Below are 113,567 nucleotides of genomic sequence, written 5' to 3' on the forward strand. Positions count from 1 at the left end.
TGGCGGTCGGCAGCCTTGGCCCACACTCAGTCCAGCAAGTGGCGGTCGGCAGCCTTGGCCCACACTCAGTCCAGCAAGTGGCGGTCGGCAGCCTTGGCCCACACTCAGTCCAGCAAGTGGCGGTCGGCAGCCTTGGCCCACACTCAGTCCAGCAAGTGGCGGTCGGGAGCCTTGGCCCGCACTCAGTCCAGCAAGTGGCGGTCGGGAGCCTTGGCCCGCACTCAGTCCAGCAAGTGGCGGTTCGGGGCCTTGGCGCGCTCCTCGTGCTCCGGGAGGACGACGACCTCCACTCCGCCGCCCGCCAGGACGCCGCTGCCGTCGGCCCCCGCCACGAAGGTGTCCGGCTCGCGCCAGGCCGTGACCACGCGCCGTACGCCCGCGTCGAGGATCAGCCGGGCGCAGGGCGCGGGGCGGGAGGCCCGGCGGGCGCACGGCTCCAGGCTGCTGTAGACCGTCGCGCCGGCGAGCCTGAGGTCGGCCGGGTCGGTCTTCGCCAGGGCAGCCTCCTCGGCGTGCACGACCGGGTCGCCGCCTTCCCGGGAGTGGCCGCGGGCCAGCTCCGTGCCGTCGGCCGCGACCACCACCGCGCCGACGCTGAACGCCGTGTCCGACGGCGGGCACTGTGCCGCCAGTTCGCAGGCGAGGGCCAGCCAGTGGTGGTCGGCGGCGACGGGGAGCGGGCCGGTGCCGGGAGCGGTCGGCTCGTAGCGCATGAGGACGACGTCCTCGATCCGCCGGGTCTCCAGCAGCCGGAGCCGGCCGGACTGATAGCCGCCGGGCCCGAAGAGGCGGGGTGCCTCGGGGTCGCCGACGAAGAGCGGGGCGAGGACAAGCTGGAGTTCGTCGGCCAGGCCCTGGGTGAGGAGCTGGGTGTGGATCAGGCCGCCGCCCTCGACCATCAGCCGTCGTACGCCCCGGACGTCGTGCAGGTGGGTGAGGAGCCGCCGCCAGTCGAGGTCGGCGCCGAGCGGGACGACGTCGGTGGCACCGGTGGCATCGGCGGTCTCGGTGGCGTCGGCGGTTCCGGTGGCTTCGGTGGCGAGGCCGAGGGCACAGGCGCGTTCGGCGCCCCTGTCGGTGGTGTAGAGGACCTTCTCGCCGCCGGTGTGCCAGAACCGCGCCGCCGGGTCGAGGTCGCCGGAGCCGCTGACCGTGACCTTGAGGGGGTATTCCGGCAGGCCGGCTGCCGTGCGGGCGGCGCGCCGCCCGGGAGAGTTGACCAGCAGGCGCGGGTTGTCGGCACGGACCGTGCCGGCACCGATCAGGATCGCGTCGACGGAGGCCCGGACCTCGTCGACCCGGTCGAAGTCGGCCGGGCTGGACAGGAGCAGGCGTTCGGGGCCGGTGTCGTCCAGGTAGCCGTCGAGGGAGACGGCGGCGGACAGCAGGACGTACGGGTGGGGCATCGACGCTCCCGGCTCGTGGAAACTCGTGGCGGACGGCGGGCTGACGGGACGGGCTTGGTTCAAGTTTGAAACAAACCTACACTGGGTGCATGACGACTCGCTGGCTCACCCCCGAGGAGCAGCGCGCCTGGCGCGCGTACATCGCCGCATCGCTGCTCCTGGAGGATGCGATCGACCGGCAGCTCCAGCAGGACGCCGGCATGCCCCACCTGTACTACTCCATCCTGTCCGTCCTGTCGGAGTCCCCGGAGCGGCGGCTGCGCATGACCGATCTCGCCGAGCGGCTGAAGATCACGCGCAGCCGGCTGACGTACGCGGTGACACGGCTGGAGAAGGACGGCATGGTGCGGCGGGAGGCCTGCCGGTACGACAAGCGGGGCAGCATCGCGTCCCTGACCGACGACGGGCTGGCCGTGCTGGAACGGGCGGCGCCCGGGCATGTCGAGACCGTGCGGAGCTTCCTGTTCGACCGGCTCAGCGAGGAGCAGGTGGGGCAGCTGGAGGAGATCTCCACGGCGATCGCGCAGGGGCTCCAGGAGGACGGGACACGGCCGGCGTCGGACGACGTGCCGTGGCGGCGGAGGTCCTCCACGGCCTGTTCCTGAGGAACCCGTTCGTGAGGCACGTCACATCGCACCCCTACCTCACCGCTCTTCGTTGCTTCAAATTTAAAGCAAGGGTAGGGTTCCGGACGTGGATCTGCTTCAAATCTGAAGCAGTCTGCAAGCCGACGGCTGTGCAGCCGAACAGGAACGGAACCCGGAGGCCCCGCATGCCCGACACCCCCGCTGTCCTCGCCACCCCGCGCTCCCGCGTCCGGGTCCCGCTGCGCTTCCACGACGGTTACGAGGCCGCCGCCGAGGTCGTCACCTTCCACGGCCTGGCCGACGGCCAGGAACACGTGGCCGTCGTCCTGGGCGAGCCCGGCCCGGTTCCGCTGGTGCGGCTGCACTCCGAGTGCCTGACCGGGGACGTGTTCGGCTCCGCCCGCTGCGACTGCGGTCCGCAGCTGCGCGAGGCCGTCGAGCGCATAGCGGAGCGCGGCGGCGTGCTCCTCTACCTCCGCCAGGAGGGCCGGGGCATCGGCCTCTACAACAAGCTCGACGCGTACGCCCTCCAGGACGAGGGCCTCGACACCTACGAGGCGAACGCGGCCCTGGGGCTGCCGGAGGACGCCCGCGACTACACGGCGGCCGCCCAGATGCTCCGGGCTCTGGGCATAGGCGAGCTGGACCTGCTCTCCAACAACCCCGACAAGGCCGCCCAGCTGCGCGACCTCGGGGTGGACGTCCGCGACCGCGTCCCCACGGGCGTCTTCACCACCGCGCACAACGTCCGCTACCTGCGCGCGAAGGTCCTCCAGACCCAGCACACCCTGCCGCTCGCCGCGCTGACGGGGCTCAGCGCGGGCTGAGTCTCCGGCCCGGCCGGGTGCCGAACGAGGCGGCTTGCCCCTCGGCTCATCGGGTACAGCCTTTGAATGAGGGCGACCTCCGCAGTACCCGGAGCTTATGGAAAGTGACCGTTTCGTGACCGATCTCGGCGGCCCCGGCGACCACCGGGCGAGGAGACCGGGCGATGGCCCGGAGGTCGTCGCGGCACAGATAGCCGACGCCGTGGAGAGCCTGACGGCCCTGTGGTCGATCGCCGCCCAGGAGGCGTCCCTGCGGCTGTCCCTGCACCAGCTGCGGGCGCTGCGCGCCCTGGAAGCGGCGCCCGGCCTGAACCTGACGGCCCTGGCGGACCAGCTGGACATCGGCCTTCCCACCGCCAGCCGCCTCTGCGACCGACTGGCCGCGGCCGGCCTCCTGGAACGCGCCCCGCACCCGGACACCCGCCGCGAGGTACAGCTGTGGCTCACCACGCACGGGCGGCATGTCCTGGGCGACGTCGCAGGTCGCAGGGCACAGGCCCTGGCCAGGACGCTGGCGGCGATGGAACCGGGCGAACGGGTGGCGTTGAGCCGCGGGCTGCGGGGGTTCCTCGCCGCCCGGGATGCGGACATCCCGCGTGCGGACGGGACCGGCCTGGCTGACGGGACGGACGGGACCGACCCGACTGACGGGACCGATGGGACTGGGGACCAACCCGACTGACGGGACCGATGGGACTGGGGACCGACCCGACTGACGGCCCGCAGCGGGGCAGGTCCGGTCGGTCAGCCCCCCGAGCCGTCAGGGCTCCCCCCCGCCGGCGCCGCCACCCCCCAGCACCGCCACACACGTGTCGTCCCGCACCGGACGAGCCGCGCTGCCCGCGTCGCGGAGGACCACCGCGGCCACCACCGCCGGGTCGCAGCCCAGGAGCACGGCGTCGTCGGGTGGCGTCCAGCGGCCGGGCAGGCCGTCGCTGTGCAGGACGAGCAGGCTGTCGTCCCGCCACGGCTGCCGCTGCACGGACACGGACGCCGGAGCCTGCGCGCCCACGATGCCGGGCTGGGACAGCATGGCCTTCCAGGTGCCGTCGCTCCGCAGGCGGGCGCCGATGTTGCCGATCCCCGCGAAGTGCAACTGGCCGGCACCAATGTCCAGTTGGGCCACGGCGACGGCCGCGCCCCGGGTCCGGCGCAGGGCCCGGCCCAGATGCCCCAGTATCTCGGCGGGCGGCCGGTCGGCCACGCCGTGCAGCGCCTCCACGGCGGTGCCGGACGCCTCGGCGGCCTTGGGGCCGTGACCGAGCCCGTCGGCGAGCAGCAGGGTCAGCCGGTCCCCGGCGCACACCCGGCTCCAGGCGTCGCCGGAGTACTCGGCCCGGCCGAGGGGGACGTTGACGCCGCCGGCGCGCAGACCACGCGGGGGCGTCCGATGCCGGCCGGCGGGCGGCTCGTGGTCGATGCGGGCCACGGCCACCGTGCCCCGGCCGGAGGCGCTGTGCAGGTCGAAGTCGTTCGCTATGCGCCGGCACGTACCGAGGCCGGCGCCCAGGGAGGCCGCGGTGGTGTAGCCGTCGCGCATCGCCGCCGCGACGTCCGGGATGCCCGGGCCGTGGTCGAGCGCGACGAGCTGCACGGACAAGCGCCCGTCGGCGGCGGATGCGCGCTCGACGAGGTTGATGACGACGTACCCGCCGTCCGCGTGCCGCACCAGGTTGGTCGCCAGCTCCGTCGCCACGAGCGCCGCGGTCGCGGTGCGGTGCGGTGCGAGCCCGGCACACTCGCTGGCCGCCTCGGCCGCCACCCGGACGTCCCGCACCCGGGTCGAGTCGTCCACCGGCACGTCCCACACCCTGCTCATCACGACCCCGGCCGGGCCGGCGGCACGACCGTGGCCCAGGCGGTGACGGTGACGGTGGTGCCCTCACCGGGCCGGCTGTCCACCTCGAACTCGTGGACCAGCCGCTTGGCCCCGCTCATGCCGAGGCCGAGCCCGCCGCCGCTGGTGTAGCCGTCGGTCATCGCCTGGTCCAGGTCGCGGATGCCGGGCCCGGCGTCGACGAAGGCCAGCCGCAGACCGGGCGACGGACCGGCGCCCAGCGGGGTGATCTCCACGTGGCCGCCTCCGCCGTGGACGAGGGTGTTGCGGGCCAGCTCACTGGCGGCGGTGACGAGCTTGGTCTGCTGCACCAGACCGAACCCGAGCTCGGCGGCGGTCTGCCGGACCTGCTGCCGTACCCAGGCCAGATCGGCGTCCGAGCCGATCGGCAGGCTGGCCGGGGCGGCGTGACGGGAGGCCGGCATCACGGACTCCCCCCGTCCTGGTGCTCACCCGCGGTGAGCATCTCCATCGCACGTTCAACGTCCAGGGCCGTACGCAGTCCGGGCAGGGTGAGCCCCAGCTCGACCAGGGTGATCGCCACCGCGGGGCGCATCCCGGCCAGCACCGTGCGGGCCGCCAGCAGTCCGGCTCCCGCGGCGATCTCGGCGAGGACCCGGCCCAGGAAGGAGTCGACGATGTCCACGCCGGAGATGTCGATGACCACACCGGTCACGCGGGTGTGCGCGATCCGCTCGGTGATGTCCTGCTGGAGCTGCTCGGCCATCCCGTCGTGCAGTTCGCCCTGAAGGGTGACCAGCAGGGTGTCGCCCAGCCGGAGGACCGGGACCGTGAAGCCGTGCCCGCCCAAGGGCCCGGCGACCGGGGGGCCGGCGATCGGGGGCCCGATTCCCGCGGGCCCGTTCCCCGAGGGGCCGGTCATCGCGCGCCCGCGTCGGCCGCCCGGACCGGAGCGATCTCGACGCCCTGCCGGCTGAGCGCGTAGGCCAGCGCGTCCTCCAGGCTCGAGCGCGTGAGCACCGTGCCGAGGTCGATGCCCAGGTGGACGATGGTCTGCGCGATCGCGGGCCGGATGCCGGAGACGATGCACTCGGCGCCCATCAGCCGGGCCGCGGCCACCGTCTTCATCAGGTGCTGGGCGACCAGCGAGTCGACCGTGGGCACGCCGGTGATGTCGAGGATGGCGAACCGGGCGCGTTCGGCGACGATCGCGTCCAGCAGGCTCTCCATGACCACCTGGCTGCGCGCGCTGTCCAGCGTGCCGATCAGCGGTACGGCGACGGTGCTCTCCCAGAGTTTGATCACCGGGGTGGCCACTTCGTTCAGTTGCTCGCGCTGCCGTGCGATCACCTCCTCGCCCGCGCTGACCGTCGTCTCCAGCACGACCAGACGCAGCGTGCCCATCAGCACGGTGAGGGCCAGCACGCACTCCTGGGCCTCGGGGGCGTACGGGTCCGGGAACTCGGCGCGCAGCAGGTCGGTCACCGGTGCGCGCAGGGCGGCCACCTCGTCGGCGATCCCGTCCGCGCCGATTCCCATGCGGGCGTGGGAGGCCGCCATCCGCCCCAACTGGTCGCGCACCGCGGCGAATCCGGGAGCCCGGATGTCGTCCAGCCGTCCGGTGGCCGCCACCGCGGCCAGCGCCGCCGCCACGGACCTGCCCGCCTCCACCGCCTCGTCGCGGGACACGGTGAAGACCGTGCGGAACAGCGAGGCGTCCGCCCACCGTTGGGCGACCTGCTCCCGGCGCCGTTCGAGAAAGGCACTCACCTGCTGTGCGGCCGACTCCCGTTCCGCGTTCTCATCCGACACCGACACGTGCATCGCTCCCTTGCATGGGCCGGCCGAGGTCGCGCTACGGCACCTCAGCCGTTACTTGCCGTATGACAAACATTAGGGCCGCCCTACGACACCGCCAAACAACCGCTCATCCACACCCCCTGACCTGCGTCTGCCCCGGTCCTCACCGCCCACGCCAGTCGAGACACACCACCAGGGCGTCGTCGTCCGGGGCGGTTCTGCCGTGGTGGCCGGACAGTTCGCGCAGGACGGCCCGGGGCACCTCGGCGGCGCGGAGCAGCCGGGTCGACTGGATCGCCCGGGCCAGGGCGCCCGCCCCGTACGCCTCTCCGCCCGGAGACGCGGCGTCGTACACCCCGTCGCTGACGAAGACCAGCCGGTCACCGGGCTCGACCACGAACTCCTGCGCCACGTAGTCGGTCTCCTCGAACATGCCGAGCGGCAGCTGGGCGTCGAACGGCACCCGCTCCACCGCGCCCCGGCGCAGCCGCAGCAGCCGCGGGGAGCCGGCGTCCACCGCCCGGACCCGCCCGGTGGCCAGGTCGATGTCCAGCATGAGCACGGACAGGTAGCAGCGGCCCCGGTAGTGGGCGTACACCGCCTGGTCGGCCAGGGCCGCCTGGTCGGCGAGAGGGAGACCGGCCCGGCGCGCGTTGCGCAGGGCGTTGATCGCCAGGTTCGTCAGCAGGGAGGCCTCTATGCCCTCGCCCATGCCGTTGGTGACGTAGAGACTGAGCCGGTCGGCCGTGGCGGACCAGTCGAAGTTGTCGCCGAAGATCGCGTACGCCGGTTCCAGCTGTGCGCCCAGCTCGTACTCGGGGCGGGAGCAGGAGCGGCCCGGCAGCAACTGCCACTGCATCTCGGCGGCCAGGGTGAGCCGGTCCCTGCGGCGGGCCTGGAGGTACACGTCGGTGTCCCGCTCGGCCACGACGACCTCGTGCCCGAGCACCTCGGCGATCTCGGCCAGTTCGCCGAGGCAGCCGTCGGCGTGCTCGCCGCCCGGCAGGGTCACCGTCAGCACGCCGAGGCGGTCGCCGCGCACGGTGACCGGCAGATGCACGCGCACCGCGTCACCCGAGTCACCCGGAAGGGTCTCCACGTACGGCTCCTGCGCGCCGAAGGCCCGGCCCGCCGGGCTGTTGTACACGGACACCGGCTGGAGGGTGTGCGGCGGCACGGACACCGGCTGAAGCACCGTCAGTCCGTAGTCGGCCAGGTACAGCTCGACGGAGTCCGCCGCGTACTGATCGGTCAGTACACGACGGACCGCGTCCAGCAGTTGATGGGGCGCCGCCGTGCGCAGGGCGCGCTCGGCGGTCACGAGTCTGTTCACGATCGTCGTCACGATGGTCGAAGCCCAATCCTTGAATTCTCGGTCGGACACGTACGGGTCTCCGGGCACGTCCCTCGGCCCGGCCGGTGTCGGCCCGGGGGCCGGTGTCGGCCCGGGGGCCGGTGTCGGCCCGGGGGCCGGTGTCGGCCCGGGGGCCGTGGTCGGCCCTGGCTCGCGACCCGCCTAGTACGCTGACGGCCATCCCGGTGCCTGCGAGAGTGTGACTGTGACTTCCCTCCGACCCCGCCCTGAGCCAGCAGAGGTCGCCCGTGTGACCTCCACGGCCGCGGAGTTGCTGGAAGTCCTCTGGGGCAGGGCCTCCACGGCACCCGCCTCGGCGTCGCAGCTGCGCGTGCTGCTCATCCTGGAGCACCACGAGGGCATCAACCTGCGCACCCTCGCCGACTCCCTCGCCTCCACCCCGCCCTCGACGAGCCGGCTGTGCGACCGGCTCCAGGCGGCGGGGTTCGTCGAACGCGTGGTGAGCGCGGCGGACCGGCGCGAGGTACGGCTGCACCTCAGCGGGCGGGGCCGCGCCTTCCTGGCCGACCTGCGCATCCGCCGGGAACAGACGCTGCGCGCGGTGCTCGACCAGATGCCCGCTGCCAAGCGGGTCGCGCTGCTGCAAGGGCTGGAGGCGTTCTGCGACGCGGCCGCGGCCCAGATACACGACGACTCCGGCGACTCCGCCGCGTCCGGTACCCGCACTGCCTGAACCGCCCGTCGTGGCACCGGGACGAACATTCCGGATCCTCCCCCGCGCCCGCATGGCACGGCTAGATTGTTGTCTCACGACTATAGTTGTCAAACGACAACTGTCCGCTCCACGAGTCCCTTTGCCAACTCCTGCACACCGCACCGCCCCACCCTCCTGCTCGTACCGTGAGCCACCGTGCGGGTACCCCGTCACCGCCCCGACCTGCGCCGACTGTGGTCAACGTCTCGACGGGGAGGACACGGGGCATGAGCGGGCCGAGTGCGGGTAGCGGGCTGGAGGTGGCCTGTCGGGGGACGGGAGCGGGCCGGAACTACGAGGGAGGGCCCGTGACGGCGACGACGCGCATCGGCATGACGACGGATTCCGCCACCGAAACCGGTGAGGAGCTGCCGCAGATCATCGAGCCGCAGAAGCTCGCCCCGCAGGACGCGCGCGAGCTGACCGGTCAGTTCCTCGAACGGCTCGCCGTGCTGGAGGAGGGCACGCCCGAATACCAGTACGCGCGCAACACGCTCATCGAGATGAACATGTCGCTGGTGCGGTTCGCGGCCCGCCGGTTCCGTACGAGCGGCCAGGCGATGGAGGACGTCGTCCAGGTCGGTGTCATCGGCCTGATCAAGGCCATCGACCGGTTCGAGGTCTCCCGCGAGGTGCAGTTCACCAGTTTCGCGGTGCCGTACATCATCGGCGAGATCAAGCGGTTCTTCCGCGACACGTCCTGGGCCGTGCACGTGCCGCGCCGCCTTCAGGAGGCCCGTACGGAACTCGCCAAGGCCACCGAGGAGCTGTCCTCCCGCCTCGGCCGCGCGCCGAAGGTCGCGGAGCTGGCGGCGCTGATGAACCTCTCGGAGGAGGAGGTCGTCGAGGCCCAGGTCGCGGCGAACGGTTACCACTCCTCGTCCCTGGACGCCGCGGTCACCGGTGACTCGGAGGACAGCGACAGCACGCTCTCCGAGTTCATCGGCGAGGAGGACCCGGCCCTCGAACTCGTCGAGGACTTCCACGCGCTGGCCCCCCTGGTCGCCGAACTCGACGAACGCCAGCGCCTCATCCTCCACCTGCGCTTCGTCGAGGAACTCACCCAGGCGGAGATCGGCAAGCGCCTCGGCATCTCCCAGATGCACGTCTCCCGCCTGATCTCCCGGACGGTGGCACGGCTGCGGTCGGGGATGCTGGAGACGGGCTAGGTCCAAAACTGACGGACGTTATCGACAGGTGGGTCTCCCACCCCGGAAAAGCCGGCCCAGCGCCAGCCGCACCACGCGCGGCCAGTCGGGTGCCGCGCCGCTCGCCCGCGTTCCGGGGCGACGGCGCGGCACACGGACCCGGAGCGCTCCGGGCGCGCTGCGGCACACGACGGGTGACGGCAGAACGACGTGTTCTCCGTCTATGCCGACCGGGAGGGTGTCCGTGTCGGCTTCGACGACGACCACCCCGGCGTTCAGCCGGATGAGTTGCCCGGAGCTCGGACCGCGCACGATGCGCGCCGCCTGGGCGGTGTTGCCGACCCGGACGCACACCACCCCGAGGAGCCCCGAGTCCAGCCGTTCCCTGCGCCCTGGACGGGCCGCGTCGACGGCGCGTCCGTAGGGATTGTTGGAAACGAGCAGTGCCTGGAGTCCGTCGACGTGGGTCCGGTCGGCCCGCGTCCGCAGTCTGGGCGCGTCCTCGCCGGTGAGGAGGCCGGGGAGGGTGCGCAGGGTCGTACGGGCCTTGGCGTCCCGGTACGCGGGGTCGGTGACGACGGACGCGTACGTGCCGAACGAGGCGTTGTTGACGAAGACCCGGTCCGCGGCGTACCCGAGGTCGACGCGGAGTTCGACGCCGTCGGTCAGGGCTTCCAGGGCCGCCGCCGGATCATCGCGGTCCAGGCCGAGGTCGAGGGCGAAGTGGTTGCGGGTACCGGCGGGAATCACCACGAACGGCACGTCGTGGTGGGCCGCGACCTCGGCCACCAGCGCCTGGGTGCCGTCACCGCCCGCCACCGCCAGGAGGTCGGCTCCCTCGGCGACGGCCTGCCGGGCCAGTTCGGCGACGTCCTGGTGCCGGCCCGCGTCGAGCAGGGCCACCCGGCAGCCCGCCGTCCGGGCCTTCTCCACCAGGTGGAAGCGGCCCACCTTGCCTCCGCCGGAGCGCGGGTTCATGAGGATCCACGGGGTACGGGGTGCCGCCACGAAAGCCTGCCGGGAGGCGGCGGTGTGACGGGGGGCCAGGGCCGTACGTGCCGCCGTGACGGCCAGCAGCCACAGGCCCAGGGACAGCAGGGCCGGCCCCAGCATGCCGAACGTGGCATACAGGGCGAGGACAGCGACCGGCGCGGCCACCGACAGGACCGCCCCGAGGGCGCGCAGCACGCCGGTGTGCGCCAGGGTCCACCACACCCCGACGGCGGCGAGCGCCAGCCCGGCGATGCCGGCCAGCGCCCACAGCACGCTCCGCAGACCGGCGGCCACGAGCGGCACCACGATGCTTGCCAGCAGTGGGAGCACGGCAAGGCGAGCCCGTCCGGCACTGTCCGTGCGTACGGTCGGGCTCGCCCCTCCCGGTGCCCTCGTGTCCCCGCCGCGTCGCACTAGGACGGTGGGCGCTGCTCGTAGGTTCGGCGCTCCTCGTAGGGCCGGCGCGCCTCATAGGTTCGGCGCTCGTCGGACGGAGGGCGCTCCTCGGACAGGTCGAAGAGGTTGTCGCGCTGGACCACGCACACGGCCCAGATGATGAAGCCCGAGATCGTGATCATCACGACCGACCACACCGGGTAGTACGGCAGGGAGAGGAAGTTGGCGATGATGACGAGTCCGGCGATGGCCACGCTGCTGACGCGCGCCCACACCGAGACCTTGAGCAGCCCGATGCTGACGATCACGGCGAGCGCTCCCAGAACGAGGTGGATCCAGCCCCAGCCGGTCAGGTCCCACTCGAACACGTAATTGCGCGTCGTGAGGAAGATGTCGTCCTCGGCGATGGCCATGATGCCCCGGAAGACGTCGAGCAGGCCGACGAGGAAGAGCATCACGGCCGCGAAGGCCGTCAGGCCGGTTGCCCATTCCTGCTTCGCCGTGTGTTCCGGCCGGGTGTGTGTCGCGGTCATCTTGTGCCTCGATTCATGGTGCGCGGATGCTCAGCGACCGGGTGTGCGGGCGGTGGAGCCGGCGTGCTCCGCCGGGCCGTGGCCGGCCAGGACCAGCTCCTTGGCCCTGCGGAACTCCTCGTCCGTGATGTCGCCGCGGGCTCGGATGTCGGACAGCTTGGCCAGTTCGTCGATGCTGCTGGACCGGGCCGTGCCGCCCGCGGCTTCCCTGATACGGGCGTCAAAGGCTTCCTGCTGTGCTCGGGCCTGCGCCATTTCCCGGCGCCCCATGTTCTTGCCGCGGGCGATCACGTAGACGAACACGCCCAGGAAGGGCAGCAGGACGGTGAACGCCAGCCAGCCGGCTTTCGCCCACCCGCTCATCTCGTCGTCGCGGAAGATGTCGAAGACGATGCGGAAGAGCAGGACGAACCACATGATCCACAGGAAGAACAGGAGCATGCTCCAGAAGACGCTCAGCAAGGGATAGTCGTACGCCAGGTACGTCTGTGCGCTCATGTCTCTTCTCCGTTCCGGGCGCTCGCCCGGCCGCCCTGGTGTGCTGTCTTCAGCGTGGCCACAGCCGGGGCCGGGTGCCTCACCCGACGCGGGTGATCCTGCGGGCGGGCCGGCACTCGACGGCTGCCCTCCCGCGGCGGGATCAGGGGTCGACTCGCGTACGGCGGGGGGCGGCGGCTGTCCGGTACCAGTCGGACGAGGCGACGTACTGGCCGATGGCGAGGCCCGAGACGGCCACCAGGAACACGGCGATCAACCAGGACAGGAACGTGAAGACGGGCCCCAGCGGGCCGAACTCCCGCAGGCTGCGCTCCATCGCCGTGGGCACGAACAGACCGGCGGCCCAGCTCAGTACGACCGTGCCCAGGCCCGCGAGCAATGCTCCCGGCAGCAGGCTCCGCCAGCCGATCCGGCCGCCCAGCAGCAGATGCTGGGACCACCACCACAGCGCGGTCCCCGACAGCGCGGACAGCACCCATCCGGTCACCACGCCGCCGCCGAAGCCGCTGCGCAGCGGTGCCTGGACCAGGAGGACGCCCAGCCAGACGAGCAGCCAGAGCAGCCAGCGCCAGACCGCGGCCCGCACCGGTGTCCGGGGCAGGCGCCAGCACCGCTCGCAGACCGCCTGAAGCGCCCGGCTGAAGGCCGTGGCGGACACGAGGGTCACGACCACGCCCGCCGCACCGACGGCGTCCCGCGGTGTGCCGGTGGCGGTGAAGGCACGGCGTACCTCGTCGAGCGTGTCGCCGCGTACCCCCAGAACAGCGCGGAGGGAGTCGGCCAGCAGGTCCTGCACCTCTCGGGGGGCGAACGCCGCGACGGTCATCAGCAGCGGGAGCGCGGTGATGAAGGCTTGCGCGGCCAGCCTCACGGAGCCCTCGACGACGTTGAGCGCCGACAAGCGGGACAGCAGCCGGGCCGTGGCCCCGGACCGCGCGCGTGCCGCGAACCGCGCGACCGTGTGCCTGCCGGGCTCCGTATGCCTGTCGGGCTCCGTGTGCTTGCCGGACGCGCGCCCGAGGCCGGGTTCTCCTGCCATGACTCACAGCGCCGCCCGTTGCCCCGCTCGGTCGGCCGGTCCGGCGGCGGCCGCGAGGATCGCCAGGATGATCAGGACGGCCAGGGCGATGCCGAGGACGAGCGCCACCACTCCGACCGTGGGGTGGTTCCAGAACACGAGCACCAGCACTCCGGCCGCGATGACGCAACCGGTGATCCAGGCCCGGTGGCCGGCCAGCCAGCGTCCGGTGGATCCGGTGCGCACTCCGGCGCGGTGAAGCCCACGGCCCGCGGCCGTCGTGCCCCGGTCCGCCACCGTGCGGACGGCGCGTGCGGGGCGTCCGGGACCGTACAGGTAGGCGACCAGTGCCGTGATCACCGAGACGACCAGCAGGGTGCGCGTGCTGTCGCGCAGGAACCGGACGAACGTGTCGTAGATCGCCGCGGCCGCGTCGGTGGGCAGCGCGGTGGGCGGGACGGAGTCCAGATAGACCCGTCGGAGCACGGCCAGCGCGACGAGCAGCACCACCATCATCACGCCGACACCCGTCGCGGTGATCAGCAGCATCACCCGGTGTGCCGGATTGGTCCACACGGCGAGCGCGGCGAGGACGACGGTCAGGACGGGCAGCCAGGTGCCGAGGATGTCCAGCAGCCGCATCGTGTCCTGTGCCTTGCCCAGTTCCTCGGCCTGGAACAGCGTGATCGTCCGGTCGGTGTCCGGAATGGCGGCCGCCTTGTCGAAGCCGGCGTCGACGAGCCGCTCCCGTACCTGGTCGACGACCGCTCCCACGTCCAGTCGGACGGTGTCGCCCTCGGCGCGCAGGGCACCCTGCCTGTCACCGGTGAGCATGTTCACCACCGCGGCGTGCGACCGCCGGTTGGCGCCCTCCCACACCTGCTGGAAGACGTCGCTGGTGATCACACGGGTCACGGTGCGGTCCACGACGGTCCTGACCGCGTTGCGCAGCGGGCCCTCGAGGGACTCGGCCCCCTCCACGACGCGGGGTGGTGCCCCGGCGTCCTGGAGGACCCTGGTGAGCGAGTCCGTCACCGCTTTGACGTCCACGTTCTCCACCACACGGTCCGTGAGCCGGTTGATCACGACCTCCTGCACGGGCGGCTCGGACGCCAGCGGCGCGACGGTCTCCACGTACCTGTCGGTGTCGGAGACCGTGTCCTGGACCCAGGCCGCGACGACGGCCAGGGGCGCGAGCAGCAGGGCCAGCAGGAGGAGGACCGAGGAGCCGGCCCGGCGTACCCGCCGGTGGCGCACGGCCGCGTGCCGGCGCAGTCGCTCGTATTCCGCTCGCTCCTCGGCGGTCATGACGTGCTTCTGGTGCGGCGTCCCGCCGGAGTCCGGCGAATCCGGGGTCTCGGCCGGGTTCATGGGTGCTCCTCTCCGTGCGCCGCTTCGGCCGTGACGGCCGCCGCCCGCGATGGCGGTGGGTGGCTGAGGCGACCGCGGGGTCCGGTGCTCTGCCGCGCCCGCCGGAGCGGCGGGTGCGGTGTCAGTCCGTCTCGGCAGGGGCCCGCGGCCCCGTGGGATGCGTCTTTCGGAGTGCCGCCCGCCACGCGAGGGCGACCACCGCCTCGCCCAGGCCGAGCAGGACGAGCCACAGGCCGAGCAGCCGGGTCAGGGCGCGGGCCGACTCGGCCGGCAGCGCGAGCACCACGATCCCCGCGACGACGGCGAGCACCGCGACGCCGAGAAGTACGCCACGGTGAGGCAGGTCCTTCGCGGCGACGGCCGTATAGAGGGTGAGGATGCCGGACGCCAGCCAGACGACCCCGACGATCAGTGAGAGCGCGGCGATCGTCTGCAGCGGGTTCCGCAGGCACAGCACTCCGGCAAGGACGTACAGCACGGACAGGAACAGCCCTGGGAGCCGTTCGTGCCCCTCCCGGGCGAAGACCTCGACGAACCGGAACGCCCCGGCCACCAGCAGGTGCAGGCCGATGAGGACCGCCAGGACGTGCAGGGTCACCTCCGGCCAGACCAGTACCAGGACGCCCAGGACAAGGGTCGCGACGGCCGAGGCCAGGAGCCAGGTCCATGAACGGCCGAGCCTCGCCAGTGCCTGGGCGGGTTCGGCCGGCGGACCGGGGGCCGCCCCGTCGGGCTCGTGTTCCTGCCCGGTGCGCGATGCCGGACCACGCGACATGGTCATGGCTCCTCCTCGCGTGATCGGACGGTCGCTTCCGGCGGCCGACGGGGCGGTGTCTGAGGGGACGGTGTGCGAGGACCTGACCGCTCCAGGGTCACGCCTGTCGCCGGAAGCCGGGTCACCCGCCACGGGTGATCCGCAGACGCCGCCGGGGCGGTGAGGTGGGAACCCCCGGAGTCCTGCCATCAGCCTTCCGGCCGCCGGACGGAACGAAGAGACACGAGATGAGCGATCCGAGCACTGCCCCGACGGACCGCGCCCGGTCCGGGCCGGACGCCTACCGGCGCCGCAGGCGGCTCCGCCCCCGCCGGTGGGCGGCCGTCGCCGCCGTCGCCCGCGCCGTGCTCATCGCCGCCGGCCTCGTCACCGCCTACTACCTGCTGCCCCTGGACGAGCGCGGTACCGCCGGCGCCTCGGCGCTGCTCGTGTGCGGCCTGCTGGCGGTGCTGCTGGTGTTCGGCTGGGAGGTGCGGGCCATCATGCGCTCAGCCCACCCGCGCCTGAAGGCAGTCGAGGCACTGGCCGCCACGCTGGCCCTGTTTCTGGTCCTCTTCGCAGGTGCCTACTACCTGCTGGACCGCTCCGCCCCGGGCTCCTTCAGCGAGCCGGTGACCAGGACGGACGCCCTGTACTTCACTCTCACCACCTTCAGCACCGTCGGCTACGGGGACATCACGGCACGCTCCCAGACCGGGCGCGTGCTGACGATGGTGCAGATGGCGGGAGGGCTGCTGCTCGTGGGCGTCGCCGCACGGGTGCTGGCGAGCGCGGTCCAGGCGGGGCTGAGCCGGCAGCACCGGGAGCCGCCGGCTCAGCCGCGCCCCGGCACCGACGCCGGCACTCGGGACGGGGAGGCCGGGCCATGACCGTACCCAGCGCTTTCACCGCGTCCCTGTCACCGGCCGAGCGAGCGGCGTACGGCCGGAACGCGCGCAGACGGGCCTCGCGTTCGTGCCACGGCTGGTACGAGACGGCGCAGCGGCGACCCGACCCGATCGAGGTGATAGAGCATCAGTCGGCCGATCGGGTGCAGGAGTTGGTGCCGATCCGCTACGGCCGCATGCTGGAGTCGCCGTTCCGCTTCTACCGCGGCGCAGCCGCGATCATGGCGGCGGACCTGGCGCCCCTCCCCAACACCGGGCTCCAGGTGCAGCTCTGCGGGGACGCCCACCCGCTGAACTTCCGGCTGCTCGCCTCACCGGAGCGCCGTCTGGTCTTCGACATCAACGACTTCGACGAGACCCTGCCCGGACCGTTCGAATGGGATGTGAAGCGGCTGGCCGCCGGTTTCGTGACGGCAGGCCGGGCCAACGGCTTCTCGCGCAAGGAGCAGAACAGCACCGTGCGGGCCTGCGTGCGGGCCTACCGGGAGCGGATGCGCGAGTTCGCCGGCATGCGCACCCTGGACATCTGGTACGCCCAGGACGACGCCGACCGGCTGCGGGAACTGCTGGCGTCGTCGAACGACAAGTCCCTGGACAGGGAGACCAGACGCCGTACCGCCGAGGCCGCGGCGCGCGCCCGTACGCGCACGCATCTGAGGGCCTTCGAGAAGCTCACCCGCGTCACGGCCGAGGGCCGGCGCATCGCACCGGACCCACCGCTGATCACCCCGCTATCCCAGCTGTCGGCCGATTCGTCCATGGCCGGGCGGGAGAAGGAACTCCAGACCCTCCTGGACGGGTACGCACGGACCCTGCCGTCCGAGCGCCGGCACCTGTTGCGCCACTACCGCCTGGTGGACATGGCCCGGAAGGTGGTGGGCGTCGGCAGCGTCGGTACGCGCTGCTGGGTGCTGCTCCTTCTCGGCAGGGACGACGACGATCCCCTGCTGCTTCAGGCCAAGGAGGCCCAGGAGTCGGTGCTGGCCGCCCACACCGGCGGCGAACGCTACGACAACCAGGGCCGCCGGGTAGTGGCCGGGCAGCGCCTGATGCAGACGGCCGGTGACATCTTCCTCGGCTGGACTCATGTCGTGGGCCTCGACGGGCGGGGCCGGGATTTCTACGTGCGCCAGCTGTGGGACTGGAAGGGCATCGCACGGCCGGAGACCATGGGACCCGGCCTGCTCTCCCTCTTCGGCCGGCTGTGCGGGGCGTCCCTCGCACGGGCCCACGCCCGCTCGGGCGATCCCCTGGCCCTCGCCGCCTACCTGGGCGGCAGCGACCGCTTCGACCGCGCGCTCTCCGAGTTCGCCCAGTCCTACGCCGACCAGAACGAGCGGGACTTCGCGGCGCTGGAGGCCGCCCGCCGATCCGGCCGGATCAGGGCGGAGCCGCTGTGACGACACCTGGTCACACCGCCCGGCCCCCTCACTCCGGCACCTGCCGCATCTCCAGGACCCGCAGCCCCAGTGACTGGCAGCGAGCCAGGAGTCCGTACAGGTGCGCTTCGTCCACGACAGGCCCGAACAGGACGGTCTGGCCGGACATCACCACGTGGCCCAGCTCCGGAAAGGCTTTGGCCAGCGTTTCCGACAGGTGTCCCTCGACTCGGATCTCGTAGCGCACGAGCTGTCCTTCCCTGCGTTCCTACGATCGTCCGTCTCCGCACTCCTTCGGGCCTCACCCGGTGCAGGTGACCCGTTGACCGGCGACAGGCCCCCGCCGGTCGACGCCTCTCAATGCTTCAAGACGATCTTGACGGAGATGATCAGCAGGCCGAGCAGCAGGTTGACCGATGCGGTGACGGCCATGAGCCGCCGCGAAGCACCGGCGCGGCGGGCCGCGGCCACGGACCAGCCCACCTGCCCGGCCACGGCCACGGAGAGGGCCAGCCAGAGGGCGCCGCGCACGTCCAGGCCCAGGAGCGGACTGACGACCACAGCGGCGGCCGGCGGGACGGCGGCCTTGACGATCGGCCACTCGTCACGGCACACGTTCCATACGACCCGGCGGTCCGGGGTCTGTTGCGCCAGGCGCGCCCCGAAGAGCTGGGCGTGCACGTGCCCGATCCAGAACACCACGCCGGTGAGCAACAACAACAGCACCAACTCGACGCGGGGGAACGAGCCCAGGGAGCCGGCGCCGACCACCACGGAGGCCGCGAGCATGGATCCGTAGACGCCGCCCGTGTAGTCCGCGCGGGCCCGGCGCTCGGCACGGCGCTCCGCGCGGGCCGTGGCCGGGCCGGTTCTCGTTCCGGTTCTGGTTCTGGTTCTTGGCACAGGTGACTCCCTCCGGACTCACGTCGAGCCGGTCGCTGAGGCCGGAGCGTCGGCGTCCGGCCGCCGCGGACGGCTGTCGCCGGCCGTCGGCAGGCGCGGTGTGACCAGGAGACTGGCGAGAGCGATGCCGCCGGTGGCCAGGATCGCCGCCTTCAGGCCGTCGAGCTGCGCGGAGGCGTAGGAGTCCGCGACGGCGTCGACCTCGGGCGGTGGCAACCCGGCACGCTCGGCCGCCGAGCGCACCTGATCGGTGGAGACGAAGCTGACCCCCGCCTGGAGAGCGACACCGACTTCCTGACGGGTCTGTTCGGACAGCTGCGGGTTGTCCGCCACCTGCGAGGTGAAGGCGTGGGCGAGCGCACCGATGAGGATCGACCCGATGAGGGCGGTGCCCAGTGCGGAGCCGAGATTCTGCGCCGTGAACTGGAGCCCTCCGGCCTCACTGCGTTCCTCTTCGCCGACGCCGGACTGGACGACGTTGCCCAGTTGCGAGGCGAGAAGGCCGACGCCCACGCCCAGCAGGGCCATGGCTCCGGCGAACTGCGCGTCGTCGATGACCGGGTCGATGGTGGCCAGCAGCCACACGATGGCCGCCGCCAGGGTCACCAGGGCCAGCCGGACCACCCGGCGCGGCCCCCACACCCGCCCCAGCGAGGACGCGGAAAGGGAGGTCACCAGCATCGTGGCGGACACCGGGAGCAGACGCAGACCCGTCTCGAAGGCGTCGAATCCCTGAACCACCTGCAAGTACAGCGGGATGGTGAAGAACAGCCCCAGCAGGATGAGGTTCTGGCTCAGCAGCGTCATCAGGCCGGACCGCAGCACGGGCCTGCCCAGCAGGGACAGGTGCACGAGGGGGTCGGCGCCCTGGTGCTCCCGCCGCCGCTCCCAGTGCCGGAAGAGGGCCAGGACGGCCGCCCCGGCACCGACGACGAACAGGGTCGGAGCGAAGCCGAAGACGGTGAAGGGCGGGTTGCGGGGCTGCACCCATCCCCAGGTGCTGCTCTGCAGCACCCCGAGCACGCCCAGCCCCAGCCCGGCCGCGGAGAGCACCGCGCCGATCCCGTCCAGCCGGGGGCGCGGGCCGCTCGGGGCGGGCTTCGCGATCACCCGGCGGCACAGCAGGACGGCCACGACGACCACGACCTCGCCGGCGAAGACCAACCGCCAGGTGAGGTACGTGGTCACCCAGCCGCCCAGCAGCGGGCCGACCGCGATCCCGGCGCCGGCGAGCCCGCCGATGACCGCGTAGGCGATGGCCCGGTCCTTCCCGCGATACGACTCGGCGACGAGGGCGGCCATGGCCGGCAGCACCATGGCGGCGCCGAGCCCTTCGATGACGGACCAGCCCAGCGTGAGGACCCACAGCGTGGGCGCCACGGCGGTCAGGGCCGATCCCACGCCGTAGACGACCAGCCCCAGAAGGAACATGCGGCGCCGCCCCAGGATGTCCCCGAACCTGCCGCCGATGACCATGAAAGCCGCCATGACCAGCGCGTACAGGGTGATGACGGCCTGGATGGCGGTGACCTCGGTGTCGAAGTCCTCGACCAGCTGACTGATGGACACGTTCATGACGGAGGTGTCCAGGACCATCAGGAACTGGGCCGTACCGAGGACGATCAGAGCCCGCCAGTGCTTCACGCTGCCCACCTCTCGCACGCATCGCCGCTCTCCCATCGCATCGGAAGCACACGCCCCGTGCCTCACCCGCCACGGGGGAAGGGGACGGGTCAGGGCCGGCCCCGGGGTCGGTCGCATGAAGACGAGCAAGAAAAGGGAGAGAATCGACTATCAATCCCCATCAGGATGATTCGTGACAAATGCAATCCATGCCGCCTCGGGAGAATCTGAAGACCGCCAGTGCCCGCAAGGAGCCCTCCCCTGAGCGCTCGCTGCTGGCGTCGGTCGTCAGCGATCCCGGGCATCTCCCCGAACTCCTCGCCGACTTCGCTGTCCGCAGCATCGGTCCGGCCGTGCCCGAAGCAATCGCCTCACTTCGGCGGAATCACCCCACCGCCACCGAGACGGAACTCCGGGCCCGGGTGATCGCCCGCGGCCGTAGGGCCGTCGTGTCGGAGGGCTCCCTCGTGGGCGGCCCGTTCCTCGTCCTCATCCCCGTCGCGTTCTGCGCGGCGCTGCTCCGCCAGGCACGTACGGTCCTGGAGCTGGCCGCCCTGGACGGCCGCGACCCCAAAGCGAGCGCCCGCGCCGGGGAACTCCTCGTCCTGCAAGGTGTGTACGAGGACACCCGGCAGGCGCAGCACGCGCTCACCCGCACCGGACCCGCCCCCGGCGCACCCAGCCGCTGGAAGCGGTGGGCGGCCCTGTGGGACGTCACCCTGCGCATGGCCCACCTCCTGGGCATCCTCACGCCGGACGACAGGAGTCGTGAAGCGGACCGACGCGTACGCCGGGTCACCGCCCAGGCTTGGCGGTGGCTGCTCCTCGGTGTGGTCTTCCTGGTCGGACTGGTCGCCCCCCTCGTCTGGCTCCCGTACATGGCGATGATCTACCAGCGCGCCGACGCCCGCCTGGCAGACCGTGTCCTCGCCTACTACTTCGCCGACACCGCACCCGCCCCGCGCCACCGGGCCTCCCGCCTCGAACCGGAAGTGATCGCGGCCGCGCTCCGCGCGCTCCTCTCCCTCCTCGTTCCGCTCGCCCTGACCGTCGCGAGCTTCCTGACCGGGCTGCGCATCGCCGACAGCCGCTGGCCTGTCCTCGGCATCACCCTGGCCACGGCGTCCGCAGCGGTCGGCGCGCTCTGGTACTGGCGCCGCCACCGGCGCCCTTGATCATCACAACAGCCCGAGGTCGCGCGCGCGGTGCACCGCGTCGGTGCGCCGGTTCACCGCCATCTTCCGGTACACGCTCTTGAGGTGGGTCTTCACCGTGTTCACCGACACGTAGAGGTCGGCGGCGATCTCCTCCGTCGACATCATCCCGGCCAGCCGCTCCAAGACGTCACGCTCGCGTCCGCTCAGCTCCACCGCGACAAGTGGCGAGGGCGGCGCCCCCGGGGCGGGCTGCTCCCCGCGTCGTGGCGGGCCGGGCGCGAGCCAGCCCCCGGCCAGCTCGTCCAGCGGAGCCGTGACAAGAAGGGGCCGGATCCACGCTCCGGCATCCAGGAACGGACGCCGCAGCCGCTCGCGCCGGGCGTCGAGGAGTGCCTGTGCCACGAGTCTGCGGGCGGTGGCGGTGTCTCCCGCCCTCTCCGCGGCCTGAGCCCTCACCAGCGCTGCCCGCACGGTCACCGCCGGCCCCGTGCCGCCCTGCGTATGGATGCTGTCGAGCAGGTCGACGGCCGTCTCGGGACGCCCGGCGGCGAGCTGGATCGCCGCGGCCTCCACCACACACGCCGGCTGGTCGCCGGACACGCCCTGGAGTACCTCGGCTGCTTCGTCCGGCCGCCCCTCGGCCAGATGGGCGGCGGACGCGATGAGCGCCTCATGGCTCGCCGCCCAAGGTGAGGCCACCGCGGCGGAGACGGCCGGGTCCGCCGCCTCGACGGCGGCTCGTGCCCGGCCCCTGGCCAGCAGCAGACGGGCCGTGGCGAGGGCTCGTCCTGCCGAGGGCACCGGATCACGGGCTCCCGACGGGAGGGCCGCCTCGTCGAGGAGGGCCTGGGCCCGGTCCAGCTCATCACGGTCGATGGCCACAGCGGCCAGGACCAGCCTCTCGATTCCCGAACCCGACGGCTGGGACATGCCGACGCGCTCCGCCTCGGACACCGCCGCCAGGGCCTTGCGCTCCGCCCGGCCGGGCCAGCCGTTCAGGTAGTCGAGCAGGGCCAGGTGCCCCAGCGACTCCTCCCGGGGCAGCACGGTGGCAGCTGCGTCGGGCGCGCCCACCACGGTGGTCAGAGCGGCGCGCGCGTCCTCGAAACGCCCGGCCCACAGGCGCGCCGACCCCAGATGCGTCAGCAGCAGGGCGGGGATCTCGGGATGCTCGTCCAGGAGCTGCGCCGGGACTTCCCGCCGCAGCTCGTCGGCCGCTTCGGCCGCCGATTCGGCCCGTGGCGGACATCCGGTCAGCCGGGCGGCCAGTGCTTCCAGCAGCGCACAGCTCAGCTGGGCGGCCGCCAGGTGGGGCGCGTCATCGGCCAGCTGCTCCCGGGCGCGGCGCAGGCGGGGCAGACCACGGTCCAGGTCGCACCGGGACAGGTCGTGGGCCGCGCGCACGAGATCCGTCGCCGGACTCCGGGCCTCCGGCCCCATCCGGGAGAACAACTGGTTCAGGGCCCCCGAGCGCAGGCCGTTGAAGAGCTGTCCGATCGCCAGGTCGTCGACGAGGGCACCGGCGGTGAACTCCCAGTCGCCCGCGGCGGCTCCGTGGGCGAGTGTCTCCGGCAGGAATCCGGAACGGCGCATCCACCGCGCGGCCCGCCGGTGGAGTTCGGGCTCCACGCCGGGCAGGCGCTCGCGCAGATGGGCCCGGAGGATCTCCCCGAACAGCGGGTGGAGCTGGTACCAGGAGTGCCCGAGGTGCTCGACGAACGCGTTGGCGCGGTGCAGCCCGGCGAGAAGGGGTCCGGCATCGGTCCGGAGGGTCAGCGCGTCGGCCAGCTCGGGGCAGAAGCGATCCAGGACGCTGACGCGCAGCAGCAGGTCCTGCGTCTGCTCCGGCTGTCCCTTGAGCACCTCGGCCAGCAGGTAGTCCGCGACCGTACTGCGGTCCGCCTCGAACTCCTTCAGATAGAGCTCCGGGTCGGCGCTCTCCCGAGCGGCCAGGGCGGACAGGCGCAGGCCGGCGGCCCAGCCCCGGGTGCGGTCCACAAGGGCGCCCGCCGCGTGGGCCGGAAGGCTCAGACCATGCAGTTCGAGGAGTGCGACCGCCTCATCGGGCGTGAAGGCCAGCTCGGCGGTGCGAATCTCCGTCAGCTCGCCGGCCGCCCGGTACCGGTGCAGCGGAAGCAGCGGTTCGGTGCGGGTGACGAGGACGAGGTGCAGCCCCTGCCCGGCGTGGCGCAGGACGAACTCCAACTGCTCCGCGACCTCCGGAGCGGTCACGCGGTCGTACTCGTCGAGCACGAGGACCACGGGCCGGTCGCGATCGCTCAGTTCGGCGGCGAGCGCGGCCAGCAGCTTCTGGTCCACTTCGTTCGCGTCCGCGGGAGTCCCGATCCGGTCGGACGCCGAAGCACCACAAGCGCGCAGTGCCTGAAGGACGTACGCCCAGAACACCCCCGGACGCCGGTCCCCCACCTCCACGGTGAGCCAGGCGACCGGCGGCCGCAGTCCACGCGCCCAGTCGGCCGCCAGCAGGGTCTTGCCGGCCCCGGCCGCCCCGTTGAGCAGGGTCAGCGGCGTCCGGAGAGCCTGGTCGAGGTGGTCGACGAGCCGCTGCCGACGCAGGAACGTGTCCGGCCTCGCCGGGAAGGCGAACCGGGTGCGCAGAAACGGGTCTCCGAGAGGGTCGGCGTACGGAACCGCCGGAACGACCGGAACCACTGGTCCTCGGGAGTTCCCGTCAGGCTCGGCCACGGCGCTCACCACCCCTGTCCGCCAGGGTCACGTCACAGGCAGCGCTTCCTCCCTCAGCATCCCAGTCTTCCTGTCCCGCCGCACGGCGCAGCCGGGCCGCCGGCCCGGAGGGCGCCTTTACCGGGCTGGATGATGCCCAAGTCGCGTCCGTCGGCTGCTGATTCGTCCGGTCTGGAGGCAATGGGCACATCGACTCGACGCATCGTTCGCGCACGAGCCCCGAAAACGAAGCAGCGCCCGACCCGGCCGAAGCCGAATCAGGCGCTGCGTAGCAGGTCAGAGGCCATATCCCCCGCCCGCCTCCGGTAGGCCCTGTGGGACTCGAACCCACAACCAATGGATTAAAAGTCCACTGCTCTGCCAATTGAGCTAAGGGCCCAGGCGATGTTGCCCCCACGAGCATAGCCGGACCGGGCCGACTCTCCGATCGGGTATCGGTGACCCGGCCGTGCCGGAGGTGTGAAAACCCTCTCCGGAACGGCGGAGCGCCGTGGCCCCGTCGGAACGGGGGCCACGGCGCTCGTCACGCCTGGGTGTCAGCTGTTGCGCTTCCAGCGCGGCTTGTCCTCGCGGCGCTGGAAGGAGGAACCGCCGCCACGGTGGTCGTCACGACGGCCCTGCGGACGGTCGTGCCCGGGACGGTCGTGCCCGCCGGCGCGGAAGCCCGGACGGTCGTCCCGGCGGTCCCGGTTGAAGGGGCGGTCGCTGCCACGGTGCCCACCGCGCTCGTCCCGGCGGAAGCCGCCACGGTCGTCACGGCGCTCGAACGGACGGCCACCACGGTCGTCACGACGCTCGAACGGACGCCCGCCGCGGTCGTCACGACGCTCGAAGGAACGACCACCACGGTCGTCACGACGGAAGCCGCCGCGCTCACCGCGGTCGCCCCGGTCCGCCCTGTCGTCCCGGCGGAAACCGCCACGGTCGTCACGACGCTCGAAGGAACGGCCGCCACGGTCACCGTCACGGTCCCGGTTGAACCCGCCGCGGTCATCGCGACGCTCGAACGAACGACCACCGCGGTCGTCACGACGCTCGAACGAACGGCCACCACGGTCATCGCGACGCTCGAACGAACGGCCACCACGGTCGTCACGACGCTCGAACGAACGGCCACCGCGGTCATCGCGACGCTCGAAGGACCGGTCACGCCCGGCCCCGCCGCGCTCCTCGCGCCGCTCCCGCCGCTCGTACGGCGCGGGAGCCTCGGCGCGCTGCTCGCGCTCGGCGTCCTGCGCGGTCCGCTGCTCCGGCACCGAGATCTCGACGCCGGCCGGAACCTCCGCGGGTTCCCCGGCGACCACGGCCGCGGGCTCCTCGCCACGCTCCCGGGCGACCCGCGCGAGCAGCCGGTCGGACTCCTCACGCAGCTCGTTCGCACGCCGCTGCGCCCGCTCCAGCTCCTTGGTGAGCTGGGCGACCTCACGCTCGGCCTGCTGCGCGGCGTTGCCCACGGACTCGGCCTGGACCTCGGTCATCGACCGGGCGCCGGTGATCTCGGCGACCTCCGGGTCGAAGGCGCCGACGCCCTGGATGATGTGGCGCGTGGCGTCGACGCCCGCGTCCTCCATCAGCCGGAAGATCTGACGCCGCTGGTGCGGCAGGGACAGGGACACGACCGTGCCCGTGCGGCCGGCACGCGCCGTACGGCCCGCGCGGTGCAGGTAGTCCTTGTGGTCACCGGCCGGGTCCACGTTCAGCACCAGGTCGATGCCGTCGACGTGAATGCCGCGCGCCGCGACGTCGGTCGCGACGAGCACGTTGACGTACCCGTCCTTGAAGTCGGCCAGGGTCCGCGTCCGCGCGCCCTGGGTCATGCCGCCGTGCAGCGCGTCGGCCTTCACACCGGAGTCGCGCAGCTGCTCGGCGACGCGGTCGGCGCCCAGCTGGGTGCGGACGAAGATGATGGTGCGGCCCTTGCGGGAGGCGATGGCCGCGGTGACCGGCGCCTTGTCCTTGGGCTTCACGATCAGGATGTGGTGCGACATGGTCGTCACCGCGCCCTGGGCGGCGTCCACCTCGTGGTGGACCGGGTCCTTCAGGTACCGGTCGACCAGGGTCTTGATCTCGTTCTCCATGGTCGCGGAGAACAGCATCCGCTGACCGCCGGCCGGGATCTGGTCGAGCAGCTCCGTCACCTCGGGCAGGAAGCCCAGGTCGGACATCTGGTCGGCCTCGTCGAGAACGGCGATCTGCACGTTCTCCAGCGAGCAGGCGCCGCGGTTGATGATGTCGCGCAGCCGGCCCGGGGTGGCGACCAGGACGTCGACGCCCCTCTCCAGGGCGTAGATCTGGTTGCCCATGGACGTACCGCCGCAGACGACCTTCATCTTGAGGCCGAGGACGTCGCCGTAGGGCTGGAGCGCGTCGGCGACCTGCATGGCGAGCTCGCGGGTCGGCGTGAGGATGACGGCACGCGGCTTGTGCTTCTCGGTGCGGCCGCCGGCCAGCGTGGCCAGGGTCGGCAGACCGAAGGAGAGGGTCTTGCCGGAGCCGGTGCGGCCACGGCCGAGGATGTCCTTGCCGACCAGGGCGTCCGGGATGGTCGCGGCCTGGATCGGGAAGGGGGTGGTCACACCGTTCTGCGCGAGCTTGCGCACGACGCCCTCGGGGAGACCGAGGCCGGCGAAAGTGAGTTCGGGGGTGTCGTCGGCTGCCTCGTTCTCGGGCACGACGATGTGATCAGTACTGGCGATGGACATGCGAATGCGAAACCTTCCGGAGTCTCGTCGGCACGCGCCCGTCAACTCCGTGATTCGCGATTCGCAATACGACCGCCTCAATGCGGTCCACCACGGCAAGGGAGAGAGTACGCGCCACACGGCGCGCTCTGCAGTGGCGCCGGGCAAGATGGGATCAAACGATCTGCCACCATACGCACTCCGGGCCCCGTAAGGCAAACCGGACTGTGCAGGAGGCAGCGGGCTGCTTTCCGACGGCCGGACAGCTTCCCGACCCCTCCAACCAGCCTCCGCCCGGAAATGTTCCCGCCGCGGCGGCGAACTCCCGGCCTGCGGCGGCGACCGCCGCGACGGTGCGTTCCCGGCTCTACGCCGGTGACCCCGCCTCCGGTGCCGGCTCCCGCTGCGCCAACTGCGGCCCCGGCGGCTCGTGCGCCGACGACGAGGGCTCCGGCTTGTCCGTCGGTTCCGGCGATGTCGTCACCTCGGTCGGCGTCGGCGCGGGCTCGGGATCCGCCGACTTGGTGGGCGTCGGCGGGGCCGGCGGCCTCGGCGTCGGCCTGGCCGGCTTCCCCGGCTTGTCGCGCCCCGGCGCGGAGGGGCGCACCACGGCGGACGGCGACGCCCCGGGGGTCGCCGACTCGCCCGCCTCACCGCCCTTGTCCTTCCCGCCCTTCTTCCCCTTGCCCCGCCCGCGCTCGCCGTCGGCCGCCGCCGCGCCGAGCCCGGTACCGCCGCCCGACACCGCCGAGCCGCCGTCGGGCGCCTCGCCGCCCCGCTGCCCGGCGGAGTGCGACGGTTTGACGCTCCCGCCCACGTCGTCGTCGCCGACGCTCATGCAGCCGGCGGCAGCGGCGACGGCCACGACCGTGGCGGCCAGACGGACGGGTACGTACAAGGGGCGCACGGGGCCACCTCCGGGAAGGATGATGGAGTCAACACCTCCAACTCCCGCCGCCCACAAGAGGACACGCGCCCCGTATTCACAACCCGCTCAGCCGTAACCCAGGGCGTGAAGGCGCGCGTCGTCGATGCCGAAGTGGTGCGCGATCTCGTGCACCACTGTGATCTCCGTCTCGGCGACGACGTCCTCCCGTGACTCGCACATCCGCAACGTGGGATTCCGGTAGATGGTGATGCGGTCCGGCAGCACACCGGCGTACCACTCGCCCCGGTCGGTCAGCGGAGTCCCCTCGTAGAGTCCGAGCAGCTCGGGATCGTCCGACGGCGGATCGTCCTCGACGAACACCGCGACGTTGTCCATCAATCGCGTCAACTCCGGCGGGATCCGGTCGAGCGCCTCGGCCACCAGTTCCTCGAACTCCTCGCGCGTCATCTCCAGCACAGGCCCATTGTCGGCCACGACACAGCCGTACGAGAGCCTTCCGGCGCCGGCATATCCGGCCCGTCACTTGGGCATACGGGACCAATGGCCCGCGTCCCCGCCGCAGTCCTGAGTGTCCTGAACCCGATCCGCAAGGCCCCGCACACCCTCGCCCGCCGCTACCGCTCCCGCCAGGCCCCGGCCACGGTCGAACTCGTGCCGCAGCCGCACCCCTGGTCCCGCGCGGTGGGACTCGTGGCCGTCGTCCTCCTCGGCGCCTGGCTGGGCCTGCTGGTCGTGGGCAATGTCCGGGTCCCGGTCGGCCCCATGAACACCACCATGACCCTGCGCCCCTCCTTCACGGGCGGCACCAAGATCAACATCTCGCCGCTGGGCGCCCTCCAGCTGGACAGCCACATCGCCCCCGTCCGCCTGGACGTGAACGTCGACCAGCTCGACCCGGAGCGCTCGCAGGCGCTGGTCGACCACCCCGAACGGCTCTCCGGCCTCCAGGACGAGGTCACCCAGGACGTCGGACGCGGCACCCTCGACCTGGCCGTCCGCTCGGGCGTCGCCGTCGTCGGCGGCGCCACCGCACTCGGCCTCGCGGTCTACCGCCGGCCCCGCCGCGCCCTGGCCGCCGGCGGCCTCGCCCTCACCCTCCTCGCCGCCTCGGGCGGTACGGCGTACGCCACCTGGCGCCCCGACTCCGTCCTGGAGCCCAAGTTCTCCGGACTGCTCACCTCGGCCCCCTCCCTGGTCGGCAACGCGCGCAGCATCGTCACCGAATTCGACGTCTACCAGAAGGAATTGGCCCGCCTGGTCACCAACGTCACCAAGCTCTACGACGCCACCTCGACCCTCCCGGCCTACGCGCCCGACCCCTCCACCATCCGGGTCCTGCACGTCTCCGACATCCATCTGAACCCGGCGAGCTGGAAGATCATCGCGTCGCTGGTGGAGCAGTACAAGGTGGACGTGATCGTCGACTCGGGCGACACGATGGACCACGGCACGGCCGCCGAGAACGGCTTCCTGGACCCCATCGAGGACCTCGGGGCCCCCTACGTCTGGGTCCGCGGCAACCACGACTCGATGATCACCCAGCGCTACCTCGAGGGCCTGAAGAACGTCCACGTCCTGGACGGCGGCCGGGCCAAGACGGTCAAGGGCCTGCGCTTCGCGGGCATCGGCGACCCGCAGTTCACCCCTGACCGCTCGAAGCAGCCCGGCAACGAGCAGTCCCAGGAGCTGGCCGGAGCCCGCCTGGCCACGGCTCTGCGCGACCAGCGCACGGCCGGCACCCCGGTGGACATCGCCATCGCCCACGAGCCGTCGGCGGCCCGCGGGGTCGACGGCGAGGTGCCGCTGGTGCTGGCCGGTCACGTCCACCACGACGAGATGGAAGTCCTGCAGTACGGCACCCGGCTCCGCATCGAGGGCTCCACGGGCGGCAGCGGCCTGCGCGCCATCGAGGGCAAGCACCCGGATCCCATCGAGGCGTCGATCCTGTACTTCGACCGGGACAACCGCCGCCTCCAGGCCTGGGACGAGATCGAACTGGGCGGCCTCGGCCTCACGACAGCCGAGGTCAGCCGCCACATCCCGGAGGAGAACCAACCGGGCGCGACCCAGTCCCCGACCGCCCCCACGACTCAGCCCCCGTCGCAGTCCCCGACGCCCTCCCCCTAAACCGTTTTGGCGATAGCTCCCGCCATCCCATATGCTTCTCACGTCCCCGACGCGCTGAGAAGCGCCCAGGCGGGCCGATAGCCCTCATCGTCTAGCGGCCTAGGACGCCGCCCTTTCAAGGCGGTAGCACGGGTTCGAATCCCGTTGGGGGCACGCACCACCCTGTGCGACACTGTCGTACGACACGCTTGGTCCTGTGGAGCAGTTTGGAGTGCTCGCCACCCTGTCAAGGTGGAGGCCGCGGGTTCAAATCCCGTCAGGACCGCTGAGGTTTCACGTGAAACCTCGTGGCTGGGTAGCTCAGTTGGTACGAGCGTCCGCCTGAAAAGCGGAAGGTCGCCGGTTCGACCCCGGCCCCAGCCACCGCAGCCCTCACCAGGGCTTGAGCCCCTCTCCATCGCTACTGGAGAGGGGCTCTTCCGTGTTTCATCTGTACTGCCGGGTGCTGACGCCCGCCGCCCTGCGCGGCCCCGCCCCACCGCCGGAGGCAAAAGCGTTAGCCACGAATTTCCCGAGGATGAGATCCTGGGTCCCGTATGTCTACGCAATCCGCCCCCGCCCTCGGCGCTCTCGCCCCCCGCCTGACCGAGCTGTCCCTGCGCGACGCGCACCGGCTCGGGCGCAGGCTCGAAGGTGCGCGCAAGATCCGTAAGCCGGAGGCCCGGTCCGCCGTCCTCGCCGAGATCGAGGCGGAGATCGCCAAAGGCGAGGAGCGCATCGCCACCCGGCGCGCCCGCGTACCCGCCATCACGTACCCCGAGCAGCTGCCGGTCAGCCAGAAGAAGGACGACATCGCGGCCGCGATCCGCGACCACCAGGTCGTGATCGTCGCCGGCGAGACCGGCTCCGGCAAGACGACCCAGATCCCCAAGATCTGCATGGAGCTCGGCCGGGGCGTACGCGGCATGATCGGCCACACACAGCCGAGAAGGATCGCCGCCCGCACCGTCGCCGAGCGCGTCGCGGAGGAGCTCAACACGCCCCTCGGCGAGGCCGTCGGCTGGAAGGTCCGCTTCACCGACCAGGTCGACCCGGACGCCACCTTCGTCAAGCTGATGACGGACGGCATCCTGCTCGCCGAGATCCAGACCGACCGCGAGCTGCGCGGCTACGACACGATCATCATCGACGAGGCCCACGAGCGGTCCCTCAACATCGACTTCCTGCTGGGCTACCTCGCCCAGCTGCTGCCGAAGCGCCCCGACCTCAAGGTCGTCATCACCTCGGCCACCATCGACCCGGAGCGCTTTTCACGGCACTTCGGCGACGCCCCGATCGTCGAGGTCAGCGGCCGTACGTACCCCGTGGAGGTCCGCTACCGGCCGCTGCTGGAGGAGGACGGCGACGACGCGGACCGCGACCAGATCACCGCGATCACCGACGCGGTGGAGGAGCTCCAGAAGGAGGGCCAGGGCGACATCCTGGTCTTCCTCTCCGGCGAGCGGGAGATCCGCGACACGGCAGACGCCCTGACCAAGAAGAACTACCGCTTCACGGAGATCCTGCCCCTCTACGCCCGGCTGTCCCACGCCGAACAGCACCGCGTCTTCCAGCAGCACACCGGCCGCAGGATCGTTCTGGCCACGAACGTCGCCGAGACCTCCCTCACCGTCCCGGGCATCAAGTACGTCATCGACCCCGGCTTCGCCCGCATCTCGCGCTACAGCCACCGCACCAAGGTCCAGCGCCTGCCGATCGAGCCGGTCTCGCAGGCCAGCGCCAACCAGCGCAAGGGCCGCTGCGGCCGTACGTCCGACGGCATCTGCATCCGCCTCTACAGCGAGGACGACTTCAACGCCCGCCCGGAGTTCACGGACGCGGAGATCCTCCGGACGAACCTCGCCTCCGTCATCCTCCAGATGACCGCGGCCGGCCTCGGCGACATCGAGAAGTTCCCCTTCATCGACCCGCCGGACCACCGCAACATCCGCGACGGCGTGCAGCTCCTCCAGGAGCTGGGCGCCCTCGACCCGGCACAGAAGGACCCCCGCAAGCGGCTCACGGACACCGGCCGCAAGCTCGCCCAGCTGCCCGTCGACCCGCGGCTGGCCCGCATGGTCCTGGAGGCGGACAAGAACGGCTGCGTGCGCGAGGTCATGGTCATAGCCGCCGCGCTGTCCATCCAGGACCCGCGCGAGCGCCCCGCCGACAAGCAGACCCAGGCCGACCAGCAGCACGCCCGCTTCAAGGACGAGACCAGCGACTTCCTGGCCTACCTCAACCTCTGGCGCTACATCCGCGAGCAGCAGAAGGAGCGCGGCTCGTCCTCCTTCCGCCGGATGTGCAAGCAGGAGTATCTCAACTTCCTTCGCATCCGCGAATGGCAGGACATCTACAGCCAGTTGCGCACGGTCGCGAAGCAGATGGGCATCCACCTCAACGAGGACGATGCCCCGGCCGACCGCATCCACGTCTCCCTCCTCGCGGGCCTGCTCTCCCACATCGGCATGAAGGACGTGAAGGACGCCGGAGGGGAGGGCGGGAGGAACACCGGGAAGAACGAGTACCTGGGCGCCCGCAACGCCAAGTTCGCGATCTTCCCCGGCTCGGCCCTCTTCAAGAAGCCCCCGCGCTTCGTGATGTCCGCCGAGCTCGTCGAGACGTCCCGCCTCTGGGCCCGCGTCAACGCCAGGATCGAGCCCGAGTGGGTCGAACCCCTCGCCGGCCATCTCCTCAAACGCACGTACAGCGAACCGCACTGGGAGAAGGACCAGGCCGCGGTGGTGGCGTACGAGAAGGTCACGCTCTACGGCGTGCCGATCGTGGCGCAGCGGAAGGTCAACTACGGCCGCATCGACCCGGAGGTCAGCCGCGAGCTGTTCATCCGGAACGCGCTCGTCGAGGGCGACTGGCGCACGCACCACAAGTTCTTCTCGGACAACCGCAGGCTCCTCACCGAGGTCGAGGAACTGGAGCACCGGGCCCGGCGCCGGGACATCCTGGTCGACGACGAGACGCTGTTCGACTTCTACGACCAGCGGATCCCGGAACACGTCGTCTCCGGCGCGCACTTCGACTCCTGGTGGAAGCACAAGCGGCACGAACAGCCCGACTTCCTCGACTTCGAGCGCGAGATGCTCCTCACCGAGAAGGCGGGCGAGGTCACCAAGGCCGACTATCCGGACTCCTGGCGCCAGGGCAATCTGAAGTTCCGGGTGACGTACCAGTTCGAGCCGGGCGCGGACGCCGACGGTGTGACCGTCCACATCCCGCTCCAGGTCCTCAACCAGGTCACGGACGAGGGCTTCGACTGGCAGATCCCGGGCCTGCGGGAGGAGCTCGTCACGGAGCTCATCCGCTCCCTGCCCAAGCCGATCCGCCGCAACTACGTCCCCGCGCCGAACTACGCGAAGGCGTTCCTGGACAAGGCGGTCCCCTTGCAGGAGCCCCTCACCACGACCATGGCCCGCGAGCTGCGGCTCATGGTCGGAGTCCCCTTCGAGGCCGAGGACTTCGACCGGGACAAGGTCCCCGATCACCTGAAGATCACCTTCCGGATCGTCGACGAGCGGCGCCGCAAGCTCGCCGAGGACAAGGACCTGGAGGCGCTGAAGCTCAGGCTCCGGCCGAAGGCCCGCAAGGCCCTGTCCCAGGCGGCGGCCGCCACGGCGGAACGCCAGGGCGGCGAGTCCCTGGAGCGCAAGGGCCTCACCGACTGGACGATCGGCACCCTGACCCGCGTTTTCGAGACCAGGCGGGCCGGCCAGCCGGTCAAGGCGTACCCGGCGCTGGTCGACGACGGCGACACGGTCTCCGTACGCCTCTTCGACACGGAGGCCGAGCAGCAGCAGGCCATGTGGAAGGGCACCCGCCGCCTGATCCTGCGCAACATCCCGGTGAACCCGGCGAAGTTCGCCTCCGAGAAGCTGACGAACGCCCAGAAGCTGGCGCTGTCCTCGAATCCGCACGGCTCCATCCAGGCGCTGTTCGACGACTGCGCGATGGCGGCCGCCGACAAGCTGATCGCGGACTTCGGCGGGCCGGCGTGGGACGAGGAGTCGTACCGCAAGCTGTACGACAAGGTGCGCGCCGAGATCGTCGACACGACCGTCCGTACGGTGGGCCAGGTGCAGCAGGTTCTGGCCGCCTGGCAGGCCTGTGAACGCCGTTTGAAGGCCGTACGCAGCCCCGCGCTGCTGGCGAACCTCCAGGACGTGCGCAGGCAGCTGGACGCCCTCGTGAAGCCCGGCTTCGTGACGGAGGCGGGTCTGCGTCGCATGCCGGACCTGATGCGCTACCTGGTGGCCGCGGACCGGCGCCTGACGCAGATGCCGACCAACGTCCAGCGGGACGCCACGCGGATGCAGAAGGTCCACGAGATGCAGGACGAGTACGCCTGGCTCCTGGAGCAGATGCCGCAGGGCCGGCCGGTGCCGTCGTCGGTCCTGGACATCCGCTGGATGATCGAGGAGCTCCGGGTCAGCTACTTCGCCCACGCGCTGGGCACGGCGTACCCCGTCTCCGACAAGCGGATCGTGAAGGCGATCGACGCGGCGGCGCCGTAACGGCGTGCGCACGCAGGGTGAGTTCGACCAGGGCTCCACCCTCCTGTACAGTCTCTTCTCGCAGCGCAACGCACGAATGGCGCCGCGAAACCTGGTCCTGTGGAGCAGTTTGGAGTGCTCGCCACCCTGTCAAGGTGGAGGCCGCGGGTTCAAATCCCGTCAGGACCGCAGCGAAAGAGCCCAGATCTTCGGATCTGGGCTCTTTCTTGTGCGCCCCTGACCTGCGAGACACCACCTCGCGGCCCCTCACGCCGTCTTGACGGCCCGTCGTTCCCTCGGTACCCAGAAACCAGGGCCGTTCCCCGTTCGGCCTTCTGGAGGTGGCGTATGGCGGCATCGGCTAGGCACGAGACGCGGGCCCTGCTCCGTGCGCACCTGGCGGCCGCGTCGTCGTACCGGCATCTCACTCGCCACTGCCCGATCTGCCATCGCCTGCTGCGGCTGGCCATGGAGTCCGCCCAACCCGCCCCTCGCACCGCCCAGCCCTCCCGGAGCCCCCAGGGGGCCGTCGAGCACGAGAGTTCGGCGCGGGCGTGACCGGGGGCCGGTACCAACACCCGTCCATGCAGGGGGTTCTGAAGCCGGGAGTTCCACTACCGCACCCGTGGTGGAGCTAACAAGCCGCTCGGTATGTGACGGGTGTCACCGCATGAGTTTTGGAAAGTGCGGTACTTACACCCCGCCTACAACAGGTCAATTTAATATGTGCAATTGCACCCCTTCGACGGTGCTGCACACAGGGGATCCGACACCCCTCCCCAGACTCCGACAAGGGCGCTCACAACAGGGCCCATGCGGACCGGAAGTCGGCGCACAAAAAAGATCGCGCTGGACCCGGCGGAGTCCAGCGCGATCGACGACGCACCCTGTATATGCCTGGAGAGCTCTGACTGGCGTGGGCGTGGGGCCTGTTGGGGCAGGACCCGCGTCGCTTGGAGCTGTGGTTCCGGACGTCTCGGCTGATGGGGGACCAGCCGGTTTGCCCGGTTATTCAGTTGTTCAGGCCTCGCTGCGCTGCTGCGGAATGCCCGCGAGCAGAGCGCGGACCTCAGCCTCGCGGTAACGGCGATGCCCGCCGAGCGTGCGGATCGACGTGAGCTTGCCGGCCTTCGCCCACCGCGTGACCGTCTTGGGGTCAACACGGAACATGGTGGCGACCTCAGCCGGGGTCAGCAGCGGCTCGGCATCAGGGGTGCGAGCGGTCATGAGCGGCCTCCTCGGGAGAACCGAACCTTCTCGGTTCTTTCCTCTAAATTCTGCACCTTGACCCGCGTTGCCCGAAATGGCGGACGCGAGTCGAGTCGGTTATAGGACGAACGGCTTGTCCTCGGCACTACAACTACACCATCTGTCCAGCCGCGTCGGCCAAACCGATGGAATTGCCCTCCCAGGTGTTCATCAGCGACGGAAGCCGATGGACCATGCCATAGCGGACAGTCACGCCACTGTGACGATCAGTCACAGGGCGATCAGGAGTCACGAGACCCCCCAAAGCGTGCAATGCTGAGATTCCGCCCACGATGCAGCACAACGGGACGGAAGGAGCCCCCCGGACTCCTTGTCCTATTTTGGCATGAGGAGGGGCAAGGGGCGCAAGGGTCATGTACGTGCAGTCCGTCACGTTTGGCCTACTTGAGCGGTACGCCCGGATCGGAACCTACGTCCGTTGTTGACAAGGCGTCAGTAGACGCAGAGCGCACTTCAGGAACGTCGGTGCGAGGACGAAACCCCAAAACGGGCGGTACGTCAAACGCCTGTTCGTGACCGGCCGCGAGCGGTCCGTAGGATCCGAAGGTCAGAGGTCAGTTCGCCGACCGCAGATCCCGGACGGAACGCCACCGGTCCACCAGCCGGGCGTACGCCTCCCCCGCGGCCGCCCCGTCACCCCGGCGCAGCGCGGCGATGCCCTCGGCCACGTCCGCGGCCGAGTGGTCGTGCTCCAGCGCCCCGGCCGGCAGGGCGTGCACCAGGCCGCCGTAGTCCAGCTCCACGAGCGAGCGCGGGTGGAACTCCTCCAGCCAGCGCCCGACGTCCACCAGGCCGTCGATCAGCGGCCCCTCGTCCATGGCCTCCTTCAGGGCCCGCAGGCCCCGGGCCACGCGCCGCCGGGCCTGGACCATGGGAGTGCGGTAGCGCAGCACCGGCGGGCTGTCCTCGCTGTCGCCCTTGTCGTACTCGCGCTCCTCGTCGGCGACCAGCACGAACCAGTTGATCGGCACCTGCCAGGTCGCCGTACGGATCCACGGCCGGGCGTCCGGGTTCTCCGCCAGCCAGCGCTCGTAGTCCTGGGCCGCCTGGTGGCGCAGGAAGGGGGGCAGGACCGCGTCCAGGACGGGCGGCGGGAGTTCCTCGGAGAGCTCTTCCAGGGCCTGCCAGCCCCGCAGCCGGGTGCGCCACGGGCAGACGCACACGACGCCGTCGACGTCCAGCACGAAGGCGTCCTGGCTCTCGTGCACCGGCACCAGGACCGGCGGAGTGGGCGCCAAGTCGGCCAGGGCACGGCGGAGTTCGTCCTGGTACGAGGGACGGTCGGGACGGCGCGCGTAGCGGGCCCAGTGGCTGCGCTCCGGCTCCGGGAAGGCGGCCAGCGGTTCGTACACGCGCAGATAGGTCGCGTAGGGGACGATCACCGAGGACACCTTGGGCACGCCTGCTCCCTCCCCCGCCCATCGTCGCGAAAACCTGCGGGACCACTCACAAAAGCGCGGGAAATCTATGCAAATCGTCGCACGGCTGTACTCCGGTCGGAGGTGATCCTGAGCACGGTGCGGCCGGCGGGCGCACCAGGCTCTAACCTCGTGCTCACAGCCCCCGCCACCCGCACGGGAGCTGGTCTCCACCCGCCGCAACTTACTCAGGAGTCACCACAGTGACCGACGTAACCGGCGCACCTGCTGATGTACTGCACACCCTGTTCCACTCGGACCAGGGCGGTCATGAGCAAGTCGTGCTCTGCCAGGACCGCGCGAGCGGCCTCAAGGCCGTCATCGCCCTCCACTCCACCGCCCTGGGCCCCGCGCTCGGCGGTACGCGCTTCTACCCGTACGCGAACGAGGCCGAGGCCGTCGCCGACGCGCTGAACCTCGCCCGCGGGATGTCGTACAAGAACGCCATGGCCGGTCTCGACCACGGCGGCGGCAAGGCCGTGATCATCGGTGACCCGGAGCGGATCAAGACCGAGGAGCTGCTCCTCGCCTACGGCCGGTTCGTCGCCTCCCTCGGCGGCCGCTACGTCACCGCCTGCGACGTCGGCACGTACGTCGCCGACATGGACGTCGTGGCCCGCGAGTGCCGCTGGACCACCGGCCGCTCCCCGGAGAACGGCGGCGCCGGTGACTCCTCCGTCCTCACCGCCTACGGCGTCTACCAGGGCATGCGGGCCTCCGCGCAGCACCTGTGGGGCGACCCCTCGCTGCGCGCCAAGCGGGTCGGCATCGCCGGCGTCGGCAAGGTCGGCCACCACCTGGTGGAGCACCTGGTGAAGGAGGGCGCCGAGGTCTTCGTCACGGACGTGCGCGAGGACGCCGTACGGCGGATCACCGAGCGGCACCGGGACGTCATGGCCGTGAAGGACACCGACGAGCTGATCCGCGTCGACGGCCTGGGCATCTACGCCCCCTGTGCGCTGGGCGGGGCGCTGAACGACGACACCGTGCCGGTGCTGACCGCCGAGGTGGTCTGCGGCGCCGCCAACAACCAGCTCGCCCACCCGGGCGTGGAGAAGGACCTCGCCGACCGCGGGATCCTCTACGCACCGGACTACGTGGTGAACGCCGGCGGCGTCATCCAGGTGGCCGACGAGCTGCACGGCTTCGACTTCGAGCGGTGCAAGGCGAAGGCGGCGAAGATCTTCGACACCACGCTGGCCATATTCGCACGTGCGAAGGAGGACGGCATTCCGCCGGCTGCCGCGGCCGACCGGATCGCCGAACAGCGCATGCACGACGCGGCCGCGGCCCGCCGGGCGCGCTGATCCGGGAGCGCCCTCGTACGTTTGGCCGGTACCCGCCGGTGGGCAGTTAGAGAGAACTCTCACTTCTACCGGCGGGTCGACCGCCGATAAGTGGTTAAAATCGCGGTTGACCAGCGAGGACGGGGCGCCTCGAAGGTCCTGGGCGCGGGCACGTCATGCGGGCGACGTACCGTATGGGCGCGGGCTCAGGTACCGTGGAAGCCCTACGGACCGGTCTCTCCGCGGAGAGTCCGTGCCGGACCATGAACGCGTGTCAAGACTCTGGGGCCGTCGAGCCCCGTCGTTGAGGGGGTCGAGCCATGGGGCGCGGCCGGGCCAAGGCCAAGCAGACGAAGGTCGCCCGCCAGCTGAAGTACAACAGCGGTGGGACTGACCTCTCACGCCTGGCCGAGGAGCTGGGTGCATCGCCTTCGAATCCGCAGCCGCCTAACGGCGGGCCGTTCGAGGACGATGATCAGGACGACGACCTGTACGCACGGTACGCCGACCTCTACGAGGACGACGATGGAGACGAGGACGACCAGTCCTCGCAACACCGTCGCGGCGCTTGACCCTGCACTGAGCACTCACCCGGTCGGTGACTTCGGTCACCGACCGGGTTCTGTGCTGCCCGCAGGGTCACGGCCCTCCGTGCCTCAGTTCGCGTAGTCACCGATCAGGGCGGCGCCGGTGGTGTGCTCGCCCCGGTCCGTGATCTCGCCTGCCACCCAGGCGTCCACGCCACGGTCGGCCAGGGTCGCCAGGGCCACGTCCGTGGACTCCTGCGGCACGATCGCGATCATGCCGACGCCCATGTTCAGCGTCTTCTCCAGCTCCAGGCGCTCGACGTTCCCCGTCCGGCCGACGAGGTCGAAGACGGGGCCCGGGGTCCAGGTGGAGCGGTCGACGATCGCGTGCAGCTCGTCGGGGACGACCCGGGCGAGGTTGGCCGCGAGTCCGCCGCCGGTGACATGGCTGAAGGCGTGCACCTCGGTGGTGCGCATCAGCGCCAGGCAGTCCAGCGAGTAGATCTTCGTCGGCTCCAGCAGCTCCTCGCCGAGGGTGCGGCCGAACGCGTCGATATGGGTGTCCAGGGCCAGGCCCGCCTGGTTCAGCAGGACGTGCCGGACGAGGGAGTACCCGTTCGAGTGAAGACCGGAGGACGCCATGGCGATCACCGCGTCACCCGTACGGATACGATCCGCGCCGAGCAGCCGGTCGGCCTCCACGACGCCCGTACCGGCGCCGGCGACGTCGAAGTCGTCCTCGCCCAGCAGGCCCGGGTGCTCGGCCGTCTCACCGCCGACCAGGGCGCAGCCGGCCAGCACACAGCCCTCGGCGATGCCCTTGACGATGGCGGCGACGCGCTCGGGGTGGACCTTGCCGACGCAGATGTAGTCGGTCATGAACAGCGGCTCGGCGCCGCACACCACGATGTCGTCCATGACCATGGCGACCAGGTCGTGGCCGATCGTGTCGTAGACGCCGAGCTGGCGAGCGATGTCGACCTTGGTGCCGACGCCGTCCGTGGCGGAGGCGAGCAGGGGCCGCTCGTAGTTCTTCAGTGCGGAGGCGTCGAAGAGGCCGGCGAAGCCGCCGAGGCCGCCGAGGACCTCGGGGCGCTGGGCCTTCTTCACCCACTCCTTCATCAGCTCGACGGCGCGGTCGCCCGCTTCGATGTCGACGCCCGCGGCTGCGTAGCTGGCACCAGTTGTCTCAGACATGGCTAATGAGAACCTTCGTGTCGTACAGCAGGTATTGCGGGCTGCCTACGGGCGGCGGATCGCGTCGGCGGCGGCCGTGGCGGCCGGGCCGGCGGCCAGCTCCGTCTCCAGGAGCTGCTTGCCGAGCAGCTCGGGGTCGGGGAGCTCCATCGGGTACTCGCCGTCGAAGCAGGCGCGGCACAGGTTCGGCTTGGCGATGGTGGTCGCCTCGATCATGCCGTCGATGGAGATGTAGGCCAGGGAGTCGGCGCCCAGGGAGGTGCCGATCTCGTCGATGGTCATGCCGTTGGCGATGAGCTCGGCGCGGGTGGCGAAGTCGATGCCGAAGAAGCAGGGCCACTTCACGGGCGGCGAGGAGATCCGGATGTGGACCTCGGCGGCGCCCGCCTCGCGGAGCATGCGGACCAGGGCCCGCTGGGTGTTGCCGCGCACGATCGAGTCGTCGACGACGACCAGGCGCTTGCCCTTGATGACTTCCTTCAGCGGGTTCAGCTTCAGGCGGATGCCCAGCTGGCGGATGGTCTGCGAGGGCTGGATGAACGTACGGCCGACGTAGGCGTTCTTCACCAGGCCGGCGCCGAAGGGGATGCCCGAGGCCTCGGCGTAACCGATGGCCGCCGGGGTGCCGGACTCCGGGGTCGCTATCACCAGGTCGGCCTCGACCGGGGCTTCCTTCGCGAGCTTGCGGCCCATCTCCACGCGGGAGAGGTAGACGTTCCGGCCGGCGATGTCGGTGTCCGGGCGGGCCAGGTACACGTACTCGAAGACACAGCCCTTGGGCTTCGCTTCCGCGAATCGGGACGTGCGCAGGCCGTTCTCGTCGATGGCGACGAACTCGCCCGGCTCGATCTCGCGGACATAGGAGGCGCCGCAGATGTCGAGGGCGGCGGACTCGGAGGCCACGACCCAGCCGCGCTCGAGACGGCCGAGGACCAGGGGGCGGATGCCCTGCGGGTCACGGGCCGCGTAGAGGGTGTTCTCGTCCATGAAGACGAGGCTGAAGGCGCCGCGCACCTGCGGAAGGACCTGGCCGGCCGCTTCCTCGATGGTCAGCGGCTTGCCGTCCTCGTCGACCTGGGCCGCGAGGAGCGCGGTGAGCAGGTCGGTGTCGTTGGTGGCCGCCACGCGCGGCGTGCGGCCGCCCTCCTGCTTGGGCAGGTCGGCGACCATCTCGGCGAGCTGGGCGGTGTTGACGAGGTTGCCGTTGTGGCCGAGCGCGATGGAACCGTGCGCGGTCGCGCGGAACGTCGGCTGGGCGTTCTCCCACACGGAGGCGCCGGTGGTCGAGTAGCGGGCGTGACCGACCGCGATGTGACCCTGGAGCGAACCGAGTGAGGTCTCGTCGAAGACCTGGGAAACCAGGCCCATGTCCTTGAAGACGAGGATCTGTGAGCCGTTGCTGACCGCGATTCCCGCGGATTCCTGGCCTCGATGCTGGAGGGCGTAGAGCCCGAAGTACGTGAGCTTGGCGACCTCTTCGCCCGGAGCCCAGACACCGAAGACGCCGCAAGCGTCCTGGGGGCCCTTCTCACCGGGGAGCAGGTCGTGGTTGAGTCGTCCGTCACCACGTGGCACGCAACCGAGTGTAGGCGAGGTCGTCCAGTGGTCCGAATTGGGGATACCGGACTTTTCAGCGGATCACTACTCGGCGACGGCTCGCACACTCGTGCCGTTTTCGCTGGTCAGCGTCAGAGTCTGGTGATCCACTCCGTACTTGAGCTTCCCGTCGAAAAGTCGCAGCAGGGTCTTCTCGTCGGACATGAGTGAGTCTTCGCACATCATTCGGGTCGTGGAGGGGCGGCCGAGGGTGATATCGCCGTCGCGGACGGTGGCCTCGGCGTTCACCTTGTTGCAGCCGAGGCTGCCGGAGACGGTGCCCTTCTTCTCGTCGAAGGTGAGGTGGGCGCGGCCGTCGGTCCGAGGGGTCGTGACGGTCCACTTGGTGCCGCTGAGCGGGGCGTCCTCGGCCTTGGTCAGGCGGACGGTGTCCCCCTGGCCGGTGGTGAGGGTGAGGCGGTCGCCGTCCACCCGGGCCTTGAACTCCCGGTCGGAGAGTGTGCGGGCGAGCGTCTCCTCGAACTCCATGGGCTTGTTCTCGCAGGCCATCTCCGTGGACATGGTCTGGCTGAGCCGGATGCGGTCGCCGTCGACGGCGGCCTCGGCACCGAACTTGTTGCAGCCGAAGCTGCCCTCGGCCCGGCCCTTGTCGATGGTCACGTGGGCGCCGCTCGGGGCCTTGTGGGTCCTGCCGTCCGCGGTGACGCTGTCCACGCTCCACCGCACGCCCGTCACCGGCTTCTCGGCACGGACCGAACCGCTGCCGCTGTCCGCCTTCTCGTTGCCGCAGGCCGCCATGAGCGGGACGAGCATGGCGGCGGCCGTCAGGGTCATGCGCTGCTTCTGCCTGTCCATGCCACTTCGACGGGGGACCCGGGGGGATCGGTTCCCCTTACGCCGCCGGTTCCTTCCTTTGCCTCCGCTTACCCCATCAACGGCAGGTGGGCGGAGAGATCCGCCCGCTCTCCACTGGCGCTCACACGGGCGTCCTGGAGCCCCTGCGCCCAGGCCAGCCGCCCGGTCGCCAGCCGGATCCAGGTCAGCGGGTCCGTTTCGACGACGTTGGGCGGGGTGCCCCGGGTGTGCCTCGGGCCCTCAACGCACTGCACGACCGCGAACGGCGGAACCCGTACCTCCGTCGAGCCGCCGGGTGCCTTGGCGGCCAGCGCGTCGGCGAGCAGCCGGGTGCAGGCGGCGAGGGCCTGGCGGTCGCAGGGGATGTCCAGGCCGGGGACGGCGGCGTTGAGGTCGTCGGTGTGGACGACGAGTTCGACGGTGCGGGTGACCAGGTAGTCGGCGAGGGTGATGGCGCCGGTGCGGGCGGCGAGGACGCGGTCGCCGGGCGTGTCCGCCAGGTTCCGCCTGAGGCGCTCCTCGGTGCGGGTGTAGAGGGCGTCGAGGTCTGGGGTGGCGGCGGCCAGGTCGCGGGTGCCGTCGGCGATGTCGCCGGCGCGGGCGGCGGTGGCGAAGGGCCAGTCGAGGAGGGCGAGCTCCGGTTTCGCCGGCTCCTCGCGCTCCAGGTTGCGGCTGACGGTCTCCACGGCCATGGTCACGTGCGCGGCGAGCTCCCGTACCGTCCAGTCCCCCAGCCGGGTGGGCAGCGCGAGCTGGTCGGGGGTGAGGGTGCGTACCGCCTCGCGGACGTTCCCGAACTGAGTGAGCACCGCGGTGCGGATCTTGGCGGGGTCGTAGCTGCGGGCGCGCTTCTTGGCCGGGGGCATGAGGTCAGCCTAGGGCGGCGGTCGCGGAGGGGGCCTCGAAGGTCTCGCCGTTGCGGGGGACGCCGATGCCCTGCCAGGTGAAGGGGACGCCCCGGGCCGCGTCCGGGTCGGGGCCGTCCATCAGCTGGAAGTGGAGGTGGGGCTCGGAGGAGTTGCCGGAGTTGCCGCAGCGGGCGATCGGCTGCCCGGCGTGCACACGGTCGCCCTCGCGGACGGTGAGGGAGCCGCGCTGGAGGTGGGCGTAGGCAGCGTGGGTGCCGTTGCCGAGGTCGAGGACGACGTGGTTGCCGAGGATGCGGTGCGTGCCGGACAGTTCGCGCACCGAGCCCTCGATGAGCATCAGGTACAGCAGCCCCGGCAGCGAGTTGCGGCTGAGGTGGTCGCGCTGCCCGTCGACGGCCCGCAGGACTGTGGCGTCGGCGACCGCGAGGATCGGTGCGCCGTAGGCCGGGAAGTCCTGGGGGCGTCGTACGAGGGGCCACAGCCAGCGGAAGGCGGGACGGGAACCCGGCTCGGGCTCGGCGAGGATGTCGATGGCGTACGTCTGCCCGTGGGCGTGGATGCCGTGGCTCGGGGTGCGGTCGGCCGGGCTGTTCAGCGCGGACCAGCGGCCGGTCACCGGCGGGGCGACCGCGACGGGCTCCCGGGCGGCACGGGGGCTGTCCGGGGCGCCGCCCACGCGGTTGGTGACGGTCACGACGACGTACGCGAGGACCAAGGGCAGGAAGTCCCACCACGCCGAGTAGTCCCAGCGGAAGCAGATGTGGGCGACCACAAGGCCTATGAAGGCCAGCTGGAGTCCCCGGAAGGTCACCATTCCAAGCTTGCGCGCAGACATCCTGTCCCCCGGTTTCGGTCGCTTCTACGGACGTGAGGTCGCCAGCGCCACGAGCAGCGGGACGATCCGCCCCGGCGGCACCTCGTGGTGGCCCCGGCCGGTCGTGTGCAGCCAGCCCGTGCCGGTGAGCTGGCGCAGGTGGTGGTAGACCTGGCCGGTCGTGCCGACCTCGTCCAGCTCGGCGAGTTGGGCTGCGGTGCGCCGGCCGCCGAGGATCTCCCGCAGCAATCGGAGCCGGACCGGGTGGCCGAGCGCCGCGAACGACTCGGCGGCCGCCGTCCAGTCGCCCTCCAGCAGGTCCTCCGTCAGGGCGCCCATCTGCCAGGCGTACTCCTCGCCCGTCGGCAACCGTACGGAGCCGGTGTAGAGGACGCCTCCGTCAGCGGCCCCCAGCTCGGACAGTTGCTCCTTCAGCCCGTTCAGGGCCCAGAAGTCTCCCCCGTCGAGTCGGGGTCCGGAGCGCTGGGCGCCTTCCAGTGCCGCGAGACGGCGCTCCAGGTCGGCGATGCGTCGTTCGAGTTCCACTCCTCCGATATTACGGAACTACGTAATCACGTGCAAGGGGCGGTCCACACCCACGGGTCCGAACGCGCCGAAGCCCCCGACCGGCGGACCGGAACGGGGGCTTCGGAACGCTTGCTTACGCCAGCAGTGCGGGGATCGTTCCCTCGTGGGTCTCGCGCAGCTCGGTCAGGGAGAGGGTGAACTCGCCCTGGACGTCCACCGAGTCGCCGTCCACGACACCGATGCGGGTGGCCGGCAGGCCCCGCGCGCCGCACATGTCGTTGAAGCGGACCTCCTCCGAGCGCGGCACGGCCACGACCGCGCGGCCCGCCGACTCCGAGAAGAGGAAGGTGAAGGCGTCCAGACCGTCCGGGACGATCAGGCGGGCACCCTTGCCGCCGAGCAGTGCCGATTCGACGACCGCCTGGATCAGACCGCCGTCGGACAGGTCGTGCGCGGAGTCGATCATGCCGTCGCGGGAGGCGGCGATCAGGATCTCGGCGAGCAGGCGCTCGCGCTCCAGGTCGACCTTCGGGGGGAGGCCGCCGAGGTGGTCGTGGACGACCTGCGACCAGGCCGAGCCGCCGAACTCCTCACGCGTGTCGCCGAGGAGGTACAGCAGCTGGCCCTCCTCCTGGAAGGCGACCGGCGTGCGGCGGGCGACGTCGTCGATGACGCCCAGGACCGCGACGACCGGGGTCGGGTGGATGGCCGCCTCGCCCGTCTGGTTGTAGAGGGACACGTTGCCGCCGGTGACCGGCGTACCGAGCTGCTGGCAGGCGTCGGCCAGACCGCGCACGGCCTCCGCGAACTGCCACATCACCGCCGGGTCCTCGGGCGAGCCGAAGTTCAGGCAGTCGGAGACGGCCAGCGGCTTGGCGCCGGTGGTGGCGACGTTGCGGTAGGCCTCGGCGAGGGCCAGCTGCGCGCCCGTGTACGGGTCGAGCTTGGCGTACCGGCCGTTGCCGTCCGTGGCCAGGGCCACGCCGAGGCCGGTCTCCTCGTCGATCCGGATCATGCCGGAGTCCTCGGGCTGGGCGAGGACCGTGTTGCCCTGCACGAAGTGGTCGTACTGCGAGGTGATCCAGGACTTGGAGGCCTGGTTCGGGGAACCGACCAGCTTCAGGACCTGGTCCTTCAGCTCCTCGCTCGTCGCCGGCCGCGGCAGCTTGTTCGCGTCGTCCGCCTGGAGGGCGTCCTGCCAGGACGGGCGGGCGTACGGGCGCTCGTAGACGGGGCCCTCGTGCGCGACCGTGCGCGGGTCGACGTCGACGATCTTGCCGCCGTGCCAGTAGATCTCCAGGCGGTCGCCGTCGGTCACCTCACCGATGACGGTGGCGATGACGTCCCACTTCTCGCAGATCTCCAGGAAGCGGTCGACCTTCTCCGGCTCGACGACCGCGCACATGCGCTCCTGCGACTCGCTCATGAGGATCTCCTCGGGCGAGAGCGTGGAGTCGCGCAGGGGGACGTCGTCCAGCGTCACGCGCATGCCGCCGGAGCCGTTCGAGGCGAGCTCGGAGGTGGCGCAGGACAGGCCGGCCGCGCCCAGGTCCTGGATGCCGACGACGAGCTTCTCCCGGAAGGCCTCCAGGGTGCACTCGATGAGGAGCTTCTCCTGGAAGGGGTCGCCGACCTGGACGGCCGGGCGCTTCGAGGGCTTGGCGTCGTCGAAGGTCTCGGAGGCCAGGATCGACGCGCCGCCGATGCCGTCGCCGCCGGTCCGGGCCCCGTACAGGATGACCTTGTTGCCCGCGCCGGACGCCTTCGCGAGGTGGATGTCCTCGTGCCGCATCACGCCGATACACCCGGCGTTGACCAGCGGGTTGCCCTGGTAGCAGGAGTCGAAGACGACCTCGCCGCCGATGTTGGGCAGGCCCAGGCAGTTGCCGTAGCCGCCGATGCCCGCGACGACACCCGGCAGCACGCGCTTGGTGTCGGGGTGGTCGGCGGCGCCGAAACGCAGCGGGTCGACGACCGCGACCGGCCGGGCGCCCATGGCGATGATGTCGCGGACGATGCCGCCGACACCGGTGGCCGCGCCCTGGTAGGGCTCGACGTACGACGGGTGGTTGTGCGACTCGACCTTGAACGTGACCGCGTAACCCTGGCCGACGTCCACCACACCGGCGTTCTCGCCGATGCCGACGAGCATGGCGTCGTTCTCGGGTGCCTTCTCGCCGAACTGGCGCAGGTGCACCTTGCTGCTCTTGTACGAGCAGTGCTCCGACCACATCACCGAGTACATGGCGAGCTCGGCACCGGTGGGCCGGCGGCCGAGGATCTCGACCACGCGCTCGTACTCGTCCTTCTTCAGGCCCAGTTCGGCCCAGGGCAGCTCGACGTCGGGGGTCGCGGCCGCGTGCTCGACCGTGTCCAGAGGCGTCCGGCTCATGCGTTGACCAGCTTCTTGAGGATCGAGGTGAAGAACGGAAGACCGTCGGTACGACCGGTACCGATCAGCGGCTCGACGGCGTGCTCGGGGTGCGGCATCAGGCCCACGACGTTGCCGGCCTCGTTGGCGACACCCGCGATGTCGTTGTTCGAGCCGTTGGGGTTGACGTCCAGGTACCGGAAGGCGACCCGGCCCTCGGACTCCAGCGCGTCCAGCGTGTGCTGGTCGGCGACGTACTGCCCGTCGATGTTCTTCAGCGGGATGTGGATCTCCTGGCCGGCGGTGTAGTCGCTGGTCCAGGCCGTCTCGGCGTTCTCCACGCGCAGCTTCTGGTCACGGCAGATGAAGTGCAGGTGGTTGTTGCGCAGCATCGTGCCGGGCAGCAGATGGGCCTCGGTGAGGATCTGGAAGCCGTTGCAGATGCCGAGGACCGGGAGGCCGGCCTTCGCCTGCTCGATCAGCGGCTCCATGACCGGCGAGAAACGGGCGATGGCCCCGGCGCGCAGATAGTCACCATAGGAGAAACCACCGCACAGCACCACGGCGTCGACCTGCTTGAGGTCCTTGTCCTTGTGCCACAGGGCGACCGGCTCGGCGCCCGCCAGACGGATCGCGCGCTGGGTGTCCCGGTCGTCCAGACTGCCGGGGAAAGTGACGACGCCAATACGAGCGGTCACTTCACGGCCTCCGCGACTTCCTCGACCCGGACCGTGAAGTCCTCGATCACGGTGTTCGCGAGGAACGACTCCGCAAGATCGTGAATGCGGGCGAGGGCGGCCTCGTCGACCGGCCCGTCAACTTCCAGTTCGAAACGCTTTCCCTGGCGGACGTCCGAGATCCCGTCGAAACCAAGCCGCGGCAGTGCGCGCTGCACCGCCTGGCCCTGGGGGTCGAGGATCTCCGGCTTGAGCATGACGTCGACTACGACGCGTGCCACTGGCACTCCCGGTGTGTGGTGCTGAGCAGGTTCCTTCAGACTACCCGCACAAAATTTCTACGCGCGTCGACTTGTAGGAATCTACGTGACGGTCATCACGATCCTGCATCGACCCACCCGCACACGAAAATTTCCGGGAAAGATTCCGGGTCGACACCCGAAACCTATTGCGTTCGGACACGCGGACAGATTTAGTCGGGTTTCACATTGCATTGTCAGGCACTGTAGAAATGAATTGGCAAGTGCCGCAGGAAGGGACCGATATTCGTGGCGCAGAAGGTCGTGGTCACTCTCTTTGACGACATCGACGGCTCGGAAGCGGCGGAAACGATCGCCTTCGGACTGGACGGCAAGTCGTACGAGATCGACTTGAACGAAGTCAATGCCGGTGAACTGCGGAAGGCGCTCGCGCCCTACGTGGAGGCCGGCCGCAAGCGGTCCCGCTCGGGCCGGGCGTACCGGCAGACGGAGGTCGCCCCCGACCCGTCGGCCGTGCGGGCCTGGGCCCAGGCCCACAAGATGGAGGTCCCCGCGCGCGGGCGCATCCCCAAGAGGGTCTACGAGGCGTTCACCGCCGCGCAGTGACGGCCCGGTGAGGCCGGGCGGACGACCGGTCACCCGCCCCTCGCGGCAACCGACTTGCGCAGCACCCCGGCTGATCAGCTAGAGTCTGGAGCACGCCGAGGGGCGAGGCCGAAAGGCCCAGCTCACGGAAACATGCGGGTGTAGTTCAGTAGTAGAACATCCCCCTTCCAGGGGGAAGGCGCAGTGTGCGATTCCTGTCACCCGCTCTGCATCGCCAGTACCGACCACTCTTGTGGATCAGGTAGGCTGGTGCCCGCACCGATCGGTGAGAGCCGGTCGGGGGCGAATGCGGACGTAGCTCAGTTGGTAGAGCGCAACCTTGCCAAGGTTGAGGTCGCGAGTTCGAGCCTCGTCGTCCGCTCGGGAATGAGACCCCGGTCCTGATGGACCGGGGTCTTCTTCGTGTTTCCGTTCCTCGTCGCTGATCCTTGCTTCTGACATTTGTCATGCCAAGTGATGACAGCGCGCACTGCTCTTGGAGCCGCACGGCCGGGACGCTGAAGGCATGGAGAACAACGGACACGAACACGTGATTGAGGTCACTGACCTGCGGCGTGTGTACGGGGGCGGGTTCGAGGCGGTAAGCGGAATCAGCTTTTCCGTACGGCGCGGGGAGATCTTCGCCCTGCTGGGCACCAACGGCGCGGGCAAGACGTCGACCGTGGAAGTGCTGGAGGGACTCGCGGCACCGGCGGACGGCCGGGTGCGGGTCCTCGGGCACGACCCGTACACCGACCGCGCCCTCGTGCGGCCCCGCACCGGCGTGATGCTCCAGGAAGGCGGCTTCCCGTCCGAGTTGACCGTCGCGGAGACCGCGCGGATGTGGGCGGGGTGTGTGAGCGGGGCCCGGCCGCCGGCGGAGGTCCTGGCGCTGGTCGGGCTGGAGTCGAAGGCCGGCATCCGGGTCAAGCAGTTGTCCGGTGGCCAGCGGCGCCGGCTGGACCTGGCGCTCGCGCTGCTCGGCGACCCCGAGGTGCTCTTCCTGGACGAGCCGACCACCGGCCTTGACGCCGAAGGCCGCCGCGACACCTGGGAGTTGGTGAGCGCGCTGCGCGACGGCGGCACGACGGTGCTGCTGACCACGCACTACCTGGAGGAGGCCGAGAACCTCGCCGACCGGCTGGCGATCATGCACGAGGGCCGCATCGCCACCACCGGGACCCCGGCCGAGGTGACCGCCGCCGAACCGTCGCGGATCTCCTTCGAGCTGCCCGAGGGCTACTTCGCCGGCGATCTCCCGCCGCTCGGCGAGCTGGGCGTGACCGGGCACGAGACCGACGGCCGGATCATCCGGCTCCGCACCCATGAACTGCAACGGACGGCCACCGGGCTGCTGACGTGGGCCGCACAGGCCCGGGTGGAGCTGCGCCGCCTGGACGTGCGGTCGGCCTCCCTGGAAGAGGCGTTCCTCGGCATCGCCAAGAACGTCTCCGCGGAGCAGGCCATGGGGATGACGACGAAGGAGTACGCGGCATGAGCACCACCCACGCGGCGACCCGCCCGGCGCGGGCGACGACCACTCCACTGAGCCGGATGACGGCTCTCGCCCGTGCCGAGGTGATCCTGCTCGGGCGCACCAAGGGCGCGCTCGTCGCCGCGCTGTTCGTGCCGCTGGTGCTACCGGTCAGCACGGCCCAGGTGACCAAGGAGATGGACCTCGCCAAGGCCGGTCTGGACACCGGCACCCTGATCCTGCCCGCATCGTTCGGCTTCTCCCTGCTGTTCGCGGTCTACTCGGTGCTCGTCGGCGCCCTCGTCGTCCGGCGTGAGGAACTCGTCCTCAAGCGGCTGCGCACCGGTGAACTGCGCGACGTCGAGATCCTGGCCGGTTCCGCGCTGCCGGCCGTCCTCACCGGGCTCGTGCAGTGCCTGCTGCTGGCGGCGGGCTGCTCGGTCCTGCTGGATGTGTCCGCGCCGTCCGCGCCCCATCTGGCCGTCGTCGGCCTGCTGTTGGGGCTCGTGATGTGCGCCGCGCTGGCCGCCGCCACCGCGAGCTTCACCAGGACCGGCGAGAGCGCCCAGGTCACGCCCATGCCCCTGATGTTTGTCTCGATGATGGGCTCCGGCATGGTCTACCCGCTGGAACTGCTGCCGGACCGGCTGGCCTCCTTCTGCGAACTGCTGCCGCTGACGCCGGTCGTCACCCTGGTGCGCGGCGGCTGGACCGGCGACCTGTCGGCGTACGAGGCGCTGGGCGCCGTCGCGACGGCGGTGGCCTGGATCGTCATCGCCGTGTTTGCTGTACGACGGTGGTTCCGCTGGGAACCGCGGCGTTGACCGGAGGGGGAGTGACGGGCTGATGCGCGGGCCGGGCAGGTGGTGGCGGCGGCAGAGCAAGCCGGAGAAGGTCGAGACGTACACCCGGTGGTCGTTCTACTCCTTCGCGGTGGTCGAGTTCGTAACGATCGGGATCATGGCGGTCCCGGTGGGGGCGTGGCCCGGGGCCGTGCTGCTGCTGACGGTGGCTGTGCACGTCGGGGTCTGCTTCGTCACCGTGTCGCGGGCACTGGACTGGACGCGCGGCAGGCGGCCCCAGCCCGTCCGGCTGTTGTGGACGCTGGCCGCCGTCACCTCCGCGGTCGGCCTCTCCACGATCGGGATCGCGGACGGCGGACCGGACCGCGAGAGCGTGGACGCCGCTGCGGGCGGGACGTTCGGGGCCGTCATCGTCATCGGGACCGGCATCATCGCGCTCGGCGTACGCGGGCGGCGACGCGTGTTCGCGATCCCCGGAGCCTTCGCCGCGGGCTCTTTCGTCGTGGCGGTCACTCGGGGTGCCCCGGTGGGCGAATCGCTCTTCGCGTCGACGATGGTGCTCTGCGGCGGCGGGCTCCTCGCCTTCACGGCCGTCGTCTCGGTGTGGCTGCTCAACATCGTCTACGAGCTCGACGAGGCCCGTGAGACCCGGGCCCGGCTCGCCGTCGCCGAGGAGCGGCTGAGGTTCGGGCGGGACCTGCACGACGTCATGGGGCGCAACCTCGCCGTCATCGCGCTCAAGAGCGAACTGGCCGTGCAGCTCGCCCAGCGGGACCGGCCGGAAGCCGTGGCGCAGATGGTCGAGGTGCAGCGGCTCGCGCAGGAGTCGCAGCGGGAGGTCCGCGAGGTCGTCCGGGGCTACCGGGAGGCCGACCTCGCCTCGGAACTCGCCGGTGCGCAGGGCGTGCTGACCGCGGCCGGTATCGACTGCACGGTGAGCGGGGCGACGGCGGCGGGGCTGCCGGTCGCGGTGCAGTCCGCCCTGGGGTGGGTGGTCCGGGAGGCCGCGACGAACGTCCTGCGGCACGGGGACGCACGGCGGTGTGTGGTGAGGCTGCGGATGTCTGAGGGGCGCGTGGTGTTGTCCGTGGAGAACGACGGGGTCACCGAGGCCGGAGGCGGGTCCTCCGGCTCGTCCGGCTCGTCCGGCTCGTCCGGCTCCGGGCTCGCCGGGCTGCGGGAGCGGCTGGCGGAGATCGACGGGACCCTGGAGGCCGGACCCGCGGGCAAGGGGCTGTTCCGGCTGACGGCGGAGATCCCGCTGCCGTCGGGGCCCGCCCGTTCCGAGTCCGTCGCCGTTGTGCGAACCATGAGTGAGGTCACGCCATGACGGGCGCAGGGCCCGTGCGGCTGCTGCTCGCCGACGACGAGCACCTGATCCGCGGGGCACTCACCGCGCTGCTGTCGCTGGAGGAAGACCTCATGGTCGTCGCCGAGGCGGCCACCGGCCCGGAGGCGCTGGCGATGGCCCGGGCCCACAAGCCCGACGTCGCCGTACTCGATCTCCAGATGCCCGGCGCCGACGGTGTGAAGGTCGCCACATCCCTGCGCACCGAGCTGCCCCGCTGCAAGGTGCTCATCGTCACCAGCCACGGGCGGCCCGGGCATCTGAAGCGGGCGCTGGAGGCCGGAGTGCGGGGGTTCGTGCCGAAGACCGTGAGTGCGCAGCGGCTCGCTGAGCTCATTCGCACGCTGCACGCCGGGAACCGTTATGTCGACCCGGAGTTGGCCGCCGACGCGATCGCCGCCGGGGACTCGCCGCTGACCGCCCGGGAGACCGAGGTGCTGGAACTCGCCGCCGACGGAGCGCCCGTCGCGGAGATCGCGGAGCGGGCCGCGCTCTCGCAGGGGACCGTGCGGAACTACCTGTCGTCGGCCGTGTCGAAGCTCGGGGCGGAGAACCGGCATGCCGCGGTGCGACTCGCACGGGAGCGAGGTTGGGTATAGTGGTTCCCGCGCCACGGCGCATGCGAACGTAGCTCAGTTGGTAGAGCGCAACCTTGCCAAGGTTGAGGTCGCGAGTTCGAACCTCGTCGTTCGCTCCAGCGAGAAGCCCCCCGGTTCCGGCCGGGGGGCTTCTCTGTGTCCTGCCTGCGGGTCTACGTCCAGCTGATGCCGGTCAGGCGCTCGTACGCCTCCACGTACTTGGCGCGGGTGGCCTCGACGACCTCCTGCGGCAGCGCGGGCGGCGGCTGCTCGCTCTTGCGGTCCCAGCCGGACTCCGCCGAGGTCAGCCAGTCGCGGACGTACTGCTTGTCGTACGACGGCTGCGCGCGGCCCGGCTGCCACTGGTCGGCCGGCCAGAAACGCGAGGAGTCCGCGGTGAGGACCTCGTCCGCGAGGACCAGGGAGTCGCCGTCGAAGCCGAACTCGAACTTCGTGTCCGCGAGGATGATGCCCCGCTCGCGGGCGATGTCCCGGCCCCGGGAGTAGACGGCGAGGGTCGCCTGGCGCAGCCGGGCGGCGGTGTCGGCGCCGACCTGGCGGGCGACCTCCTCGTAGGAGACGTTCTCGTCGTGCTCGCCTACGGCGGCCTTGGTGGCCGGGGTGAAGATCGGGGCGGGCAGTTCACTGCCGTCGACCAGGCCCTCCGGGAGGGCGAGGCCGCAGACCGTGCGGGACTCGTTGTACTCGACCAGGCCCGAGCCGGTCAGATAGCCGCGGGCCACGCACTCCACGGGCACCATCTGGAGCGACTTGCACACGAGCGTGCGCCCCGCCCAGTCGGCGGGGGCGCCCGCGGGCAGTTCCGTGCTCAGGACGTGGTTGGGCACCAGGTCGGCGAGCTGGTCGAACCACCACAGGGAGAGCTGCGTGAGGACCCGGCCCTTGTCGGGGATCTCGGTCGGCAGCACCCAGTCGAATGCGGAGATGCGGTCGCTGGCGACCATCACGAGGTCGCCCGCCTCGTTCTGGTACAGCTCGCGCACCTTCCCGGTGTGCAGGTGCACCAGGCCCGGAACCTGGATCGGCTCGGGCTTTTCGACGAATCCGGACACGGTTCCTCCCCGTGGTTCTGTCTGATGGGGTTGATTCTCCCGTATGCGGCACTGATCACGGACAGAGGGTCAGTCGCGTTTGCAGATGCGGTCCAGGAGGTTTGCGGTGGCCCGCTGGACGCGGGCGTCGACGTGGCCGGGGCGGTCCAGGGCCGGGGTCCAGGCGAACGTTCCGGAAGCGAAGACCCAGGCGCCGGAGGGGGCGCGGTACAGGGACGTCTCCTGGTGGCGGGCGGTGCCCTCCTTGTCCGTGTACGGCGAATGGGCGAGCAGCACGCGCTCCTCGTGCTCGGGCAGCGGGGTGCGCGGGTAGTAGCGGTCGGCCTCGCCCGCCACCAGGCCCTCGATCTCGTCCCCCTCGTGGGCCCCGGTCGCCTCCCACAGCCAGTGGCCGGCGTTGCGCACGATCAGCGGATGCGGCTCGGGTACGGGGCCGGAGTACTGGATGCCGATGAGCTGCTGCTCCGCCCGGTCGATCTCCCGCCACAGCACCGGCTTGCCCGGCCCCCTTCGCTTGCGGCAGGTCAGCAGGCGGTCGGGGACGCCGGACGGGGAGGGCCCGAGTTCCACCTGCCAGTACATGGAGTTGGCGGAGAGGAAGACGAGCGAGGTGCCGGCGTCGCGGGCGAGCTCCACGGCAGCGCGCATCGGGGCCGACCAGTACTCGTCGTGGCCCGGGAAGACCAGGCCGCGGTAGCGGACGGGGTCGACGCGGCCCGCGTGCAGGTCGCCGGCGGTGGCGTAGGCGACGTCGTAGCCATAGCGCTCGGCCCAGCGGATGAAGTCGTAGGCGTGGCCGATGTGCATGGGGAGGCCGGCGCCCGCGTACGGGCGGTCGAAGGAGACCGTGGTGGCCGCCTCGGCCTCGCCCAGTAAACGGCCCTTCTCGTCCCACGCGTGGTAGAGGCTGGCGCCGGTGCGGCCGTCCTCCGGGTAGAGGTTGTACGCCTGCCAGGTGATGTCGGGCAGGACGAGGAGCAGGTCGGCGGGCTGGTCGTGGCGGACCGTGAAGGGGACGTGGGAGCGGTAGCCGCCGGCGGTGGTGAGGACGGCGACGTACGCCCCGATGTTCCAGTACGACGGGACCTGGAGCCGCCAGGACAGCCACCAGTGATGGCAGGAGACCGTACGGTCCGCCGTGAGCGGCGGGGGCTGCACGATGCCGGACAGGCGCGGGCTCGTGGTGATCTTCGCGGCGCCGTCACCGCCGTAGTGGCCGATGCGGTAGATGTCGACGCCGAACTCCTGCGGCGGGTCGACGGTGATGTGGAAGTCGATGGCATCGCCGGGCGCGACCGCGCCGGTGGAGGCGAAGCCCTTGATCTGGCGGTGGACGTCGTCGGCCGCGCGGGGGCCGCCGGAGCGGCTGCCCTTCTTCGCGGCGGGGGCCGGGTCCTGGTCCACGTACCAGGGGACGACCTGGCCGGTGTCGTCGAAGTACGTCACGTTTCCGCGCAGCCACGGAACGGGGCCCAGCCCGAAGGGATCCGTCACGGCGTGCGCCAGCGCTCCCGACTCCCAGCGGTGGATCTGCTCCGAACCCATGGCTGCTTCCCCTCCCCTTCGCCCCCGTGGTGGTGCGTTGATGTGGTGTGTGCGGTGTCGTCCGCGTCTGTGCGGTGTTCTGCGGCCTGTGCCGTGCTCTGGGGGCTGTGCGGTTGCGTCACGCTTATGTGTTTGTCGTATGTCGCAAGCCCTTGCCATGCACGCGAACGGTCCAAGCACATCACATAACGCGCGCACTTCGTTACTGTTCGTTTCGAATTGGCCAGAAGCGGAAGCAGACGTTCCGGCGGACGCTCTGACGGGTGCCCCGGCAGTCAGCCGAGCCGGACCGGCTTCTCGGGGCGTATCCCCAGCTCGGCCAGCCAGGCCCGCAGGGGCGTGGAGTCGCCGTCCTCGATCAGGGTGAGGACCTTGGGGGCGAGGTCGGCGGTGCGTTCGCCGTTGTGGAGGAGGGTCGGGCCGTCCAGCCAGTCCAGGCCCGGTGTCGCACCCGCGGTGTCCATCGCGGCGCAGCAGATCATCGCCGTGAGGTGATCGGCGAGCAGTTCACGGGCGGTGCGCGGGGGCTGGAGGGGGAAGAGGGGGAGGGTCCGGTCGTCCCAGAGGGCGCCGGGGTCCGGGGTGGCCGGGGAGCCGGTGGACGAGGAGGCCGCGGTGAAGGGGGCGGTGGCCGATGCCGACGGGCTCGGCGGCGCGGTGGCCTCCTCGCGGGAGAGTTCGGCGCTGAGCCGGGCGGCGAGGGTGGCGCTGTGGGGGGTGGTGCCGGAGAGGTCTTCCTCGTCGTCGGGGGGTGGTTCGGGGCTTCGAGCGGTGAAGTGGGTTTCTCCGGCTCTGTCCGTCAGGTGGCCCGCTCTGTCCGTCAGGTCATCCGCTTCGTCCGTCAGATGGTCGAGGACGCGGGACAGGGTCGGGCCGCCGGTGTTCGGGGCCGCGCTTCCCGGGGCCGGGCGGACACCCATGGCGTCCAGGACGCGGTGGAGACGGGCCGCGTCTATGCGCCACTTGCGGTCCACGACCTCCTCCGGATACTCGCTCCAGCCCACCGGCGACCAGTCGGGCCCGGGCCCCGCCGGGCCGCCGTGGAACAGGCGGGCGGCGAGGAGGGAGGCGGCCTCGTCGACCGCGCCCGGCTCCTCCAGCAGATCGCAGGCGGGCCGCTCGCCGAGACGGGACGCGAAGCCTTCGGCCAGGCGGTCCCGCCGGGACAGCTCCGTGAGCGCCGCCACCACACCGGCGTCCAGCCGGGACGGCCAGCGGCCCATCCGCCAGGCGGGCAGCGCGACCCGGGTCAGCAACCGGTCCCAGCCCGCGTACGCCAGGCCCACCTGCTCCTGGGCGACGATCCGCAGTCCGTAATCCACAGCCTGTGCACGCTCGGCGGCCGCGGCCGCTACACCCCGCTCCATCTCGGCGGCGTGCACTCGGCAACTGCGCAGCAGAAGCCGGGCCACCCAGCCGACACCCGCCAGCACGGCTCGTGACACCGGCCCGCGGTGCGGCGCCGAGGCCACGGCCACCGCGGCGTCCAGACCCCGGACGAAACGCCGGGCGGCGGCTATGTCCGGGTGCGCCGAGGGGCCCGTACCGGCGACGACCGGGGCGAGGACCGCGCGCAGCTCGCCGACCCGCATCCACCACAGGAAGGGGGAGCCGATGACGAGGACCGGCGCGACCGTGTGACGGCGGTGCGGATGTCTGCCGCCGCCCGCTATGTCGTCGTGCTCCTCGGCGGGGGGCGGGCCGTGGGCGCGGTGCGTACGGTCCTCCAGCCAGCTGTCGCAGTCCGGCGTGAGCGCTATCGCGGAGGGCGCGGGGACGTCGAGCCGGTCGGCGAGGTCGCGCACCATCCGGTACAGGTCGGGGGCCGCATCCTCCGTGATCGGGATGGTCGGGCTCATGGCCGGGCGGGCCCGGGCGACGACCAGGGCGATACCCGCGGCGGCGAGCAGCACGAGACCCGCGACCGGCGTCAGGATCCAGCGGGCGGCATCCCAGCCCGGGCCGACGAGACGGCCGGTGGCGGCGCCCGCGAGCAGGATCACGACGACGGCGGCGGGCAGCAGAGCGACGGCCAGCGCGCGGCTGCGCATGCGCAGCACGAGGAGCGCCCGTGACCGCGCGGCCTGCGCGCCCGCCTCCACACCCATTCCGGTCACGACCGACCTCACCCCCTCCCCGTTGACCTGACGCTGTCCTTGCTCACTCCCCCACTGTGGCACCCGCCGCTGACATCGCAATGCCGGTGGGCCAAGTGCCGGAACGCTTGCGCCGCACCCTAGTTGGGGCTCCGCCCCCCGTCAGCCGGATAGGCCATCGGTCACTCGATGGAATGGCCTTGGGGAGAGGTGAATGACGGACAGTGAGGATCGGGCCCGGCAAACCGAAAACTTCAGGCCCCGGATCCTGAGACGGATCCGGGGCCTGTGAGGTTCACCGAGCGGGCCGGTTTCCCGCGTTGGTGTGACGCCGCGTGGCGAGGTTGACGAGTGGCGGTGACGCCGGGTTCCGGTCTTATCGGGTGGCGGCGGGTTGCCGGTTACGCCCCGGCCGCCTTCGCGGCGATGTCCGTGCGGTGCTGGGAACCGTCGAGCCGGATGCGGCCGACGGCCGTGTAGGCGCGGTCGCGGGCCTCGGCGAGGTCCTTGCCGGTGGCCGTGACGGACAGGACGCGGCCGCCCGCGCTGACGATCGCGTCACCGTCGCGCTTGGTGCCGGCGTGCAGCACGTACGCGTGCGGGGCGTCCTGGGCGGCGACCTCGTCGAGACCGGTGATCGGGTCGCCGGTGCGCGGGGTGCCGGGGTAGTTGTGCGAGGCGATGACCACGGTGACGGCCGCGTCGTCACTCCAGCGCAGGGGCTCCAGGTGGGCGAGGTTGCCCGTGGCCGCGGCCATGAGCAGACCGGCCAGCGGCGTCTTCAGCCGGGCCAGGACGACCTGGGTCTCGGGGTCGCCGAAGCGGGCGTTGAACTCGATCACGCGCACGCCGCGGGAGGTGATCGCGAGTCCGGCGTAGAGCAGCCCGGAGAACGGCGTGCCGCGGCGCTTCATCTCGTCCACGGTCGGCTGGAGGACGGTCTGCATCACCTCGTCGACCAGCTTCGGGTCGGCCCACGGCAGCGGGGAGTACGCCCCCATGCCGCCGGTGTTCGGCCCCTCGTCACCGTCCAGCGCGCGCTTGAAGTCCTGGGCGGGCTGGAGCGGCACGACCGTCTCACCGTCGGTGACGGCGAACAGGGAGACCTCGGGGCCGTCGAGGTACTCCTCGATGACCACGCGCTCGCAGGCGGCGGCGTGGGCCTTGGCCGCCTCCAGGTCGTCGGTGACGACGACGCCCTTACCGGCGGCGAGCCCGTCGTCCTTGACGACGTACGGGGCACCGAAGGCGTCGAGGGCCGTGTCGACCTCCTCGGGGGTCGTACACACGTACGACCGCGCCGTGGGCACCTCGGCCGCCGCCATGACGTCCTTCGCGAAGGCCTTGGAGCCCTCGAGCCGGGCGGCCTGCCCGGACGGGCCGAAGACCGGGATGCCGGCCTCGCGGACGGCGTCGGCGACACCGGCGACCAGCGGCGCCTCCGGGCCGACGACCACCAGGTCCGCGCCGAGCCGCGTGGCCAGCTCGGTGACGGCAGCGCCGTCCAGGGCGTCGACCTGGTGCAGCTCGGCGACCTCGGCGATGCCGGCGTTGCCGGGGGCGCAGTGCAGCGCGGTGACGTCGGGGTCGTGGGACAGGGAGTGGCACAGGGCGTGTTCGCGGGCGCCGCTGCCGATGACGAGGACCTTCACGGGGGTCAGCCTAACGGGAGGCGGCGGGTTCCCTTTGTGCGGGATGCCGAGAGGGACGGGGATCTTGGATTGGAGGTTCCTCTGAATGAGGTGGTCGCGACCCGCTCGGTCAGAGCTTGTCCCGCCCCCTGCGGCCTGCCGCTCAGGGCTCGTTCGAGAACTCCTCCACCACCGTCGCCCCCAGTTCCCGGACGATCAGCTCCTGGCCGGAGAGGGCCGACTCGTCGAGGTCGGGGTCGTCGTCCTCGGGGATGTCGTCCTCGACGGAGACGGACCGGGGCCGCGGGGCGGAGGGCTGGGGCACGGGGGCGGTGGGTGCGGCGGCCGGGGTGGAGGTACGGGCGGGCGCGCTCGACTGCTGGGGCGGGGCGGACGAGGCCGTCGCCTGGGATGCGGCAGGGCGCTGTGCGGTGGCCGTACCGCCGCCGGTGCCGTTGTTGTAGCCGCCGCCTCCGCCACCGGCGTTGTAGCCGCCACCGCCGCCGTAGCCACCGGTGCCGCCGCCGGGTCCGCCCTGGCCGCCTCCGAACCCGGACGGGCCGCCCGGGGCCTGCGGCGCGGAGCCGCCGGAGGGGTCGACGATCGCCTCGATCTTCCACTGGACGTTGAACTGCTCGCCCAGCGCCTGCCGCAGCACGTCCTCGCTGCCGCTGCTCAGGAAGTTGTCACGCGCGCCGGCGTTGACGAAGCCGAGCTGGAGGGTGGTGCCGTCGAAACCGGTCACCTGGGCGTTCTGGCTGAGCAGGATCCAGGTGAAGCGACGGCGGTTCTTGACCGCTTCCAGGATGTTCGGCCAGAGCATGCGGGGGTCGAGACCGCCGGGAGCGGGAGCGGGGGCAGGGGCCGCCGGTGCCGGGCCCGAGGGCGCCGGTGGGGTACTGGGTGCCGGGGCGCTCGGAGCGGGCGTGCTCGCTGCCGGGGGAGTCGACGCGGGTGCGGGTGCGCCCGAGGCGGCCGTGGGCCAGCCGCCGGGGCGACGGCCGCTGCCTGCGGAGGCCGCAGTGGGCCAGGCGCCGGGGGCCGGGGCGGAGGCCGCTGCAGGGGTGTCGGAGTGAGCCGGAGCCTGAGCGGGTGCTGTCCGGGGCGGCTGGGCGTGGGGCGACTGGGCGTGACCGCCATCGGCGGGGTCGGAGGTGGGTGCGGGCCCGGCGGGAGCGGGCGTACCCGGCACCGACGGCTGCTGTGCCCCAAGGTCCGCCGCAGCGGGGGCCTGCGCAGGCCCGCCCGAAGCCGCCGCATGACCGCCACCGCCGCCACCGGGGCTCACGGAGCCGGGGCTCACGGGGCCCCCGCCACCCGGCGCTCCGGAGCCACGGACCGCCGCCCGGGCCGCGGCCGGACCGGCACCGGGCGGAACGGGAGCGGCCACCGGACCGGCCGCCGCTGCCCCATGCCCCTCGGGCCCCGGCGCATACCCCATGGCGGGCATGCCGGCGGGGCCCTGGGCGGAGAAGTTCACGCCGCGCTCGATCCGGTCCAGGCGGGCCATGACGGACCGCTCGTCGCCGTAGGCGGCGGGGAGCAGGACGCGTGCGCAGATCAGCTCCAGCTGGAGACGGGGCGAGTTGGCGCCGCGCATCTCGGTCAAGCCCTCGTTGACGAGGTCGGCGGCCCGGCTCAGTTCGGCGGCGCCGAAGGTGCCGGCCTGGGCCTGCATGCGCTCGATGACGTCGGCGGGGGCGTCGATGAGCCCCTTCTCCGCCGCGTCCGGGACGGCGGCGAGGATCACCAGGTCGCGCAGCCGCTCCAGCAGGTCGGTGACGAACCGGCGGGGGTCGTTGCCGCTCTCGATCACATGGTCGACGACCTCGAAGGCCGCGGCCCCGTCACCGGTGGCGAAGGCCTCGACGACCGAGTCGAGGAGGGAGCCGTCGGTGTACCCGAGCAGGGCGGTCGCCATGGCATACGTCACACCGTCCTCGGCGGCGCCGGCCAGCAGCTGGTCCATGACGGACATGGAGTCACGCACGGATCCGCCACCGGCCCGCACGACGAGCGGGAGGACGCCGTCCTCGACCGGGATGGCCTCCTTCTGGCACACCTCGGCGAGGTACTCCCGCAGGGTCCCGGGCGGGACGAGCCGGAACGGGTAGTGGTGGGTCCGCGACCGGATGGTCCCGATGACCTTCTCGGGCTCGGTGGTCGCGAAGATGAACTTGAGATGCTCCGGCGGCTCCTCGACGACCTTCAGCAGCGCGTTGAAACCGGCCGACGTGACCATATGGGCCTCGTCGATGATGTAAATCTTGTACCGGCTGCGCGCAGGTCCGAAGAAGGCCTTTTCGCGCAGGTCACGGGCGTCGTCCACGCCACCGTGGGACGCGGCGTCGATCTCGATGACGTCGATGGAACCGGGTCCGTTGCGCGCGAGGTCCTGACACGACTGGCACTCACCGCACGGCGTGGGCGTAGGACCCTGCTCGCAGTTCAGACACCGCGCCAGGATGCGCGCACTGGTCGTCTTGCCACAGCCGCGCGGCCCGCTGAACAGGTACGCGTGGTTGACCCGGTTGTTCCGCAGCGCCTGCTGCAACGGGTCGGTGACATGCTGCTGCCCGATGACCTCGGCGAAGGTCTCCGGGCGATAGCGGCGGTACAGAGCGAGAGACGACACGCATACGAGGTTATAGGCGCCCACTGACAACGGACCCCGCCACAGGAGGCCCGGAACGCAAACGCCCCCCACGCACCCGCCAGAGCCAACCTACCCTTGCTGCCTTCCGGCCCTGGGGGAGTTCAGTCAGATAGCGCCGCGTGAGGGGCTGCGCCAAGGTTACCTGATGTCGGGGGCAGGGAACGAGTTCGCGAGCACTCCCCTCGGTCATGTAATGTTCCTGGCGGAGGATTCGCCTAGAGGCCTAGGGCGCACGCTTGGAAAGCGTGTTGGGGGCAACCCCTCACGAGTTCGAATCTCGTATCCTCCGCAGGCGCCTGACCAGGCGAAACGAAGAGCTGGACCGCTCATTGCGGTCCGGCTCTTCGGCATGCCTCGGTTGCAGTTTCGGTTGCATTTATAGGCGGCATTTAGGACATTTCCTCAAGCGGGAAGGGCGCACGTTCACGTCCTATGGGACGACCGGCGCGGACTGCGGGGAGCCACACCATCTGACGGGATACGTCACAACGGATACCGGCCGCCAGGACCCACACGATGAGTTGGCCGTCGTCACGGCGTAGACGAAGAGGCAGTCGCCGCCCTGAGCCGCCGGCAGGCGTTGCGCCCTGAGGAGCTTTGACACCGAACGCAGCCATGCCCCCGCATCCGTCGATACCTTATTCACCCATCACGGGTTGGCATGGTGCGACTCTGGTCTCGGCGGATCCACGCGGATCTGTCCATGGCCCCGGGACGATGTCGCGGTCATAGCCCGATCATCCGGACCTTGCTGCCGCACAGCCGGGTCATGTCATCGACATCCGACGTGAGGATGGCGACCGGGCCAGGCTGCCGCAAGGCCGCTTCCGCGACGGTGGCGTCGATCGCGTACTTGTGTCCGTGCAGACCGGCGCCCTTGAGCAGTTGGGCCGCCGCCTTGGCCGCTGCCTCCGTGATCGGCTCCACCTTGACCCGGGAGAGCGCCCATTGCAGTCGGGGCAGGTTCACCCTGGCGTGGCTCACCTCCACGATGGTGTTGGCGCTGACGACAAGGTCCGCTCCCATGTCGTGGAACACCTGGAACATCGTCAGAATTTTCCGGTCCTGCGCCACCCAGGCCGACAGCCCCTCGCTGTCCAGGACGACGGTCTCAATGTGCCCGCTCACGCGGCACTCGCGCCGCCGGCGGCCGACGTCGTACCGAAGATCCGCGCCCGCGCCTCGGCCAGCTCTTCCTCACTGAAGGCCCCGTGCTCGTCTGTGTGGCTGCGCAGGTCGGCCCCCAGGAGCTGGTGCCGGATCTGCCTGGCGACCGCTTCGGCCACGTAGCCGGAGATGTTGTCCGTGATCTTCTTCAGCTCCGCCACCTGCTCGGTGGGGAGTGTCACCGTGATGCGTGTGGTGTCAGCCATAGCCGCAAGCATACTGCGGTATGCGCGCCACGTGCTGTCCGTTCCCCGCAGTCGGTCCGGTCAGCGGCAGTCGGCGCGACTGTCCGTTCGAGCAGGGGCTCGGCTGGGCAGGTGTACGACGCGCCAGTTCAGCGGGCCCAGTAGCGGTATGCCTCGATCCATTGCCAGCCCTTGGGGGCGGGTTCCGGCAGCGGCAGGTCCAGAATTCCGATGTCCTGTCGGATCGACCCCCGGGCGCAGCGTGCGACCACGCGTCCGTCCTCGGCCAGATCGACACCGATCACGCTCACCTCGACGCCGAGAACAGTCGTGGTGAACGGCATGGCCAGGCTTTCCTCGATCATCGTGAAGAAGCCGGTGAGCTGCTCATCCTCGCCGTAGGCGTCGACGGTGGCCTCTTCGATCAACGTCTCCAGCGCGGCTGGGGCCCAGGTGCTCATGGCCTCACCGTAGCGCTGCACCGTACGGTTGAGGACCGGTGTGTTCAGCAGCGGCGTATCCGTCGTAGCGCCGTCGCCAGCAGTCAAGCCAAGGCTCACGGTTGCCAGCGTGTGACGTTGCCTGGTGGGGTTAGGTGGTGAGCGGCCCAGGGGAGGGCCCGGCAAGCGACAGGGCGGAGGAGAGTGGCACGAGTCGTCGTACGAGAGCCGAGTACGGGCGCGAGGGGTGCCCCGCCGCTGGCCCGGCAGGAAACATCCGCCTTCGTGAGGGAGCTGCTCGGCGCCGGCTGGGCGGCGGTGTTCCTGCCCGGTGAGCCCGCCCGCCTTGGGCGGCTGCTGCTGTGGAAGCCGACCGGGGCAGCAGCCGGAGACAGTATGGCGCCCACCGGCCTTGAGACCGAGGTGGTGGAGCTGGTCCTGCCGCACGGCCGCTCGGTCAGGCGGCGCAGGGTCGAGGGTTACGCGCCGCCTGTCGCCGTCGCTGTCTCCGCCCTGGCCAATGCGGAGCCGACGCATCCCTCCGGCGCCGCCTGGCAGGCCGCCACTCGCTTCGCGCTGCGGCTGCTCGCCGACGGCCGCCTCCACCCGGCCCTCACTCCCGCCGGTCACGACACCTGGCAGGTGGGTCCTTGCACCGCCGCCCAGCGCCAGACGCTGGACGCCCTGGCCGCCGCCTTCCCGCCACACGCCCACTGCCTGCCCGAGCCTGGCCCTGCTCCGGTACGGATCGCCGAACCGGCTGCGCTGGTACGCCAGTTCTGCGACGCGGTCGCCGATGATCTGGTCCGTACGCCGGCCGCGCCGCTCGCCATGGGAGCGCTGCCGTACGCCTGGCGCGAGGCCCGCGCCGTGCCCACCTTGCGGGAATGGGCCGAGGAAACCCAGGCGGCGCTCACCGCCGAGGTCAGTGTCTCCCTGCGCGTCGACGTACCCGAAGGACGCCGACGGCAGTTCCGGGCCGTCCTGCAACTGCACACCGCGGCGGACCCTGCGCTCGTCATCGAGGCCGCACGCCTGTGGAGCGAGCCGACCGAAGTGGAGCGGCTGCTCGGCCCACGCGCCGAGACCGAGACACTTCTCGCCCTGCGCCGCGGCGCCCGCGCCTGGCCCCCGCTGCGGAGGCTGCTCAACGATGCCGCTCCCGATCAGCTCCGGTTGACCGACGACGAAGCCTTCGATCTCCTTGGGGACGCCACGAACGCGCTGCGCGCGGCCGGTGTCGACGTGCACTGGCCGCGCGACCTGGTCAAGGCGCTCACCGCGACCGCGGAGATCGGGCAGCGCACAGCCCCCGGTTCCGCCGCGGGCGGCCTGCTGGACACCGAGGCCCTCCTCGACTTCCGCTGGCAGGTCTCCCTTGGCGGCGAGCCGCTCACCGAGGCCGAGATGGATGCTCTCGCAGAGTCACGCCGTCCCCTCGTCCGGCTTCGCGATCAATGGGTGGTCGCCGACCCGAAGCTGGTGGCCCGCGCCAAGCGCCGCCGGATGGAACCGCTCACCCCCATGGAGGCGTTGAGCGCCGCGCTGACCGGCGAGGCCGAGCGGGACGGTGACCGGGTCCCCTGTGCGGCGGTCGGTGCGCTCGGCGACTTGGTCGCTCGTATCCGCGACCCCGAGTCCCGCGCCCCCGTGCCCCAGCCCGCCGCCCTCAAGGCCACGTTGCGCGAGTACCAGAAGCGGGGCCTGGCCTGGCTGGCCGAGATGTGCGCACTCGGCCTCGGCGGCTGTCTCGCCGACGACATGGGCCTGGGCAAGACCATCACCTTGCTCGCTCTGCACCTGCACCGCCAGAGCGACCCCACCACCGCGGGCCCCACCCTCGTCGTCTGCCCGGCCTCCCTGCTCGGCAACTGGCAGCGCGAGGCCGCCCGATTCGCACCGCTCACCCCCGTACGCCGTTACCACGGCGGCGACCGCCACCTCGAGGACCTGGCCGACGACGAGATCGTCCTGGTCACTTACGGGGTGCTGCGCCGCGACCGCGAAGTGCTCGCCGAGACAGCCTGGTCGCTGGTGGCCGCCGACGAGGCCCAGCACGTCAAGAACCCCTACGCCGTCACCGCCCGCGAACTGCGTGCCCTGCCCGCCCGCGCCCGCGTCGCTCTCACCGGCACCCCCGTGGAGAACAACCTCTCCGAGCTGTGGGCACTGCTCGACTGGACCACCCCCGGGCTCCTCGGCTCACTCACCGCCTTCCGTGACCGGCATGCCCGCGCCATCGAGGCGGGCGAGGATCCCGAGGCGGCCGAGCGCCTGTCCCGTCTCGTACGTCCCTTCCTGTTGCGCCGCAAGAAGTCCGACCCCGGCATCGCGCCCGAACTGCCGCCCAAGACCGAGACCGACCACGTCGTCCCGCTGACGGCCGAGCAGAGCAGCCTGTACGAGGCACAGGTCCGCGAGACCATGGCGAAGATCGCGGAGTCGGAGGGCATCGCCCGACGCGGTCTGGTACTCAAACTGCTCACCGCGCTGAAGCAGATCTGCAACCACCCCGCCCAGTATTTGAAAGAGCACAGCCTGCGCCGGTCCGCCCCCCTGCGGGGCCGCTCCGGCAAGCTCGACCTGCTCGACGAACTTCTCGACACCATCACCGCCGAAGGCGAATCCGTGCTGGTCTTCACGCAGTACAAACAGATGGCGGCTCTGCTGGAGAAGCATCTCGCCGAGCGCGGCGTCCCCACTCTCTTCCTGCACGGTGCCACCCCCGTCGCGCGGCGCGAGGAGATGGTGGACCGCTTCGAGCGCGGTGAAGTGCCGGTGTTCCTGCTGTCGTTGAAGGCGGCGGGCACCGGACTCAATCTCACCCGCGCCACTCACGTCGTGCACTACGACCGCTGGTGGAACCCGGCCGTCGAGGACCAGGCCACCGACCGCGCCTACCGCATCGGCCAGGACAAACCCGTCCAGGTACATAGGCTCCTCGCGGAGGGAACCGTGGAGGACAAGGTGGCGAAGCTGCTCGAAGCCAAGCGCGCCCTCGCCGACGCCGTCGTCGGCTCCGGCGAGGCAGCCCTGACCGAACTGTCCGACGCCGACCTCGCCGAACTCGTCGCCCTGGGAAAGCAGTCATGAGCCCCACTGTCCCCGGCCCGCGCCGTGCGCCCGCCCGCGGCAAGCGAGCCTTCGCCGCGACCTGGTGGGGCCAGGCATGGGTGGCCGCCCTGGAGGACTCCACTCTGGACGCCGGACGGCTCTCGCGCGGACGCACCTACGCCCGCAAAGGCATGGTCGGCCCGGTCACCGTCACTCCGGGCAAGGTCAATGCCGCTGTCCAGGGCAGCCGCCCGCGCCCGTACCGCTCCTCAGTCCACCTGCCCGTCCTCACCGACCCTGAGTGGGACACCCTGCTCGACACGATCGCGGCCCGCGCCGGACATCTCGCAGCACTTCTCGACGACGAGATGCCCGCCGAACTCGTGGACGACGCCCGGCACGCAGGCGTCCCACTGCTCCCGCTGCCCACCGAGCTCGATCCGGAGTGCTCCTGCCCCGACTGGGGATACCCCTGCAAGCACGCCGCCGCGCTCTGCTACGCCATCGCCGCCACCATCGACACCGACCCATTCGTCCTCTTCACGCTGCGCGGCCGTCGTCGTGAGGAGGTCTTCGCCCAGCTGCGCGCACTCCGTACGGCAGCACAGGAGACCGCCGCCCCACCGGCCGGTATCCCGGCCGCCGCCGCGTACGCCCACTGGGCCGAAGAGCCCCCCGCACTGCCCGAACTCCCGGAACCCGCCGCCCACACCACAGCACTGCCCGTCGCCCCGCCACCCGGCACCGGCCTGGTCGCCGCGGACCTGGAACGCCTCATGGCCGACGCCACCGAGCGCGCCGCCCGGCTCCTCGCGGGCGACACCGCCGACCTGCACCTGACCCAGCACCAGGACGCCGTCCGCATCGCCGCAAACAACCCCGGACCCGAGTGGTTCCACCACCTGATCCAGAACACCAACGCCAAACCCACTGCCTTCGCACGCCTCACCCGCGCCTGGCGCCACGGCGGCCCCACGGGCATCACCGTCGCCGAACAGCCCTACGCCCCCGACCCGACGGTGATGAAGGCCGCCCGCACCGCCCTGGACGCGGCCCTCGCCGAGATGACCGACTCCCCCACACACCTCAGAACCTGGCGCAACCGCCTCACCCTCACCCACCACGGCATCCAGCTGCGTCTGGGCCCCGACGCCCGCTGGTACCCCTATCTCCAGGACGACGACGGCGAATGGTGGCCCGCTGCACCAGGCGACACCGACCCGGTCATCGCGCTCACCTCGGCCTGGTCGCAGAACGGGGAGTAAGGAGGCGGCTCCCCGCTGACCAGGAACCACGAGCAGAAGCTGGACACACTCACGCTGCTCCCACTTCCGTGGTTGCAGTTCTGGTTGCATTCACCGGCGTACAGCACCGTTCAGAACCCCCGCCCGGACCAGCTGCACCGCAGGTCAGGACGTTGCCGTACGCCCCAGAACCCCCAGACGAACATTTGGAAAGCGTGTTGGGGGCAACCCCTCACGAGTTCGAATCTCGTATCCTCCGCCAGTGCCTCACCGGGCACGATGTCGAAGGGCCCCACCGCTTGCGGTGGGGCCCTTCGGCGTTGTCCGTCCCGGTTTCCGTCTCAGTTGACTTCCGGGGTCGGCGGTACGTCTCGCCGGCCTGGCGGCGGAAGTTCAGCGCCAGTCGGCAGCTGACGGCGGTGGCGCAGGAGAGCTGACGCGCCGGGCTGAACCGCGCGCTCGCGCAGGGCGCGGTCAGCTCGCGGCCGACGTGCTGGTCAGCAGCTTGCCCATCGCGGCCAGCACGGACGGCTCGACGCGGTAGTAGACCCAGGTGCCGCGCCGCTCCGAGGTCAGCAGCCCGGCCTCCTTCAGCTTCTTCAGGTGGTGGGAGACGGTCGGCTGCGAGACGCCGACGTCGGAGATGTCGCATACGCACGCCTCGCCGCCCTCGTGCGAGGCCACCGCCGAGAACAGCCGCAGCCGCACCGGGTCCCCCAGGGCCTTGAACATCCGCGCGGCCGTTTCGGCCTCGTCGGCGGTGAAGGGACGCTCGGTCAGGGGCGGGCAGCATGGCGCCACGGCCTCGGGGACATCGGCTTCCAGCAGCGGCAGTGCCTGGGTGTTCGACATGCATCTATGTTGACATGCGTCGAACCAACAGGACCAGAGCGCCGCTAATTTGATAGATGTCTATGTTGACGGTCGTCGAAACAAGTGCCATGCTGGCCGTACAAGCCATCGACAGATGTCGAATCAAAGGGGAAGCTCGTGGCCGTGTCGCTCAGCAGCGTGTTCACCACCGACCAACTGCCCGTCGTGGTCATCGGAGCGGGCCCGGTCGGCCTGGCCGCCGCGGCCCGTCTCGTCGAGCGCGGCATCGAACCACTGGTCCTGGAGTCCGGGCCGTCGGCCGGCACGGCCGTACGCGGCTGGGCGCACGTGCGGCTGTTCTCGACCTGGTCGGAGGTCACCGACCCGGCCGCGGAGAAGCTCCTCGCGCCGACCGGCTGGACCCGCCCGGACGGTTCCGCGTACCCCACCGGCGGCGACTGGGCCGAGAAGTACCTCCAGCCGCTCGCCGACGTCCTCGGCGGCAAGGTCCGCTACGGCGCCACCGTGACCGGCGTCGCCCGCGCCGGACGCGACCGCGTCGTGGACTCCGGCCGCGACGAGCAGCCCTTCGCCGTGCACGTCCTGTCGGCCGACGGCCGCGAGGAACAGATCGGCGCCCGCGCGGTCATCGACGCCTCGGGCACGTGGTCCACCCCCGGCCCGCTGGGTGCCGACGGGCTGCCCGCCCTCGGCGAGAAGGCCGCCGCCGGACACCTCTCCTACCGCGTCCCCGACCTGGGCGACCCGGTCGTACGCGCCCGGTACGCGGGCAGTCGCACCGCCGTGGTCGGTTCCGGCGCCTCCGCCTTCACCGCCCTCGCCGCCCTCGCGGACCTGGCGGCGGAGGAGCCGGGCACGCACGCGGTGTGGATCCTGCGCCGCGGCATCACCGGCTCGACGTTCGGCGGCGGCGAGGCCGACGAACTGCCCGCCCGCGGTGCCCTCGGCCTGCGCGCCAAGGCCGCGGTGGAGGAAGGCCACGCCGACGCGGTCACCGGGTTCCGTACGCAGGCCGTCGAGCGGGACGGTGACCAACTGGTCCTCGTCGCCGAGGACGGACGCCGCCTCGACCCGGTCGACGAGGTCATCGTCCTGACCGGTCTGCGCCCGGACCTGTCCTTCCTCTCCGAGCTCCGCCTGGGCCTGGACGACCGCCTCCAGGCGCCCACCGCCCTGGCCCCGCTCATCGACCCCAACGTCCACTCCTGCGGCAGCGTCTACCCGCACGGCGTGAACGAGCTCTCCCACCCGGAGCAGGGCGTCTACCTGGTCGGCATGAAGTCCTACGGCCGCGCGCCCACGTTCCTCGCGATGACCGGCTACGAGCAGGTCCGCTCCGTCACCGCCGCGATCGCCGGAGACCGTGAGGCCGCCGAGCGCGTCGAGCTGACCCTGCCGGAGACGGGTGTGTGCGGCGGGGCCGGTCTGTTCGACGAGCCCGACGCCGCCCAGGACAACGAGAGCGGCGGCTGCTGTGCCGCCCCGGCCACCTTGCAGATCGGCACCGGCACCCCGGCCACCGCCTCCGGCGGCTGCTGAACTCCCCGTCCACTCCAGGAGGTTCGCCATGACGTCCCGCGTACAGCTCGCCCTCCGCGTGCCCGACCTCGCCGAGTCCGTGGCCTTCTACACCAAGCTCTTCGGCAACGGACCCGCCAAACTCCGCGAGGGCTACGCCAACTTCGCCGTCGCCGAGCCTCCGCTGAAGCTCGTTCTCATCGAAGGCACCGCGGGCGAGGCGACCCGTATGGACCACCTCGGCGTCGAGGTCGAGACGACCGAGGCCGTGCACGCCGCCACCGCCCGCCTGGGCGAGGCGGGCCTGTCCACCGACGTGGAGCACGACACCACGTGTTGCTACGCCCTCCAGGACAAGGTCTGGGTCCACGGCCCCGGCCGGGAACGCTGGGAGGTGTACGTCGTCAAGGCCGACGCCGACTCCCTCGCCAAGCAGTAGGGCTAACGCGAGAGAGTCGCTTCCGCCGAGGGTCAGTCACAGCAGTCGCAACCCGGGCGGCAGCCGCACGCCCCGTCCGCCTCGGCTCCGATGACCGGGGCCGCGGCGGACGGGGGCGCGCAGCAGCCCTTGCCCTGCCAGGCGTCCCGGCCTTCCTTGACGGCGATGGCCGCGATGACGAGGGCGGCGAGGGGGTCGGCCCACGACCAGCCCAGGGTGGCGTTGAGGACCAGGCCGACCAGGAGCACGGCCGAGAGGTATGTGCACAGCAGGGTCTGCTTGGAGTCGGCGACCGCGCTGGCGGAGCCCAGTTCACGGCCCGCGCGGCGTTGGGCTGCCGACAGGAACGGCATGACCGCGAGGGAGAGGGCGGCGAGCACGATGCCGGGGACGGAGCGCTCCGCCTCCCCGGTGCCGGTCAGCGCGCGGACGGCGTCGACGGCGACGTAGGCGGCGAGCGCGAAGAAGGACAGCGCGATGATCCGCAGGGTCGTCCTCTCCCGCGCCTCGCGCACGGCGTGCTCGCGGGCGGAGAACTGCCAGGCCACCGCGGCGGCGGAGGAGACCTCGACGACCGAGTCCAGGCCGAAGCCGATCAGGGCGGTCGAGGAGGCGAGCGTGCCGGCGGTGATGGCGACGATCGCCTCGATGACGTTGTAGGTGATCGTGGCCGCGACCAGCAGACGTATCCGGCGGGCGAGCACGTCTCGGCGGGCCGGGGAGGGCCCGAGGGATATCGCCGTCATCAGCAGCATCCCTTGTCGCCGGCCTCCGCACAGGTGCGGTCGGTCTCGACGGCCACCACGGCCGCACGCAGGTCGTCCAGCGCGTGGCCGAGGCGCTCGTCGGCCAGTTCGTAGCGGGTGCGACGGCCGTCGGGCACGGTGACGACCAGACCGCAGTCGCGCAGGCACGCGAGGTGGTTGGAGAGCCGGGTGCGCGAGATGCCGAGGGTGTCGGCGAGATCGGCGGGGTAGGCCGGGGCCTCACGCAGCGCGAGCAGGATGCGGCACCGGATGGGGTCGGCGAGCGCGCGGCCGAAGCGGGCCAGCACTTCGATGTCGGGGGCAACAGTCAGCACGGCTCGACAGTACATCAATCCCTGAATTCAGGAAACCATGGATCATCTACTGGCGGCTGCCGACACCGGTCATCCCGCAGGGGCACCTGTCAGCGCCTTTCAAGGGGCCTGAGGGACTCGATGCTCCGAGCCGGGTTGCTTCGGCACAGGACCACCGCGGCGCACAGCCCTGCTTCGAGTACACCGGCACCTTCCGGCGACTTGGGCGGCGGCACGGCCGTGACGTCAGGACGTTCCCGCACGGCCGGGCCGGATTCGGAATTCTGGTTGCCCGGCCGTCGTGGCCCTTGGAGTGGTCGCCGCCCTCGTGGCCCCTGGGCTTCTCGTCGTGGCCGTAGCTCTCATGGGGCTGCTCGGTGCCGAGGGCGGCGGAACTCCCGACCCGTCAGAAGACGTTGCACGCCGAAGCACCGTTCGTGAGGAGGCACCGCCGGATTCAGCGTGGCCGGCGTTGCGCGGTCCTCATGAGGTGCTGCTGGGAATCACGCAGTTCTTCGGTTGCGGCTTGCCGGTCGGCCAGCCCAGGCCGACGAACTTCAGGGTGCCAGGGCCCTTTCGGCCCGGGTCCAGTTCGACTATCGCGGCCGGTTTGTCGTAGGCGTTGCCGCCTGTGGTCAGGCAGATCAGGCCACTGGTGCCCTGGACTCGGTGGCGGGACTGGAGGAGGGACCACTGGCGGCCTACGTCCTCGCGGGTGGGGACCGACTCCGGGTCGTTCTTCTGGGCCTGGTGCAGGGCCTTGCCGATGGTGATGAGGCCGTCGTGGACGAGCATCGTCCGGGAGTCGTCCAGGTTGGGGGCGGAGCCCAGTTCTATGCCCTCGCGCCGGGTCGCGGCGATCTGCTGCCTGAGGGTGTCCAGGGCCGCTTTCGGTTCGGTCAGGTACTGGGGGAGGTCCCGGTCGGTCGGCTCGCGGTCGTGGGTCGCCGTGTACTTCTTCGTCCAGGCCGTCAGTTCCGTCGTCCAGGCGTCGGGGTGGGCGGGGGCCGCGTACTGCACCGTCACCTTCGCCCTGCCGTCGTCGCCGCGGAGCCTGGCCCAGTCCCTCTCCGTCATGTCCTGCCGCAGCGAGGCCGCGTCGGAACCGCTGATGATGGTGTAGTGGCGGTCCTCGCAGCCCACCTCGGCTAGCTTCAGGGCGAAGATCCGCAGGTGGAGGGTGCGGCCGGCGAAGTAGATCGTGTCGGCCCGGGAGTCGCAGATGTTGTTGGCCGTCTGGGTGAACTGGTTGCCGGTCGAGCCCGCCTCGTCGATCGACGGGGACTCGAAGGACATCGCGGCGGGGCCTGCCGGGCCCTTCTCCTCGATCCTGCTGAAGGCCTTCGCCAGCGACTCGTTGTAACCGTCCGGGCGTTTGTCGAAGACCAGGACCGTCCTGAGGTTCTGGCGGCCGCGTTCGCCGTTGAAGTCGGCCAGGGCCTGGGCCGCGTCGTGGTTGGTGGGGAGGATGCGGGCCAGGCCCGGGAAGCGGACCTTCGCCATTCCGTCCGGCCGGTCCTCGTTGGCGATCCGGTCTCCGCTGATCCGGGCCGCGAGCACCGGGATCTTGTTCTCCGTCAGGCGGGCGACGGCCGCTTCCGTGGTGTCGAGGCTCAGGTTGAAGCCGGTGACCGCGCGCAGCCGGTCCTCGGGCGAGGCGGCCATCCGCAGCAGGGTGTCGACGACCTTCGACTGACGGCCGTAGTCCTGCCCGGGGTTGGCCAGTACCAGGCGGATCTTCGGGGGTTCCCCCTCGCCCGCGTTGGCCTGGCGCTGTCCCAGGTACGCGCCCTGGAGGTCGCTGCGCATCTGCCGGCGCAGGGCCTCCCTGTCCGACTGGAGCGGCAGCATCATCGCGACCGTGACGTACGGCTGTTTCTCGATTCTCCGGTTCTCGCGTGCGATGGCCCGGGCCACGTCGGTGATCTCCGGGGTGCCGAAGTCGTAGCCCTCGCCGTTGACGCCGACGCACTCGCCGTCGATCCGCTCCACGCCGTCCGCGCAGGTGTCCGGCTTGGTGAGGAGCGAGTAGACGAACACGGAACCTGCCACGAGCGCCATCGCGCCCAGCAGTGAGAAGAGGATCTTCCGCCATCTGGGCATGCCGTCATCTCCTTCGCCGGAGCTGCTCGGTGCAGGTGCAGCGCAGTAGGGGCTGTTCGTTCTCCGCCAGGCCGCTCCAGTCCGTGGCCGTCCGGCTGAGCAGGCCCGCGCCCTCGAAGTCCATGATCGACAGGAGGTCCAGCAGTTTGGCGAGTGTGCGGGCGGTCTCCTTGCCGGTCGGTCTGGTCCGCTCCTCGCACAGCCACACCGCGTGCAGCAGCTGGTCGACGGTGCGGCGCAGCGGGGGGCCGTCCACCGGCACCAGGCCCTGGGCGCGGTCCCGCCGGGCGTCCGCCCCGCCCGGGTAGGGCGCCTGGGCGATCTCCAGGAGCTCCGCGCACCACTCGCGGGGGCGGCCGGGGAGTGTGGCGGCGAGGTGGCTGACGACGTCGTCCACACCGCCGGAGACCAGGTGGTGGTTCATGCGGTGGGCGGTGAGGGAGCGGAAGGCTGCGTCACCCGGGGCCGCGTCGCCCGGGGGCCGGTGGTGCGGCGCCCGACCGGGCGAGGCTCCGGAGCCCGAGGCCCCACCGGCCGGCACTCCGTCGCCGGTCACCCGGCCGCCCGACGCCCCACGGCGCGGGGCCCCGCCGCCCGGCACTCCGTAGCCCGGCACACCGCCGCCCCAGGCTCCGCCGCCCGGCGTCCCTGCGCCTGAGGCCCCGTCGCCCGGCATCCCACCGCGCGAGCCTTCGCCACCCTGCACCCCACCGTCCGGGCCCCCGCCTCCCTGGCCCCCCGCCTCCCCCGCCGCCCGACGCGCGTAGTGGTCGCGCAGGAGGTGGTGGTCGGCGTGCCAGGCGGCGCCGTCGGGGCGCAGGCCGTACAGCCGGTGCACCAGCAGCTGGCGGAGGCCGAAGTCGCCTATGAAGTGGCGTTCGCAGCTCGGCCATCCGGTGTCGGTGAGGAGCCGGGAGACGTGATGGGCGGTCAGGTGGTGGACGTGGCCCTGCTGGTGGTGGCGGAGCAGGACGTCCGCGCACTCCGTGTCGTGTGCCACCGACAGGTGGGTGAGGAGGTCGAGCCAGTGGGCGTGGTGCTCGGTCGGGAGCCGTACCGGTAACTGGTCGAGGATCAGCTCTCGCAGGAGCACGTCCGCGACGGGGCGTTCGAGGGTGCCGTCGCCGGGGAGCCGTAACGGGGCGTCCAGGATGTCCCGGTCGTTGGCGTCCGGCGGCATGCGGAAGGCGGCCGCGGCTTCGGCCAGGCGGATCACGGTGTGCGGGCGGCCGCCGCTCAGCCGTGCCACGGCGGCGTCGATACGGCGGCGGTTCGTGCCGCCCTCCGGCTCGGCGCGCTGCTGTCTTCGTACGGTCTCCCGGCGGAGCTGGTCGCCGGTGAGCAGCGGCATCCGCAGCAGGAGCACGCCGTCGGCCAGAGGGGCCCGGTCCGCGGCTTCGTCCGTACGGCGGGACCAGGCGGGCGGGGCGCCGTCGGCGGGACGGTACTCCGCCGGGGGCGTCACCTCCTCGGGCGGCAGGCCTCCGTGCAGGAAGGCGCCGCCGTCCGGCCGGCGTGCCGTGCCGACGACGACCACGCGGTCGCGCTGCCCGCTCCGGCGGTCGGTGAGTACGGCGCGCAGCAGATGCTCGCCCAGGGGCGACTCGGCGTGGTCCAGCAGCAGGCCCGGGCGGCCGACCCGGCGCAGCCAGCCGATGGGTGCGGCGTACGCCGCCTCCAGGTCCTCGCGCAGCGCCCGGAAGAGGAAGCCTTCCGCGACCTCACGTGCCTCGCCGCCGGCCCGGAAGTCGGCGGCGAGGATGCGCAGCCCGATCCTGGGCTGGCCGGCGGCGCCGGGATAGGCGCCGTAGATCCGGCCCAGTTCCGCTCTGCCCCGGGGCGCCAGGCTCTCGAAGAGGGCGTCCAGGAGGGCGTTGCTCACGGCCGCCGAGTACGGGTCGAGCGCCTGCCCGAGGGTGGTCAGGAGGTTGCGGATGGTGCCGCGCAGGACGCCGCGCCAGAAGTCGCCGGTGCCCAGGCCGCGCAGGCGTTGCCTCTGGGGCAGGTCCTCGTACCGTTCGGCCTCCGTCGCGACCGCCTCGGGCGTGCCCTCCGCGACGCCGGTCGCGATCATGGCCAGGCCCGCGAAGAGACGCGGGAAGGCGAACGAGCCGCCTGTCCCCTGCCAGGTGCACAGCCGCCGGGCGACCTCGACCAGGGCCTCGGTCGCGGCGGAGCGCGCACCGGGCTCCGGGTCCGCGCGGTCCGCGTACACCGGGGAGGCACAGTCCAGGTGGATCACCGGCACCTTGGCGGCGAAACGGTCCCGCACGGCGCGCAGCAGCCGGCCCTTGCCCATGCCGGGGCCGCCGGTGAGCAGTACGACGGGCAGGTCGGGGCCGTAGAGCAGATCCCGGCCGGCCCCCGACGGCGCCCGCCCCAGCAGCCGCGCGAAGAAACCCTCGTCGCCGAGGAGTTTCTCGAATCCCAGTTCTTCACACACGGACCCCCCATGGAGTGCCTGCCCGCACAGGAGCGGGTGACCGGTGACCGATGTGCCAGAAAAGATCCAGTGGAACACGGAACGGCCTGATCGGACAACGGGGGCTGCATGGAAGGAAGTTGCCCGCATCGCCTACGCGGGCCGGTCCGACGCCGGCCACACGTACGGCAGGTCGTCCGGGACGCCCGGGAAGAGGTCCGCGTACGTTGCGGGGTCCTTGCGGACGAGGGCCGAGCGGTGGCTGTGGTGGAAGGGCGTGTCGCCCAGCCAGGGGGGCAGTTCGTCCTCGGCCGCCAGGACGTGCTGGTCGCGGACCGGGGCGTGCGGGCGGGTCGCCGCGAGGTCGGCGACCAGGGTGGCGGCGCAACTGTCCTGGTGGCCCTGTTCCCGCCAGACGCGGCAGATCTCCAGGCCGTAGCGGACGAGTGCCTCCTCGTAGCCGGACCACATCCGGACCGCCGGGTGGTGGCGCCAGCCGTACCCGGGTACGACCAGGCCGCGCAGCACCTGCAACGCCTCGACCCGCTGTTTGCCGAGCCGGCGGCGGTCCAGGACGAGGGCCGACTCCCGGAAGCCGGCGTAGGGGAGGAAGGTCTGCACGCCGTCCCGTCCCGGGTGCCTACCGCTCCGCGCCGGTGCGGTTCGGACGGCGGCGGCCGAGGGCCAGGGCCAGACCGATCATCACGATGCCCAGGACGAAGTGGAGCCAGTCGTCGGCGGCGTTGAGCGGGACGAAGTTGGCGTCGCTGTCGTGGCCGACGAGCAGGCCGTAGACCCACAGCACCAGGTAGACGGCTCCGCCGACCAGCAGGTACGAGTACGCTCCGGCGGCCGTGCGGGCGAGGGCCAGGCCGGCGAGGCCGTAGGCCAGGTGCACGAGGTTGTGCAGGATCGAGACCTGGAACAGGCCCAGCAGCTCGGCGCCCGACTCGTGGGAGGCGAACTCCATGGAGTCGTAGTCTGTGGTGATGCCGGGGATGAACCCCAGCACGCCGACCAGGAGGAAGACGACGCCCATGAGCTGGGCGGCCCGCCGCACGGGTGCCGCGGCGGCCCGGTGGGAAGTGTGTGTGGTCATGGCCGGTGGATCCTCACGTAAGAGAGATGGTCTGTTCCGCCCAGATGGTCTTGCCCCAGGCGCCCTGGCGCGTGCCCCAGCGCCCGGTCAGCTGGGCCACGAGGAGCAGGCCGCGCCCGCCCTCGTCGTAGATGCGGGCGCGCCGCAGGTGGGGAGCGGTGTTGCCGCCGTCGGAGACCTCGCAGATCAGGGTGTTGTCGTGGATCAGGCGGAGCTGGATCGGCGGCTGAGCGTGCCGGATGGCGTTGGTGACGAGTTCGCTGGCGACCAGCTCGGTGACGAAGGCCGCGTCGGACAGCCCCCACCTCTCCAGCTGCGCCACCACGTCCTTGCGGGTCTGGGCGACCGCGGACGGGTCGTCCGGCACCGCCCAGGTGGCGACCTGGCTCGCGTCGAGCGCGCGGGTGCGGGCGACGAGCAGGGCCACGTCGTCGGCCGGGCGCTGCGGCAGCAGGTCGGCCAGCACGGCGTCGCACAGGGCGTCCAGCGAGGGCGCCGGGCGGGCGAGGGACTCCCGCAGCCGGTGGACGCCGGCGTCGAGGTCCCGGTCCCTGTCCCGGTCCTCGATCAGGCCGTTGGTGTAGAGGACGAGCAGGCTGCCCTCGGGCAGGACGACCTCGGTGGCCTCGTAGGGCAGGCTGCCCACGCCGAGCGGGGGCGCGGCCGGGATTCCCATCAGCTCGACGTCTCCGTCGGGGTTCACGACGGCCGGCGCCGGATGCCCGGCCCCGGAGAAGCAGCAGCGCCGCGACACGGGGTCGTACACGGCGTACAGGCAGGTCGCGCCCACGTCCCCGAAGGCTTCGACGCCCTCCTCGCCCTCCTCCACGCTCAGCCGGGCGACCAGGTCGTCCAGGTGCGTCAGCAGCTCGTCGCACGGCAGGTCGATGTCGGCGAGGGTGCGGACGGCGGTGCGCAGTCGGCCCATGGTCGCGGAGGCGTGCAGGCCGTGGCCGACGACGTCGCCGACGACGAGGGCCACCCGCGCCCCGGAGAGGGGGATGACGTCGAACCAGTCGCCTCCGACGCCGGCGTGCCCGCCCGCCGGGAGATAGCGCGAGGCGACCTCGACCGCCGCCTGCCGGGGCAGCCGCTGCGGCAGCAGGCTGCGCTGGAGCGTGACGGCCGTGGCGCGCTCCCGGGTGTAGCGGCGGGCGTTGTCGATGCTGACCGCGGCCCGGGCGGCCAGTTCCCCGGCCAGGACCAGATCGTCGTGCCGGAAGGTGTCGGGGTTGCGGTGCCGGACGAAGAACACGACTCCCAGCGTGGTGCCGCGGGCGACGAGCGGCACGGTCATCACCGAGTGGATGCCGAACGCCCGGATCCTCTCGGCACGGGCGGGGTCGTGTGCGAGCCACGCCGTGAACGCCGTGTCGGTCACCTCGTGCAGGGTGGCCCGTCCCGCGCGCAGGCTCTCGTAGGGCGCCGATCCCTCCGGGTAGGAGTCCACCTCGCCCGGCGCCACGACGGCCTCCGGGGCCCCCGGGGTCACGGACCGCAGCGCCACCCGCCGCAGCAGCAGCGGCCCGTCCGCCGGGAGGGCCCGGGCGCGCGGTTCGGGCGTGTCGTCCAGCGCGGCGAGCAGGTCGACGCTGACGAAGTCGGCCAGGTCCGGGACGGTCACGTCCGTCAGTTCCTGGGCCGTGCGCGTCACGTCGAGCGTGCTGCCGATGCGCCGGCCGGCCTCGGCGATGAGCTGGAGCCGCTTGCGGGCCCAGGACTGCTCCGTCATGTCGTGCGCGGCAAGGCAGACGCCCCGGATCGTGCCCTCGGCGTCGCGCAGCGCGGACTCGAAGACCGACCAGGCGTGCTCGCGGGTCTCGCCCGGGGCGCGCAGGTAGTTCTCCTCGTACTGCGGCTCGCCGGTCCGCAGCACCCGGGCCATGCTGCGCTCCGCCCGCTCACCGGCCTCGTCGTCGACGATCTCGGACACGCGCAGGCCCAGCATCTCGTCCTCGGTGAGCGCCATGGCCCGCTCCATGCCCTCGTTGGCCCGCCTGAGCCGGAGCCGGGTGTCGTAGATCGCCAGGGCGCAGCACGGGGACTGGGCGAAGCTCCAGCTCACGAGGGATTCGTCGAGGGCGGGCCGGGGCTGTTCGCGGGTCAGGGCGGAGAGGAGGAGCCAGGCGGGGGCGCCGGTTCCGGGCGCCCTGTGGTGGGCGAGGACCCTGACGGTCAGCTTCCGGCCGTCGTGGTGCCGGAGCGCGATGTCGCCGTTCCACCGGGGCAGTCCGGCGAGCGCGGGCAGGCCGCCCCGTACCGGGATCGGCTCGGCCAGCAGATCCGCGGCGCGGCGGCCGGTCATCTGCCGTGCCGCGTACCCGAGGAGCCGCTCGGCGCCCGTGTTCCAGCCGGTCACCCTGCCCTGCTCGTCTAGGGTGACGCGGGCGGTCAGGGACTCACGGACGAGGTCCCCTAGGGCTTCGGGGGCCTCGGATTCCGCTCCGATCGACCGGGTGGTCCGGCCGACGGTGACGGGCTGCTCCATGATCGGTCATCTCGCTCTCGCGGGGGAACCCCGGGGAATGGCAGCGAAATCGCGGGGGAATCAGCCGTAATTCCACATATGTGCACTACCCCCTGATTACCCCGATTGTGGTGGGTATTACCGTGTCGTCCGGGACCGGACGGGGAGCCTGCCGCTGCCCGGCCCGGGTAACCGGTCCCCCATGGGCGAGATTCTGGTGGGCACGTGTTCCTGGACCGACCGGGCCCTGGTCGGCAGCGGCTGGTATCCGGTGGGGCGGCGGGACGCCGAGGGGCGGTTACGGCACTACGCCGAGCGGTTCCCGGTCGTCGAGGTCGACGCCTCGTACTACGCGCTGCCGAGCGAACGGAACAGCCGGCTGTGGGCCGAGCGGACACCGGACGGTTTCGTGTTCGACGTGAAGGCGTTCTCGCTGCTGACGGGGCATCCCACCCGGGAGGCGGTGATGCCGGACGGGCTGCCGGCCGAGCACCGGGACCCGGCGGTGCTCGACGAGGTGTGGGCCCGGTTCGCGGCCGGGATCGAGCCGCTGCGGGAGGCCGGGCGGCTGGGGAGCGTGCTGTTCCAGTTCCCGCCCTGGTTCCGGCCGGGAGAATGGGCGGAGGCGTTCCTGCGGGAGTGCGCCGAGCGGACCCGCGGGTGGCCCGTCGCCGTGGAGTTCCGGCATCCCTCGTGGTGGGAGCCGGGCCGGGAGGAGGCGACGGGCGCGCTGCTCGCCCGGCAGGGCATGGCCGCGGTCGCCGTCGACATGACGCAGACCCTGCCCTCCTCCGTCCCGCCGGTCACCCCCGTCACCTCGCCTCGGCTGTCCGTCGTGCGGTTCCACGGACGCAGCACCGCCTGGGGCACCGGCAGCAAGGAGGACCGGTTCCGGTACGGGTACGGCGAGGAGGAACTCGCCGAGTGGCTGCCCCGCGTGCGCCGGCTGGCCGAGCGGACCGAACAGGTCCACGTCCTGTTCAACAACTGCTGCGGGGACGCCGCCGTCCGTGCCGCCGAGTGCATGACGCGGCTCCTCGGCGGCGACCGGCCGGCGGCGGCAGCGAGGGTGCCTAGGGCACGATCCGCACCTGCTTCGACACCGTCACCTGGTCCACGTCCGACACCCGCACGGTCGTCTTCATCGTCCACGTCCCGGCGAGGGGCAGGTTGACGGAGTTGGTGCTCCAGTAGCCGCCGACGTCGGTGAGCTTGGCGTCGATCGGACCGACCTCGCGGGAGGGCAGGCTGAAGGTGATGCGGACCTCGGGGATAACGACCAGACCCTTGTCGGCGCCGTAGACCACGGCCTGGACGCCGTTCTCGCCGACGCGGGCCGGGTCCAGGGTGACCTGTACCGTGCCGCGGCCGGACAGGGTGCCGCCGCCCGTGTCGAAGGGCACCGTGACGAGGGTCGTCGGCGGCAGCGCACCCACCGGGGACCGCTGCGCGGCCTCGGCCTGCGCGCGGCCCGGCAGCGTGGTGGTGAGCAGTGTGGTGATCAGCAACACCACGGCGGCGACGGCGACTTCGACGAGGACGGAGCGGCGCAGCCCGCGCCGCCGGTTGTCCTCTTCCCCGGGCCCGGGAGCCGGCTCCGGCGTCCCCGGCGGCCTCTGCCCTTCCTCCGGCGCTTTCGGCTCCTGCGGTTCACCGGGCTCCCCGGCTTCACCAGCCGCGCCGGATGCCCCGGACGCCCCGGACTCCCCCGGCTCTTCCACCTGTGCCGACGCTCCCACGCCGACCGGCTGCGGGACCCGTTCCGCTGCGGCCGTCCGGGCCGTGGCCGCCGGGGCCGCGAGGCGGGCCGTCCACCGGCGCGAGTACCCGGCCGCCAGCAACAGCGCGGTCACCGCGGCCAGTTTGGCCAGCAGCAGCCGGCCGTACGACGTGCCGGTCAGCGCGTCGAGGGAGCCGAGGCCGCGCCAGGACTGGTAGAGGCCGGTGACGGCCAGGACGGTCACCGAGGCGAAGGCGATGCGGGAGAAGCGGGGCACGACCTCCGTCAGGGACTCGACGGTGGCCCGGCGCAGGGTCAGGAGCAGCGCCACGAGGCCGCCGAGCCAGACCCCCGTCGCCACCAGGTGCAGCACGGACGAGGTCATCGCCACCGGCACCTGGATCCCGGCGGAGGCGTGCTCGGCCGCCGCCCAGGTCAGGGCCAGGGCGACGGCCAGGGTCGCACCCACCGCCCGCATCACAGGCTCTTGGTGGTCGCGGCGCCTGGACAGCCGTAGCAGGAAGGCCGCGGTCAGCAGCAGGACGGCCAGCCTGGCGAGCAGGGCCAGGCCCGGGCGGCTGGTCAGGGTGCGTTCGAGGGCGGAGAGGTCGAAGGCCGCGGCGGGACCCGCGCCCGCCTCGTACGGGGCGCGCAGGAGCAGCAGGACGGCCGTCGAGCCGAGCAGCGTCCACCAGGCCGCCACCAGCGGTCTGCGCAGCGGGGACGTGTCCGCGGGGCGGCACAGCAGCGCGAACGCCACCGTGCCGACGAGCAGCGCGGCGGCGAGGTAGGCGAGGTAGCGGGCGGCGTCGTGGAGGCCGCCGGTCAGCGGGTCCTCGTCCGGGCCGGTGTCGACCTGCGCGCTCGTCGCGGACCGTTTGCCGACGGAGAAGGTGAAGGCGCCGGAGATCGGGTGGCTGTCGGCGGACACCACCCGCCAGGCCACCGTGTAAGTGCCCCGGGCGAGTTTCCCGGGCAGTCCGACCCGGGCCGTGTCGGAGCGGCCGTCCGCGTGCTCGGCCTCGCCGGTGTGCACGCGGCGCTGGTCCGGGCCGAAGACGCGGAAGGAGTCGTCGAGCAGGCCGACGGACTCCGTGAAGGTCAGGGTGAGGTGGCGGGGGGCACGCTGGACGACGGAGCCGTCGTCGGGGTCGGTGCCGCGGAGGGCGGCGTGGGCGGAAGCGGGGGCTGCGCTGAAGAGGAGCAGGACCAGCACGGTGCCGAGCAGCACCAGGGCTTGACGTCGCCGGGGGTGTCCGCGTCCGACATTGGGCTCCTCGTTCCGCCGTTGGTGCACGTGGGTCTCCGGGGTCGGGCTGTACGGCTCCCGGTCAAGTACGGATGGGAGGCGCGTCGCGCTCAGTGGGGGGTGGGTGTGTGGTTTGGCGGCCGCGGGTGCGTTGTGGCTGGTCGCGCCCGCGCGGCGGAGCCGCAAATCGACACAGCCCCGCGCCCCCTAAGATCGGGACAGCCCTGCAATCCTGTCCGCCACCCCCGGATAGCGTGCCGTCAGCTCCGCCGCGTCCCCGTGCTCATAGCCCTCGAACGTGAAGCCGGGTGCCATCGTGCAGCCGAACAGGGTCCACCGCCCGCCCTCGCGCACCCTGCCGCCCATCCACGTGCCCGCCGGGACCGTGAACTGCACGTGCTGGCCGCCGAGGACGTCCGGCCCCAGCACCGCTGTCCGTGTGCTCCCGTCCGGGGCGAGCAGGAGGAGCTCCAGGGGATCGCCGAGGTAGAAGTGCCAGATCTCGTCGGTCGGCAGGCGGTGCAGGGCGGAGAAGTCGTCGGGGCCCGCTGTCAGCAGGGCGACGATCGCGGTGCCCTCGGGCCTGCCGTCCGGGCGGTCGGGGCCGGCCCAGGTCTGCCGGAACAGGCCGCCCTCGCGCGGGATCGGCTCGAGGCCGTAGTGGGCGATGAGGTCGTCGGGCGTCACGCGGGGAAGAGTATCTCCCGGTCGAGGAAGGCGAGCTGGGCCTTCTTCTCGGGCAGGTACACGTCCGGGAGGTCGATCTCCGGCAGGACCACTACCGGGCCCGGGGTGAAGCCCATGGCGAGGAAACGGGCGATCGCCTTCTCGTTGCGGACGTCCGGGTCGACCACGATCCGCCGGCGGTCCAGGCCGAGCAGGACGTACCGGGCGACGGCGGTCACCAGCCGTGCGGTCCAGCCGGAGCGTGCGCCGCCCGGGCCGGCGGGGGCGACCAGCAGGTGGACGCCGATGTCGCCGGGGCGGACGTCGTAGCACTCGCTGACGCGGTCCGCCTCGGGCTCGTAGGTCTGGAGGAGCGCGACCGGCTCGCCTTCGCGGACGACGAGGTAGGCGTGGTGGGTGGTGAGGGTGTCCATGTGGGCGTAGATCCCGGCCACCTGGCGCTCGGTCAGACCGGTCATGCCCCAGAAGGCGGCACGGTCCTCGCTCACCCAGCGGTGGACCGTCCCGGCGTCGGCCTCCGGGTCCAGGGGCAGGACGCGGACGGTGCCGAAGCCGTCGGTCACCTGCTCGTGGACGGCCGTGCGGGAGGCGTACGGGTCAGACATCGGTCTCCTTCTTCAGCAGGGTCCAGTCGGTGACGACCGGGACGAGGTCACCGGCGAGCCACAGGGGGAGCTGGTCGCGGTGGTGGGGCGAGCCTGGGACGCCCGAGGCGCCGAACGGGACGACCCAGCGGCTGTCCTCGCGCCGGGCCAGGTCCCAGACGTACCGGGCCGCCGGGCCGCGCGCGGCACGGTCGGTGAGGCCCGGCACGCCCGAGGTGCACAGCACGCAGTCGTGGTCGCCGGACAGCCCCGGTTCGTCGTACGGCGTCTCCGGCTCCAGGGCCCGCCAGGGGGCGAGCCGGTGGGTGTCGCCCCAGACGCCGGCGGGTGGCCGGGCGGCCACCTCCTCGACCGCCGCGCGGACGGCCGACGGGCGGTCGATTCCGTACAGCCCCTCGGCCCGCAGCAGGTGTTCGAGGGCGAAGCCGACACGCGGGAGGAGGGCGAGCCAGGGCCGGAACACCTCCGGGTACGCCGGCGGCGCTGCGAGTGCGGCGAAGGCGGGGTGTGCCGCCAGCTGCCGTACGACCGCGCCCCGCACGGCCGAGTAGAGGGCCGCGTCGGCGCTGCCGGCGTCCATGCGGCGGTTCCAGGCGAGGAGGCGGTCCCGGAGTGCGCAGGCCTCGGGGGTGAGGGCGTCGAGGGCTCGGAGGTGGTCCAGGAGGGCGGACGCGGAGGCGAGGTGGGTGTCCGTGTGGAGGGCGGGCATGTCGGCGGCGGACCAGCGGTCCCTGCCGACGAGCAGCTCGGCGATGCGGTCGTGGCGGTGGGGCGGGGCGAACTCGACACCGAGGGGTTCGGCCGGGCCGCGCTGGTTGGCCATGACGGCGACGCCGTCGGTGAGCCCGGCGCGGGGCGTCTCGTGCCAGCCCTGCCACTCGTGCCCGGGCTCCCAGGCGGGCACCAGACGCAGGCGGTTGGCCTCGGCGCGCAGCGGCACCCGCCCGGCGACGCGGTGCAGCACACCGCCCTCGGTGTCGGCGGCCTGGACGACGTTGACCGGCTCGGCCCACCGGTCGAGCGCCCGGTCCACGTCGGCGACCCGGCGGGCCCGCAGCAGCGGCAGCAGGGCGCCGAAGCCGAGGTCAGCGGTGACACGGGGCGGATGGCGCAGGCTGATCGCCACGGGCGCGTCGGACGGATCCGCCGGGTCGAACGGATCGCCGTCGAGTCCCTCGGGGCCGCCGATGACCACCGGGCCCCGCTCGGTCTCGATCACCTCGACCTCGACCGGCTCCTCGCCCGCCACCTCGACGACCTCCGTGTGCCGGGCCGCCCGGCGCCAGACCCCGTCCGGGCCGAGGGCCTCCACGCCGGCACCGGTGCGCCGCAGCCGCTCCCGGTACAGGTCCTGGTAGTCGGCCATGGCGTTGGTGATGGCCCAGGCGACCGTGCCGGTGTGCCCGAAGTGGGCGATGCCGGGGACGCCGGGGACGGCCAGCCCGACCACGTCGAACTCCGGGCAGGACAGGTGGATCTGCTGGTAGACGCCGGGGTCCTCGATCCAGCGGTGGGGGTCGCCGGCGATGACCGCCTGCCCGGTGCCGGTCCGTTCGCCGCTCACCAGCCAGCCGTTGCTGCCGGAGGTGCCGGGGCCGTCGGTGGCGAACAGACCGATGGCGTCCGCGCCCAGGTGGGCCGCGACCTGCTCACGCCAGAGCTTGGCCGGGAACCCGGCGAAGAGGATGTGGGTGGCGAGCCAGACGCCGAGGGGGGTCCAGGGGTGCCAGGTGCCGGGGGTGAGGTGGGCGCGGGCGAACTCGGGGGCCGCGTCGGCGCCCGCCGCCAGCCCGCCGTTGACCCCGTCGACGTACGCCCGCAGCCAGTCCGCCGTCTCGGGGTCCCGTCTCTCCAGCTCCGCGAAGCAGCGTCTGGCGGTGTCGTCGAGTCTGGCGCGTCTGGCGAACCGGTCCCAGGCCAGGGCGCTCTCGCCGAGGAAGGACGCCGAGGTGCCCTGGGCCCGGTGCCGCTCGACCTCCAGCTGCCAGGCCCGGTCGCGGGCGGTGACGAGGCCCTGGGCGTGGGCGAGTCCGGCCGCGCTGCCCGCGCGCAGATGCGGAATGCCCCAGGCGTCGCGGTAGATCTCGGTGGCCACGCTGCGCCCCCACTTTCCTTTAGGTTAGCCTTGCCTAAGTCATTGCTGTGGCGGAAATCGTACGCGGAGGGTGAATACGGGATGGGGCAGGGGCGGGGTTGGGAGGGCGCGGTCCTCAAGCTGCTGCGCGCGAAGGATTTCGTGTTCACCGTGACCGACGCGGAGGACGTCACCCCGGACTACCGGCGGCTGCGCTTCACCGACGGCGGTCTGCTCGCGGCGGCCGGCGTGCACCCGACCATGTGGGTACGGCTGTGGTTCGACAACGCGGGCAGGCCGCACCAGCGGGCCTACACCCTGGTCGACCCGGACCCGGCGGCCGGGACGTTCAGCCTGGAGTTCGCCCTGCACGAGGGCTGCGCGAGCGACTGGGCCAGGGCGGCGAAACCCGGCGACACCATCGAGGCGACCGTCCAGGGCACCGGCTTCGAGCACCCCGACCCCGCCCCCTCCCACGTCTTCGCCGTCGGCGACCCGGCCTCGCTGCCGGCCATCAAGTCCCTGCTGGACGCACTGGGTTCCGCGCCGGCCACCGTCTGGTTCGAGGGCGGCGACGACGATCTGCCGTTCCGCACCGACCCGGCCCGGCACGAGCTGCGCAAGGTGCCGCGCCGGGACTCCGGAGCCCACCTGGTCGACCGGGTGAAGGCGGACCTTCCCGGCCTGCTCCAGGGCACCTCCGACCCGTACGTCTGGATCGCCTGCGACACGGCGACGACCCGGTCGCTCACGGCGTACGTCCGCAAGGAACTGGGCCTGCCCAAGCAGCGGGTGCACGCGCTGGGCTACTGGCGGCCGACGTCGTAGGCCCGGGCGGGCGGGCCTCCGGACGCGGCCCGGCTCGCCCCGAGGGATGATCGGGGCATGGACGTCACTCTTCACCTCGCCCAGGACCCCGAGGCCGACGCGCTGCTCGGGCGCAGTCCGCTCGCCGCGCTGGTCGGGATGCTGCTGGACCAGCAGATCCCGATGGAGTGGGCGTTCAAGGGTCCGGCGACCATCGCCCAGCGGCTCGGCACCGACGACCTGGACGCGCACGAGATCGCCGCGCACGACCCCGAGGCCTTCGCCGCGCTGCTCTCCCAGAAGCCGGCGGTGCACCGCTACCCGGGCTCCATGGCCAAGCGGATCCAGCAGCTGTGCCAGTACCTCGTCGAGCACTACGACGGTGACGCCGAGGCCGTCTGGAAGGACGCCGCCACCGGCAAGGAACTGCTGAAACGACTGGCCGAACTGCCCGGCTTCGGCAAGCAGAAGGCCCAGATCTTCCTCGCCCTCCTCGGCAAGCAGCTCGGCGTCCAGCCGACGGGCTGGCGCGAGGCCGCGGGCTCCTACGGCGAACCGAAGTCCTTCCGCTCGGTCGCCGACATCACCGGCCCCGAGTCGCTGGCCAAGGTACGAGCACACAAACAGGAGATGAAGGCAGCGGCCAAGGCCGCGAAGGCGACCGGGAAGTAGCCTCCTGCGGGACGCGGGTGCCGACTGACTCGGCCCGCCGCGGACGGCGCCTGTCCGTGACCTGCCCGGGGCGTCGGCGGCGCGGTCCGGCCCAGACGGCGCGGACGTCGGCGGCCGTGGTGGGACCGGGGTGGCGAGCGCCGGCCGGGCAGCCGGACGAGGCACAGACAACAGACATCAACCGCACGGCCCGCCCCAGGTGGCGAGCCCCTCGCAGCCGGTCCAAGCATGGACCATGACCGAGCCACCGAGTGGCTCCCCCTGGGAGCCGGAGCGCGGCCCCGCCCACGGGCATGTCCCCCGCCCGCCCCAGGGCTTGGAACCCCACGCCCCCCAGGGCCCGGGCCCGGACGGCCCGCACACCCACGAACGGCCTGGTCACACCCCGCCCCCGCCCAAGCCACCCGACCCCCACGCCCCGGCCTCACCCGGCGCACAGGGTCACCGGCCGCACGCCCCGCACACACCCCGGAGCGCCACGCACACCGCGAGCCCGCCCTCCGGCACCGGCAGTCACGAGCCGGAGTCCCCCTTCCCAGGCCCCTTGCGCCAGCTGTCCCGCGCCGCATGGCAAGCCGTGCTGGTCACCGGGGTCACCTCCCTCGTGCTGGGGCTTCTCGTCCTGGTCTGGCCAGGCGCGTCGCTGTTCGCAGCCGGGGTGCTGTTCGGTCTCTACCTGCTCGTCAGCGGCATCCTCCAGCTCGCCTCCGCCTTCGGCACGCACCGGACGACAGCCCTGCGCGTCCTGGCGTTCATCAGCGGCACGCTCTCGATCCTGCTCGGCCTGTTCTGCTTCCGCCGCCCCATGCAGTCGATCCTGCTGCTCGCCCTCTGGATCGGCATCGGCTGGCTGTTCCGCGGCATCACCCAGACCCTGGCCGCCGCCCACGACCCGGCGATGCCCGCCCGGGGCTGGCAGGTCTTCCTCGGGATCCTCACCGTCGCCGCCGGCATCGTCCTCATCGACGCGCCCTTCGAGTCCGTCGCCGTCCTCACCCTCGTCGGCGGCTGCTGGCTGCTCGCGGTCGGCGCCGCCGAGATCGCCACGGCCCTGCGCATCCGGGGCCGCCGTACGCCGAGCGAGCGGATCTCGCAGCCGGTGGGATGAACGGCATAGGCACAACGGGGAACGACCTCCCGTGAACCCCGCACCCGCACCGCGGCCGGCTCCCCGCGGCACCCGCCGGAACACCTGGGTGCGGGTGCTCGTCCTGCTGCTCGCCCTGCTCGTGCCCGGCGCGCACGCCGAGGCGCGCACAGGCCCGGCGGCCACCGTCTCCGGCGAGAGCACGGCCGTCGAGTGCGACGTCCTCGACACCGCCCTGCGCCCACCCGCCCGGGGTGCCCGGCGCGCCGTCGTCCCTCTGCGCCCCACCCCGCTCCCGGGCCCTGAGCCCGCATACGCCGCGCCGCTTCCCGCGCCCGTGCCGCCGGCCCGTCGGTACGACGACCCTCGCCCCCTGCGTTCCGAGGTCCTGCGCTGCTGACCGGGCCGGACACCGGTCCATCAGCCCGTACGCAGCAATCCGCAGCCATACGGAACGAGGAACACAGCCATGCTCGAAGACCCCTACGCCGTCCTGCGCGCCCTCCTGCGCGCCGAAGCCGTCCGCAACGCCCCCAAGCCGCCCCGGCCCCATCCCGAGCCCGAGCCGGAGACGCGGGATCGACAGCGGCACCCGCTGGACAGGGAACGCGGCTGACCGACCCGCGACGGCGGAGGCGACCGGACCTGCGCCTCCGCCGCCCCGAACGGCTGCCACACCGAGAAGACGCCAACCCCTTTCGAGCGAATCGGACGCACGGTCCGCGTGACCGACAGCAGGGACGCGGAGGAAGAAGACCGGCCCGGCCTGAAGAAGACCAGCCCCGCCCGGCGACGCCGTCGGCCTCAGCAGCCCGTGGAAGAGGCGCGCATATTCACGCCCCTGTTCCCGTTACGTACCGCCTTGTGGGGTTTTTTTCAGCGTCACACTCCGTCGCCACGGCTGCGCCCGGAAGGTCCCGCCCGGTAGGCTTTCCGTGTGATCTTCCAGCGCATCGGAAACGGCCGGCCGTACCCCGACCACGGCCGGGACAGCACCCGGCAGTGGGCGGACGTCGCGCCGCGCCCGGTCCGCCTCGATCAGCTCGTGACGACCAAACAGCAGCTCGATCTCGAGACGCTGCTCGCCGAGGACTCGACGTTCTACGGCGACCTCTTCGCGCACGTCGTGAAGTGGCAGGGCGATCTGTACCTGGAGGACGGCCTGCACCGCGCGGTGCGGGCGGCGCTCCAGCAGCGCCAGGTGCTGCACGCGCGCGTGCTCGAGCTCGACTGACTCCCGCCGGTCGCGGGTTGACCCTTTCGGGTTCCGCTGGGCGACGTCGAATGATCATCTAGTAGGCATCGTCGCCCAGGCGCACTACGCTGCGCTCATGAGCATGCTGACTCCCCCCGGCATGGGCGGCAAATACCGCATCAAGGGAAACAAGTACCCGCGGATGCGCCGGCCCCGGCGGCGCGGCAGGCTCGTCGTCCTGGTCGTCGCCTCCGCCGCCGTACTCGCCGTGGGCGGCTGGGGCACGTGGCAGCTCGTCGACGTCTTCACCGGCGGCGGCACGAAGGCCTCGGCCGCCGGCGGCGGGACGGACTGTGCCGCCCGGACCAAGGCGAGCCCCTCGCCCAGCGCCGAGCCCCTGCCCGAACCGCGCACGATCACGGTCAACGTGCTCAACGCCACCACCCGCAGCGGCCTGGCCAAGAAGACCGCCGACGAGCTGAAGAAGCGCGGCTTCAAGATCGGCGACGTGGGCAACGCGCCCAAGCAGTACGACAAGAAGGTGAAGGGCCCCGGCGTGCTGCTCGGCCCCGCATCCGCCCTCGACACCGCGCTGCCGGTGCTCGGCACCCAGCTCCCCGGCGCCGAACGGCGCACCGAGGCGGCCCGCAAGGGCCCTGCCGTCGACCTCGTCATCGGAGACGGCTTCAAGGAGCTGGCGAAGAAGCCGGACGCCGACCGGGCCCTGACCAAGCTGGCCACGCCCGAGCCGGCGCCGTCGTCGAAGAAGGGCTGCTGAGCAGCTCGGAGAGAAGGGCTGCCGAACCGCTCAGGGCCGGCTCCCCGGGGGTCTCTTCGTGGGGCGGATGCCTACTCGGCCGCCCCGTACATCCGGTCCCCGGCGTCGCCGAGGCCCGGCACGATGTAGCCGTGCTCGTTCAGGCGCTCGTCGACCGACGCGGTCACGACCGTCACCGGGGTGCCCGCCAGCTCGCGCTCCATGACCTCGACGCCCTCCGGCGCGGCCAGCAGCACCACGGCGGTCACGTCGTCGGCGCCGCGCCGCATCAGCTCCTGGATCGCCGCGACCAGCGTGCCGCCGGTGGCGAGCATGGGGTCCAGTACGTACACCTGTCGTCCGGACAGGTCCTCCGGCATGCGCGTGGCGTACGTGGAGGCCTGGAGCGTCTCCTCGTTGCGGATCATGCCGAGGAATCCCACCTCGGCGGTCGGCAGCAGCCGGACCATGCCGTCCAGCATGCCGAGGCCGGCCCGCAGGATCGGCACCACCAGCGGACGCGGGTGGGACAGCTTGACGCCCGTGGTCGTGGCCACCGGCGTCTGGATGTCGACCTGTTCGGTGCGCACGTCGCGCGTGGCCTCGTAGGCGAGCAGGGTGACCAGCTCGTCGGCGAGACGGCGGAAGGTCGCGGAGTCGGTGCGCCGGTCGCGCAGCGCGGTGAGCTTGTGGGCGACCAGGGGGTGGTCGACGACGTGGAGACGCATGTCCACAACAGTAACCGGGCCCGCTGACCCCGGCCGCACGGCGGCCCGCCGCCCGCCCGTCACCCGTTCGCTGGCGTCAAACCGCCCGTCCGGGGAAAGTGGGAAGGACGGACTGGGGGTGGTGAACCTGATGCCCGACCGGGAATCCCGAGACGCTCCGTCGCGGCGCGCACGGCCCGCGACGGACCCGGAGAACTACGAGACCGGCAAGCCCGGCAGGACCGCGCGGCCCGGCAAGGCTGCCCGGACCGGACAGGCCGAACGGGCCGAGCCGGCCGACGTGCCCAGCGCGGCCGACACGGCCGACGCGCCCCGCATGCTGGGCGGGACGACGAGCGAGACCGACGCCGAGCGCCGTCGGCGGCGCGCCCGGTTCCTGCGCGATCTGGCCGAGGCCCGGGAACTGCGCGACCGTGTCCAGCCGCGCCGCGTCAAGACGGCCCGGCTGCGGCACGCGATGCGCATGCGCACGTTCCGCTGGTAGGAAACGGGCGAGGAAACCCCCGGGGAAGATCACGAACCGCGCGGACGTTGCCGAGGTGACCGTGCGTGGAACGGGGGGAAAGCCGCGTACGATCCGCTGGTGGCGGCAACGAGCGTGCGATCAAAACTGCCGGACACAGGGAGCCGAAGACGTCCCCTGAACGCCTTGTTTCTGCCACGATTCCGAGTGGGTGGGGCTCGGACGAGCACTCCCCGCCCACAACCTCCGCCGGGGGGACCCCCAACCGGCACGCCTATGACCAGTGGGAGAGTCACGGTGTACTTCGCCGCACTGCTCGCGCGCACCGAAGACGGGTGGGAAGCGAGCGACACGGAGCTCGACGATGTGGAAACCCTGTCGGATCTGGCCGACCTGGCCCGTGAAGCCTCCCCCGACGAGGACACGGTGCTCGTGCTCATCGAGCAGGAGGACGCCTGGTTCGGAGTCGTCCGCGTGGACGGCGAGGAGGACCCTCGCATCTACGTCTCGGACGCCGCCGCCGCTGCCCGCAGCAGCTACGGCGAGATCCTCCTCACCGACGAGCTGCTCGGACGCGATCCGGACGACGGGGACGACCTGGACGCCCTCGACCTCGACGGCACCGAGGACGGTGACTCCGACGACGACGAGGCCGACGACGACGACCCGGTCGTCGGAACCGGCGAGGCCGTGCCGCACGGCCCGGTCGGCGACGCCCAGATCCTGGACGACCTCGGCGTGAGCGAGAAGGAGCTGCGCTCGCTGGCGACGGACGCCGTCACAGAGATCGCCGAGGCCCTAGGCGCCTCGGAGACCCTGGAGACCGTCCGCTGACCGCTCGCACCGCCCCGGACCCGCCGGACCCGGTACGGGACCCCTGGCGGCCCGCGATGCGACTCGCCCTGGACGAGGCCGCCGAGGCCGTCCGGGGCGGGGACGTCCCCGTCGGCGCCGTCGTACTGGCCCCGGACGGCACGACCGTGCTCGCGGCCGGGCACAACGAACGCGAGGCCGGCGGCGACCCGACGGCCCACGCGGAGGTCCTCGCCCTGCGGCGGGCCGCGGACGTGCTCGGCCGGTGGCGGCTCGCCGGCTGCACCCTCGTCGTGACGCTGGAGCCCTGCACGATGTGCGCGGGCGCGATCCAGCAGTCCCGCGTCGACCGGCTCGTCTACGGCGCCCGCGACGACAAGGCCGGCGCGGCCGGCTCCCTCTGGGACCTCGTCCGCGACCGGCGGCTCAACCACCGGCCCGAGGTGATCGAGGGCGTGCTCGCCGAGGAGTGCGCCGGGCTGCTCACCGAGTTCTTCCGCGGTCGCTGACCGTCGCCGCATATCGATTTCGAAGCACGCGGCACCTTGCTGTAAGGTCTCCCTCGGTAGCGTGTCCGAGCGGCCGAAGGAGCTCGCCTCGAAAGCGAGTGTGGCGCAAGTCACCGAGGGTTCAAATCCCTCCGCTACCGCTGACAACACCCCCTCTGAACTGCGGAAACGTGGTTCGGAGGGGGTTTTTTGCGTTCCGACGAGTGCGGCTGTCCCCACGGATGCTGTGCGTGCTCGCCGCCCCCGCCAACCTCCTCGGCCGCAGTGATGACCCCGTTCCGCCCCTTCGTGCGATCGGCCCTTCGTGCGATCATGTGCGCTGCATGAGACACCAGTGACAGGGGAGGCCGCGATGGCGGTGAACGCTAAGAAGGTCGCCGTCTACGTCTTCGTGGTCTTCGCGCTGTACGTGATCATCACGGACCCGAAGAAGGCCGCCGACTACATGCAGATAGGGTTCCAGGGCATATCGGACGCCGCCCAGGCCCTCGGCGACTTCGCCACGTGGGTCGCCGACGGAGGAAAGTGATGATCCGCCACCTGGTCCTCTTCAAGCTCAACGAGGGTGTCGAGCGCGACGACCCGCGGGTCGTGAAGGGCGTCGAGGCCTTCCGCTCGCTCGAGGGCACGGTCCCCGGCATCCGCTTCTGGGAGCTGGGCTGGAACGTCAGCGACCGTCCCATCGCCCATGACTTCGCCATCAACTCGGCCTTCGACGACGCGGACGCGCTGCGCCGGTACGTGGAGCATCCCGACCACCAGGCGGGTGTCGCGCTGTGGCGCGAGTTCGCCACGTGGGTGATCGCCGACTACGAGTTCTGAGCCCCCCGCTTCGAGCCCCCCGTCGTTCCGACGGGGGGCTTTCGCGCATTTATGCGGTATTTCATCCCTCAACACGGAGTTATCGGGTGCTTGCACACAGTGCACATGTCTTGTGATGCTATGACCGCTTTTGACGGAAGAGCCGACGGACAGGTTGACGGATGACGAGGTGGAGTTGACCGTGCTGGCCAGTACCGCACCTCAGGCACCATCCTCGGAACCGGCTCCCCAGCGGAGCCGAGGCGCTGACACCCGCGCCCTCACGCAGGTCCTCTTCGCGGAGCTCAAGGAACTCCAGCCGGGGACGCCCGAGCACGACCGGGTGCGCGGAGCACTCATCGAGGCCAATCTCCCGCTGGTGCGCTACGCGGCCGCCCGCTTCCGCTCCCGCAACGAGCCGATGGAGGACGTCGTCCAGGTCGGCACAATCGGGCTCATCAACGCCATCGACCGCTTCGACCCGGACCGGGGCGTGCAGTTCCCGACGTTCGCGATGCCGACGGTGATCGGCGAGATCAAGCGGTACTTCCGCGACAACGTCCGCACGGTCCACGTGCCGCGCCGGCTCCACGAGCTGTGGGTGCAGGTCAACAGCGCGACCGAGGACCTCACGACCGCCTTCGGGCGCACCCCGACCACGGCCGAGATCGCCCAGCGGCTGCGCATCACCGAGGACGAGGTGCTGTCCTGCATCGAGGCCGGGCGGTCGTACCACGCGACCTCCCTGGAGGCCGCGCAGGAGGGCGACGGACTGCCCGGACTGCTGGACCGGCTCGGCTACGAGGATCCCGCGCTGGACGGGGTGGAGCACCGGGATCTCGTACGGCACCTGCTCGTGCAGCTGCCCGAGAGGGAGCAGCGGATTCTGCTGCTGCGGTACTACAGCAATCTCACGCAGTCTCAGATCAGTGCGGAGCTCGGGGTCTCACAGATGCACGTGTCGCGGCTACTCGCGCGTAGCTTCCAGCGATTGCGGTCCGCGAACCGGATCGACGCGTAACCGCAAACAGTTGCGAGTAGTAATCCTGGCGAGCGAATCGCTCCTCAGGGCCGTTCCCGACAGTTGCGGGCCGAAAAGGCGTCAGACCCCTTGTTTGCAGGGCGGATTGGCGTCTCAGATGTCGACATGTCACTACAGCGTGTTGCCGACATGTGACATTCTGCGGGAAGCGCGTTTGCCGGGGCTTCGGCTCCGGTATTCAGGTGAAGGCTGCGTTCCTCAGACGGGGGCGTTCGCCGCGACCGTCCCGCGACCCAAAGGGGGTGGCATGTCCGCAGAACAGGGCAGCTCGAAGGTGCTCACGCTCGCGGAGAGCGACACAGCTCCCCATGCTCTCGACTCACTCGGCCCCATCGACGACGTTCCGGCCGAGCTCGCGACCGAGCCCGCGCCGGCGCTTGTGGCCACGGGGGCCATCGACACCCGCACCCTGTCCCGCTCCCTGTTCCTGCGGCTGGCCGCGCTCGACGAGGACAGCCCCGAACGTGCGTACGTCCGCGACACCCTGATCGAGCTCAACCTGCCGCTGGTGCGGTACGCGGCGGCGCGGTTCCGCTCCCGCAACGAGCCGATGGAGGACATCGTCCAGGTCGGCACGATCGGGCTGATCAAGGCGATCGACCGGTTCGACTGCGAACGGGGAGTCGAGTTCCCGACGTTCGCGATGCCAACCGTCGTGGGCGAGATCAAGCGGTTCTTCCGCGACACGTCGTGGTCGGTGCGGGTGCCGCGCCGGCTTCAGGAGCTGCGGCTGGCGCTGACGAAGGCCAGTGACGAGCTCTCGCAGAAGCTGGACCGCTCGCCGACCGTCACCGAACTCGCGTCCGTGCTCGGGGTGTCCGAGGAGGACGTCGTCGACGGGCTGGCGGTGGGGAACGCGTACACGGCGTCCTCGCTGGACTCCCCGGCGCCGGAGGACGACGGCGGCGAGGGCTCGCTGGCCGATCGGCTGGGGTACGAGGACAGCGCCCTGGAGGGCGTCGAGTACCGGGAGTCGCTGAAGCCGCTGCTGGCCAAACTGCCGCCCCGTGAGCGACGGATCATCATGCTGCGGTTCTTCGCGAACATGACCCAGTCGCAGATCGGCGAGGAGGTCGGCATCTCACAGATGCACGTCTCCCGCCTGCTGACGAGGACACTGGCACAGCTCCGGGAAGGCCTCATCTCGGACTGACCGAGCCGCCGACCCGCGGGGGGCTCGCCCACCCGCGGGTGGGCGACGGCTTGCTGCCCCGCGGGTGCATGACGGTCACTGAATCGTGGGTGAAGGCTCGCTGCCGTCGGTGTGGCGGGCCGCGTGGGTGAAGGCTCGCTGCCGTCGGTGTGGCGGGCCGCGTGGGTGAAGGCTCGCTGCCGTCGGTGTGGCGGGCCGCTGACTGCCGAGGTGGTGGGCCGCCTAACCTCAGGTGATCGGCGCCCTACCCAACGGCGGTGCGCCGCCGACCCGCAGGTGGTGGACCGCCTACCCGCAGGTGGTGGACCGCCTACCCGCAGGTGGTGGACCGCCTACCCGCCGGTTGCGGGTCAGGGCCGCGCCGGGGGTGTCCGTCCTCGGAACGGCGCGATGGGGTCGGACGCCGGCTGACTGTCCGTTGACGCGCAACCGCTGCGGGCGGACACCCCCCGACACGTCCCCTTCCGTACGTGCGCGGGTGCGGCTGCGCCTCGGCCGAGCCGCACGTCTCCCCCGACACGTCCCGTCCCGCCGTACGCGAGGACGCGTGGCTCCGCTGAGCTGCCATGGGCCGGGTGCAGGCCGCCGCTGCGGGCAGTCGTGCCGCTTGGGGCGGCACGGGTGGGCGCAGCGGCACCCCGTAGCGCCGGGTTGCGCAGTGCCCCGACCTCGGCACGACCGACTCCAGGCGACAACGCCCGGCCGACACCAACGTCGAGAACCGCCGTACGCGTTACGCCAGCGCCAGCCAAGCCACCGCCGCGACCACCGCGATGGCGACGACGACGCCGAGGATGAGACCGATCCGCGGTCCGCCACTCGTCGTCGCGGCCTGCCGCCCCTGCGGCGCCTCGTCGACGAACGCGCGGAACATCTGGGTGCTGCCGGCGGGGTCGTGGTTGCCCTGGGGGGCCTGGTTGTTAGCCATGGCCCGAGACCCTAGCGAAAACGCCGGGGCTCCCCAAGTGGGGGTTGGCCTTCCGTTTGCTCCCGCACGACCCCTGCCACCATCGTCACGACCTGCACATTTACTACCGCAATACTTGCCTTTGCCAACTTTTTATGCCGCATTCACCTTCTTTATTTGCCTTCAGCAACCAACGGCTTCTATGGTTGCCCTAAGCAACGAAAGCGGAGGTGTCATGGCCGAGAGGGCGCAGTACGAAGAGCTGGTCCGCCAGTTCAGTGCCTTCGGCGCCGTGAAGCGGGAGCTCGGCCGGATCATGCCGGCCGACTGCACCGGCGGCTCGGCGGCCGTACTGACACTGCTGGGCCGCCACGGCGACATGCGCATGAGCAAGCTCGCCGAGCTGCTCGCGGTGGACATGTCGGTCACCAGCCGCCATGTCGCGCACGTCGTGGCCCGGGGCTGGATCGAACGCTCCCCCGACCCCGCGGACAAGCGCTCACGCATCCTGCGTCTCACGCCCGCGGGCCACGCACAGCTCGACGAGCTGTCCCGGCGGACCACCGAGGTCCTCGCCGACCGCCTGAGCGACTGGACCGACGAGGACGTCGGCCGGCTCACGGACCTGATGGCGCGGCTGAGGGAGAGCTTCGACTGCCGCCCCGCGCCCCGGACGGCGCCACCCGCTGTCGCACAGACCACCCGTACACCCGCAAGCACGTAAGAAAAGGAAGCCCATGGCTACGACCACACCAGCCGGTGTGCGGGCTCATGCCAAGCACGGGGGAGGCTCCCACGGCTCCTCCGGCGGCGGCGCTCCGATGACGCACCGGCAGATCATGGAGGCCCTCACCGGACTCCTGCTCGGCATGTTCGTCGCGATCCTGTCGTCGACGATCGTCTCCAACGCCCTGCCCCGGATCATCGGCGACCTCGGCGGCGGCCAGAGCGCCTACACCTGGGTCGTGACCGCGTCCCTGCTGACGATGACCGCGTCCACGCCGCTGTGGGGCAAGCTCGCCGACCTGTTCTCCAAGAAGCTGCTGATCCAGCTCGCCCTGGTGATCTTCGTGCTGGGCTCTGCGGCGGCCGGCATGTCGCAGAACCCCGGCACGCTCATCACGTTCCGCGCGGTCCAGGGCATCGGCATGGGCGGTCTGTCCGCGCTGGCCCAGATCATCATGGCGGCGATGATCTCGCCGCGTGAGCGCGGGCGGTACAACGGCTACCTGGGCGCCGTCTTCGCCACGGCCATGGTCGGCGGTCCGCTGGTCGGCGGTGTCATCACCGACACCGACTGGCTCGGCTGGCGCTGGTGCTTCTACGTCGGCGTGCCCTTCGCCGTGATCGCCCTGATCGTGCTCCAGAAGACCCTGCACCTGCCCGTGGTGAAGCGGAAGGTCAAGGTCGACTGGGCCGGCGCCTTCTTCATCACCGCGGCCGTCTGCCTGCTGCTGGTCTGGGTGACCTTCGCCGGCGACAAGTACGACTGGGTGTCGTGGCAGACGTACGCGATGGTCGGCGGCTCCGTCGTGCTGCTGGCGCTGTTCGTCCTGGTCGAGGCCAAGGCGAGCGAGCCGATCATCCCGCTGCGGCTGTTCCGCAACCGCACCATCACGCTGGCCTCGCTTGCCTCGCTGTTCGTCGGTGTCGCGATGTTCTCGGGGACCGTGTTCTTCAGCCAGTACTTCCAGCTGGCCCGGGACAAGTCGCCGACGATGTCCGGCGTCATGACCATCCCGATGATCGCGGGCCTGTTCGTCTCCTCCACGGTTTCCGGTCAGGTCATCACCCGGACCGGCCGCTGGAAGGGGTGGCTGCTCGGCGGCGGTGTGCTGGTGACGGCCGGGCTCGGGCTGCTGGGCACGATCCGGTACGACACCGAGTACTGGCACATAGCGATCTTCATGGCGCTGATGGGCCTCGGCATCGGCATGATGATGCAGAACCTGGTGCTCTGCACGCAGAACCAGGTGGAGCCGGGCGACCTGGGTGCCGCCAGCTCCACGGTGACCTTCTTCCGGTCCCTGGGCGGTGCCGTGGGGGTCTCGGCGCTGGGCGCGGTCCTGGGCAACAAGATCACCGACTACGTCAAGGACGGCCTCGCCGGCCTCGGCGCCAAGGGCGAGGCCCTCGGCCACGCCGGCACGGGCGGTGGCGGCATCCCCGACCTCAACGCGATGCCCGCGCCGATCCGCACCGTCGTGGAGAGCGCCTACGGCCACGGTGTCGCGGACGTGTTCCTGTACTCGGCCCCGCTGGCCCTGCTCGCGCTGCTGGTGTCGCTGTTCATCAAGGAGGTCCCGTTGAAGACGAAGGGCGGACTGGCGCAGGCGGCGGACGACGACGCCCGTGCGGAGACTCCCGCCGAGGCCCCCGCCGCGGAGAAGTCCGTGCCGAGCTGGGCCATGGCGGACACCGAGTCCGCCGACGGCACCGGGCCCGAAGGCACGCAACGGCTCGCCGCCGTCGCCACGGCGGCCCGGGCCGAGGAGCCCGCGTCCGGCGGGGGCGGTGTGCCGGTCCGCGGCTTCGTCCGCGGCAACGAGAGCGCGCCCGTGCCGCGGGCCGCGGTCACGCTGATCTCGCTGGCCGGGCGGCAGCTGGGCCGGTCCGTGGCGCAGGCCGACGGCTCCTATGTCCTCGACGCGCCGGGCGCCGGGTCGTACGTGCTGATCGCCTCCGCCGACGGCTTCCAGCCGCAGGCGTCCACGGTCGTGGTGAACGGCGAGCCGGTCGCCTACGACATCCTGCTCAGCGGCACCAGCGGGCTGACCGGCCTGGTGCGGGCCGCCGAGGGCGGGCAGCCGGTGAAGGACGCGATGGTGATCGTGACCGACGTGCGCGGGGACCTGCTGGCCACCGGGACCACCGGTGAGCAGGGCGAGTTCTCCTTCACCGAGCTGGTGCCGGGTGCGGTGACCGTCGCGGTGAACGCCACCGGCCACCGGCCGCGCGCCCTGCCCGTCGAGGTGGGCGGCGCCGGGGTCACCCGGGTCGAGATCGACCTGGACTCGGGCGCCCGCGTCCAGGGTGTCGTCCGCGCCCCGCACGGCCCGCTGGCCGACGCCCGGGTGACGCTGGTCGACCAGGCGGGCAACGTCGTCGGCTCGGCCACGACCGGCACGGACGGGGCGTACGCCTTCACCGACCTGGACGGCGGCGAATACACCGTCATCGCCACGGGCTACCCGCCGGTGGCCACCGCCCTGACGGTCACGGGCCGCGGCGCCGACGCCCACGACATCGAACTCGCCCACCCCGGCGAGTAGGACAAGCCCCGGCCCGTGGCGGTGGGCGCGCTCCGAGCGGAGGCGCCCCTGCCACGGGCCGGTTTCATTTCGAGTTTCTGTTTTAGGGGAGTTAGCTGAGATGGGACTGACCGCGAGGATCCGTACCCGGGACGGTTGGGCCGTGTCGCACGCGGTCGTCACCGTGGCCGACATGACCGGCGCGCAGGCGCTGCGGGCCGAGGCCGACGCGGAGGGCGCCGTCCGGGACGCGACGCCGCTGGAGCCGGGGGCGTACACCGTCATCGTCACCGCCGTGGGATACGCGCCCGCAGCCTCCAGCGTGATCGTCACGGCGAGCGGCCGGGCCGAGGTCGGCACGGTGACGCTGGCACGGCAGGGCGGTACCGAGCTGCCGCCGCCGGGACCGTGGACCGTCGACCCGGTGCACTCCAGCGTGGCCGCCGTGGCACAGCACCTGGGCATCTCCAGCGTGCACGGCCGGTTCACGGAGTTCTCCGGCTCGATCGAGATCGCCCCGGACGACGTCACCAAGTCCCGTGTGGAAGCGGTGATCCGGGCCGGGTCCGTCGACACCGGCAACGGCATGCGCGACGGGCACCTGAAGTCGCCGGACTTCCTGGACGTCGAGCGGTTCCCCGAGATCACCTACCGGTCCACGGGACTCACGGCGACCGGGTCCGACCGGTGGACGGTCCACGGTGAGCTGGGCATGCACGGTGTCGTACGGCCGGTCGACCTGGACCTGGCCTACCTCGGCACCGGCCCGGACCCGTGGGGCGGCACCCGGGCGGCGTTCCGTGCCACGACCGAACTGCACCGCGAGGACTTCGCGATGAACTACAACCAGGTCCTCCAGGCGGGCATCGCCGCCATCGGCACGACGCTCAGGGTGGAGCTGGACATCCAGGCCGTGCAGGGCGAGTCACTTCCGGCCGCTTGAGGCGGGACCGGAGACCTTCGCCACCAACTGGCCGCACAGGTCCCGGAGTTTGACGTTCCGGTGCTGCGAGGCGCGGCGCAGCCGCTCCAGCGCGTCACGGGCGTTGATCCGCTCCTGGGCCATGAGGATGCCGATCGCCTGGTCGATGACGCTGCGGGAGAGCAGCGCGGTGCGCACGTCGGCCACCGACTGGCGGCGGCGCTCGATGCGCAGCGCCACGTTGATCGCGTCCCCCGCCCGTGTCGCGAAGGCGCGGGCCGCGTCCCGGCCCTGGTCCAGCGTCCCGGCCCGCACGCCATAGAGGTTGATCGCGGCGCCCGTCTCGCCCTCCACGGCGATCGGCACGGCGAGCACGCAGTGGACGCCCGCGGAGAGCGCGTACGGCGTGTACGCCGGCCAGCGGGACTCCGTGGCCAGGTCGGGGGCGTACTGCTCGGCGCCGGTCTCGGCGGCGTCGACGCAGGGGCCCGAGCCGTTCTCGTACTGACGCTGGTCCAGGCCGCTGGGGAGGCCGTCGCTGCCGGCCAGGGTGAGCAGCCGGCCGCCGCGGCTCACCGTGATGCTGCACGCCGCGGCGCCGGGCACCTCCTGCACCGCACGGTCGGTCAGGTCGCGCAGCAGGGTGTCGAGACCGCTGCTGCGCACCATCGCCTGGTCCAGCGTGTCGGACGTCTCGGAACTCATGAACGTACGTGTATCCCGTCGGCGCCCCTTAACGCCTGCGCCCCTGACTCACAGCGGCTCACGTGGAGTTGTGAGCACCGACGATCCGGCGGGCGAGGTCGCGCAGTTTCACGTTCTCCCGCTGGGAGGCCCGCACCAGGCTCTCGAAGGCCGCGGCGGCGTCGATGCCCTGGCGTTCCATGAGGATGCCGGTGGCCTGGCCGATCAGGTCCCGCGTGTGCATGGCCTCGGTGAGCTGCTCGCGCACGGTGGCGGACTCCAGGGCGATGCTGACGTGCGTGGTGAACAGCCGGCCGATGCGGGTGGCGTCCTCGTCGAAGGCGCCCGGTTTGCGCGCGTAGGCCGTGAGCACGGTCAGCCGGCGGCGGTCGGCGCGCAGCCGCAGCGACAGCGCCGAGCGCAGCCCCAGGGCCGACAGCACGTCCCAGCCGTCGTCGTCCTCGCTGTCCGTCATCCGCACCACCGGGCTGTGCCACAACTGGTCCCAGTGCCCGTGCGGTTCCCGGCCGCCGTGCCGGGCCTCCGCGGAGCGCACGACGTCGTCGGTCCAGGCGAGCGTGCGGAGCTTGTTGCCGCGCTCGATCTCGGAGATGCCGGCGTGCTCGGCCCCGGGCATGAGGTGCACGGCCAGCCGGACCGCCGTGCGCAGCGTGTTGTGCGGTGAGGGGCTCTCGTGCAGCTGCTGAGACGCCACCGTCAGAGCCTCGGCCAGCTCGAAGCCGACCGGAAAACGGGGCAAATCAGGAAACTCGGACGCAGCCACCACGAACCTCTTCGGCATGCACGACCATGGCCGTGCGCAGGAGAGCTCCGCAGCACATTCCCGACTGCGAGCACAGGACGGACAGCACTCTAGCTGCTCGGTTGCGTCAAGGTGACGTCCGACCGACGGCCGCCACAGGCGCTTCCACAGCCGCGCTCCGGCATGGTGGAATGGCCCCACGGGTCAGGAAGCGGCCTTACCGGAATCCGGACGAACGTCTGCCAGGTGAGTTCTGTGACCTTCCTCCCGAATCCCACCGAATCGCGCGACCTGCCCGGCCGCGTCCACCTCACCATGCCCGCGGAGATCGACTTCTGCAACGCGGAGCAGCTGCTTCCGCTCATCGTGTCCGAGGCCAAGGCCCGCGATGACCGGCTGGAGGTGCTGGTCCTCGACCTCACCACGACCTGCTTCATGGACTCCCAGGGCATCCGCCTCATCAACGACATCCGCCACCGGCTGCCCCCCGGGGCCCGGCTGCGCCTGGTGGCCCGGCCGGAGGGTGTGGCCAGCCGCGTCCTCGAACTGACCGGCCTGCGCCGGGACGTGCCCGTGTACGACAACGTCGCCGAGGCCATGAAGTCGTAGGCTGCCGGACATGGCACCGAACATCGCTACGAACACCCGCGTCTCCCTCGACGAGTTGCTCGACTTCGTACGACCCCGGCACCACGCCATCCTGCTGACCCGGCGCGCCGACGGCGGCCCCCAGGGCTCGCCGCTGACCTGCGGGGTCGACGACTCGGGCCGGATCGTGGTCTCGACGTACCCGGAGCGGGCCAAGACCCGCAATGCCAGGCGGGACCCCCGGGTGAGCCTGATCGTCCTCAGCGACGACTGGAACGGTCCCTGGGTCCAGATCGACGGCACGGCGGAGGTCATCGACCCGCCCGACTCCGTCGAGCCGCTCGTGGAGTACTACCGGAACATCGCCGGGGAGCACCCCGACTGGGACGAGTACCGCGCGGCGATGCTCAAGCAGGGCAAGTCGATCATCCGCGTCACCCCCGAGCGGTGGGGGCCGGTGGCGACCGGCGGGTTCCCCGCACGGCTGGCCGAGGGGGAGTAGCCGGCCCTCCCGCTCAGGCCCCTGACTCCCGGGCGACCATCGCCTCGATGCCCGCGATCAGCAGTTCCAGTGCGAACTCGAAGTCGCGCTCCATCATCTCGGCGACCGTGTCGCCGCCGCGCGCCGCCATGATCTCCTGGGACTCACGCATGACGTCGGCTGCCTGCGGGGCCGCGGTCACGGTGCTCAGGGCCTGCTGGAAGTACTCGTCCACGGTCATGCCGCCGGCCTTGGCCCGGGCGGAGAGGTGGCCCTCCAGCGTGCCGTAGCCGTAGACGAACTGGAAGACGGCCGAGATCGTGCTCGTCAGGCGTTTCGCGGGCAGCCCGGTCCTGCGGACGACGCGCTGCACGGCCCGGGAGAAGGCCAGGTTGTGGGGGCCGATGTTGAGGAAGACGCCGACCAGCGCGGACACCCAGGGGTGACGCACCAGCAGCGTCCGGTACTCCCACGCGAGGGCCCGCACCTGGTCCCGCCAGTCCTCGTCGGCGTCCGGATCCGGCAGCCGCATCTCGCCCATGACCTCGTCCAGGGCGAGTTCGAGGAGGTCGTCCTTGGTGTCGACGTACCAGTAGACGGACATCGCGGTGACGCTCAGCTCACCTGCCAGCCGCCGCATCGAGAACTTGGCCAGCCCCTCGGCGTCCAGCAGCCGGACGGTGACCTCGATGATGCGCGCGCGGTCCAGCCCCGAGGGCTGCCCACCGCCGCGCCGCCGGTGCGCTTTGCCTTCCAGCCAGACGCTGGTCCGCGGCTGACTCTCCCGAGCCGCTTTCGCCATGGCGCACCTTCCTCATTTTCCTGATGCCGGTCATGCTAAGCGCCCTTCAGGGGCGCGGGGCTGTGTCGACCTGCGGCTCGGCCGCGTGGGCGCGACCAGCCCAAACGCTCCCGCAGCCGCCCCACTACCCAGCCACCCGAGCTCTTAGGCGGACTCTGCCCGCTCAGCCCGCCGCAACAACGCCGCCGCGACCAGGCCACCGGCGAGCACGGCCACAGCCCCGACCAGCTGACTGGTCTCCAGCCCGGAGGCGAACGCGTCGGAGATACGCGCCTTCTCCTCAGCCGAGTCCGCTGCCGCGAGTGCCGCCGGCAACGACGCCGCCGACACGGCGACCAGCGACGCGAACCGCGAATTGAGCACCGCACCGAGGACCGCCACACCGAGGCCGTTGCCGAACTCCGCGAGCGTCCCGTTGATCCCCGCTCCCACACCCGCCTTCTCCGGCGGTATCGCGCTCATGATCGCGTTGGCCATGGCCGGCATGGACAGCGCCACACCCGCGCCCATCACGACCAGGCCGAGCAGCATCCCGCCGTAGCCGTGCCCGCCGAGCAGCGCGATCGCCGCCAGCCCCGCCGACACCAGGGTCATGCCGAGCGCGATGGCCGCCGGCGTGCCTGACTTGAGCACCAGCTTCGCTCCGAGCCCGGTGAAGTTGAGCGCGACCACGGTCAGCGCGAGCGGCGCCGTGCGCAGACCGGCGTCCAGCGGCTCGTAACCGAGCACGAACTGAAGGTGCTGGGTGAGCAGGAACAGCGAGCCCGTCATGCCGAACGCCACGAGGATCGCGCCCGCGACCGCGCCCACGAACTTCTGGTTGCGGAAGAAGTGCATGTCGAGCATGGGGTGCTCGATCCGCAGCTCCCATGTCACGAACAGGCTGAGAACGATGACGCCGATCAGCGCGGAGAGCAGCACCTGCCCGGACGTCCAGCCGTGCTCGGGCCCTGTGATGATCGCGTACACGACGGCCGTCATGCCGATGGTCGACAGCACCGCGCCGACCAGGTCGGGACGGTCGCCCGCCTTGTGCTTGGACTCCGGTACGAGCGCCGCGACCGCGATCAGGCCGAGCACCGCGATGGGAATGTTGATCAGGAAGATCGCGCCCCACCAGAAGTGGTTCAGCATCACTCCGCCGATCAACGGCCCGGCCGCGAAACCGAGCGAACTGACCGTGGACCACAGCGCGATGGCCTTGACCCGCTCCTTGTCGTCGAAGATCTGCACGACGACGGCGAGGATCGTGGTCATCAGCAGCGCGCCGCCGACGCCCATGCCGGCGCGGGCCGCGATCAGCTGGGCCGGGCTCTGGGACAGGCCGGCCACCAGCGAGCCCAGACCGAAAATCGCCAGGCCCGACATCAGCAGCAGCTTGCGGCCGTAGCGGTCGGCGGCGTTGCCCGCCGTGAGCAGCAGGCCGGACTGCACCAGTGAGTAGGCGTTCATCATCCACTGGATGTCGGCGGTCGTCGCGTCCATCTCGCGGGTGAGCGAGGGGATCGCCACGTTCAGGATCGTGTTGTCGAGCAGGACGGTGAGCTGCGCGAGGCAGATGACACCGAGGATCAGCCAGCGCTGGGGGTGGCCGCCGTGTGCCGTCTGCGGCGGGGCCTCTTCCTGTGGGGACGTCGTCATGCTGTACACCGTAGAAGAATCCCATACGGCGTACAACCGAATAATCGCGCCACGGGAAAGGGGCGGTGGCCGGCGGCCACCGCCCCTCTCCCGGTCAGCGGACTGTCAGCCGCTCGCCTTCTGTGTGAGGTCGTAGAAGGTGGCCGAACCGACCGTGACCTTCTTGAAGTTGGCCTCGACCCAGGAGGTGATCCGGGACGACGAGCCGTCGCTGCCGCCGCCCATGCGGCCGCCCGCGCCGGAGGCGATGAAGTAGTGGATCTTCCCCTCCGCCACGTACGTCTTGAACCGCGCGAGCGTGGGGGACGGGTCCGTGCCGTTGAAGCCGCCGATGGCCATCACCGGCTCGCCGGTGGACAGCTGGTAACTCGCGGCGTTCTGGGCGCCGATGGCCGCCGCAGCCCAGGTGTACCGGCCGGCGTCGGTCTCCAGCAGCTTCTTGGCCTCGGAGCCGACGCCGGCGCCGTTGAGCAGACCGCCCATGCCGCCACCGCCGCCCATACGGCCGCCGTCGCCGGTCCGGCCGCCGGGGGTGGTGTTCTGGCCCTGCTGATTCGGGCCGCCGCCCGGGAAGCCGCCGTCCGGGAAACCGCCGCCGGGGAAGCCGTTGCCCTGCCCGCCCTGGGCGTTGCCGTTGCCGTTCTGCTGGTTGGGGCCGCCGCCCGGGAAACCGCCACCGCCCCCCGGCCCACCGCGACCGCCCGCGACCGCCGGTCCCGCGGTGACGATCGAGCCCGAGTGCCCCTCGTTCACCGTGGTCAGCGTGTACGCCGCCGGACCCGCCAGTGCGGCGATCAGGCCCAGTCCCGCCGCGCCCAGGGCCAGTCGGCGTCCCAGCCGGCCGGCGAAGATCAGGCCGAGGGCCGCCGTCAGACCGCCGACCAGGACGAACCACTTCAGCCAGGGCAGGTAGTCGGAGGAGCGGTTGAGCAGGACGTAGCCCCAGGCCGCGGTGGCCGTCGTCGCGGCCGCCAGGGTCAGCGACGCCCACGCCTTGTCACGCTTGTCCCAGAGCAGCGCCGAGCCCATGCCGATCAGCGGCGCGACGTAGGGGGCGAGCGCGACCGTGTAGTACTCGTGGAAGATGCCCTGCATGTAGCTGAAGACCAGCATGGTCGTGATCAGCGCGCCGCCCCAGACGAGGAACGAACCGCGCGTCACCGACGTACGGCGTGCCTTGCGCGTGACCACCAGGCCCGCCGCGAGAAGGATCAGCGCGGCCGGGATCAGCCAGGAGATCTGGCCTCCGATACTGGAGCCGAACAGGCGGTCCCAGCCGGTCTCGCCCCAGTTGCCACCGCCGTTGCCGCCACCGCCTCCGACGCTGCCGGTCTCGTCGCCGTTGAGGCGGCCCAGGCCGTTGTAGCCGAAGGTCAGTTCCAGGAAGCTGTTGTTCTGCGAGCCGCCGATGTACGGGCGGGAGGACGCGGGCCACAGCTCGACGATCGCGACCCACCAGCCGCCGGACGCGACCAGCGCGACCGTGGCCAGGGCCAGTTGCCCGAAGCGCTTCTTCACCGGCACCGGTGCGCACACCGCGTGGACGAGGGCGAGCGGCGGCAGGATCAGGAAGGCCTGGAGTGTCTTGGCGAGGAACGCGAAGCCGATGGCCACCCCGGCCCACACCAGCCACTTGGTACGGCCGTCCTCCACGGCCCGGATGACGAAGTAGCAGGCCACGGCCATCAGCAGGGCCAGCATCGCGTCCGGGTTGTTGAAGCGGAACATCAGCGCGGCGACGGGGGTGAGCGCGAGCACCGCGCCCGCGATCAGACCGGCCGCGGGGCTGAACCGGCGGCGCACGGCCGCGTACACGACGGCCACCGTGCCGACGCCCATGAGGACCTCGGGGACGAGGATCGCCCAGGAGCTGAGGCCGAACAGCCGCACGGACAGGGCCATCGGCCACAGCGCGGCCGGGGGCTTGTCGACGGTGATGGCGTTGGCGGCGTCCAGCGAGCCGAAGAACAGGGCCTTCCAGGACTGGCTGCCCGCCTGGACCGCTGCCGAGTAGAAGGAGTTGGCGTAGCCGGAGGCGCTCAGGTTGCAGAGGTAGAGCACCGCGGTCGCCAGCAGCAGGCCGAGGAACGCCGGGCGGGCCCAGCGGGGGTCCTCGGGCCGGCCGCGCCACAGCCGGTGCGGCAAGGGCCGCTTGGGTTCACCGGCGTCGGGGGCCGGTGCGGGGGCAGGCGGACGAGGGGTCCGGGGCTCGGGACTCGGGTCTCTGCCGGCGAGCTGCTGGTCGTAGTGGACGGTCATCGGAAGTCCCTCGCATCGGTGTCGTGGGGGCGCACCGGCAGCAGTTGCGCGGTGGCGTCCCTCCAGGTGCCGTCCGCGGCTTCGCCGACGCGGAACTGAGCGTTGTCGTATGAGGCGTATGAGCCTTTTGAGTCGTATGAGGCGACCACCGTCGTCTCGGCGTCGCGCCGGTCCGGGAACACCCACGCCCGGAAGAGCAGGAAGCGCAGCACGGTCGCCGCGAGGTTGGCGGCGATGAGCACCGCCAGTTCGGTGGAGTGCGCGGGCTCGGACGTGGCCGCGCCCAGCGCGGCGAGCGAGCCGCTGGTCAGGGAGAGCCCGATGCCGAAGACGACCAGGCCCTGCGCCTGGTGCCGTACGGCCCCGTCGCGCCCGCGCACCCCGAAGGTGAGCCGCCGGTTCGCGGCGGTGTTGGCGATCGCCGAGACCAGCAGGGCGAGGGCGTTGGCGGTCTGGGAGCCGGTGAAGACGCGGAAGCCGCTGTAGAGGAGCAGGTAGAAGAGGGTGGACAGGCCGCCGACGACGCAGAAGCCGACCAACTGGCGGGCCAGGCCCCGCGGTACGTCCTTGATCTCACGGTCGCGCGGGTCGTCGCCGAACGGCCGGGTGAGCCGGTCCAGCGGCAGCGAACCGGTGGCCAGGGCCCTGCCGATCCGCCACACGCCCCTGAGGTCGTCGGTCGCGGTCCTGACGATGTGCACGGTCGAGTCGGGATCGTCGACCCAGTCGACCGGCACCTCGTGGATCCGCAGCCCCCCGCGCTCGGCCAGCACCAGCATCTCGGTGTCGAAGAACCAGCCGGTGTCCTCGATCAGGGGCAGCAGCACCTGCGCCACGTCACGGCGGATCGCCTTGAACCCGCACTGGGCGTCCGAGAAGCGGGCCTGGAGCGACCCGCGCAGGATGAGGTTGTAGACCCGGCTGATGAACTCCCGCTTGGGGCCGCGCACCACGCGCGAGCTGCGGGCCAGCCGGGAGCCGATCGCGAGGTCGGAGTGGCCGGAGATCAGCGGCGCCACCAGCGGGAGCAGGGCGTTGAGGTCGGTGGACAGGTCCACGTCCATGTAGGCGAGGACCGGGGCGTCCGAGGCCGACCAGACGGCCCGCAGGGCCCGGCCGCGGCCCTTCTGCTCCAGGCGGAAGGTGGTGACCTCGGGGATCTCCGCCGCCAGCCGTGCCGCCACCCGCGGGGTGGTGTCCGTGGAGGCGTTGTCCGCGATCGTGATGCGGAACGCGTACGGGAACGTGCCGGCGAGGTGCTCGTGCAGTCTGCGGACGCACGGCTGGAGGTCCTTCTCCTCGTTGTAGACGGGGATCACTACGTCCAGGACAGGCGTACCGGCTGGTGCGGCCGGGAGGTGCTCCCGCGCCGGCAGGGTGCCGGGAGAAGAGTCGGTTCGCATGGAGCCGACTTTTGTCAGGCGCCCTGTCGTGCCCATGTGGTGACGCTGTGGCGTGCCTGTGAGGGCTGTCGCCGGCTCATGTCCGGCTGCGGCTGCGCCGGCAGCGCGGGCAGGTGCACCGTGAACACGGTCCGCCCGGGCACGCTGTCGACGGTCACGGCACCGCCGTGCGCGGTCGCCACGGCCTGCACGATGGCGAGGCCGAGACCGGTCGAGCCGGTGGCGCGGGTCCGCGCGGAGTCGCCGCGGGCGAACCGTTCGAAGACGTGCGGGAGCAACTCGGCCGGAATGCCCTGTCCGTCGTCCTCGACGTCGACGCACAGCCAGGTGCCGCGCCGCTGGACGCGGGCGGTGACGGTCGTGCCGGGCGGGGTGTGGGTGCGGGCGTTGCCGAGCAGGTTGACGAGGACCTGCTGGAGCCGGGCCGCGTCCGCCGACACGAGCGCGGGCTCGTCGGGCAGGTCGAGACGCCAGTTGTGGCCCTGGCCGGCCGCACGGGCGTCGCTGACGGTGTCCACGACGAGCGGTGCGAGGTCGGTCTGCTCGAACTGCAACGGCCGCCCGGCGTCCAGCCGGGCGAGCAGCAGCAGGTCCTCGACGAGCAGGGTCATGCGCCCGGCCTCGGACTCGATCCGCCCGAGGGCGTGCCGGGTGTCCGGCCCGACGTCCTCTGTGCCGCGCCGGGTCAGCTCGGCGTACCCGCGGATGGAGGCGAGCGGGGTGCGCAGCTCGTGACTGGCGTCGGCGACGAACTGCCTGACCCGCGTCTCGCTCTGCTGCCGTGCGTGCAGCGCGCCGTGGACGTGGTCGAGCATCCGGTTCAGCGCGGCACCGACCCGGCCCACCTCGGTGTGCGGGTCGGTCTCGGAGTCGGGGACCCGCTCGCTGAGGTTCACCTCGCCGGTGTGCAGCGGGAGTTCGGAGACCCGGGTGGCGGTGGCGGCTACGCGGCGGAGGGGGCGGGTGGCTACGCCGACCAGTACGGAAGCGGCCAGCCCTGCGGCGGCCAGCCCTGCCGCGGTGACACTGATCTCGACCAGGATGAGGGTGTTGATGGTGTTGGTGACGTCCGTGGTGGGGATGGCGACGTAGTAGCTGCCCTTGTCGCCTGACTTGTACTCGACCCGGTACTCGCCGAGGCCCGGGAGATCGACGGTTCTCACCGTCCCGTCCTGCGGCACGGAGGCGAGTGCGGCGGTCTGGGCGGAGTTCAGCGATCTCGCGCTCATCGGGTAGTTGTCCACGGACACGCCGTACTTGGACTCCGTGATCCGGCCGCCCTCGATCTTGGCGGCGACCGTGCCGCCCGGCTGCGGTCCCCGGGTGACGAAGTCGGTGAGGCTCTCCTCCTTCTTCTGCGCGGGCGCGTCGGAACCGCCGTTCAGATCCTCGCCGAAGTCCCTGGGAGGGCTCTGGGCGGCCCTGGCCGCGGCCCCGCGGAGTTGCTCGTCCAACTGCTCGTACAGATGTGACCGCAGGGCGAGGGTCGTCACGGTCCCGATCACCGCACACACCACGGCGATCAGCACCACGGACGCGACGACGAGCCGTGTCCGCAGCGTGCGCGGCTTGCCCGCTCGCGACGGCTTGCCCGCCCTCCGCTGCGTGCTCGGCCGTCGCCACCCGCTCATGCGGCCGCGGGCTTGATCAGGTAACCGGCACCACGCCGGGTGTGGATCATCGGCTCGCGCCCGGCGTCGATCTTCCGCCGCAGATACGAGATGTACAGCTCGACGACGTTGGCCTGCCCGCCGAAGTCGTACGACCACACGCGGTCGAGGATCTGCGCCTTGCTGAGCACGCGCCGCGGATTGCGCATCAGGAACCGCAGCAGCTCGAACTCGGTCGCGGTCAGGTGGATGTTCTGACCGGCCCGGGTGACCTCGTGGCTGTCCTCGTCGAGGGTCAGGTCGCCGACGACCAGCGTGGAGTCGGAGCGCCGGTCGGCGGCACCGGACCGCCGTATCAGCCCGCGCAGCCGTGCGACGACCTCTTCGAGGCTGAACGGCTTGGTGACATAGTCGTCCCCGCCGGCCGTCAGCCCGGCGATCCGATCCTCGAGGGCGTCCTTTGCGGTGAGGAAAAGGACCGGCACGTCGGGCAGTTCACGGCGCAGCCGCCCGAGCACGGCCAGCCCGTCCATGTCGGGCAGCATCATGTCGAGCACGACCGCGTCGGGCCGGAAGTCGCGCGCGGTCTGGATGGCGCCCGTGCCGTCACCGGCACTCCGGATCTGCCATCCCTCGTAGCGCAGGGCCATGGACAGCAGCTCGGTGATCGACATCTCGTCGTCCACCACAAGCACTCGGACGGGGCTCCCGTCCGGCCTCAGCAGTTCGGTGCGCCCCTGGGGCGAGGTCGTGGTCATGGTGCACACGATGTCGGCGTGCTCTGAGAGCGCCCTTTCGAGAGCCTGTGATTTCCCTGAGAAACACACAGGCGCTTCTCAGGGAACGCCTGTGAACGCCAGGGGGCGGCGGCCGGGGTCATCAGCGGGCCGGGTTCATCAGCAGGCCGGGGTCATCAGCAGGCCGCCTTCATCAGCGGGATTCATCAGCAGGTGGGTCAGAACAACCCGTCCTGCACACCCGCCTCCTCCTTGAACTCCCTCACAGGCGCGGTCAGTTCCGCACCACCGGCGGCCACCAGCCCCCACCCGCTCATCAGCCGCGTGTCCAGGACGACGACACCACGCCCGGTCGCCAGATGCAGATCGGGCCCGGCAGCGGCCACGAGCTCCCCGCTCACGACCCCACCGGCGACGAGCTCGCCCACCTCCCCGACGGCGACGGACAGCCCGGCGAGCCCGAACACCTCCACATGATCGACAACTCGCAGAGGCTCCCGCACGAGCGACTCCGGCCACGCGGGAAGCGCCAGGGCTCGCGCATGCAACTCGGCGACCTCGACCGCCCGGTCAGCCGCCGCCTCCGGCAACACGGCCCGCACGGCCCGCTTCTCGGCGTATGGAATCCGGTCGGGCACCCCCAGCGCGGCCCGCAACAGCTCCTCCGTACACCGCGCGGCCATGAGCGGCCCGACCCCGAGCCAGCTGAAGCACACGGCCCCCTGCTCCAACAGCCGCGCGGAGCCCCGCTCCTCCGCCGTGATCCCGACCTTGACCATGCCGGGCCCGAACCACGCCAGATACACCTGGTACGGCCGCGGATCGTCCGCGATCGTGTCGGCGGCCACGGAGTGCGCCCGGTCCAGCCGCGCACACTCCTCGCACCGCGCGCCCGTACTCCGCCCCGACACGGCCGCCCCCGTCGGACACGCATGCCCCCGAGCCCCCACACATGTCCGCACGCCCCCTTCCGCGACCCCGAAGGCCACCCGTTTCCCCCAGGTCAGCGCACTGCGCCGCCCACCGTCCCACGCCAGCACGGGACCGTCCGCCGACCACCGCAGCCCCGAGCACTTCCACGCCTGTGCCATCTCTGCCGAGACTAGAGGGCACCACTGACAACGGCGTCCGCGCGAGTCAACGCCCCGAGTCGGCAACCACGACAGCGGCCTCGGGCTCCCCGCCCACACTCACGTCACCGCGCACGACGACTCCCCCGGCCACCTCGTCCACACGGCCCGAGCCCGCGGTCCGCCGCCGCCCGGCCAGCCGGCACCCGAGGCACTCGTCATGCCCGGCCCACGCCCCCGAGTCCCGCACCCGCCACCCCCACTCCTCCCGGGGCCGGATCCCCGGCCCCTTCCCCCAGCCGGCCAGATGCAGCGCCCAGGTGACGAGCAGCGCGACCACACCGATCCCGACCCCACCGACGATCAGCACACCCGAAACGAAGCACACCCCCGCCCCCGCCACGGCGGCCCCGACACTCGCGATCCCGGTTCCGACCCACCCGGCGACCGTGTGCCCGTGGTCATACTGATGTGCGCTCACGCGCTGCCCCCTTTTCCACACGAATGACACGCGAAGCCCCCGGGGACCCGCCCGGAACCCCTTACCAACTAAGCGTTTAGAGCCCAAACATCTCACGAACTA

General features: G+C 71.6%; 104 protein-coding genes, 10 tRNA genes and 1 other RNA gene. 51 read left to right on the top strand and 64 right to left on the bottom strand.

What is annotated here, in order from left to right; translation table 11 throughout:
* Nucleotides 1–221: 221 nt before the first annotated feature.
* Nucleotides 222–1,406 carry a dihydrofolate reductase family protein gene (locus tag QC385_RS18100; RefSeq protein ID WP_279542365.1) on the bottom strand — a complete coding sequence of 395 codons (1,185 nt, stop codon included), beginning with the start codon at nt 1,404–1,406 and terminating at the stop codon, nt 222–224.
* An 89-nt stretch (nt 1,407–1,495) separates the two neighbouring features.
* On the opposite strand from QC385_RS18100, the gene QC385_RS18105 reads away from it, so the two are divergent.
* From QC385_RS18105 to QC385_RS18115, 3 genes are all read left to right on the top strand, one after another.
* Entirely contained in the window at nt 1,496–2,011 is a 516-nt protein-coding gene (locus QC385_RS18105; RefSeq protein ID WP_279542366.1) for a MarR family winged helix-turn-helix transcriptional regulator, read from the top strand.
* Nucleotides 2,012–2,178: 167 nt separating this feature from the next.
* A complete protein-coding gene (locus QC385_RS18110) occupies nt 2,179–2,820 on the top strand; it encodes a GTP cyclohydrolase II (RefSeq protein WP_279542367.1) in 642 nt (213 codons plus the stop codon).
* Nucleotides 2,821–2,935: 115 nt separating this feature from the next.
* The gene (locus tag QC385_RS18115; RefSeq protein ID WP_279542368.1) at nt 2,936–3,502 is read left to right on the top strand and encodes a MarR family winged helix-turn-helix transcriptional regulator; all 567 of its coding nucleotides are present in this window, start codon (nt 2,936–2,938) and stop codon (nt 3,500–3,502) included.
* A gap of 78 nt (nt 3,503–3,580) precedes the next feature.
* On the opposite strand, the gene QC385_RS18120 is transcribed toward QC385_RS18115, so the two are convergent.
* From QC385_RS18120 to QC385_RS18140, 5 genes are all read right to left on the bottom strand, one after another.
* On the bottom strand, nt 3,581–4,639 hold the full coding sequence (locus QC385_RS18120) for an ATP-binding protein/SpoIIE family protein phosphatase (RefSeq protein WP_279542369.1): 1,059 nt from the start codon (nt 4,637–4,639) through the stop codon (nt 3,581–3,583).
* On the bottom strand, nt 4,639–5,082 hold the full coding sequence (locus QC385_RS18125; RefSeq protein ID WP_279542370.1) for an anti-sigma regulatory factor: 444 nt from the start codon (nt 5,080–5,082) through the stop codon (nt 4,639–4,641). The genes QC385_RS18120 and QC385_RS18125 overlap by 1 nt, the downstream gene beginning before the upstream one ends.
* Complete coding sequence (locus QC385_RS18130) at nt 5,082–5,540, bottom strand: STAS domain-containing protein (protein ID WP_279542371.1); 459 nt, start codon at nt 5,538–5,540, stop codon at nt 5,082–5,084. The genes QC385_RS18125 and QC385_RS18130 overlap by 1 nt, the downstream gene beginning before the upstream one ends.
* A complete protein-coding gene (locus QC385_RS18135) occupies nt 5,537–6,436 on the bottom strand; it encodes an STAS domain-containing protein (RefSeq protein ID WP_279542372.1) in 900 nt (299 codons plus the stop codon). The genes QC385_RS18130 and QC385_RS18135 overlap by 4 nt, the downstream gene beginning before the upstream one ends.
* A gap of 145 nt (nt 6,437–6,581) precedes the next feature.
* The gene (locus QC385_RS18140) at nt 6,582–7,751 is read right to left on the bottom strand and encodes a PP2C family protein-serine/threonine phosphatase (protein WP_279542373.1); all 1,170 of its coding nucleotides are present in this window, start codon (nt 7,749–7,751) and stop codon (nt 6,582–6,584) included.
* A gap of 220 nt (nt 7,752–7,971) precedes the next feature.
* On the opposite strand from QC385_RS18140, the gene QC385_RS18145 reads away from it, so the two are divergent.
* Both QC385_RS18145 and QC385_RS18150 read left to right on the top strand, forming a co-directional pair.
* A complete protein-coding gene (locus QC385_RS18145; protein ID WP_279542374.1) occupies nt 7,972–8,466 on the top strand; it encodes a MarR family transcriptional regulator in 495 nt (164 codons plus the stop codon).
* 353 nt (nt 8,467–8,819) lie between these two features.
* A complete protein-coding gene (locus QC385_RS18150) occupies nt 8,820–9,656 on the top strand; it encodes an RNA polymerase sigma factor SigF (RefSeq protein ID WP_279542613.1) in 837 nt (278 codons plus the stop codon).
* Between the two features lie 18 nt (nt 9,657–9,674).
* Here the strand turns inward: QC385_RS18150 and QC385_RS18155 are convergent, their stop codons facing one another.
* The 6 genes from QC385_RS18155 to QC385_RS18180 all read right to left on the bottom strand — a co-directional run bounded on the left by QC385_RS18155 (nt 9,675) and on the right by QC385_RS18180 (nt 15,225).
* A complete protein-coding gene (locus QC385_RS18155; RefSeq protein WP_443032931.1) occupies nt 9,675–11,042 on the bottom strand; it encodes a diacylglycerol/lipid kinase family protein in 1,368 nt (455 codons plus the stop codon).
* Nucleotides 11,042–11,557, bottom strand: a complete 516-nt coding sequence (locus QC385_RS18160; RefSeq protein WP_279542376.1) for a DUF7144 family membrane protein — start codon at nt 11,555–11,557, stop codon at nt 11,042–11,044. The genes QC385_RS18155 and QC385_RS18160 overlap by 1 nt, the downstream gene beginning before the upstream one ends.
* A gap of 30 nt (nt 11,558–11,587) precedes the next feature.
* On the bottom strand, nt 11,588–12,055 hold the full coding sequence (locus QC385_RS18165) for an SHOCT domain-containing protein (RefSeq protein ID WP_279542377.1): 468 nt from the start codon (nt 12,053–12,055) through the stop codon (nt 11,588–11,590).
* Nucleotides 12,056–12,197: 142 nt separating this feature from the next.
* Nucleotides 12,198–13,094 (bottom strand): YhjD/YihY/BrkB family envelope integrity protein, encoded by an 897-nt coding sequence (locus QC385_RS18170; protein ID WP_279542378.1) that lies wholly within the window; start codon nt 13,092–13,094, stop codon nt 12,198–12,200.
* A 3-nt stretch (nt 13,095–13,097) separates the two neighbouring features.
* On the bottom strand, nt 13,098–14,444 hold the full coding sequence (locus tag QC385_RS18175) for a hypothetical protein (RefSeq protein WP_279542379.1): 1,347 nt from the start codon (nt 14,442–14,444) through the stop codon (nt 13,098–13,100).
* A 121-nt stretch (nt 14,445–14,565) separates the two neighbouring features.
* Complete coding sequence (locus QC385_RS18180; RefSeq protein WP_279542380.1) at nt 14,566–15,225, bottom strand: HdeD family acid-resistance protein; 660 nt, start codon at nt 15,223–15,225, stop codon at nt 14,566–14,568.
* A gap of 221 nt (nt 15,226–15,446) precedes the next feature.
* On the opposite strand from QC385_RS18180, the gene QC385_RS18185 reads away from it, so the two are divergent.
* Nucleotides 15,447–16,088 (top strand): potassium channel family protein, encoded by a 642-nt coding sequence (locus QC385_RS18185; RefSeq protein WP_279542381.1) that lies wholly within the window; start codon nt 15,447–15,449, stop codon nt 16,086–16,088.
* On the top strand, nt 16,085–17,506 hold the full coding sequence (locus QC385_RS18190; RefSeq protein ID WP_279542382.1) for a DUF2252 domain-containing protein: 1,422 nt from the start codon (nt 16,085–16,087) through the stop codon (nt 17,504–17,506). The genes QC385_RS18185 and QC385_RS18190 overlap by 4 nt, the downstream gene beginning before the upstream one ends.
* Nucleotides 17,507–17,534: 28 nt before the next feature.
* On the opposite strand, the gene QC385_RS18195 is transcribed toward QC385_RS18190, so the two are convergent.
* The 3 genes from QC385_RS18195 to QC385_RS18205 form a co-directional block, all read right to left on the bottom strand.
* On the bottom strand, nt 17,535–17,732 hold the full coding sequence (locus QC385_RS18195) for a hypothetical protein (protein ID WP_031116763.1): 198 nt from the start codon (nt 17,730–17,732) through the stop codon (nt 17,535–17,537).
* Nucleotides 17,733–17,842: 110 nt separating this feature from the next.
* Complete coding sequence (locus QC385_RS18200; RefSeq protein ID WP_279542383.1) at nt 17,843–18,388, bottom strand: hypothetical protein; 546 nt, start codon at nt 18,386–18,388, stop codon at nt 17,843–17,845.
* An 18-nt stretch (nt 18,389–18,406) separates the two neighbouring features.
* A complete protein-coding gene (locus tag QC385_RS18205; RefSeq protein WP_279542384.1) occupies nt 18,407–20,032 on the bottom strand; it encodes an MFS transporter in 1,626 nt (541 codons plus the stop codon).
* A 188-nt stretch (nt 20,033–20,220) separates the two neighbouring features.
* Here QC385_RS18205 and QC385_RS18210 point away from each other — a divergent pair, with 188 nt between their 5' ends.
* Nucleotides 20,221–21,186, top strand: coding sequence for a hypothetical protein (locus QC385_RS18210; RefSeq protein WP_279542385.1), 966 nt, complete (start codon nt 20,221–20,223; stop codon nt 21,184–21,186).
* 3 nt (nt 21,187–21,189) lie between these two features.
* Here the strand turns inward: QC385_RS18210 and QC385_RS18215 are convergent, their stop codons facing one another.
* The 5 genes from QC385_RS18215 to QC385_RS18235 all read right to left on the bottom strand — a co-directional run bounded on the left by QC385_RS18215 (nt 21,190) and on the right by QC385_RS18235 (nt 27,900).
* The gene (locus QC385_RS18215; protein WP_279542386.1) at nt 21,190–23,841 is read right to left on the bottom strand and encodes a helix-turn-helix transcriptional regulator; all 2,652 of its coding nucleotides are present in this window, start codon (nt 23,839–23,841) and stop codon (nt 21,190–21,192) included.
* Nucleotides 23,842–24,180: 339 nt separating this feature from the next.
* Nucleotides 24,181–24,253, bottom strand: a tRNA-Lys gene (locus QC385_RS18220).
* A gap of 157 nt (nt 24,254–24,410) precedes the next feature.
* Entirely contained in the window at nt 24,411–26,576 is a 2,166-nt protein-coding gene (locus QC385_RS18225; protein WP_279542387.1) for a DEAD/DEAH box helicase, read from the bottom strand.
* A gap of 346 nt (nt 26,577–26,922) precedes the next feature.
* Nucleotides 26,923–27,462 (bottom strand): hypothetical protein, encoded by a 540-nt coding sequence (locus tag QC385_RS18230; protein WP_279542388.1) that lies wholly within the window; start codon nt 27,460–27,462, stop codon nt 26,923–26,925.
* A gap of 87 nt (nt 27,463–27,549) precedes the next feature.
* A complete protein-coding gene (locus QC385_RS18235) occupies nt 27,550–27,900 on the bottom strand; it encodes a metallopeptidase family protein (protein WP_059420586.1) in 351 nt (116 codons plus the stop codon).
* Nucleotides 27,901–27,984: 84 nt separating this feature from the next.
* Between QC385_RS18235 and QC385_RS18240 the strand changes: the two genes are divergently transcribed.
* The 7 genes from QC385_RS18240 (at nt 27,985) to QC385_RS18270 (ending at nt 34,613) form a co-directional block, all read left to right on the top strand.
* Entirely contained in the window at nt 27,985–29,571 is a 1,587-nt protein-coding gene (locus tag QC385_RS18240) for a metallophosphoesterase family protein (protein WP_279542389.1), read from the top strand.
* Between the two features lie 80 nt (nt 29,572–29,651).
* Nucleotides 29,652–29,724: transfer RNA gene (locus QC385_RS18245), tRNA-Glu, on the top strand.
* 37 nt (nt 29,725–29,761) lie between these two features.
* Nucleotides 29,762–29,836 (top strand) — tRNA-Asp (locus QC385_RS18250).
* A gap of 24 nt (nt 29,837–29,860) precedes the next feature.
* Nucleotides 29,861–29,934: transfer RNA gene (locus QC385_RS18255), tRNA-Phe, on the top strand.
* A 173-nt stretch (nt 29,935–30,107) separates the two neighbouring features.
* The gene (gene hrpA, locus QC385_RS18260) at nt 30,108–34,076 is read left to right on the top strand and encodes an ATP-dependent RNA helicase HrpA (RefSeq protein ID WP_279542390.1); all 3,969 of its coding nucleotides are present in this window, start codon (nt 30,108–30,110) and stop codon (nt 34,074–34,076) included.
* Between the two features lie 93 nt (nt 34,077–34,169).
* A tRNA-Asp gene (locus tag QC385_RS18265) sits at nt 34,170–34,244 on the top strand.
* A gap of 159 nt (nt 34,245–34,403) precedes the next feature.
* Complete coding sequence (locus QC385_RS18270; protein WP_279542391.1) at nt 34,404–34,613, top strand: DUF6274 family protein; 210 nt, start codon at nt 34,404–34,406, stop codon at nt 34,611–34,613.
* Between the two features lie 462 nt (nt 34,614–35,075).
* Here QC385_RS18270 and bldC read toward each other — a convergent pair whose 3' ends face one another.
* Nucleotides 35,076–35,282: a developmental transcriptional regulator BldC gene (gene bldC, locus QC385_RS18275; protein WP_003949541.1), complete on the bottom strand. Its 207-nt coding sequence runs from the start codon at nt 35,280–35,282 to the stop codon at nt 35,076–35,078.
* Between the two features lie 596 nt (nt 35,283–35,878).
* On the bottom strand, nt 35,879–36,724 hold the full coding sequence (locus tag QC385_RS18280) for a hypothetical protein (RefSeq protein ID WP_086601708.1): 846 nt from the start codon (nt 36,722–36,724) through the stop codon (nt 35,879–35,881).
* 221 nt (nt 36,725–36,945) lie between these two features.
* On the opposite strand from QC385_RS18280, the gene QC385_RS18285 reads away from it, so the two are divergent.
* Together QC385_RS18285 and QC385_RS18290 are read left to right on the top strand one after the other, a co-directional pair.
* Complete coding sequence (locus QC385_RS18285) at nt 36,946–38,049, top strand: Leu/Phe/Val dehydrogenase (protein ID WP_279542392.1); 1,104 nt, start codon at nt 36,946–36,948, stop codon at nt 38,047–38,049.
* Nucleotides 38,050–38,348: 299 nt separating this feature from the next.
* Nucleotides 38,349–38,600 carry a DUF3073 domain-containing protein gene (locus QC385_RS18290; protein WP_279542393.1) on the top strand — a complete coding sequence of 84 codons (252 nt, stop codon included), beginning with the start codon at nt 38,349–38,351 and terminating at the stop codon, nt 38,598–38,600.
* Nucleotides 38,601–38,684: 84 nt separating this feature from the next.
* Here QC385_RS18290 and purM read toward each other — a convergent pair whose 3' ends face one another.
* The 9 genes from purM to purS form a co-directional block, all read right to left on the bottom strand.
* Nucleotides 38,685–39,752, bottom strand: coding sequence for a phosphoribosylformylglycinamidine cyclo-ligase (gene purM, locus QC385_RS18295; RefSeq protein WP_279542394.1), 1,068 nt, complete (start codon nt 39,750–39,752; stop codon nt 38,685–38,687).
* 45 nt (nt 39,753–39,797) lie between these two features.
* Nucleotides 39,798–41,327: an amidophosphoribosyltransferase gene (gene purF, locus QC385_RS18300; RefSeq protein ID WP_150481785.1), complete on the bottom strand. Its 1,530-nt coding sequence runs from the start codon at nt 41,325–41,327 to the stop codon at nt 39,798–39,800.
* Between the two features lie 66 nt (nt 41,328–41,393).
* Nucleotides 41,394–42,164, bottom strand: coding sequence for an META domain-containing protein (locus QC385_RS18305; protein WP_279542395.1), 771 nt, complete (start codon nt 42,162–42,164; stop codon nt 41,394–41,396).
* 68 nt (nt 42,165–42,232) lie between these two features.
* Nucleotides 42,233–43,030 carry a maleylpyruvate isomerase family mycothiol-dependent enzyme gene (locus QC385_RS18310; protein ID WP_279542396.1) on the bottom strand — a complete coding sequence of 266 codons (798 nt, stop codon included), beginning with the start codon at nt 43,028–43,030 and terminating at the stop codon, nt 42,233–42,235.
* A gap of 4 nt (nt 43,031–43,034) precedes the next feature.
* Nucleotides 43,035–43,868: a M23 family metallopeptidase gene (locus tag QC385_RS18315; protein ID WP_279542397.1), complete on the bottom strand. Its 834-nt coding sequence runs from the start codon at nt 43,866–43,868 to the stop codon at nt 43,035–43,037.
* A 24-nt stretch (nt 43,869–43,892) separates the two neighbouring features.
* Nucleotides 43,893–44,393 carry an ArsR/SmtB family transcription factor gene (locus QC385_RS18320; protein WP_279542398.1) on the bottom strand — a complete coding sequence of 167 codons (501 nt, stop codon included), beginning with the start codon at nt 44,391–44,393 and terminating at the stop codon, nt 43,893–43,895.
* Nucleotides 44,394–44,508: 115 nt separating this feature from the next.
* Entirely contained in the window at nt 44,509–46,767 is a 2,259-nt protein-coding gene (purL, locus tag QC385_RS18325; protein ID WP_279542399.1) for a phosphoribosylformylglycinamidine synthase subunit PurL, read from the bottom strand.
* On the bottom strand, nt 46,764–47,444 hold the full coding sequence (gene purQ, locus QC385_RS18330) for a phosphoribosylformylglycinamidine synthase subunit PurQ (protein ID WP_279542400.1): 681 nt from the start codon (nt 47,442–47,444) through the stop codon (nt 46,764–46,766). Before purQ ends, purL begins: the two co-directional genes overlap by 4 nt.
* Nucleotides 47,441–47,704, bottom strand: a complete 264-nt coding sequence (gene purS / locus QC385_RS18335) for a phosphoribosylformylglycinamidine synthase subunit PurS (RefSeq protein ID WP_030251612.1) — start codon at nt 47,702–47,704, stop codon at nt 47,441–47,443. The genes purQ and purS overlap by 4 nt, the downstream gene beginning before the upstream one ends.
* A gap of 267 nt (nt 47,705–47,971) precedes the next feature.
* Between purS and QC385_RS18340 the strand changes: the two genes are divergently transcribed.
* From QC385_RS18340 to QC385_RS18375, 8 genes are all read left to right on the top strand, one after another.
* Nucleotides 47,972–48,289, top strand: a complete 318-nt coding sequence (locus tag QC385_RS18340; RefSeq protein ID WP_086601717.1) for a histone-like nucleoid-structuring protein Lsr2 — start codon at nt 47,972–47,974, stop codon at nt 48,287–48,289.
* Between the two features lie 134 nt (nt 48,290–48,423).
* Nucleotides 48,424–48,495: transfer RNA gene (locus tag QC385_RS18345), tRNA-Gly, on the top strand.
* An 82-nt stretch (nt 48,496–48,577) separates the two neighbouring features.
* A tRNA-Gly gene (locus tag QC385_RS18350) sits at nt 48,578–48,650 on the top strand.
* Between the two features lie 144 nt (nt 48,651–48,794).
* Nucleotides 48,795–49,766 (top strand): ABC transporter ATP-binding protein, encoded by a 972-nt coding sequence (locus tag QC385_RS18355; RefSeq protein ID WP_279542401.1) that lies wholly within the window; start codon nt 48,795–48,797, stop codon nt 49,764–49,766.
* Nucleotides 49,763–50,566, top strand: coding sequence for an ABC transporter permease (locus QC385_RS18360; protein WP_279542402.1), 804 nt, complete (start codon nt 49,763–49,765; stop codon nt 50,564–50,566). The genes QC385_RS18355 and QC385_RS18360 overlap by 4 nt, the downstream gene beginning before the upstream one ends.
* 22 nt (nt 50,567–50,588) lie before the next feature.
* Nucleotides 50,589–51,875, top strand: coding sequence for a sensor histidine kinase (locus QC385_RS18365; RefSeq protein ID WP_279542403.1), 1,287 nt, complete (start codon nt 50,589–50,591; stop codon nt 51,873–51,875).
* Nucleotides 51,872–52,492, top strand: coding sequence for a response regulator transcription factor (locus tag QC385_RS18370; protein WP_279542404.1), 621 nt, complete (start codon nt 51,872–51,874; stop codon nt 52,490–52,492). Before QC385_RS18365 ends, QC385_RS18370 begins: the two co-directional genes overlap by 4 nt.
* A gap of 22 nt (nt 52,493–52,514) precedes the next feature.
* Nucleotides 52,515–52,590: transfer RNA gene (locus QC385_RS18375), tRNA-Gly, on the top strand.
* A 54-nt stretch (nt 52,591–52,644) separates the two neighbouring features.
* On the opposite strand, the gene QC385_RS18380 is transcribed toward QC385_RS18375, so the two are convergent.
* From QC385_RS18380 to ffs, 6 genes are all read right to left on the bottom strand, one after another.
* Nucleotides 52,645–53,544, bottom strand: a complete 900-nt coding sequence (locus QC385_RS18380; protein WP_279542405.1) for a phosphoribosylaminoimidazolesuccinocarboxamide synthase — start codon at nt 53,542–53,544, stop codon at nt 52,645–52,647.
* 69 nt (nt 53,545–53,613) lie between these two features.
* Nucleotides 53,614–55,089, bottom strand: a complete 1,476-nt coding sequence (locus QC385_RS18385; protein WP_279542406.1) for a N,N-dimethylformamidase beta subunit family domain-containing protein — start codon at nt 55,087–55,089, stop codon at nt 53,614–53,616.
* A 275-nt stretch (nt 55,090–55,364) separates the two neighbouring features.
* Nucleotides 55,365–57,197: a hypothetical protein gene (locus QC385_RS18390; RefSeq protein ID WP_279542614.1), complete on the bottom strand. Its 1,833-nt coding sequence runs from the start codon at nt 57,195–57,197 to the stop codon at nt 55,365–55,367.
* Nucleotides 57,198–57,586: 389 nt separating this feature from the next.
* Nucleotides 57,587–58,837 carry a phosphoribosylamine--glycine ligase gene (purD, locus tag QC385_RS18395; protein ID WP_279542407.1) on the bottom strand — a complete coding sequence of 417 codons (1,251 nt, stop codon included), beginning with the start codon at nt 58,835–58,837 and terminating at the stop codon, nt 57,587–57,589.
* A gap of 142 nt (nt 58,838–58,979) precedes the next feature.
* Complete coding sequence (locus tag QC385_RS18400; protein WP_279542408.1) at nt 58,980–61,451, bottom strand: DNA polymerase III subunit gamma and tau; 2,472 nt, start codon at nt 61,449–61,451, stop codon at nt 58,980–58,982.
* Nucleotides 61,452–61,505: 54 nt separating this feature from the next.
* An RNA gene (ffs, locus tag QC385_RS18405) (signal recognition particle sRNA small type) lies at nt 61,506–61,604 on the bottom strand.
* 72 nt (nt 61,605–61,676) lie between these two features.
* On the opposite strand from ffs, the gene QC385_RS18410 reads away from it, so the two are divergent.
* Nucleotides 61,677–61,761, top strand: a tRNA-Ser gene (locus QC385_RS18410).
* 437 nt (nt 61,762–62,198) lie between these two features.
* Here QC385_RS18410 and QC385_RS18415 read toward each other — a convergent pair.
* From QC385_RS18415 to QC385_RS18425, 3 genes are all read right to left on the bottom strand, one after another.
* Nucleotides 62,199–62,600: a DNA-binding protein gene (locus QC385_RS18415; protein WP_279542409.1), complete on the bottom strand. Its 402-nt coding sequence runs from the start codon at nt 62,598–62,600 to the stop codon at nt 62,199–62,201.
* Nucleotides 62,597–62,845, bottom strand: a complete 249-nt coding sequence (locus QC385_RS18420; RefSeq protein ID WP_058850160.1) for a hypothetical protein — start codon at nt 62,843–62,845, stop codon at nt 62,597–62,599. Before QC385_RS18420 ends, QC385_RS18415 begins: the two co-directional genes overlap by 4 nt.
* A gap of 128 nt (nt 62,846–62,973) precedes the next feature.
* On the bottom strand, nt 62,974–63,384 hold the full coding sequence (locus QC385_RS18425; protein ID WP_279542410.1) for a hypothetical protein: 411 nt from the start codon (nt 63,382–63,384) through the stop codon (nt 62,974–62,976).
* A 165-nt stretch (nt 63,385–63,549) separates the two neighbouring features.
* Between QC385_RS18425 and QC385_RS18430 the strand changes: the two genes are divergently transcribed.
* A complete protein-coding gene (locus QC385_RS18430; RefSeq protein ID WP_279542411.1) occupies nt 63,550–66,357 on the top strand; it encodes a DEAD/DEAH box helicase in 2,808 nt (935 codons plus the stop codon).
* Nucleotides 66,354–67,583: an SWIM zinc finger family protein gene (locus tag QC385_RS18435; RefSeq protein ID WP_279542412.1), complete on the top strand. Its 1,230-nt coding sequence runs from the start codon at nt 66,354–66,356 to the stop codon at nt 67,581–67,583. Before QC385_RS18430 ends, QC385_RS18435 begins: the two co-directional genes overlap by 4 nt.
* Nucleotides 67,584–68,036: 453 nt before the next feature.
* On the opposite strand, the gene QC385_RS18440 is transcribed toward QC385_RS18435, so the two are convergent.
* Nucleotides 68,037–68,414 carry an ArsR/SmtB family transcription factor gene (locus QC385_RS18440; RefSeq protein WP_086847476.1) on the bottom strand — a complete coding sequence of 126 codons (378 nt, stop codon included), beginning with the start codon at nt 68,412–68,414 and terminating at the stop codon, nt 68,037–68,039.
* A 144-nt stretch (nt 68,415–68,558) separates the two neighbouring features.
* On the opposite strand from QC385_RS18440, the gene QC385_RS18445 reads away from it, so the two are divergent.
* The gene (locus QC385_RS18445) at nt 68,559–69,935 is read left to right on the top strand and encodes an NAD(P)-binding domain-containing protein (protein ID WP_279542413.1); all 1,377 of its coding nucleotides are present in this window, start codon (nt 68,559–68,561) and stop codon (nt 69,933–69,935) included.
* 28 nt (nt 69,936–69,963) lie between these two features.
* Entirely contained in the window at nt 69,964–70,353 is a 390-nt protein-coding gene (locus QC385_RS18450) for an ArsI/CadI family heavy metal resistance metalloenzyme (RefSeq protein WP_336621304.1), read from the top strand.
* A 32-nt stretch (nt 70,354–70,385) separates the two neighbouring features.
* On the opposite strand, the gene QC385_RS18455 is transcribed toward QC385_RS18450, so the two are convergent.
* The 7 genes from QC385_RS18455 to QC385_RS18485 all read right to left on the bottom strand — a co-directional run bounded on the left by QC385_RS18455 (nt 70,386) and on the right by QC385_RS18485 (nt 79,525).
* The gene (locus QC385_RS18455; RefSeq protein ID WP_279542414.1) at nt 70,386–71,108 is read right to left on the bottom strand and encodes a cation transporter; all 723 of its coding nucleotides are present in this window, start codon (nt 71,106–71,108) and stop codon (nt 70,386–70,388) included.
* Nucleotides 71,099–71,434 (bottom strand): ArsR/SmtB family transcription factor, encoded by a 336-nt coding sequence (locus QC385_RS18460; protein ID WP_150481801.1) that lies wholly within the window; start codon nt 71,432–71,434, stop codon nt 71,099–71,101. Before QC385_RS18460 ends, QC385_RS18455 begins: the two co-directional genes overlap by 10 nt.
* A 462-nt stretch (nt 71,435–71,896) precedes the next feature.
* Nucleotides 71,897–73,516: an ABC transporter substrate-binding protein gene (locus QC385_RS18465; RefSeq protein ID WP_279542415.1), complete on the bottom strand. Its 1,620-nt coding sequence runs from the start codon at nt 73,514–73,516 to the stop codon at nt 71,897–71,899.
* Nucleotides 73,517–73,520: 4 nt separating this feature from the next.
* The gene (locus QC385_RS18470) at nt 73,521–75,959 is read right to left on the bottom strand and encodes a hypothetical protein (protein WP_279542416.1); all 2,439 of its coding nucleotides are present in this window, start codon (nt 75,957–75,959) and stop codon (nt 73,521–73,523) included.
* A gap of 132 nt (nt 75,960–76,091) precedes the next feature.
* A complete protein-coding gene (locus QC385_RS18475) occupies nt 76,092–76,559 on the bottom strand; it encodes an MSMEG_6728 family protein (protein WP_279542417.1) in 468 nt (155 codons plus the stop codon).
* A 19-nt stretch (nt 76,560–76,578) separates the two neighbouring features.
* On the bottom strand, nt 76,579–77,037 hold the full coding sequence (locus tag QC385_RS18480; RefSeq protein ID WP_279542418.1) for a DUF4383 domain-containing protein: 459 nt from the start codon (nt 77,035–77,037) through the stop codon (nt 76,579–76,581).
* Nucleotides 77,038–77,050: 13 nt separating this feature from the next.
* Nucleotides 77,051–79,525 (bottom strand): SpoIIE family protein phosphatase, encoded by a 2,475-nt coding sequence (locus tag QC385_RS18485; protein ID WP_279542419.1) that lies wholly within the window; start codon nt 79,523–79,525, stop codon nt 77,051–77,053.
* Nucleotides 79,526–79,706: 181 nt separating this feature from the next.
* On the opposite strand from QC385_RS18485, the gene QC385_RS18490 reads away from it, so the two are divergent.
* Nucleotides 79,707–80,678 carry a DUF72 domain-containing protein gene (locus tag QC385_RS18490; protein WP_279542420.1) on the top strand — a complete coding sequence of 324 codons (972 nt, stop codon included), beginning with the start codon at nt 79,707–79,709 and terminating at the stop codon, nt 80,676–80,678.
* On the opposite strand, the gene QC385_RS18495 is transcribed toward QC385_RS18490, so the two are convergent.
* The 4 genes from QC385_RS18495 to QC385_RS18510 all read right to left on the bottom strand — a co-directional run bounded on the left by QC385_RS18495 (nt 80,578) and on the right by QC385_RS18510 (nt 85,860).
* Nucleotides 80,578–82,455: a copper resistance CopC/CopD family protein gene (locus QC385_RS18495; RefSeq protein ID WP_279542615.1), complete on the bottom strand. Its 1,878-nt coding sequence runs from the start codon at nt 82,453–82,455 to the stop codon at nt 80,578–80,580. The two genes, QC385_RS18490 and QC385_RS18495, sit on opposite strands and share 101 nt — an antisense overlap.
* Nucleotides 82,456–82,680: 225 nt before the next feature.
* On the bottom strand, nt 82,681–83,160 hold the full coding sequence (locus QC385_RS18500; RefSeq protein WP_279542421.1) for a cupin domain-containing protein: 480 nt from the start codon (nt 83,158–83,160) through the stop codon (nt 82,681–82,683).
* Nucleotides 83,157–83,765, bottom strand: coding sequence for a GNAT family N-acetyltransferase (locus QC385_RS18505; RefSeq protein ID WP_279542422.1), 609 nt, complete (start codon nt 83,763–83,765; stop codon nt 83,157–83,159). Before QC385_RS18505 ends, QC385_RS18500 begins: the two co-directional genes overlap by 4 nt.
* The gene (locus QC385_RS18510; protein WP_279542423.1) at nt 83,758–85,860 is read right to left on the bottom strand and encodes a penicillin acylase family protein; all 2,103 of its coding nucleotides are present in this window, start codon (nt 85,858–85,860) and stop codon (nt 83,758–83,760) included. Before QC385_RS18510 ends, QC385_RS18505 begins: the two co-directional genes overlap by 8 nt.
* 81 nt (nt 85,861–85,941) lie before the next feature.
* Between QC385_RS18510 and QC385_RS18515 the strand changes: the two genes are divergently transcribed.
* From QC385_RS18515 to QC385_RS18545, 7 genes are all read left to right on the top strand, one after another.
* Complete coding sequence (locus tag QC385_RS18515; RefSeq protein WP_279542424.1) at nt 85,942–86,667, top strand: siderophore-interacting protein; 726 nt, start codon at nt 85,942–85,944, stop codon at nt 86,665–86,667.
* Between the two features lie 57 nt (nt 86,668–86,724).
* The gene (locus tag QC385_RS18520; RefSeq protein WP_279542425.1) at nt 86,725–87,318 is read left to right on the top strand and encodes an HhH-GPD-type base excision DNA repair protein; all 594 of its coding nucleotides are present in this window, start codon (nt 86,725–86,727) and stop codon (nt 87,316–87,318) included.
* A 544-nt stretch (nt 87,319–87,862) separates the two neighbouring features.
* The gene (locus QC385_RS18525; protein WP_279542426.1) at nt 87,863–88,426 is read left to right on the top strand and encodes an HdeD family acid-resistance protein; all 564 of its coding nucleotides are present in this window, start codon (nt 87,863–87,865) and stop codon (nt 88,424–88,426) included.
* 31 nt (nt 88,427–88,457) lie between these two features.
* Nucleotides 88,458–88,805 carry a hypothetical protein gene (locus tag QC385_RS18530; RefSeq protein WP_279542427.1) on the top strand — a complete coding sequence of 116 codons (348 nt, stop codon included), beginning with the start codon at nt 88,458–88,460 and terminating at the stop codon, nt 88,803–88,805.
* Nucleotides 88,806–88,874: 69 nt separating this feature from the next.
* Nucleotides 88,875–89,021: a hypothetical protein gene (locus tag QC385_RS18535; protein WP_279542428.1), complete on the top strand. Its 147-nt coding sequence runs from the start codon at nt 88,875–88,877 to the stop codon at nt 89,019–89,021.
* Nucleotides 89,022–89,342: 321 nt separating this feature from the next.
* Entirely contained in the window at nt 89,343–89,639 is a 297-nt protein-coding gene (locus tag QC385_RS18540; RefSeq protein WP_279542429.1) for a type II toxin-antitoxin system VapB family antitoxin, read from the top strand.
* 121 nt (nt 89,640–89,760) lie between these two features.
* Nucleotides 89,761–90,378: a LytR C-terminal domain-containing protein gene (locus QC385_RS18545; RefSeq protein WP_279542616.1), complete on the top strand. Its 618-nt coding sequence runs from the start codon at nt 89,761–89,763 to the stop codon at nt 90,376–90,378.
* Nucleotides 90,379–90,449: 71 nt separating this feature from the next.
* Here QC385_RS18545 and upp read toward each other — a convergent pair whose 3' ends face one another.
* Nucleotides 90,450–91,085 (bottom strand): uracil phosphoribosyltransferase, encoded by a 636-nt coding sequence (gene upp / locus QC385_RS18550; RefSeq protein ID WP_279542430.1) that lies wholly within the window; start codon nt 91,083–91,085, stop codon nt 90,450–90,452.
* Here upp and QC385_RS18555 point away from each other — a divergent pair.
* The 8 genes from QC385_RS18555 (at nt 91,084) to QC385_RS18590 (ending at nt 95,866) form a co-directional block, all read left to right on the top strand.
* The gene (locus tag QC385_RS18555) at nt 91,084–91,569 is read left to right on the top strand and encodes a response regulator (RefSeq protein WP_279542431.1); all 486 of its coding nucleotides are present in this window, start codon (nt 91,084–91,086) and stop codon (nt 91,567–91,569) included. The genes upp and QC385_RS18555 overlap by 2 nt on opposite strands.
* A 276-nt stretch (nt 91,570–91,845) precedes the next feature.
* Entirely contained in the window at nt 91,846–92,382 is a 537-nt protein-coding gene (locus tag QC385_RS18560) for a tRNA adenosine deaminase-associated protein (RefSeq protein WP_279542617.1), read from the top strand.
* A gap of 56 nt (nt 92,383–92,438) precedes the next feature.
* Nucleotides 92,439–92,870 carry a tRNA adenosine(34) deaminase TadA gene (gene tadA, locus QC385_RS18565; RefSeq protein ID WP_279542432.1) on the top strand — a complete coding sequence of 144 codons (432 nt, stop codon included), beginning with the start codon at nt 92,439–92,441 and terminating at the stop codon, nt 92,868–92,870.
* A gap of 55 nt (nt 92,871–92,925) precedes the next feature.
* Nucleotides 92,926–93,010: transfer RNA gene (locus QC385_RS18570), tRNA-Ser, on the top strand.
* Nucleotides 93,011–93,222: 212 nt separating this feature from the next.
* A complete protein-coding gene (locus tag QC385_RS18575; RefSeq protein ID WP_279542433.1) occupies nt 93,223–93,399 on the top strand; it encodes a hypothetical protein in 177 nt (58 codons plus the stop codon).
* Nucleotides 93,399–93,692, top strand: coding sequence for a Dabb family protein (locus QC385_RS18580; protein ID WP_086854430.1), 294 nt, complete (start codon nt 93,399–93,401; stop codon nt 93,690–93,692). The genes QC385_RS18575 and QC385_RS18580 overlap by 1 nt, the downstream gene beginning before the upstream one ends.
* Nucleotides 93,693–93,873: 181 nt before the next feature.
* Nucleotides 93,874–94,692 (top strand): RNA polymerase sigma factor SigF, encoded by an 819-nt coding sequence (locus QC385_RS18585; RefSeq protein ID WP_401481372.1) that lies wholly within the window; start codon nt 93,874–93,876, stop codon nt 94,690–94,692.
* 268 nt (nt 94,693–94,960) lie between these two features.
* Nucleotides 94,961–95,866, top strand: a complete 906-nt coding sequence (locus QC385_RS18590) for an RNA polymerase sigma factor SigF (protein WP_243380166.1) — start codon at nt 94,961–94,963, stop codon at nt 95,864–95,866.
* 733 nt (nt 95,867–96,599) lie between these two features.
* Here QC385_RS18590 and QC385_RS18595 read toward each other — a convergent pair.
* On the bottom strand, nt 96,600–96,794 hold the full coding sequence (locus QC385_RS18595; protein ID WP_279542434.1) for a hypothetical protein: 195 nt from the start codon (nt 96,792–96,794) through the stop codon (nt 96,600–96,602).
* 214 nt (nt 96,795–97,008) lie between these two features.
* Here QC385_RS18595 and QC385_RS18600 point away from each other — a divergent pair, with 214 nt between their 5' ends.
* From QC385_RS18600 to QC385_RS18610, 3 genes are all read left to right on the top strand, one after another.
* On the top strand, nt 97,009–97,497 hold the full coding sequence (locus QC385_RS18600) for a MarR family winged helix-turn-helix transcriptional regulator (RefSeq protein WP_279542435.1): 489 nt from the start codon (nt 97,009–97,011) through the stop codon (nt 97,495–97,497).
* A 13-nt stretch (nt 97,498–97,510) separates the two neighbouring features.
* On the top strand, nt 97,511–100,045 hold the full coding sequence (locus QC385_RS18605; RefSeq protein ID WP_279542436.1) for an MFS transporter: 2,535 nt from the start codon (nt 97,511–97,513) through the stop codon (nt 100,043–100,045).
* Nucleotides 100,046–100,145: 100 nt separating this feature from the next.
* A complete protein-coding gene (locus tag QC385_RS18610; RefSeq protein WP_279542437.1) occupies nt 100,146–100,967 on the top strand; it encodes a YceI family protein in 822 nt (273 codons plus the stop codon).
* Here QC385_RS18610 and QC385_RS18615 read toward each other — a convergent pair.
* Together QC385_RS18615 and QC385_RS18620 are read right to left on the bottom strand one after the other, a co-directional pair.
* The gene (locus QC385_RS18615; protein WP_279542438.1) at nt 100,950–101,651 is read right to left on the bottom strand and encodes a GAF and ANTAR domain-containing protein; all 702 of its coding nucleotides are present in this window, start codon (nt 101,649–101,651) and stop codon (nt 100,950–100,952) included. The two genes, QC385_RS18610 and QC385_RS18615, sit on opposite strands and share 18 nt — an antisense overlap.
* Before the next feature lie 58 nt (nt 101,652–101,709).
* Nucleotides 101,710–102,432 (bottom strand): ANTAR domain-containing protein, encoded by a 723-nt coding sequence (locus QC385_RS18620; RefSeq protein ID WP_279542439.1) that lies wholly within the window; start codon nt 102,430–102,432, stop codon nt 101,710–101,712.
* Between the two features lie 207 nt (nt 102,433–102,639).
* Here QC385_RS18620 and QC385_RS18625 point away from each other — a divergent pair, with 207 nt between their 5' ends.
* Together QC385_RS18625 and QC385_RS18630 are read left to right on the top strand one after the other, a co-directional pair.
* A complete protein-coding gene (locus QC385_RS18625) occupies nt 102,640–103,002 on the top strand; it encodes an STAS domain-containing protein (protein WP_279542440.1) in 363 nt (120 codons plus the stop codon).
* A 10-nt stretch (nt 103,003–103,012) separates the two neighbouring features.
* The gene (locus tag QC385_RS18630) at nt 103,013–103,483 is read left to right on the top strand and encodes a PPOX class F420-dependent oxidoreductase (RefSeq protein WP_279542441.1); all 471 of its coding nucleotides are present in this window, start codon (nt 103,013–103,015) and stop codon (nt 103,481–103,483) included.
* Nucleotides 103,484–103,496: 13 nt separating this feature from the next.
* Here QC385_RS18630 and QC385_RS18635 read toward each other — a convergent pair whose 3' ends face one another.
* From QC385_RS18635 to QC385_RS18670, 8 genes are all read right to left on the bottom strand, one after another.
* Complete coding sequence (locus tag QC385_RS18635) at nt 103,497–104,264, bottom strand: TetR/AcrR family transcriptional regulator (RefSeq protein WP_279542442.1); 768 nt, start codon at nt 104,262–104,264, stop codon at nt 103,497–103,499.
* A gap of 144 nt (nt 104,265–104,408) precedes the next feature.
* Nucleotides 104,409–105,905 (bottom strand): MFS transporter, encoded by a 1,497-nt coding sequence (locus QC385_RS18640; RefSeq protein ID WP_279542443.1) that lies wholly within the window; start codon nt 105,903–105,905, stop codon nt 104,409–104,411.
* Between the two features lie 105 nt (nt 105,906–106,010).
* Complete coding sequence (locus QC385_RS18645; RefSeq protein WP_279542444.1) at nt 106,011–108,164, bottom strand: ArnT family glycosyltransferase; 2,154 nt, start codon at nt 108,162–108,164, stop codon at nt 106,011–106,013.
* Nucleotides 108,161–109,567, bottom strand: a complete 1,407-nt coding sequence (locus QC385_RS18650; protein ID WP_279542445.1) for a bifunctional glycosyltransferase family 2/GtrA family protein — start codon at nt 109,565–109,567, stop codon at nt 108,161–108,163. The genes QC385_RS18645 and QC385_RS18650 overlap by 4 nt, the downstream gene beginning before the upstream one ends.
* 14 nt (nt 109,568–109,581) lie before the next feature.
* Nucleotides 109,582–111,198: a sensor histidine kinase gene (locus QC385_RS18655; RefSeq protein WP_279542446.1), complete on the bottom strand. Its 1,617-nt coding sequence runs from the start codon at nt 111,196–111,198 to the stop codon at nt 109,582–109,584.
* Nucleotides 111,195–111,935 carry a response regulator transcription factor gene (locus QC385_RS18660; protein WP_279542447.1) on the bottom strand — a complete coding sequence of 247 codons (741 nt, stop codon included), beginning with the start codon at nt 111,933–111,935 and terminating at the stop codon, nt 111,195–111,197. Before QC385_RS18660 ends, QC385_RS18655 begins: the two co-directional genes overlap by 4 nt.
* A 197-nt stretch (nt 111,936–112,132) precedes the next feature.
* Nucleotides 112,133–113,005, bottom strand: a complete 873-nt coding sequence (locus QC385_RS18665) for a DUF2797 domain-containing protein (RefSeq protein WP_279542448.1) — start codon at nt 113,003–113,005, stop codon at nt 112,133–112,135.
* A gap of 46 nt (nt 113,006–113,051) precedes the next feature.
* A complete protein-coding gene (locus QC385_RS18670; RefSeq protein WP_279542449.1) occupies nt 113,052–113,465 on the bottom strand; it encodes an HGxxPAAW family protein in 414 nt (137 codons plus the stop codon).
* Nucleotides 113,466–113,567: the final 102 nt, after the last annotated feature.

It is taken from the genome of Streptomyces sp. DH10 (assembly GCF_029813805.1).
Taxonomy (GTDB): domain Bacteria; phylum Actinomycetota; class Actinomycetes; order Streptomycetales; family Streptomycetaceae; genus Streptomyces; species Streptomyces coeruleofuscus.

Bases quoted from the DNA above. Each gene is read 5' to 3' on its own strand.
- QC385_RS18100 (WP_279542365.1), bottom strand. From the start codon at position 1,406: ATGCCCCACCCGTACGTCCTGCTGTCCGCCGCCGTCTCCCTCGACGGC.
- QC385_RS18385 (WP_279542406.1), bottom strand. From the start codon at position 55,089: ATGGGTTCGGAGCAGATCCACCGCTGGGAGTCGGGAGCGCTGGCGCAC.
- QC385_RS18210 (WP_279542385.1), top strand. From the start codon at position 20,221: ATGCCGCCTCGGGAGAATCTGAAGACCGCCAGTGCCCGCAAGGAGCCC.
- QC385_RS18420 (WP_058850160.1), bottom strand. From the start codon at position 62,845: ATGGCTGACACCACACGCATCACGGTGACACTCCCCACCGAGCAGGTG.
- QC385_RS18310 (WP_279542396.1), bottom strand. From the start codon at position 43,030: ATGCCCCCGGCCAAGAAGCGCGCCCGCAGCTACGACCCCGCCAAGATC.
- QC385_RS18150 (WP_279542613.1), top strand. From the start codon at position 8,820: ATGACGACGGATTCCGCCACCGAAACCGGTGAGGAGCTGCCGCAGATC.
- QC385_RS18190 (WP_279542382.1), top strand. From the start codon at position 16,085: ATGACCGTACCCAGCGCTTTCACCGCGTCCCTGTCACCGGCCGAGCGA.
- QC385_RS18455 (WP_279542414.1), bottom strand. From the start codon at position 71,108: ATGCTGCTGATGACGGCGATATCCCTCGGGCCCTCCCCGGCCCGCCGA.
- QC385_RS18180 (WP_279542380.1), bottom strand. From the start codon at position 15,225: ATGACCATGTCGCGTGGTCCGGCATCGCGCACCGGGCAGGAACACGAG.
- QC385_RS18465 (WP_279542415.1), bottom strand. From the start codon at position 73,516: ATGCCCAGATGGCGGAAGATCCTCTTCTCACTGCTGGGCGCGATGGCG.
- QC385_RS18175 (WP_279542379.1), bottom strand. From the start codon at position 14,444: ATGAACCCGGCCGAGACCCCGGATTCGCCGGACTCCGGCGGGACGCCG.
- QC385_RS18165 (WP_279542377.1), bottom strand. From the start codon at position 12,055: ATGAGCGCACAGACGTACCTGGCGTACGACTATCCCTTGCTGAGCGTC.
- QC385_RS18305 (WP_279542395.1), bottom strand. From the start codon at position 42,164: ATGGACAGGCAGAAGCAGCGCATGACCCTGACGGCCGCCGCCATGCTC.
- QC385_RS18605 (WP_279542436.1), top strand. From the start codon at position 97,511: ATGGCTACGACCACACCAGCCGGTGTGCGGGCTCATGCCAAGCACGGG.
- QC385_RS18520 (WP_279542425.1), top strand. From the start codon at position 86,725: ATGGACGTCACTCTTCACCTCGCCCAGGACCCCGAGGCCGACGCGCTG.
- QC385_RS18360 (WP_279542402.1), top strand. From the start codon at position 49,763: ATGAGCACCACCCACGCGGCGACCCGCCCGGCGCGGGCGACGACCACT.
- purM (WP_279542394.1), bottom strand. From the start codon at position 39,752: ATGTCTGAGACAACTGGTGCCAGCTACGCAGCCGCGGGCGTCGACATC.
- upp (WP_279542430.1), bottom strand. From the start codon at position 91,085: ATGCGTCTCCACGTCGTCGACCACCCCCTGGTCGCCCACAAGCTCACC.
- QC385_RS18575 (WP_279542433.1), top strand. From the start codon at position 93,223: ATGGCGGTGAACGCTAAGAAGGTCGCCGTCTACGTCTTCGTGGTCTTC.
- QC385_RS18660 (WP_279542447.1), bottom strand. From the start codon at position 111,935: ATGACCACGACCTCGCCCCAGGGGCGCACCGAACTGCTGAGGCCGGAC.
- QC385_RS18620 (WP_279542439.1), bottom strand. From the start codon at position 102,432: ATGCCGAAGAGGTTCGTGGTGGCTGCGTCCGAGTTTCCTGATTTGCCC.
- QC385_RS18535 (WP_279542428.1), top strand. From the start codon at position 88,875: ATGCTCGAAGACCCCTACGCCGTCCTGCGCGCCCTCCTGCGCGCCGAA.
- QC385_RS18505 (WP_279542422.1), bottom strand. From the start codon at position 83,765: ATGTCTGACCCGTACGCCTCCCGCACGGCCGTCCACGAGCAGGTGACC.
- QC385_RS18185 (WP_279542381.1), top strand. From the start codon at position 15,447: ATGAGCGATCCGAGCACTGCCCCGACGGACCGCGCCCGGTCCGGGCCG.
- QC385_RS18480 (WP_279542418.1), bottom strand. From the start codon at position 77,037: ATGACCACACACACTTCCCACCGGGCCGCCGCGGCACCCGTGCGGCGG.
- QC385_RS18390 (WP_279542614.1), bottom strand. From the start codon at position 57,197: ATGGGTGTGGAGGCGGGCGCGCAGGCCGCGCGGTCACGGGCGCTCCTC.
- tadA (WP_279542432.1), top strand. From the start codon at position 92,439: ATGCGACTCGCCCTGGACGAGGCCGCCGAGGCCGTCCGGGGCGGGGAC.
- QC385_RS18515 (WP_279542424.1), top strand. From the start codon at position 85,942: ATGGGGCAGGGGCGGGGTTGGGAGGGCGCGGTCCTCAAGCTGCTGCGC.
- QC385_RS18120 (WP_279542369.1), bottom strand. From the start codon at position 4,639: ATGAGCAGGGTGTGGGACGTGCCGGTGGACGACTCGACCCGGGTGCGG.
- QC385_RS18365 (WP_279542403.1), top strand. From the start codon at position 50,589: ATGCGCGGGCCGGGCAGGTGGTGGCGGCGGCAGAGCAAGCCGGAGAAG.
- QC385_RS18450 (WP_336621304.1), top strand. From the start codon at position 69,964: ATGACGTCCCGCGTACAGCTCGCCCTCCGCGTGCCCGACCTCGCCGAG.
- QC385_RS18105 (WP_279542366.1), top strand. From the start codon at position 1,496: ATGACGACTCGCTGGCTCACCCCCGAGGAGCAGCGCGCCTGGCGCGCG.
- QC385_RS18630 (WP_279542441.1), top strand. From the start codon at position 103,013: ATGGCACCGAACATCGCTACGAACACCCGCGTCTCCCTCGACGAGTTG.
- QC385_RS18440 (WP_086847476.1), bottom strand. From the start codon at position 68,414: ATGTCGAACACCCAGGCACTGCCGCTGCTGGAAGCCGATGTCCCCGAG.
- QC385_RS18270 (WP_279542391.1), top strand. From the start codon at position 34,404: ATGGCGGCATCGGCTAGGCACGAGACGCGGGCCCTGCTCCGTGCGCAC.
- QC385_RS18490 (WP_279542420.1), top strand. From the start codon at position 79,707: ATGGGCGAGATTCTGGTGGGCACGTGTTCCTGGACCGACCGGGCCCTG.
- QC385_RS18580 (WP_086854430.1), top strand. From the start codon at position 93,399: ATGATCCGCCACCTGGTCCTCTTCAAGCTCAACGAGGGTGTCGAGCGC.
- QC385_RS18645 (WP_279542444.1), bottom strand. From the start codon at position 108,164: ATGACCGTCCACTACGACCAGCAGCTCGCCGGCAGAGACCCGAGTCCC.
- QC385_RS18130 (WP_279542371.1), bottom strand. From the start codon at position 5,540: ATGACCGGCCCCTCGGGGAACGGGCCCGCGGGAATCGGGCCCCCGATC.
- QC385_RS18595 (WP_279542434.1), bottom strand. From the start codon at position 96,794: ATGGCTAACAACCAGGCCCCCCAGGGCAACCACGACCCCGCCGGCAGC.
- QC385_RS18655 (WP_279542446.1), bottom strand. From the start codon at position 111,198: ATGAGCGGGTGGCGACGGCCGAGCACGCAGCGGAGGGCGGGCAAGCCG.
- QC385_RS18355 (WP_279542401.1), top strand. From the start codon at position 48,795: ATGGAGAACAACGGACACGAACACGTGATTGAGGTCACTGACCTGCGG.
- QC385_RS18125 (WP_279542370.1), bottom strand. From the start codon at position 5,082: ATGCCGGCCTCCCGTCACGCCGCCCCGGCCAGCCTGCCGATCGGCTCG.
- QC385_RS18290 (WP_279542393.1), top strand. From the start codon at position 38,349: ATGGGGCGCGGCCGGGCCAAGGCCAAGCAGACGAAGGTCGCCCGCCAG.
- QC385_RS18370 (WP_279542404.1), top strand. From the start codon at position 51,872: ATGACGGGCGCAGGGCCCGTGCGGCTGCTGCTCGCCGACGACGAGCAC.
- bldC (WP_003949541.1), bottom strand. From the start codon at position 35,282: ATGACCGCTCGCACCCCTGATGCCGAGCCGCTGCTGACCCCGGCTGAG.
- QC385_RS18315 (WP_279542397.1), bottom strand. From the start codon at position 43,868: ATGTCTGCGCGCAAGCTTGGAATGGTGACCTTCCGGGGACTCCAGCTG.
- purL (WP_279542399.1), bottom strand. From the start codon at position 46,767: ATGAGCCGGACGCCTCTGGACACGGTCGAGCACGCGGCCGCGACCCCC.
- QC385_RS18240 (WP_279542389.1), top strand. From the start codon at position 27,985: ATGGCCCGCGTCCCCGCCGCAGTCCTGAGTGTCCTGAACCCGATCCGC.
- QC385_RS18485 (WP_279542419.1), bottom strand. From the start codon at position 79,525: ATGGAGCAGCCCGTCACCGTCGGCCGGACCACCCGGTCGATCGGAGCG.
- QC385_RS18225 (WP_279542387.1), bottom strand. From the start codon at position 26,576: ATGTCCATCGCCAGTACTGATCACATCGTCGTGCCCGAGAACGAGGCA.
- QC385_RS18110 (WP_279542367.1), top strand. From the start codon at position 2,179: ATGCCCGACACCCCCGCTGTCCTCGCCACCCCGCGCTCCCGCGTCCGG.
- hrpA (WP_279542390.1), top strand. From the start codon at position 30,108: ATGTCTACGCAATCCGCCCCCGCCCTCGGCGCTCTCGCCCCCCGCCTG.
- QC385_RS18600 (WP_279542435.1), top strand. From the start codon at position 97,009: ATGGCCGAGAGGGCGCAGTACGAAGAGCTGGTCCGCCAGTTCAGTGCC.
- QC385_RS18610 (WP_279542437.1), top strand. From the start codon at position 100,146: ATGGGACTGACCGCGAGGATCCGTACCCGGGACGGTTGGGCCGTGTCG.
- QC385_RS18640 (WP_279542443.1), bottom strand. From the start codon at position 105,905: ATGACGACGTCCCCACAGGAAGAGGCCCCGCCGCAGACGGCACACGGC.
- QC385_RS18435 (WP_279542412.1), top strand. From the start codon at position 66,354: ATGAGCCCCACTGTCCCCGGCCCGCGCCGTGCGCCCGCCCGCGGCAAG.
- QC385_RS18160 (WP_279542376.1), bottom strand. From the start codon at position 11,557: ATGACCGCGACACACACCCGGCCGGAACACACGGCGAAGCAGGAATGG.
- QC385_RS18665 (WP_279542448.1), bottom strand. From the start codon at position 113,005: ATGGCACAGGCGTGGAAGTGCTCGGGGCTGCGGTGGTCGGCGGACGGT.
- QC385_RS18170 (WP_279542378.1), bottom strand. From the start codon at position 13,094: ATGGCAGGAGAACCCGGCCTCGGGCGCGCGTCCGGCAAGCACACGGAG.
- QC385_RS18635 (WP_279542442.1), bottom strand. From the start codon at position 104,264: ATGGCGAAAGCGGCTCGGGAGAGTCAGCCGCGGACCAGCGTCTGGCTG.
- QC385_RS18650 (WP_279542445.1), bottom strand. From the start codon at position 109,567: ATGCGAACCGACTCTTCTCCCGGCACCCTGCCGGCGCGGGAGCACCTC.
- QC385_RS18590 (WP_243380166.1), top strand. From the start codon at position 94,961: ATGTCCGCAGAACAGGGCAGCTCGAAGGTGCTCACGCTCGCGGAGAGC.
- QC385_RS18545 (WP_279542616.1), top strand. From the start codon at position 89,761: ATGGGCGGCAAATACCGCATCAAGGGAAACAAGTACCCGCGGATGCGC.
- QC385_RS18555 (WP_279542431.1), top strand. From the start codon at position 91,084: ATGTCCACAACAGTAACCGGGCCCGCTGACCCCGGCCGCACGGCGGCC.
- QC385_RS18615 (WP_279542438.1), bottom strand. From the start codon at position 101,651: ATGAGTTCCGAGACGTCCGACACGCTGGACCAGGCGATGGTGCGCAGC.